This is a genomic window from Colwellia sp. 75C3 (assembly GCF_002836255.1).
In the GTDB taxonomy this organism is placed as follows: domain Bacteria; phylum Pseudomonadota; class Gammaproteobacteria; order Enterobacterales; family Alteromonadaceae; genus Colwellia.
Window position 1 is genome coordinate 57,672 of record NZ_PJAU01000048.1, and the last position, 115,343, is coordinate 173,014.

At 38.1% G+C, this 115,343-nt stretch carries 84 protein-coding genes; 57 read left to right on the forward strand and 27 right to left on the reverse strand.

The genetic code is table 11. From position 1 onward, the window contains the following. The first annotated feature begins 5 nt into the window (after positions 1-5). The 8 genes from recJ to CXF85_RS10670 all read left to right on the forward strand — a co-directional run bounded on the left by recJ (position 6) and on the right by CXF85_RS10670 (position 15,237). Positions 6-1,769: a single-stranded-DNA-specific exonuclease RecJ gene (gene recJ / locus CXF85_RS10635; RefSeq protein ID WP_101228511.1), complete on the forward strand. Its 1,764-nt coding sequence runs from the start codon at positions 6-8 to the stop codon at positions 1,767-1,769. A gap of 30 nt (positions 1,770-1,799) precedes the next feature. Beyond that, entirely contained in the window at positions 1,800-2,522 is a 723-nt protein-coding gene (locus CXF85_RS10640) for an ABC transporter permease (RefSeq protein WP_101228512.1), read from the forward strand. Positions 2,523-2,685: 163 nt separating this feature from the next. Continuing rightward, a complete protein-coding gene (locus CXF85_RS10645) occupies positions 2,686-5,598 on the forward strand; it encodes a ligand-binding sensor domain-containing protein (protein ID WP_157829076.1) in 2,913 nt (970 codons plus the stop codon). A gap of 521 nt (positions 5,599-6,119) precedes the next feature. Continuing rightward, positions 6,120-7,218, forward strand: a protein-coding gene (gene prfB / locus CXF85_RS10650; RefSeq protein ID WP_101228514.1) for a peptide chain release factor 2 whose coding sequence is annotated in 2 segments (ribosomal slippage) — positions 6,120-6,194 and positions 6,196-7,218 — 1,098 coding nt in all. Because the reading frame shifts where the segments join, the coding sequence is not laid out codon by codon here. Between the two features lie 61 nt (positions 7,219-7,279). Further along, a complete protein-coding gene (gene lysS, locus CXF85_RS10655) occupies positions 7,280-8,863 on the forward strand; it encodes a lysine--tRNA ligase (RefSeq protein WP_101228515.1) in 1,584 nt (527 codons plus the stop codon). Between the two features lie 202 nt (positions 8,864-9,065). After that, the gene (locus CXF85_RS10660) at positions 9,066-9,995 is read left to right on the forward strand and encodes an ABC transporter ATP-binding protein (RefSeq protein ID WP_101228516.1); all 930 of its coding nucleotides are present in this window, start codon (positions 9,066-9,068) and stop codon (positions 9,993-9,995) included. Between the two features lie 29 nt (positions 9,996-10,024). After that, the gene (locus tag CXF85_RS10665) at positions 10,025-13,636 is read left to right on the forward strand and encodes an ABC transporter permease/M1 family aminopeptidase (protein WP_101228517.1); all 3,612 of its coding nucleotides are present in this window, start codon (positions 10,025-10,027) and stop codon (positions 13,634-13,636) included. Positions 13,637-13,890: 254 nt separating this feature from the next. Then, the gene (locus CXF85_RS10670; protein ID WP_101228518.1) at positions 13,891-15,237 is read left to right on the forward strand and encodes a sodium-dependent transporter; all 1,347 of its coding nucleotides are present in this window, start codon (positions 13,891-13,893) and stop codon (positions 15,235-15,237) included. Between the two features lie 187 nt (positions 15,238-15,424). Here CXF85_RS10670 and CXF85_RS10675 read toward each other — a convergent pair whose 3' ends face one another. Continuing rightward, a complete protein-coding gene (locus tag CXF85_RS10675; protein ID WP_101228519.1) occupies positions 15,425-16,129 on the reverse strand; it encodes a TIGR01621 family pseudouridine synthase in 705 nt (234 codons plus the stop codon). Positions 16,130-16,207: 78 nt separating this feature from the next. Between CXF85_RS10675 and CXF85_RS10680 the strand changes: the two genes are divergently transcribed. The 3 genes from CXF85_RS10680 (at position 16,208) to CXF85_RS10690 (ending at position 22,707) form a co-directional block, all read left to right on the forward strand. Further along, on the forward strand, positions 16,208-19,087 hold the full coding sequence (locus tag CXF85_RS10680) for a M16 family metallopeptidase (protein WP_101228520.1): 2,880 nt from the start codon (positions 16,208-16,210) through the stop codon (positions 19,085-19,087). 155 nt (positions 19,088-19,242) lie between these two features. Next, positions 19,243-20,832, forward strand: coding sequence for a glutamate--cysteine ligase (gene gshA / locus CXF85_RS10685; protein ID WP_101228521.1), 1,590 nt, complete (start codon positions 19,243-19,245; stop codon positions 20,830-20,832). 1,254 nt (positions 20,833-22,086) lie between these two features. Continuing rightward, complete coding sequence (locus tag CXF85_RS10690; RefSeq protein ID WP_101228522.1) at positions 22,087-22,707, forward strand: transglycosylase SLT domain-containing protein; 621 nt, start codon at positions 22,087-22,089, stop codon at positions 22,705-22,707. Between the two features lie 326 nt (positions 22,708-23,033). Here the strand turns inward: CXF85_RS10690 and CXF85_RS10695 are convergent, their stop codons facing one another. From CXF85_RS10695 to CXF85_RS10705, 3 genes are all read right to left on the reverse strand, one after another. After that, on the reverse strand, positions 23,034-24,320 hold the full coding sequence (locus CXF85_RS10695) for an HlyC/CorC family transporter (RefSeq protein WP_101228523.1): 1,287 nt from the start codon (positions 24,318-24,320) through the stop codon (positions 23,034-23,036). Positions 24,321-24,417: 97 nt separating this feature from the next. Further along, positions 24,418-25,215, reverse strand: coding sequence for a cytochrome C assembly family protein (locus tag CXF85_RS10700; protein WP_101228524.1), 798 nt, complete (start codon positions 25,213-25,215; stop codon positions 24,418-24,420). 116 nt (positions 25,216-25,331) lie between these two features. After that, positions 25,332-26,432 (reverse strand): SO_0444 family Cu/Zn efflux transporter, encoded by a 1,101-nt coding sequence (locus CXF85_RS10705; protein ID WP_101228525.1) that lies wholly within the window; start codon positions 26,430-26,432, stop codon positions 25,332-25,334. A 207-nt stretch (positions 26,433-26,639) separates the two neighbouring features. Here CXF85_RS10705 and ffh point away from each other — a divergent pair, with 207 nt between their 5' ends. The 7 genes from ffh (at position 26,640) to CXF85_RS10740 (ending at position 34,932) form a co-directional block, all read left to right on the forward strand. Beyond that, a complete protein-coding gene (gene ffh / locus CXF85_RS10710; RefSeq protein WP_101228526.1) occupies positions 26,640-28,031 on the forward strand; it encodes a signal recognition particle protein in 1,392 nt (463 codons plus the stop codon). Positions 28,032-28,486: 455 nt separating this feature from the next. Further along, positions 28,487-30,106 (forward strand): putative bifunctional diguanylate cyclase/phosphodiesterase, encoded by a 1,620-nt coding sequence (locus CXF85_RS10715; RefSeq protein ID WP_101228527.1) that lies wholly within the window; start codon positions 28,487-28,489, stop codon positions 30,104-30,106. Positions 30,107-30,300: 194 nt separating this feature from the next. Beyond that, the gene (gene rpsP / locus CXF85_RS10720; RefSeq protein ID WP_101228528.1) at positions 30,301-30,546 is read left to right on the forward strand and encodes a 30S ribosomal protein S16; all 246 of its coding nucleotides are present in this window, start codon (positions 30,301-30,303) and stop codon (positions 30,544-30,546) included. Positions 30,547-30,573: 27 nt separating this feature from the next. Further along, positions 30,574-31,104 carry a ribosome maturation factor RimM gene (rimM, locus tag CXF85_RS10725; protein ID WP_101228529.1) on the forward strand — a complete coding sequence of 177 codons (531 nt, stop codon included), beginning with the start codon at positions 30,574-30,576 and terminating at the stop codon, positions 31,102-31,104. Positions 31,105-31,143: 39 nt separating this feature from the next. Next, positions 31,144-31,935: a tRNA (guanosine(37)-N1)-methyltransferase TrmD gene (gene trmD, locus CXF85_RS10730; RefSeq protein WP_101228530.1), complete on the forward strand. Its 792-nt coding sequence runs from the start codon at positions 31,144-31,146 to the stop codon at positions 31,933-31,935. 26 nt (positions 31,936-31,961) lie between these two features. After that, positions 31,962-32,315 (forward strand): 50S ribosomal protein L19, encoded by a 354-nt coding sequence (gene rplS, locus CXF85_RS10735; protein WP_101228531.1) that lies wholly within the window; start codon positions 31,962-31,964, stop codon positions 32,313-32,315. A 328-nt stretch (positions 32,316-32,643) separates the two neighbouring features. After that, on the forward strand, positions 32,644-34,932 hold the full coding sequence (locus tag CXF85_RS10740) for a sensor domain-containing protein (protein WP_101228532.1): 2,289 nt from the start codon (positions 32,644-32,646) through the stop codon (positions 34,930-34,932). Between the two features lie 127 nt (positions 34,933-35,059). Here CXF85_RS10740 and CXF85_RS10745 read toward each other — a convergent pair whose 3' ends face one another. After that, on the reverse strand, positions 35,060-35,797 hold the full coding sequence (locus CXF85_RS10745) for a dienelactone hydrolase family protein (protein WP_101228533.1): 738 nt from the start codon (positions 35,795-35,797) through the stop codon (positions 35,060-35,062). 206 nt (positions 35,798-36,003) lie between these two features. Between CXF85_RS10745 and arfA the strand changes: the two genes are divergently transcribed. Further along, positions 36,004-36,222 (forward strand): alternative ribosome rescue factor ArfA, encoded by a 219-nt coding sequence (arfA, locus tag CXF85_RS10750; RefSeq protein WP_101228534.1) that lies wholly within the window; start codon positions 36,004-36,006, stop codon positions 36,220-36,222. Positions 36,223-36,279: 57 nt separating this feature from the next. Here the strand turns inward: arfA and hemF are convergent, their stop codons facing one another. Then, positions 36,280-37,218, reverse strand: coding sequence for an oxygen-dependent coproporphyrinogen oxidase (gene hemF, locus CXF85_RS10755; protein WP_232771153.1), 939 nt, complete (start codon positions 37,216-37,218; stop codon positions 36,280-36,282). Between the two features lie 329 nt (positions 37,219-37,547). Here hemF and CXF85_RS10760 point away from each other — a divergent pair, with 329 nt between their 5' ends. The 4 genes from CXF85_RS10760 (at position 37,548) to CXF85_RS10775 (ending at position 45,598) form a co-directional block, all read left to right on the forward strand. Beyond that, on the forward strand, positions 37,548-38,795 hold the full coding sequence (locus CXF85_RS10760; RefSeq protein WP_232771159.1) for an ammonium transporter: 1,248 nt from the start codon (positions 37,548-37,550) through the stop codon (positions 38,793-38,795). 338 nt (positions 38,796-39,133) lie between these two features. Continuing rightward, positions 39,134-40,801 carry a hypothetical protein gene (locus CXF85_RS10765; protein WP_101228595.1) on the forward strand — a complete coding sequence of 556 codons (1,668 nt, stop codon included), beginning with the start codon at positions 39,134-39,136 and terminating at the stop codon, positions 40,799-40,801. A 128-nt stretch (positions 40,802-40,929) separates the two neighbouring features. Further along, complete coding sequence (locus tag CXF85_RS10770; protein WP_101228536.1) at positions 40,930-43,620, forward strand: TonB-dependent receptor plug domain-containing protein; 2,691 nt, start codon at positions 40,930-40,932, stop codon at positions 43,618-43,620. Positions 43,621-44,137: 517 nt separating this feature from the next. Continuing rightward, positions 44,138-45,598, forward strand: a complete 1,461-nt coding sequence (locus tag CXF85_RS10775; protein ID WP_101228537.1) for a hypothetical protein — start codon at positions 44,138-44,140, stop codon at positions 45,596-45,598. A 547-nt stretch (positions 45,599-46,145) separates the two neighbouring features. Here the strand turns inward: CXF85_RS10775 and pdsS are convergent. The 3 genes from pdsS to CXF85_RS22780 all read right to left on the reverse strand — a co-directional run bounded on the left by pdsS (position 46,146) and on the right by CXF85_RS22780 (position 49,536). Beyond that, positions 46,146-48,362, reverse strand: coding sequence for a proteobacterial dedicated sortase system histidine kinase (pdsS, locus tag CXF85_RS10780; RefSeq protein WP_101228538.1), 2,217 nt, complete (start codon positions 48,360-48,362; stop codon positions 46,146-46,148). Between the two features lie 2 nt (positions 48,363-48,364). Further along, the gene (gene pdsR, locus CXF85_RS10785; RefSeq protein WP_101228539.1) at positions 48,365-49,081 is read right to left on the reverse strand and encodes a proteobacterial dedicated sortase system response regulator; all 717 of its coding nucleotides are present in this window, start codon (positions 49,079-49,081) and stop codon (positions 48,365-48,367) included. 290 nt (positions 49,082-49,371) lie between these two features. Beyond that, positions 49,372-49,536, reverse strand: a complete 165-nt coding sequence (locus tag CXF85_RS22780; protein ID WP_157829077.1) for a hypothetical protein — start codon at positions 49,534-49,536, stop codon at positions 49,372-49,374. A gap of 56 nt (positions 49,537-49,592) precedes the next feature. Here CXF85_RS22780 and pdsO point away from each other — a divergent pair, with 56 nt between their 5' ends. The 19 genes from pdsO (at position 49,593) to chrA (ending at position 71,146) form a co-directional block, all read left to right on the forward strand. Then, a complete protein-coding gene (gene pdsO, locus CXF85_RS10790; RefSeq protein WP_101228540.1) occupies positions 49,593-50,492 on the forward strand; it encodes a sortase-associated OmpA-like protein PdsO in 900 nt (299 codons plus the stop codon). A gap of 103 nt (positions 50,493-50,595) precedes the next feature. Then, on the forward strand, positions 50,596-52,806 hold the full coding sequence (locus tag CXF85_RS10795) for a marine proteobacterial sortase target protein (RefSeq protein WP_101228541.1): 2,211 nt from the start codon (positions 50,596-50,598) through the stop codon (positions 52,804-52,806). Further along, positions 52,793-53,479 carry a class GN sortase gene (locus CXF85_RS10800; protein WP_101228542.1) on the forward strand — a complete coding sequence of 229 codons (687 nt, stop codon included), beginning with the start codon at positions 52,793-52,795 and terminating at the stop codon, positions 53,477-53,479. The genes CXF85_RS10795 and CXF85_RS10800 overlap by 14 nt, the downstream gene beginning before the upstream one ends. Before the next feature lie 39 nt (positions 53,480-53,518). Then, positions 53,519-54,205, forward strand: a complete 687-nt coding sequence (locus CXF85_RS10805; protein ID WP_232771154.1) for an SOS response-associated peptidase — start codon at positions 53,519-53,521, stop codon at positions 54,203-54,205. Positions 54,206-54,511: 306 nt separating this feature from the next. Beyond that, positions 54,512-55,336: a DUF3450 domain-containing protein gene (locus CXF85_RS10810; RefSeq protein WP_101228596.1), complete on the forward strand. Its 825-nt coding sequence runs from the start codon at positions 54,512-54,514 to the stop codon at positions 55,334-55,336. Positions 55,337-55,338: 2 nt separating this feature from the next. Next, positions 55,339-56,784, forward strand: coding sequence for a MotA/TolQ/ExbB proton channel family protein (locus tag CXF85_RS10815; RefSeq protein ID WP_442871869.1), 1,446 nt, complete (start codon positions 55,339-55,341; stop codon positions 56,782-56,784). A gap of 3 nt (positions 56,785-56,787) precedes the next feature. Then, positions 56,788-57,315, forward strand: coding sequence for a MotA/TolQ/ExbB proton channel family protein (locus tag CXF85_RS10820; protein ID WP_101228544.1), 528 nt, complete (start codon positions 56,788-56,790; stop codon positions 57,313-57,315). Between the two features lie 82 nt (positions 57,316-57,397). Continuing rightward, positions 57,398-57,808 carry an ExbD/TolR family protein gene (locus CXF85_RS10825; RefSeq protein ID WP_198555587.1) on the forward strand — a complete coding sequence of 137 codons (411 nt, stop codon included), beginning with the start codon at positions 57,398-57,400 and terminating at the stop codon, positions 57,806-57,808. A 68-nt stretch (positions 57,809-57,876) separates the two neighbouring features. Then, complete coding sequence (locus tag CXF85_RS10830) at positions 57,877-58,524, forward strand: energy transducer TonB (protein WP_232771161.1); 648 nt, start codon at positions 57,877-57,879, stop codon at positions 58,522-58,524. 159 nt (positions 58,525-58,683) lie between these two features. Next, a complete protein-coding gene (locus CXF85_RS10835; protein ID WP_101228546.1) occupies positions 58,684-60,051 on the forward strand; it encodes a tetratricopeptide repeat protein in 1,368 nt (455 codons plus the stop codon). A 190-nt stretch (positions 60,052-60,241) separates the two neighbouring features. Further along, complete coding sequence (locus CXF85_RS10840) at positions 60,242-61,375, forward strand: DNA alkylation repair protein (protein WP_101228547.1); 1,134 nt, start codon at positions 60,242-60,244, stop codon at positions 61,373-61,375. 135 nt (positions 61,376-61,510) lie between these two features. After that, positions 61,511-62,170 (forward strand): sensor histidine kinase, encoded by a 660-nt coding sequence (locus tag CXF85_RS10845; protein WP_157829078.1) that lies wholly within the window; start codon positions 61,511-61,513, stop codon positions 62,168-62,170. Positions 62,171-62,348: 178 nt separating this feature from the next. Next, entirely contained in the window at positions 62,349-62,726 is a 378-nt protein-coding gene (locus tag CXF85_RS10850; RefSeq protein WP_101228549.1) for a DUF2237 family protein, read from the forward strand. 117 nt (positions 62,727-62,843) lie between these two features. Beyond that, positions 62,844-63,800 carry a prolyl aminopeptidase gene (pip, locus tag CXF85_RS10855; protein WP_101228550.1) on the forward strand — a complete coding sequence of 319 codons (957 nt, stop codon included), beginning with the start codon at positions 62,844-62,846 and terminating at the stop codon, positions 63,798-63,800. A gap of 171 nt (positions 63,801-63,971) precedes the next feature. After that, positions 63,972-64,283, forward strand: a complete 312-nt coding sequence (locus CXF85_RS10860) for a DUF6172 family protein (RefSeq protein ID WP_101228551.1) — start codon at positions 63,972-63,974, stop codon at positions 64,281-64,283. 264 nt (positions 64,284-64,547) lie between these two features. Beyond that, positions 64,548-65,237, forward strand: a complete 690-nt coding sequence (locus tag CXF85_RS10865) for a porin family protein (RefSeq protein ID WP_157829079.1) — start codon at positions 64,548-64,550, stop codon at positions 65,235-65,237. A gap of 366 nt (positions 65,238-65,603) precedes the next feature. Continuing rightward, entirely contained in the window at positions 65,604-67,556 is a 1,953-nt protein-coding gene (acs, locus tag CXF85_RS10870; protein WP_101228553.1) for an acetate--CoA ligase, read from the forward strand. A gap of 666 nt (positions 67,557-68,222) precedes the next feature. After that, complete coding sequence (locus CXF85_RS10875; RefSeq protein ID WP_101228554.1) at positions 68,223-69,665, forward strand: TIR domain-containing protein; 1,443 nt, start codon at positions 68,223-68,225, stop codon at positions 69,663-69,665. Positions 69,666-69,973: 308 nt separating this feature from the next. Then, complete coding sequence (gene chrA / locus CXF85_RS10880; RefSeq protein WP_101228555.1) at positions 69,974-71,146, forward strand: chromate efflux transporter; 1,173 nt, start codon at positions 69,974-69,976, stop codon at positions 71,144-71,146. A 39-nt stretch (positions 71,147-71,185) separates the two neighbouring features. On the opposite strand, the gene CXF85_RS10885 is transcribed toward chrA, so the two are convergent. After that, the gene (locus CXF85_RS10885) at positions 71,186-72,586 is read right to left on the reverse strand and encodes an alanine/glycine:cation symporter family protein (RefSeq protein WP_101228556.1); all 1,401 of its coding nucleotides are present in this window, start codon (positions 72,584-72,586) and stop codon (positions 71,186-71,188) included. A gap of 724 nt (positions 72,587-73,310) precedes the next feature. Here CXF85_RS10885 and CXF85_RS10890 point away from each other — a divergent pair. The 3 genes from CXF85_RS10890 to CXF85_RS10900 all read left to right on the forward strand — a co-directional run bounded on the left by CXF85_RS10890 (position 73,311) and on the right by CXF85_RS10900 (position 76,748). Beyond that, positions 73,311-74,405, forward strand: coding sequence for a 3-deoxy-7-phosphoheptulonate synthase (locus CXF85_RS10890; RefSeq protein WP_101228557.1), 1,095 nt, complete (start codon positions 73,311-73,313; stop codon positions 74,403-74,405). A gap of 158 nt (positions 74,406-74,563) precedes the next feature. Then, on the forward strand, positions 74,564-75,709 hold the full coding sequence (gene tyrA, locus CXF85_RS10895; RefSeq protein ID WP_101228558.1) for a bifunctional chorismate mutase/prephenate dehydrogenase: 1,146 nt from the start codon (positions 74,564-74,566) through the stop codon (positions 75,707-75,709). A gap of 487 nt (positions 75,710-76,196) precedes the next feature. Then, positions 76,197-76,748: an outer membrane beta-barrel protein gene (locus tag CXF85_RS10900; protein ID WP_101228559.1), complete on the forward strand. Its 552-nt coding sequence runs from the start codon at positions 76,197-76,199 to the stop codon at positions 76,746-76,748. Between the two features lie 195 nt (positions 76,749-76,943). Here CXF85_RS10900 and CXF85_RS10905 read toward each other — a convergent pair whose 3' ends face one another. Continuing rightward, on the reverse strand, positions 76,944-77,843 hold the full coding sequence (locus tag CXF85_RS10905; protein ID WP_198555589.1) for a LysR family transcriptional regulator: 900 nt from the start codon (positions 77,841-77,843) through the stop codon (positions 76,944-76,946). 357 nt (positions 77,844-78,200) lie between these two features. Here CXF85_RS10905 and CXF85_RS10910 point away from each other — a divergent pair, with 357 nt between their 5' ends. From CXF85_RS10910 to CXF85_RS10920, 3 genes are all read left to right on the forward strand, one after another. Next, positions 78,201-78,746, forward strand: a complete 546-nt coding sequence (locus tag CXF85_RS10910; RefSeq protein ID WP_101228560.1) for a carboxymuconolactone decarboxylase family protein — start codon at positions 78,201-78,203, stop codon at positions 78,744-78,746. A 110-nt stretch (positions 78,747-78,856) separates the two neighbouring features. Then, positions 78,857-80,530 carry a 2Fe-2S iron-sulfur cluster-binding protein gene (locus tag CXF85_RS10915; protein WP_101228561.1) on the forward strand — a complete coding sequence of 558 codons (1,674 nt, stop codon included), beginning with the start codon at positions 78,857-78,859 and terminating at the stop codon, positions 80,528-80,530. A 37-nt stretch (positions 80,531-80,567) separates the two neighbouring features. Then, the gene (locus CXF85_RS10920) at positions 80,568-81,074 is read left to right on the forward strand and encodes a nuclear transport factor 2 family protein (protein WP_101228600.1); all 507 of its coding nucleotides are present in this window, start codon (positions 80,568-80,570) and stop codon (positions 81,072-81,074) included. 108 nt (positions 81,075-81,182) lie between these two features. Here the strand turns inward: CXF85_RS10920 and CXF85_RS10925 are convergent, their stop codons facing one another. The 3 genes from CXF85_RS10925 to CXF85_RS10935 form a co-directional block, all read right to left on the reverse strand. Further along, on the reverse strand, positions 81,183-83,234 hold the full coding sequence (locus CXF85_RS10925) for a M13 family metallopeptidase (protein WP_101228562.1): 2,052 nt from the start codon (positions 83,232-83,234) through the stop codon (positions 81,183-81,185). A gap of 138 nt (positions 83,235-83,372) precedes the next feature. Then, positions 83,373-84,041 (reverse strand): FMN-binding negative transcriptional regulator, encoded by a 669-nt coding sequence (locus tag CXF85_RS10930; protein ID WP_101228563.1) that lies wholly within the window; start codon positions 84,039-84,041, stop codon positions 83,373-83,375. Further along, positions 84,028-84,663, reverse strand: coding sequence for a GNAT family N-acetyltransferase (locus CXF85_RS10935; protein WP_232771156.1), 636 nt, complete (start codon positions 84,661-84,663; stop codon positions 84,028-84,030). The genes CXF85_RS10930 and CXF85_RS10935 overlap by 14 nt, the downstream gene beginning before the upstream one ends. Positions 84,664-84,758: 95 nt before the next feature. Here CXF85_RS10935 and pdxR point away from each other — a divergent pair, with 95 nt between their 5' ends. Next, complete coding sequence (gene pdxR, locus CXF85_RS10940; protein WP_101228564.1) at positions 84,759-86,303, forward strand: MocR-like pyridoxine biosynthesis transcription factor PdxR; 1,545 nt, start codon at positions 84,759-84,761, stop codon at positions 86,301-86,303. Positions 86,304-86,443: 140 nt separating this feature from the next. Beyond that, entirely contained in the window at positions 86,444-88,537 is a 2,094-nt protein-coding gene (locus CXF85_RS10945; protein ID WP_101228565.1) for a hypothetical protein, read from the forward strand. 36 nt (positions 88,538-88,573) lie between these two features. On the opposite strand, the gene CXF85_RS10950 is transcribed toward CXF85_RS10945, so the two are convergent. From CXF85_RS10950 to CXF85_RS10960, 3 genes are all read right to left on the reverse strand, one after another. After that, complete coding sequence (locus tag CXF85_RS10950) at positions 88,574-89,128, reverse strand: cytochrome b (RefSeq protein WP_101228566.1); 555 nt, start codon at positions 89,126-89,128, stop codon at positions 88,574-88,576. 29 nt (positions 89,129-89,157) lie between these two features. After that, entirely contained in the window at positions 89,158-90,666 is a 1,509-nt protein-coding gene (locus tag CXF85_RS10955; protein ID WP_232771157.1) for a methyl-accepting chemotaxis protein, read from the reverse strand. Positions 90,667-90,812: 146 nt separating this feature from the next. Then, entirely contained in the window at positions 90,813-91,673 is an 861-nt protein-coding gene (locus CXF85_RS10960; protein WP_101228568.1) for a hypothetical protein, read from the reverse strand. Positions 91,674-91,840: 167 nt separating this feature from the next. On the opposite strand from CXF85_RS10960, the gene CXF85_RS10965 reads away from it, so the two are divergent. From CXF85_RS10965 to CXF85_RS10975, 3 genes are all read left to right on the forward strand, one after another. Beyond that, complete coding sequence (locus CXF85_RS10965) at positions 91,841-92,977, forward strand: efflux RND transporter periplasmic adaptor subunit (RefSeq protein WP_101228569.1); 1,137 nt, start codon at positions 91,841-91,843, stop codon at positions 92,975-92,977. Beyond that, complete coding sequence (locus tag CXF85_RS10970) at positions 92,977-96,105, forward strand: efflux RND transporter permease subunit (RefSeq protein ID WP_101228570.1); 3,129 nt, start codon at positions 92,977-92,979, stop codon at positions 96,103-96,105. Before CXF85_RS10965 ends, CXF85_RS10970 begins: the two co-directional genes overlap by 1 nt. A gap of 246 nt (positions 96,106-96,351) precedes the next feature. Next, positions 96,352-97,938, forward strand: coding sequence for a putative bifunctional diguanylate cyclase/phosphodiesterase (locus CXF85_RS10975; protein WP_101228571.1), 1,587 nt, complete (start codon positions 96,352-96,354; stop codon positions 97,936-97,938). Between the two features lie 83 nt (positions 97,939-98,021). Here CXF85_RS10975 and CXF85_RS10980 read toward each other — a convergent pair whose 3' ends face one another. Further along, positions 98,022-99,404: a MipA/OmpV family protein gene (locus tag CXF85_RS10980; protein ID WP_101228572.1), complete on the reverse strand. Its 1,383-nt coding sequence runs from the start codon at positions 99,402-99,404 to the stop codon at positions 98,022-98,024. Positions 99,405-99,954: 550 nt separating this feature from the next. Here CXF85_RS10980 and pepN point away from each other — a divergent pair. Continuing rightward, on the forward strand, positions 99,955-102,669 hold the full coding sequence (gene pepN / locus CXF85_RS10990) for an aminopeptidase N (protein WP_101228573.1): 2,715 nt from the start codon (positions 99,955-99,957) through the stop codon (positions 102,667-102,669). Positions 102,670-102,774: 105 nt separating this feature from the next. On the opposite strand, the gene CXF85_RS10995 is transcribed toward pepN, so the two are convergent. After that, complete coding sequence (locus CXF85_RS10995; RefSeq protein WP_101228574.1) at positions 102,775-103,194, reverse strand: hypothetical protein; 420 nt, start codon at positions 103,192-103,194, stop codon at positions 102,775-102,777. 98 nt (positions 103,195-103,292) lie between these two features. Next, complete coding sequence (locus CXF85_RS11000) at positions 103,293-103,637, reverse strand: 5-carboxymethyl-2-hydroxymuconate Delta-isomerase (protein WP_101228575.1); 345 nt, start codon at positions 103,635-103,637, stop codon at positions 103,293-103,295. Between the two features lie 140 nt (positions 103,638-103,777). Here CXF85_RS11000 and CXF85_RS11005 point away from each other — a divergent pair, with 140 nt between their 5' ends. After that, the gene (locus tag CXF85_RS11005) at positions 103,778-104,014 is read left to right on the forward strand and encodes an RNA recognition motif domain-containing protein (protein ID WP_101228576.1); all 237 of its coding nucleotides are present in this window, start codon (positions 103,778-103,780) and stop codon (positions 104,012-104,014) included. Between the two features lie 139 nt (positions 104,015-104,153). Here the strand turns inward: CXF85_RS11005 and CXF85_RS11010 are convergent, their stop codons facing one another. The 5 genes from CXF85_RS11010 to CXF85_RS11030 all read right to left on the reverse strand — a co-directional run bounded on the left by CXF85_RS11010 (position 104,154) and on the right by CXF85_RS11030 (position 111,535). Beyond that, a complete protein-coding gene (locus CXF85_RS11010; RefSeq protein ID WP_232771158.1) occupies positions 104,154-105,509 on the reverse strand; it encodes a sensor histidine kinase in 1,356 nt (451 codons plus the stop codon). Next, complete coding sequence (locus CXF85_RS11015; RefSeq protein WP_101228577.1) at positions 105,510-106,874, reverse strand: sigma-54-dependent transcriptional regulator; 1,365 nt, start codon at positions 106,872-106,874, stop codon at positions 105,510-105,512. Positions 106,875-107,029: 155 nt separating this feature from the next. Continuing rightward, positions 107,030-109,468 (reverse strand): ABC transporter permease, encoded by a 2,439-nt coding sequence (locus CXF85_RS11020; protein ID WP_101228578.1) that lies wholly within the window; start codon positions 109,466-109,468, stop codon positions 107,030-107,032. 2 nt (positions 109,469-109,470) lie between these two features. Continuing rightward, positions 109,471-110,265 (reverse strand): ABC transporter ATP-binding protein, encoded by a 795-nt coding sequence (locus CXF85_RS11025; protein ID WP_101228579.1) that lies wholly within the window; start codon positions 110,263-110,265, stop codon positions 109,471-109,473. Between the two features lie 10 nt (positions 110,266-110,275). Beyond that, entirely contained in the window at positions 110,276-111,535 is a 1,260-nt protein-coding gene (locus tag CXF85_RS11030; RefSeq protein WP_101228580.1) for an efflux RND transporter periplasmic adaptor subunit, read from the reverse strand. A gap of 238 nt (positions 111,536-111,773) precedes the next feature. Between CXF85_RS11030 and CXF85_RS11035 the strand changes: the two genes are divergently transcribed. Further along, positions 111,774-112,886, forward strand: coding sequence for an ABC transporter substrate-binding protein (locus CXF85_RS11035; RefSeq protein WP_101228581.1), 1,113 nt, complete (start codon positions 111,774-111,776; stop codon positions 112,884-112,886). Between the two features lie 33 nt (positions 112,887-112,919). Here the strand turns inward: CXF85_RS11035 and CXF85_RS11040 are convergent, their stop codons facing one another. Both CXF85_RS11040 and nadE read right to left on the reverse strand, forming a co-directional pair. Next, positions 112,920-113,561 (reverse strand): GspH/FimT family pseudopilin, encoded by a 642-nt coding sequence (locus CXF85_RS11040; protein WP_101228582.1) that lies wholly within the window; start codon positions 113,559-113,561, stop codon positions 112,920-112,922. Between the two features lie 90 nt (positions 113,562-113,651). Then, on the reverse strand, positions 113,652-114,497 hold the full coding sequence (gene nadE, locus CXF85_RS11045; RefSeq protein ID WP_101228583.1) for an ammonia-dependent NAD(+) synthetase: 846 nt from the start codon (positions 114,495-114,497) through the stop codon (positions 113,652-113,654). Between the two features lie 151 nt (positions 114,498-114,648). Here nadE and glnB point away from each other — a divergent pair, with 151 nt between their 5' ends. Then, positions 114,649-114,987 (forward strand): nitrogen regulatory protein P-II, encoded by a 339-nt coding sequence (gene glnB / locus CXF85_RS11050; protein WP_011044661.1) that lies wholly within the window; start codon positions 114,649-114,651, stop codon positions 114,985-114,987. Positions 114,988-115,343 lie beyond the last annotated feature (356 nt).

Consider the following 115,343-nt stretch of genomic DNA (forward strand, 5'->3'; position numbering starts at 1 on the left):
ATAGCATGAATAAAAAAATTATTCGCCGAGCGCAAGTATCCACAAATCATTTGCCAGAGAGCTTACCTGAAATCATAAAACAAATTTATGCCAGCCGAGGTATGCAATCAGCAGAAGAACTTGAGCTTAGCGTTGCTCGTTTACAAGGTATGGTTGATGAAACAGCGCTGATGGGCATGGACAAAGCATGTCAGTTACTTCATGACGCACTCGTAAATAAAATGCGTATCATCATTGTGGGTGATTTTGATGCTGATGGCGCTACCAGTACCGCATTGATGATGATTTCATTAAGCCTATTTGGTAGTAATAATCATGACTTTATTGTACCAAACCGTTTTGAATATGGTTACGGCCTAACACCTGAAATAGTCGATCTTGCAGCACAACAAAATGCGCAAATGCTAATAACGGTAGATAACGGTATTAGTTGTATTGCGGGTGTTAAACGTGCAAAAGACTTAGGTATGCAGGTTATTGTGACTGACCATCATTTACCTGGTCATTCTTTACCTATTGCTGACGCTATTGTTAACCCTAATCAGCATGGTTGTAACTTCCCGAGTAAAGCCCTTGCAGGTGTGGGTGTCGCTTTTTACTTAATGCTGGCTTTAAGAAAATATTGCCGTGAGCATAACTACTTTGCTGAGCAGGGTATTAGTGAACCTAATATCGCACAGCTACTCGATTTAGTTGCTTTAGGTACTGTTGCCGACGTGGTTTCACTTGATGCCAATAACCGAATTTTAGTTGACCAAGGTCTAAAACGTATTCGTGCAGGTAAAACTCGACCTGGCATTCAAGCGCTTATTGAAATAGCTAATAAAAACCAGCAAAGACTTGTTGCCAGTGACTTTGGTTTTGCACTAGGTCCGCGCATTAATGCTGCAGGACGTTTAGATGATATGTCTTATGGCATTAATTGCTTATTGGCTAATGATTTATCGAGTGCTCGTGTCATGGCAGCAGAGCTTGATGATCTAAATAAAGCTCGCCGAGAAATAGAGCAGGGCATGCAACAAGAAGCAGAACGAGTACTGACATCACTCAATTTTGATGATGATAATTTACCTAATGCTATTTCACTTTTTCAAGCTGATTGGCATCAAGGTGTTATTGGTATCGTTGCTGGACGATTAAAAGAGAAATTTCATCGCCCTTGTATTGTTTTTGCTAAAGCGAAGGAAGAGGATAATGATGCCGATAATGCCGAGATTAAAGGCTCAGCGCGATCAATTCCAGGTTTGCATATTCGCGATTTACTCGAACATATTGATAGCCAAAATCCAGGGTTAATTATTAAGTTTGGTGGTCATGCGATGGCGGCAGGTTTATCGATTAAACAAAAAGATTTTGCTCTGTTTCAACAACACTTTAATACAGTGGCCGGTAAATGGTTAAAGCCTGAAGATTTAGACAGCATCATTTTGTCTGATGGTGAATTAAGTGCAGACTTACTTACCCTTGAATTTGCAGAAAAATTACGTGACGCTGGTCCATGGGGACAAAACTTTCCCGAGCCTTTATTTGACGATACCTTCACCTTAGTGCAGCAGCGAATTGTTGGTGAAAAGCATTTAAAACTTGTTGTGCAAAAAGACACTATTCATGGTCAACAAGTTTTCGATGGTATTGCCTTTAATGTTGACGTTAACGCGTGGCCTAATACACAAGCGAAACAAGTTCACCTTGCTTATCGTCTTGATGTTAATGAATTTCGTGGTAAGCGCACGGTACAGTTGATGATTGAAGATCTCCGTACAGCGTAGCTTTAAAAATAGAGAACGAAGGACATAACGATGGATCAAGCACTGGCCACTATTCCATTAAGTAAGCTCGCCATAGCTTTTATACCGGTAGTCTTTGTACTGGTATTATTAGCTTGCTGGTCGTTGCCACAAAAGCGCACCTGGCACGCATTGGTTCGCATGTTAGTGCAGTTATTACTGGTGGGTTATGTTTTAAGTTACATTTTTGAAAGTGATAATGCTTGGATTATCGGCGCCTTGTTACTTGTTATGGTGCTTTTTTCAAGTTGGATCGCTTTAAATAATATTGAATCGCCAGGGAAGTCTCTTTTTAATAGTGCCTTCTGGGCCATCTTTATCAGTAGCGTTATTGTCTTGTTGGTCATTACCCAAGGGGTGTTAAATCTTGAACCTTGGCATGAGGCAAAAACACTGGTGCCACTGGCAGGCATGGTTTTCGCTAATGGCATGAATAGCGTAAGTTTATGTGGCGAACGTTTTTTTGCTGAAATTAATCGCGGTGAAAGCTATCTAGATGCACGTAATATTGCCTTCAAAGCGTCTATGATCCCCAATGTGAATGCCTTATTTGCTGTTGGTATTGTTTCGTTACCGGGAATGATGACAGGACAAATTCTGGCTGGCGTCTCGCCCTTTATTGCAGCGCGTTATCAAATTATGGTCATGTGTATGGTCTTTGCTTCAGCAGGCTTAGCATCGGCAATATTCTTAATGCTAAATAAAAAATATAATAGGCTCATAATAAAAAATTAACACTAAGTTGTTAGCAAAAGTAAATTAATAAAGAGCAGAATGTTGTATATTTAACTTTCTAAAGTAGCCCAAAGGCCTCCAATATCCGCACTCCAATTAGTATGGTATTAATATTTTGAATTTATCGACGATTATAATTAAGTTGTTACTGGTTTTATTGCTCATGCCTACATTTGTTAGTGCATCTCAGAAAACACCCTTAGCACTAGATAAATACTTTGCTCAAACATGGGATACCCGTGACGGTTTACCCCATAATGCAATTAATGCTTTAGCTCAATCAGAAGATGGTTACCTCTGGATAGCTACTTGGGAAGGATTGGCTCGCTTTAATGGTCTAGAATTCAAAGTCTTTGTGCGAGGCTCGGCAACTGGCCTGCCAGATTCAGCAGTTAAAAGCCTGACTGCACGTGCTAATGGTGACTTATTAATAGCCGGTGCTCGTGGTGGCTTATCTGAACGAAAAAATAGGACTTGGCAACCGAGAAAGGATGCTTCTACTTTAATCAACCATGCGATTTATGATAATGAGCAAGGAATTTGGTTGGGCTTAGAAGAGAAAGGTCTTGTTTTTAGAGATAACAAAACTGAACAAGAAAATACCATCATTGCGGATGTTCGGGTCTTTAAGATTGCTCAAACCCAAGATAACACCATCTGGCTAGCGACAAGCAAAGGCTTGTATAGTGTAAAAAACAAAAACGAAGTTACCCATTATGATTCAGGTATGGGCTTACCCGATACCCCTGTTTACACTGTCATGATTACTAGGCAACAACAATTAATCGTTGGTACAGAGCGTGGCGTTTTCACCTTGGATAATAATCATTTTATTAGCCTTGAACAGAGATTAAATACCGAAGCAGTAATGAGTTTATTACAAGATAGTAATGATGATATTTGGATTGGTACCACAAACAATGGCTTATATAGACTCAGTGATAACGGTATTGAAAAACTAGATGATAATAAAGGCTTACCTAATAACCGTATAGTGTCTCTGTATGAAGATAAAGAAAACAGTATCTGGGTAGGGACTAGTGCTGGCTTATTTAGGTTGCGCGAAGCTCCCTTTATTACACTGACTTCTAAACAAGGTTTAAAGGGAGATTATGTCCGCTCGGTTTTATCTCATTCTGACAGCAGCTTGTGGGTGGGGAGTAGTAAAGGTTTAAGTCAAATTTCAGGTAATAAAATTAAGACTATTAAGCTTGGAGAACATGGAAAAAACATTTCAGTATTAAGCCTCGCGGAAGGAATAAATGGAGATGTTCTGGTAGGTTCATATACTCAAGGCGTGTTCAATGTAGTGAATAATAAGTTAGTGCCAGTTAAAGCCATCAATAATCGTTTAGATAGTAACGAGGTGAGGTCGATATTGGTTGATTCTGAGGGAAGTACTTGGGTTGGTACTACGGCAGGTATAGTTAAATTCTTTAAAACGGGTGAAGTGCAATACATCAATCAACAATCCGGGTTACCAGCAAACTTTATCATGGCACTGGCTGAAGATGATTTAGGGCAAGTTTGGATTGGTACTGGTGTTGGTGTCGCATCTTATCGTGGTGGGGTTTTGAAAACGTATCCACTAACGGATACATTTGATGCGGAATATGCTTTTGGCTTTCATATTGAGCCTGATGCAGTTTGGATGGCAACAGATAGAGGCTTATTACGTATTGATCTCGCTACTTCTAAAATCGATGGTATTACTAGAGAAAATGGCCTGCCCATAGATAAATTCTTTCAAGTTGTCGTTGATAAACTAGGTGCTTTTTGGTTAACAAGCAATCGAGGTGTTATAAAAATTGCAGGTCGGCAAATAGATAATATTTTATCGGGTAAAACTAACATCGTTGATTATCAAATTTTCAATGAAGGGTCGGGCTTACTCAGCTCCCAAGCTAACGGAGGTTCAACGCCAGCGGCGACTTTGCATAGCGATGGCACCATTTGGTTAGCTACAGCGAAAGGCGTGAGCCAAGTGAGTCAACATAGATTAAACCGAATGGCAGAGCAACAGTTACCGGTAACCATTGAACAGTTCATTGTTGATGGTAATAAGCTCTCCATATCAGAAGATAAAGATATCATCTTGCCTGCGGGGACCACTCATTTGGCTGTTTATTATGCAGGTTTAGGTTTTTTAAATTCAGAACGCATTCAATATCAAACACAATTGATAGGCTTTGATAGTGACTGGCTTGATAAACAACATCAAACCTATACTGAGTTTACCAACCTTGCTCCTGGACAATATACCTTTCAAATGCGCGCTAAATACCCTGATGGTAAGTGGCGTGAGCAAGTAGCATTGCTAACATTTAATATTGAGTATTATTATTGGCAAACCAGAGTATTTAAACTAGCAATGATTATTTTTTTTGCTCTTGTGCTTTATACCGCCTATCGATATCGGATTATCAAAATTCAACGTAACGAGGAAAGACTTGAGCAACTAATTGCCAAGCAAACGGTTGAATTAAAACAGCAAGCAAAATTATTTGCTCATCAAGCCACACATGATCAGCTAACGGGATTGCCTAACCGGCGTGCTTTTGATAACTGGTGCGAGAATGACTTTGATCAAGCCAAAGCGAGTGTAAAAGGGCTTTCACTCGCTATTATTGATATTGACTACTTTAAGCGAGTTAATGATGGTTACTCCCATATGGTTGGCGATAAGGTAATACAAGCCATCGCTGAAATTTTATCGCAGCACTTTGAACGACACAAATTAGACATAAAGTGTGCTCGTTGGGGAGGGGAAGAGTTCACCTTACTAATACCTACGAGCAAAAAACAAGCTGTTGATATTTGTGAAGAAGTACGCATAGTTGTTCAAAACTATGATTTTCATTCAATCGCTCATGGCCTGAGTATCACCATAAGTATAGGATTAATGGATAACAAAGAAGCCAGTGGATATGACAAGGTGATCACTCTAGCCGATAAAGCCTTATATTTTGCAAAACATAATGGCCGTAATCAAGTTATTGTCTACAGTCCTCAAATTAGCTCAAAAAATAGTGGGGATGAAGCATTTAGTCACAAGGAACGTAGAAATACTGAGTAGGGTGATTAGTTTGTGCTATTAATATAAAGTCACTTACTAAAGGATCTGCCACAAAGTAAAACGAAAGTATGATACTTAACGCTCTCATTCTAGTTAGTATCATCTTCGTTTTAGTCAGTAATTTTTTTGGTGTTTACCAACCACCTTTTGGGCTTAATCTTATATTCCTTCTAATTCTACGGAGGTTATATGCAAGTTTAATTATTAGCAATCTCCACACATATCTCCGATTTAGTAACGCACTATCCAACAACGACTAACAAAAGAACTAGGTTTTTTTCTTAAATATATCTTTCAATATATTGAGTCTTACTTAAGTAAATATCACCTTAAGTTAATGCTATTTTAAGCAGCAACATCTTCATGAAAAATTTATGTCTTAACCAAATAGTAAACTTAAGAAATACCTACAATTTATAGTCATTTATTTACCCCTGTAATTACGTTACAATGCGCGACTATTCGCCTTTTGCTGTTGGATGTTGGCAAAGGTTACTTATTAAATTTATTTTTGAAGATTTATGTTCGAAACAAACCCGATATTAAGTAAATTAAAAGAAATCCGTGAGCGCGCTAATATGCTTAGGGGGTACCTTTGACTACGATGTTAAAGCTGAACGTTTAGTTGAAGTTTCTCGCGAGCTAGAGCTCCCTGAAATTTGGAATGAGCCAGAACGTGCTCAAGCCCTTGGTAAAGAGCGAAGTGCTTTAGAAGAAGTCGTTAATACCATTGTTGAACTCGAAACGGGTTGTACTGACATTGAAGATTTGGTTGAACTCGCGGTAGAAGAGTCTGATCAAGAAACATTTGATGACGCCGAAGTAGAAGCTGATGCTTTAGATAAAGTATTAGAAAAATTAGAGTTTCGCCGCATGTTTTGTGGCGAACAAGATGCGAATAATGCCTATTTAGATATTCAGTCTGGCTCTGGCGGTACAGAAGCGCAAGATTGGGCCGAAATGCTAATGCGTATGTATTTGCGTTGGGGTGAAGCACACGGTTATAAAACTGAAGCGATTGAAGTCACTGATGGTGATGTTGCTGGTATTAAAGGCTGTACTATTAAATATACTGGTGAATACGCTTATGGTTGGTTACGCACTGAAACAGGTGTACATCGTTTAGTACGTAAGTCACCATTTGACTCTTCAGGTCGTCGTCATACCTCATTCGCTTCAGCCTTCATTTACCCTGAAATTGATGACAATATTGAAATTGATATCAATCCAGCAGATTTACGTATCGATACTTTTCGAGCATCTGGTGCTGGAGGTCAGCATGTAAATAAAACCGATTCAGCTATTCGTATTACTCATGAGCCCACAGGAGCTGTGGTTGCTTGTCAGGCAGATCGTTCTCAGCATAAAAATAGAGCGACAGCAATGAAGCTGCTTAAAGCTAAATTGTATGAAATGGAAATGCAAAAGCAAAATTCTGATAAACAAGTTTTAGAAGATGGTAAATCCGATATAGGGTGGGGCAGTCAAATTCGCTCTTATGTATTAGATGATAGCCGTATTAAAGATTTACGCACGGGTGTTGAAAATAGAAATACCCAAGCTGTATTAGATGGCGATTTAGATAAGTTTCTAGAAGCCAGTTTAAAGTCTGGTTTGTAATATTACACTTACAAAAACCAATTAAATTATTGAACAAATTAAAGATAACTTTGGAAATAAAATGACAGATAAAGCCACTAAAGCCAGTGATGCACCCGTAGCACAAGATGAAAATAAATTGATTGCTGAGCGCCGTGTAAAACTTGAAAAAATTCGCTCTAATTGTTCCGCTAATGGTTTTCCTAACGATTTTAATCGTGAACATTTAGCCGCTGACATCCAAGCTGAACATGGTGAAAAAACTAAAGAAGAACTTGAGGCGCTACAAGTGACTTATGCTATTGCCGGTAGAGTAATGGCTAAGCGTGGACCGTTTTTAGTAATACAAGACTCGTCTGGTCGTATTCAAGGTTATGCTGAAAAAACTGTTCAAAAAGAAATAAGAGCTAAATGGGGTTCATTAGATATTGGTGATATTGTTGGTATTAAAGGTATTTTACATAAATCAGGTAAAGGCGATCTTTACGTGAACATGGACGAGTACTCACTATTAACTAAGTCTTTACGTCCATTACCAGAAAAATTCCACGGTTTATCTGATCAAGAAACTAAATATCGTCAGCGTTACGTTGATTTAATTATCAATGAAGATACGCGTAATACCTTTAAAATCCGTTCAAAAATTGTTGCTGGCATTCGTAACTTCTTAACGCAGCGTGACTTTATGGAAGTTGAAACGCCAATGTTGCAAATCATACCGGGCGGCGCAACGGCTAAGCCTTTTATGACGCATCATAATACTTTTGATCTTGATATGTACTTACGTATTGCACCAGAGCTTAACTTAAAACGTTTAGTCGTTGGTGGTTTTGATCGTGTGTTTGAAATTAACCGTAGTTTCCGTAACGAAGGTATTTCAACGCGTCATAATCCAGAATTCACCATGATTGAATTCTATCAAGCTTACGCTGATTACCATGACTTGATGAACACTACCGAAGAAATGTTACGTACTATTGCACAAGATGTATTAGGTACTACCACTATTCGTAATACCGTTAAAAATGCTGAAGGTGAAGTAGTAGAAGAGAAATTCTACGACCTAGGTAAGCCGTTTGTACGCTTATCTATGGTTGATGCTATTTTACAATACGGTAAAGACCATCGCGCAGCAGCAAGCCTTGATGAAGCTGTATTACGTGACCCTGAAAATAATTTTGATGCAATCAAAGCCATGGCTAAAGCTGTTGGTGTTAAAGAAAACAGTGCTTCTAAAGTTTGGGGACCTGGTAAATACATTTGTGAAATCTTTGAAGAAGTGGCTGAACACTTATTAGATCAACCAACATTCATCACTGAATATCCATGGGAAGTTTCACCACTGGCACGTCGTAACGATGACAACTCATTCATAACAGATAGATTTGAATTCTTTGTTGGTGGTCGTGAACTAGCTAACGGTTTCTCTGAGCTGAACGATGCAGAAGACCAAGCTGAACGTTTCCAAAAACAAGTAGCAGAAAAAGATGCTGGCGATGATGAAGCGATGCATTATGATGCTGATTATATCAATGCGCTAGAGTACGGTTTACCACCAACGGCTGGTGAAGGCATTGGTATTGATCGTTTAGTCATGTTGTTTACTGATTCACCAACAATCAAAGACGTTATTTTATTCCCACATATGCGTCCTGAAGCTGAATAATTTTGTTGTAGTAAAATCAATGCAAAATTAATCGTACAGATACGATTAAAAAGCCCGTAGTCAGTTATATGACTACGGGTTTTTTTATTTGTGTAAGAAGGTGAAGTATTCTTTTGTGTTTTTCTCAATATTTACATGGCATTAACAATGCAGTAGTCTATTGTCGTGAAAAATAATAAAGAACTTAACGCAAGGAATAATAATGTTAACAATAAAAAATTTATCTAAAACTTATGACAATGGGGTTAAGGCGCTTGATAACGTAAACCTAGCAGTACCAAAAGGTATGTTTGGGTTACTTGGTCCTAATGGAGCAGGAAAGTCTTCATTAATGCGTACTATTGCCACGCTACAAGATGCAGACAGCGGCAGTATTGATTTTGATGGTATTGACGTACTCAATGATCCTCAAGCTTTAAGACAACGTTTAGGTTACTTACCGCAAGATTTTGGTGTTTACCCACGTATCAGCGCCTACGAACTACTTGATCATTTAGCCATATTAAAAGGCTTAAAAAATTCAGGAGAACGTAAAGAAGCCGTTGAAGGCTTGTTAGCACAAACTAACCTTTATCAGCATAGAAAAAACTCCGTCAGTGGTTTTTCTGGGGGGATGCGTCAACGCTTTGGTATTGCTCAGGCGTTATTAGGTGATCCTGACTTATTAATTGTTGATGAACCCACTGCTGGTTTAGACCCAGAAGAACGTAACCGTTTTCATAACTTACTTGTAAGTCTAGGTGAAGAAAAAGCCATTATATTATCAACGCATATTGTTGAAGATGTCACTGAGCTTTGCCCTAATATGGCGGTATTAGCCTCAGGTAAAATTGTACTTGAAGGTAATCCTATTGAGGTAACTAACCAGTTAAATGGTCAAATATGGCGTAAAGCTATTGCTCAAGCTGAGTTAAGTAGTATTGAAGAACAATACAATGTTATTTCTAAGCGTTTATTTGCTGGGCAAACCATAGTTCATGTTATGGCCGACAATGCACCATTAGGTTTTGAAGCAGCGCCAGCTAACTTAGAAGATGTTTACTTCTCAACATTGAATCAACATCGCTCAAGTACCTCTGAAATGCCAGCAGAAACATCAGCTGAAGCTTCAGAAAAAAGCAACGTTGCCTAATCGCGCTAACAAAGAATAAGGAATTACTTATGTTAATGAAAATGTTCGCTTTTGAGTGGCGTTATTTCACTAAACAACCCTCTTTTTATGTCACTAGTTTAATTTTCTTTTTACTGACTTTCTTTGCAACAGTCAGTGAAAATGTACAAATTGGTGGTGGCGGAAATGTTTTATACAACGGACCATTCTCTATTGCCCAAACACTACTGATCATGGGCTTGTTTGCCATGTTTTTAGTGGTCAATTTTGTTGCGAGTACAGCGACAAGAAACGACACCAGTAAAATGTCAGAGTTACTTTATAGTAAGCCGATCAATCCGCTAAGTTATCAATTAGGGCGATTTTTAGGCTCGTTTGCTGTTGTGGCTACGGTTTTTGCCTTTGTACCATTAGGTATACTTGTTGGCAGTGTACTGGGTGGTGTAGTCGGTTGGATTGATCCTGAACGTTTAGGGGCAACTAACTTAAGTCATTATGTTACCGCTTACTTTTACTTATCACTGCCTAGCTTATTTGTGCTGTCTTGTTTTTTTTATGCGGTCGCAATTAAGTTCCGTTCGATGATGGCGGTATACCTTTCTGCTGTGGGGTTGTTTATTCTCTACTCGATTTCAGGTCAGTTATTAAATGAGCCAGAATACCGCACAATGGCGGCATTGCTTGACCCGTTTGCATTAAATACCTTTGGCGAAGTAACACGTTATTGGACCATGTTTGATAAGAATAATAGCCCGATTGAGTTGAGTGGTATTTTACTTGAAAACCGCTTACTTTGGCTTGGTGTTTCGGTTGCCATCATGGCACTTTTTGGCGGTTTTCGATCTAAAGTGCGTTTAAACCAAGGACAAGTAAAAAAACAAAGCAAAAAAGTACTTAAAAAAGCTGAAGAGCAATTAGCGTTACAAACAGAAAACATACCTCTGTTATTAAATAATAATATTTCAACCAAAAGTGCTGGCGTACAAACATCAGCGCATATCCGTTTGAGAATTTTGTTTGAAATAAAACAAGTCGTCTTTAGTGCACCATTTTTAGTGTTAGCCGTGTTGACTATTTTTATGCTTGTTGCACCACTTGTGGATCCTCAAGGTATGTTTGGTACCCCTAATTGGCCACTAACGCAGAATATGGTTGAGCTTATAGCAGGTTCAACAGGCTTATTAATGATGATAGTACTCGCATATTACAGTGCTGAAATTGTCTGGCGCGAGCGTAATTCAGGCATGGGCGACATTGTTGACTCTATGCCAGTAAATAATATTACTTTTTGGCTATCAAAAGTTATCGCAATAAGTTTGGTATTAGTGCTTCTATATGTTTGTGGTGTAGCGGTTACTGTTATTAATCAATGGTTACTCGGTTATAACAACATTGACCTATCACAATACGTTGTTCGTTTAGGGTACTTAGGTTTAGTGCCATTAATTTTTACAGCCGTTTTCGCCTTTTTCTTACAAGTTATTAGCCCAAATAAATATATCGGCATGATGTTATTTGTACTCTTTCTCATTAGTTCATTGACGTTAAGTAATTTTGGTTTTAGCCATAATATGTTTCAGTTTGCTAATGCACCACAAGTGCCTTATTCAGATATTAATGGCTATGGCAGCTTTTTAGAAAGTAACCATTGGTATATGCTTTATTGGGGCGGATTAACCTTGGTGCTGGCTAGTTTAACCTATGCTCTTTGGCACAGAGGTCCAGCACAAAAACTTAAAACACGTTTAAGTAGAGTGAGCTATTACCTTGCTACACCAGGTAAAGTAACCATAGCGTTAGGTTTAGTGTTGTTTATCGGCGCGGGTAGCGTTATTCATTATAATACCCGCGTTGTGAATGAATATGTGATTAGTGACGATCGTGAAGATTTGCAAGCGGCTTATGAGAAAAAGTATGTTGCACAGCTTAATGCGACTATTCCAACAATCACTAAAACTCACGCTAAAGTAGATATTTACCCTAAAGAAAGGCGTATTGAGGCGATAGCTGAATTAACGTTAACCAATACTTCAAGCCAAGCAATTGAAAAGTTTCTAGTTTCGAAACCTGAGCATACACAGCAATGGAGTGTTGAAATCGATGGCGGTAAAGTAGGTGAAGTAGATACTAAATTCAATACCGCATGGTTTGTCTTTGATAAACCTTTACAGCCAGGCGAAATACGTCAAGGTAGGCTAACGGCAACACGTGATAACAACGGCTTTACCGACGGTAATAATGATTTCAGCCTAGTAAAAAATGGTACTTTTATTAATAACTTTGCGTTGTTTCCTGCATTTGGCTATCAATCAGGTTATCAACTCAGTGATCGGCATGACCGCAGGAACCACGATTTAGAACCGTTACAACGTGCAAATAAACTTGAAGATAAACGTTTTTATAATGAAAGTTTTTTTGGCAACGGTGTAGGTTTTATTGATTTTGAAGCGACAATCTCTACCTCCAAAGAGCAGTTTGCTATTGCGCCAGGTTATTTGCAATCAGAAAAAACAGAAGGTGATCGTAAAATATATCACTATAAAATGAACGCTCCGATGGTTAATTTTTATTCTGTGATGTCTGCCAAACTAGCGAATAAAAAAGAACAATATAAAGGCATTGATATTGAGGTCTATTATCACGAAACTCACGGGATGAATGTTGACCGTATGATAGAGTCAGTGAAAGATTCTATCGATTATTTTACGGAAAACTTTGGTCCGTACCAACACAAACAAATGCGTATTATTGAGTTTCCTGGTTACCGTAGTTTTGCACAAAGTTTTGCTAATACCGTGCCATATTCGGAAAAAATAGGCTTTATTAGTGACGTGCGTGATCCTGAGAATATTGATCCTGCATATTATGTAACCGCTCATGAAGTTGCTCATCAATGGTGGGGTCATCAAGTAGGTGCTGCTAACGTACAAGGTAGCGCTATTATTTCTGAAAGTCTTTCGCAATATAGCGCGTTGATGGTTATGGAGAAAAAATACGGAAAAGAAAAGATCCGTAAATTTTTGAAATACGAATTAGATCGATATTTGCGCGGACGTAGCGTTGAGTCTATTGAAGAAATGCCGCTTTTCCGTAGTGAAAATCAGCAATATATTCATTACCGAAAAGGCTCTGTTGTGATGATGGCGCTTAAGGATCGTTTTGGCGAGGCAAGAGTTAATGCCTCTTTGCAGCGTTTCTTAGAAGACTTTAAATATCAAAGTACGCCTTACCCAACCACGTTAGATTTAATGGCTTATATTACCCATGATGCAACAGAAGAAGAAAAGTCTTTTGTTAGTAATATGTTTGAGCACATTAGTTTATATGACCTCAAGACAACCGATGTAAAAATTGCTGCTGTTGAAGGTATGGATGACTTTTATGATGTAACACTGACCATAGATGCCGCATTGAAAAGAGCTGATGGTCAAGGTAAAGAAACTGAAGTTGAATTTGTTGACTCAATCGATATTGGTTTATTTAGTGCCGATCCTGAAGATCTTTCAGCGAAGGACTTTGTTTTATACTTAGCCAAACATAAAATAAAAACGGGTACTAATGAGGTGACTATTCGAGTTCAAGGCAAACCTACTTTTGCTGGCGTAGATCCTTTTGTTAAATATATTGACCGAGACAGTGCCGATAATATTTATCGTTTATAACAAATAATGGTCAGCTAAACATAAAGTTAACTGATTATAGTGTTAAAACATGTAAAGCCTTGTGTAAAACTCTGTACAGAGAGCGATACACAAGGCTTTTTTCTTTATTTAACCCCTAACTCTATTTTTCTTAGCCGTAATTGCGTAGATTAGTGCTCTCGTAGCAATATGAGTCATTATAAAAATAATATTATCCTTGAGAAATAATCTGAACGGATAATTTTCAGACAGAATGCAAGAAAGTGAGGAAGTAAATGGGTGTTTCAAGAGGCGGCTTTAGTTCGCGTTTCGGTTTTATCATGGCAGCGGCAGGTTCGGCTGTTGGTCTGGGAAATATTTGGGGCTTTCCAACCCAAACAGCAAGTAATGGTGGTGCTGCTTTCGTTCTAGTCTATCTAGTATTAGCATTTTCTTTAGCTTACCCAGCTTTTATGGCAGAGCTGTTAATTGGTCGATATGGTCAGGCAAATGCGGTTAGTAGTATGCAAAAAATTGCCCGCAATACTTGGCAAAAGCGCTTTGGTTTTGTGGTCGGCTTTGGCGGTATTATTTGTGCTGCACTCATTCTAAGTTTTTATGGCATTATTGCAGGTTGGATGATGTCTTATGCTCTTGAACCTTTAGCAAGGCTTGGTGGATTAACTGGCGTAGCTGACTGGTTGATAAACCACTCGTTGATTCGCAATATTCTCTTTACAGCACTCTTTATGGGGCTAACCATCTTTATCATTCGTCGTGGTGTTGAACAAGGCATTGAAAAGTGGTCAAAACGTCTTATGCCTATGTTAATAGGTTTGCTTATTCTCTTAATCATTTACGTCTTTACACTTGAGGGAGCCAGAGAAGGTTTTAATGCCTATTTAAATCCTGATATTTCTCGCATCCTGGAGCCAGACCTTTTAATTAGTGCCTTAGGACAAGCGTTTTTCTCTTTGTCATTGGGTACCAGTGTCATGATTATTTACGGCTCTTATATTGCCAAGAAAGAAAATTTGGTCACACTTGGCGCACAAGTAACCTTAATTGATGTCTCTATTGCCTTTTTAGCTGGCTTATTAATTATTCCATCTATGTATGTTGCACAAGCGCAAGGTGTTGCAATATTTGCAGAAGATGGCAGCCTTATTTCAGGCTCCAATTTAGTATTTACCGTATTGCCGGCGTTATTCTCGGGTATGGGCTTTGTTGGTTTGTTTGTCGCTTTTGGCTTCTTTGTTTTGATGTCGATAGCAGCATTAACTTCTTCTATCTCTATGCTAGAAGGTCCAGTATCTTTTGCGGTAGAACGTCACGATATACCACGAGAAAAAGCAACAACCCTAATCGGTTTAGGCATTTTAGTGTTGAGTATTATTATTGTTGTTAATTTGGAGTGGATGTTAGATTTTGTCGCCATTTTATCTACACAATATGGTCAGCCAATTATAGCTATGCTGTGTTGTGTATTCGCTGGGTGGATATGGCATAGAAGTGATATTTTAGCTGAGATTAAACAAGGCAACGAAGAGGTTGAACATAGCCTCTTTTGGAAGATTTGGCCTTGGTATACTAAGTTTGTTTGTCCAACAGCTATCGCCTTAGTATTCTGGCACTCTCTCTAACGACACCTGTTTGAAGTTTATTCGGCCTGCTAAGCAGGTGCAGCCGTATGTTCGTGTAGCAGACCACACGTCACATACTCTGTCTTGTATAAACACCAAACAGATAGTCGTTAACCTATTTGTTAAGGTTAAACTCTATAGCTGTAATGTTTGAAGGTATACAGCTTTAAAACCTTAAAGTATTTATTTAAAGCCTTGGCCAATTTAACTGCCAAGGCTTTTTTATTGCCAAAAATTGTTCATTCACTTGTGGGTCTAGGTAAAATTCACCATCTGTCGGCAGCGAAGTAAACTCGAAAAGTTCGCCTAAATAAGTAAACTTGAGTGCATAGGCGTGCAGGTAACCTCGGTCTGCTTGTGATGTACTGTAATACAATGAGTCACCAACAATAGGCGCGCCTATACTCGCCAGTGCTACACGTAATTGATGAGTTTTACCTGAATGAGGTTTAAGCAGATATAAACGCTGCTTATTCGGAATACTATATGAGAAAAACTGCGTAATAGCGGGGTTTTCCATCGTCCTTAATAGCTTGAACATGCCACGACGGCTTTTACCCATATCACCTTTAATAAGTCCCTGTTTTTTAATTGGCTTTTTATCGCTGATGGCAAGGTAATATTTATCAATGTCGTGATCATTAAATAGCTGACCAAAGATTTGTGCGCAAGCTAAGGTTTTGGCAAAGATGACTAATCCCGATGTCATTTTATCTAATCGATGCACAGGGTATAACTCTACATTATCATCATGGTTTTGATTCTGTTTCTTGACTTGGTTCTTTACCTGCGAAAAAAGCCCTGAGCCAATGTCACCTTCGTCATGAAAGTTCACGCCTGCTACTTTATCAACAACAATAAAATCAGGATGTTCTGCAATAATTTTATACATTTAAATTAACCGAGTAGTCTTTATGTTTGCTATGATAATTCAAACTTTTACCTTTTACTCTTTTTACCGGATGTTATTTTGCGACAATCTCCTCAGAGCCGCTTTTCGGCACAAATAATAAATAAATTTAGAATCACTGCGATAGCCGCTAGTACGGCATTATTATTTGCTTGTAGTAGTCAAGAAACAGCACAATTACCTCTCGGGGTAAGTTTGGTTGAAACGGTTACTGCCCAGCAAGATACACTTAACATTCCTTTTAAAAAGTATAAGTTAGCCAATGGTTTAACGGTGATTTTGCATCAAGATAACTCAGACCCTTTAGTGCATGTTGATGTTACTTACCATGTAGGCTCAGCCCGAGAGCAGTTAGGTAAATCAGGTTTTGCGCATTTCTTTGAGCATATGATGTTTCAAGGTTCTCAAAATGTTGCTGATGAACAGCACTTTAAAGTTGTTACCCAAAGTGGCGGCGACTTAAACGGTACCACTAATTCAGATCGCACTAACTACTTTGAAACGGTACCTAAAAACCAGTTAGAGAAGATGTTGTGGCTTGAGTCTGACCGTATGGGCTTTTTATTAGAAGCTATTACGCCAGAAAAATTTGAGATACAACGTGCCACGGTTAAAAACGAACGAGGTCAAAATGTTGATAATCGACCTTATGGGCGATTAAATGAAACCGTTAGCCAAATGATTTTTCCACGTGAGCATCCTTATTCATGGCCTGTTATTGGTTATTTATCAGATCTTGACCGAGGTACAGTCACTGATTTAAAAGAGTTCTTCTCTCGTTGGTATGGTCCAAATAATGCGGTAGTCACTATTGGTGGTGATATTGATGAAGCACAAACGTTAGCTTGGGTTAATAAATACTTTGGTAAATTAAATGCTGGGCCAGCTGTAGAAAGTATGGCTAAAACATCCGTGAGCCTTGAAGATAATCGTTACTACTCTTTTAGCGATAATGTATCACTACCCCTGTTATATATTAGTTTTCCAACGGTTTATGGTATGCATGAAGATGAACCGGCTTTAGACGTTCTTGCGAATATTTTGGGTAGTGGACCAACCTCATTACTTTATAAGAATCTTGTTAAATCAGGTGTCGCTGTTCAAGCCGGTGCTAGTCACCCTTGTCGAGAATTAGCGTGCCAAATGAGCTTTTATGCGCTGCCAAACCCACAGCAAGGTTTATCTTTAGCAAAAATAGAAAAAGTGATTAATGATACGTTAACTGAATTTGAGCAGCGTGGTGTTAACGACGAAGACTTATTAAAAACTAAAGTGGGCATTGAAACAGGTACAATTTATGGCCTGCAAAGTGTTTCAGGTAAAGTGTCTAACTTAGCGCATTATCAAACAATGTTAGGCGATGCTAATTACACTGAGCAGCAAGTCGCTCGTTATAATAACGTGACCAAAGCCGATGTTATGCGTGTATTCAAACAATATATTCAAGGTAAAGGTGCCGCGGTATTATCGATAGTGCCACAGGGTCAAGAAGCTTTGATTGCGAAAGCAAATAACTTTGCTTTACCTGATGTGAGTAAGCCAGCAGAACTAGCCCAACTTAATACACCTATTATGAAGAATAGCAGTGATTTTGATCGCAGTATTATGCCTAGCTCTACGGCTAATCCACAAATTACTGTACCTAGTTTATGGCGTGAAAAGTTTGATAACGGCATTAATATCATTGCCACTAAAAATAGTGAGACACCAACCGTAAGCTTGCTATTAAGCATTGATGGTGGTGTATTGCTTGATTCAGTTGATAAAGCCGGCTTAGCGAGTTTAACCGCAAGTTTGATGAATGAAGGAACCACGATACACAGTAAAGAAGAGTTATCTAATGAGTTGGCCATACTTGGCAGTAATATATCTATTGGCGCAGGTGGACGTAATACTTACATTAAAGTGAGTAGCTTAGTAAAAAATCTTGATGCAACGTTAGCATTGATGAATGAGATGATGTTTAAACCTAAATTTGCCCAAGATGATTTTGATCGTGTTAAAAATCAGTTGATTCAAGGTTTAGAGCAAGGTAATAAAGATGCTAGCACCTTAGCAAGTAACGCCTTAAAGCAAGTGACTTACGGTAAAGATAATCGTTTTGGTTTGCCAGATAGCGGCACCATTGCTACGGTATCTGCGATAACGCTAGATGACGTTAAAGCTTTTTATCAAGCATACTTCTCGCCAGCTAAAGCAAGCCTAGTTGTGGTTGGTGATATTGAAAAGGAGGATTTTCTGACAAAACTATGGCCATTAAAAGCATGGAAAGGTAATGACTACGCAATCAATGGCGATTATGAGTTCCCTGAGGTTACACCGAACAAGCTGTACTTTGTTGATTTACCTAACGCTAGCCAATCGGTGATTAAACTATCTCGTAGAGCGATGACTTATGATGCTACCGGTAAACACTTTAAAGCGACTTTAATGAATTACCCGTTAGGCAGTGCTTTTAATAGTCGAATCAATTTAAATCTACGTGAAGATAAAGGTTATACCTATGGCGCATCAAGCTACTTTTCTGCAGGTAAAACGTTAGGTCGCTTTAGTGCTGGCGCTAGTGTTAAAAAAGATCATACATATGATGCAATGATTGAAATCGAAGCAGAGCTTAAAAACTACCAGCAACATGGTTTAACCGCAGATGAAGTCACATTTATGCGCCAAGCTATTTCACAAAATGAAGCGTTAAGCTTTGAAACGCCAAGTCAAAAAAGTGGCTTCTTAAGACAGTTATTACAGTTTAATCTGCCGGTTAATTATGGTGAAGAACAGAGTAATATAATTCATAACATAACTCTTAAGCAGTTAAATGCTATTGCGGCAAAAGAATTATCAAAACCTATGCAATGGATTGTTGTTGGCGACGGTCAAGTAGTTAGACCACAATTACAAAAGCTTGATATCGAAGTAGTAGACCTCGAACTAGCTAAATAAACTATTTAGTAAATAAAAATAGTTAAGTATTGAAAAGTACCACCAGACCCCTTATTTATATGATTATCAATAAGGGGTTTTTTGCTCGTATCCCTTACTAGCTAAATACTAAATTAAGCTAATAGTTAGCCTGATTAGTATATATAGGAATTATTTTGACACTCTCATTAACAGATTATATTGGCGCTTTTAGCCAAAGTGAAAATTTGGCTGCTGTTGCAGGTATTGGACGCGGTATAGAGCGAGAAGCATTGCGAATACTGCCAGAAGGAAAACTATCTGAGCATGGTCATTATCAACAGCTTGGTTCAGCCCTTACTCACGGACAGATAACAACAGATTATTCTGAAACCTTGCTTGAATTCATCACTCCGGTTAGCCATTCACCAGAGCAAGCTATTGCCCAACTTCAAGATATTCAAAAATATACCTTTGCAAATATTGAAGGGGAACTATTGTGGCCAATGAGTATGCCTTGCTTTGTTAATGATGCTGAGAAGATACCGTTAGCACAATATGGTAGCTCTAATATAGGTAAAATGAAGACCGTATATCGCCAAGGTCTGAAAAACCGATATGGCTCGATGATGCAAGTTATCTCAGGCATACATTTTAACTTTTCATTCTCGCAAGATTTTTGGCAGGTTCAGCAAAACTTACATCAGTCATCAGGTGAAAAATCATTACCTCTAGATGAATTCATCTCTGAACGTTATTTTTCCATTTTAAGAAATTACAAACGCTTTTGTTGGTTAATACCTTATTTATACGGTAGCTCCCCAGCAATATGTGGATCTTTTTTGCAAGGTCAAGAGCATAAGTTACCTTTTAAAAAATCACCTTCTGGTGCACTTTTCCTTGAGCATGCCACCTCGTTACGCATGAGTGATTTAGGTTATACCAGCTCTGAGCAATCAGCATTGAAAATTTGTTACAACAATTTGGCTGATTATGTTGATGGCGTACAACAAGCTATAAAATTAAAATCTAAGGATTTTTCTGGTATTGGTGTCAAGGTCAACGGTCAATACCAACAGCTTAACGACAACGTACTACAAATTGAAAATGAGCTGTATGCACCTATTCGTCCTAAACGAGTAGCAAAACCAGGTGAAAAGCCTTCAGTTGCTCTAGGAGAGCGCGGTGTTGAATACATTGAAGTAAGAGCCCTCGATGTAAATCCGTTTTCAGATACCGGTATTAGCCTTGAGCAAGTTCACTTTTTAGATATATTTATAACTTTTTGTGCTTTTGTCGATAATAAAGAGTTTGATTGTACACGCCAAACATTGCATGAACAGAATATGGATGCAGTGGTTTTACGTGGTCGTGATCCTGAGTTATTACTTAGTGATGCGAATTGTTGTGGTGAAGTTAAGCTTAAATCGGTTCCTGAGTGGGGCAATGAATTATTCGAGCAGATGCAACAAGTTGCAGAGCTTTTAGATAAGGCATACCAAACGAGTAAATATAGCGATGCTATTGTTCGTGAACAAGCCAAGATAAATGACGCTAGTTTAACGCCTTCAGCGCAACTATTATCAATTATTCAAGAGCAATCTTTATCGCAGTTTGCTTTAGATAAAGCGAGTGAATATCAACGAGAAGCGAAAGCACGTGATTATCAGTTTTACAGTCAAGAATTTTTTGATGAAAGCGTACCAGCCTCTCATAAAGCGCAAACGGATATTGAAGCAAGTGACAAACTAAACTTTGATGATTTTCTGTCCGATTATTTTGCCTAAACAAAAGGGCATTTTAATCATAAAAATAGAAAAACAACTATAAAAAAAGCGCGTCAAGATGACGCGCCGTTATTTAAGTAAACAAGTCTTAAATTAAATGAAAGCAATCCAGGGAGGAATGTCTCAATTATTAAGACGTGGTAATAGCAGATAAGTTCATTTTATTTACAATATCTTCATTCATCACATCTTCCCCTACTAAACTTATCCATCATACATTTCGTTCTCTAAGCTATCTTTCTTTTCAAAACATACGCTTCTAAGTTTTAATTGAACACATAGCTGTTCTATATCTTTGCCGAATTTTAGACAAAAAAAGCGCCCAACTAAATTTAGAGAGCGCATAAAACATGAGACGTCACTAATAAGAGTGGAATAACATAGCTGTTCTAGATCTTTGTCGAATTTTAGACAAAAAAAAGCGCCCAACTAAATTTAGATAGGTCATAAAGCATGAGACGTCACTAATAAGAGTGGGATAACATAGCTGTTCTATATCTTTGTCTAATTTCAGACAAAAAAAAGCGCCCAACTAAATTTAGAGAGCGCATAAAACATGAAACACTAAGGGAATAACATAACTATTAAGTAAGAGTGTTGTTTTGAGGTTTAGTTCAAATTATTTAAAACTTTTGTCTTAATGTTGTTTACCAAGCCTTAGTGACGTTATTGTAAAAATATAAGTTAACGAATTTCAGACAAAAAAAAGCGCTCAACTAAATTTAGAGGGCGCATAAAACATGAAACACTGAGGGAATAACATAACTATTAAGTAAGAGTGTTGTTTTGAGGTTTAGTTCAAATTATTTAATGTTTATTTCTCCGACGTCATATCAGAAAATTAAAATATCCGGTATCGAATTTTAGGCAAAAAAAAGCGCCAACTAAATTTAGAGGGCGCATATAATATGAAACACAAGGGGAATAACATAACTATTAAGTAAGAGTGTTGTTTTGATGTTTAGTTCAACTTGTTTTAATTTTTATTTCTCAGGCGCATAACCGGAAATATAAAATATCCTTTATGGAATTTCAGGCAAAAAAAAGCGCCCAACTAAATTTAGAGAGCGCATAAAACATGAAACACTAAGGGAATAACATAACTATTAAATAAGAGTACTATTGTGTAGTTTAGTTCAAATTAATTTAAATATTTCTAAATAAAATTAAAACTAATAATTTATTAGCAAAAACTGTATTAATTAACGCTTTCTGTCATTATAAATAACAAATTATAATAACCGTTATTTGTTTATGCCTTCATGTAAAACTGCATTGTTAACAGCAGCGAGTGTAATATTACTTGCTAGTTGTGCAACCCCCCCACCGAAAAATCCTGAGAATATATGTGAAATATTTCGCGAACATCGTGATTGGTATTTTGCGGCTAAAGAAGTTCGTGAACGTTGGGGCGTACCTATTCATGTTCCAATGAGTATGATGTATCAAGAAAGTTCTTTTCGTCATGATGCAACACCTCCAATGGACTATCTATTCGGTTTTATTCCTTGGGGAAGAGTAAGTACAGCCTATGGTTATTCACAAGCGAAAACGATGACTTGGAAGGACTATATTAAGGAAACAGGGAATTCAGGTGCAGATCGCGATGATTTTGATGACGCAATAGACTTCATGGGTTGGTTTATTTTTAAAACCCAAAAAGTTAATGGTGTCTCAAAATGGGACACCTATAGCCAATACCTAAATTATCATGAGGGTTGGGGCGGCTTTAAGCGCAAAAGCTACAAGAAAAAACCATGGTTAGTTAAAGTTTCCAGGAAAGTTGATAATCGTGCACGACGTTATAGTAGTCAGTTAAAGAGCTGTGAAAAAGATCTCGATCATGGTTGGTTGTGGCGTCTATTTTTTGGCTAACCAGTGAAAATCGAAATGGCAGTATTTAACCAGTTAACTTCTGTGTTTAATAATGCTACAAAAGCATAACGCTTGCCAATATGTTCTTTTTACAATAAAAAATCACCGAGCCTAGCTGCGATAACCACTACAAGAATAGATAGAGCTTTCAGAAAATAAGAAGAAAATAAAGTATGGTTTTTTGCTAAATAAATGTTGAAATAGCAAAATGCTGCTGCTGATAGGGTTGGCTATTGTTATCCACAGAAATTGTGGAAAGCTGAATGAGGATATTCGAAAACCTGATTCTGTGGATAACTTTGTGGTTAACTTTTATATTAGCTTAATTATTCTTCGTCGGCGTTTTCACCGATAAAGTGTTCAGGCATAACTCGCACTGTTGTTATTTTATTCCCTGCAACGTCAATGATTTCGACAGGGTAGCCAGAAATACGTAAGCTTATGTTACTTTGTGGTATCTCTTCCAAATACTCAATAATCAAGCCATTAAGGGTTTTGGGGCCATCTGTGGGCAACTGCCATGACATCTCTTTATTAATATCACGAATACTCGCGCTACCGTCGACTAAATAGCTGCCATCGGGCTGCAAAGTTACTTCATCACTGGTTGTTGGTGTCATCGTTGTAGTAAAGTCACCAACAATCTCTTCTAGAATGTCTTCTAACGTGACTAAGCCTTGGATATCGCCATATTCATCGACAACTAAACCTAAGCGCTCTTTAGCGTGTTGAAACTTCAATAATTGAATATTTAATGGCGTACCTTCGGGTATAAAATATAATTCACGTACCGCTCTAAGTAATGTTGCTTTGGTGAATTGATTTTTTGATAACAGTTTCAAAGCATCACGAGCATGAATATAACCAACAACATCATCGATACTATCGCGGTAAAGTAATACGCGAGTATGGTTAGATTGAGTCAGTTGTTTCTGTATTTTTTTCCAATCATCGTTAACGTCTATACCAACCAAGTCATTCCTGGGAATCATGATGTCTTCAACTGAGACCTTCTCTAAGTCTAAAATACTTACCAGCATGTCTTGATCGCGTTGATGCAATAAAGCGCCCGATTCATTCACCACGGTCCTTAATTCTTCACTACTCAGGCTGTGTTGCTCTCTTTGCTCTGAATTAATCCCTAAAATCATTAAGAAACCATTAGTGATCCAGTTAACGACCACCACAAGCGGGAAAAGTAATTTTAATAGAATAGATAAAAGAATAGAGCTAGGAAAAGCTATTTTCTCAGGATACATAGCAGCCAATGTTTTTGGCGTTACTTCAGCAAAAATAAGAATGACTAGCGTTAATGCAATTGTCGCAATTAAAATACCCATGTCACCGAATAGGCGTAAACCTATGACAGTTGCAATCGCAGACGCTGCGATATTAACGAGGTTATTACCAATAAGTATTAAACCGATAAGACGGTCTGGACGGGCAAGTAATTTACTAACCCGTTTAGCACCTTTGTGTTTTTGTTTTTCGAGATGACGTAATCGATATCTATTTAATGACATCATGCCTGTTTCAGAACCTGAGAAATAGGCAGAGATAAGTATTAAGATGCCAAGAATAGTAAAAAGCATCTGTGTGGTTATACTGTCCAAAAAGGGTTTTCCTGTTATGTAGTTAAAATAATTAAGTAACACTGCTCGCTAATAGTAGCAGTGTTATTACGATAAAATCAGCGTGAATAGTAGATGTTTATAAAATGAATTCTTTAACGAATCGGCTACCAAAGTAGGCAAGGGTAAGCAAACCGCTGGCACTCACCATAAGCACTAACACTTTTTGACCACGCCAACCTTTTTCAAAATGTCCCCAAAGAATTAGGCTGTAAATAGCAAAAGAGAGTAATGATAGTATGGTTTTATGGGCATTTTCTTTCGCTAAAAAACCGTCTAGAAAAGCAAAACCAATAATTTCGCTAACAAACAAAATCGCCGTGCCAACCGTTAATATACTAAAAAGTTGCTTCTCAACCTGCATTAGAGGAGGCAAGTGAGCCACAGCCGTTAAGTTTTTACTCTTAAGTTTTATGTTGATATAAGTCACTTGAAAAGCAAATAAAGTAGCTATAATCAAAACACAATACGCTATTAAAGCGAAACTGATATGACTGAGCAAAATCACCTTCTCAACCACCAAAGGAATTGAATCAATGGGTGGAAGGAAAATAATAACTAACTGCCACAAGCCGGTAAAGCCATAAACTACAGGTAGTAATAAACTGACTTTAAATTTTAAGGCAACTAGCGTAACGACTACCGTGATGGTTAAGCTGACCAATGAAATTACGTTGGGTAAGTTGAAATTAATAACGTCTTGAGAAAAGAATAATAACCCGTCATTGAAAGCGTGCACGACAATAGCAGCGGTAGCTAAACTCAAAACTAAGGTGATATTAGGGCCTTTAGGGTGAAATAATCGTGTAACTATTGCCAACGTAGCAAGTATATAAAGCAAAAACGCTAAACTTGAACCTATAACCAAAAAATTCACAAAAAACCCCTAAAGCAACTGAAAATACGCATTAAAAAATTGATTCTATCAGATAAAATCTTCAACGCCATGTGATTAGCGCAAACTATTGACTTAAAATTAAAGAAAGCTAAAGGTTATTTTATCAACACCCGTCTTAAAGGTTTAATTGATAGAAAAGCAATCAAGCCAGCACAGCTTAATCCAAACCATTTAGGTAAAAGTTCATGACTATGCTGCATTTGTTCACTAATATTAATGTCATAAAAATTCAAGCCAAAATCAAGTAGTAATGCAAAGCCAAGGGCGCAAAGTGCAACGCCAAGCAAGTATCGAATTAATACCGGACTACCCATCTCATTTCGAATAACACCTAAAGTCGAAATGTTTGTTGCTGGCCCAGCCATCATAAACACCAACGCGGTACCTGGTGATAACCCTGCCAGAATAAACCCAGCTGCAATCGGGGTCGATGCGGTTGCACAAATATACATAGGAATCGAGATTACTATCATCAACAACATAGCAGGAAGGCCGCTACCATAACTTAATAGAAACTCTTCAGGTAAAAAAGTGCGAACAAGTGAAGCAAAGATCAAACCGATAAAAAGCCAAATAATTATGTCATCGATCAGTTTGGTAGATGCATAATAAACCCCTTGCTTGGTTTTGCTTACAAAGGTGTTTTCTGTTTTAGTGGGTAATGCTTTTTTACTTGCGCAGCAGGATTTTTCCTTCTCAGGAACTTCTTCTACTTTAATTATCGGTTTACTGCCACAGCAACCTTTTTTTTCGTTGCTTTTATGATGATGAGGAGATTTTATATCTTCCTCTTTAATGGTGGCTACCAATAATCCGGTAACGATGGCAGACATGACCGCTGCAATAGGGCGATAAATGGCAAAAACAGGGCCTAATAAAGCATAAGATACAGAAACCGAATCAATGCCTGTTTCGGGGGTTGCAACTAAAAATGAAGACGTTGCTGAAGCTGAAGCGCCACTTCGTCTAAGCTCTGTCGCTACAGGGATAACCCCGCAAGAACATAAGGGTAGTGGAGCACCAATAAGAGCTGCCTTGATAATGGCCGACTTTCCTTGGCCTAGATGTTTACTTAATACTTTACTTGGCACCCAGGCTTTCATTAAGCCTGCGATTAACAAGCCTAATAATAACCAAGGGCTAGCTTCGGCGCTTAAATCGAGAAAATTTATCGCTAGGACGGTTAACTGTTCCATAAATACCTATGTTTATTATACGAGATTAAAATGAAAATCATCACTACTATATCACGCCAATCTTTCTCTCAGCACGATAACTTATGCCTTATTGAGTCACTTTAATACCGACAAAATCATATCTGGAATTATCTGCTGTCGCATCTTAAGGATATTTGGGTATAATAGCAGCATTAACCTAATCAATTTTCGCTGTTAGAGTATTTCATGTTTGACAATCTTTCCGATCGCTTAAGTAAAACACTTAAAAATATTAGTGGCCGTGGCCGTTTAACCGAAGACAATATCAAAGAAACCTTACGCGAAGTGCGTATGGCATTACTTGAAGCCGATGTCGCTTTACCCGTTATTCGTGAATTTGTAGCCAAAGTAAAAGAAAAAGCTGTTGGTACTGATGTTTCTAAAAGCCTCACGCCTGGGCAGATTTTTGTCAAAATAGTTCAAAAAGAACTTGAAGCAGCCATGGGTGAAGTCAATGAAGGTCTTGACTTAAGAGCTGCGCCACCAGCCGTTGTATTAATGGCTGGCTTGCAAGGTGCTGGTAAAACTACCTCTGTAGCCAAATTAGCAAAATTCTTAACAGAACGTGAAAAGAAAAAAGTCTTAGTCGTAAGTGCTGATGTATATCGTCCAGCGGCGATTAAGCAGCTTGAAACGTTAGCTGAAGAAATAAGTGTTGGTTTCTTTCCAAGTGATATCAAGCAAAAACCAATTGATATTGCCAATGCTGCCATTGATCATGCTAAGAAAAACTTTTTTGATGTGGTAATTGTCGATACTGCGGGTCGTTTGCATATTGATGAAAACATGATGGGTGAAATTCAGCAACTTCATGCTGCTATCAATCCAATAGAAACACTTTTTACTGTTGATGCTATGACAGGTCAAGATGCTGCTAATACAGCTAAAGCCTTCAATGACGCTCTGCCGCTAACAGGTATTATCTTAACAAAAACCGATGGTGATGCGCGAGGCGGTGCTGCGTTATCAATCCGTCATATCACTGGCAAGCCTATTAAATTTATGGGTGTTGGTGAAAAAATTGAAGCCCTTGAGCCTTTCCATCCAGATCGAATTGCCTCACGTATTCTTGGCATGGGTGACGTATTATCACTTGTTGAAGAAATTGAGCAAAAGGTTGATAGAAAGCAAGCTGAGAAATTAGCTAAAAAAGTTAAAAGTGGTAAAGGTTTTAGTTTAGAAGACTTTCGTGACCAGCTTGTCCAGATGAAAAGTATGGGCGGCATGATGGGCATGATGGATAAACTGCCTGGCATGGGCAATATGTCTGATAAAATTAAAGATCAGATGGATGATAAAATTACCGTGCAAATGGAAGCCATTATTAATTCTATGACTCCTGGTGAACGTGAACGTCCTGATATTATTAAAGGATCTCGCAAGCGTCGTATTGCAGCTGGCTCAGGTACTCAAATACAAGATGTAAATAAGCTACTTAAGCAATTTACTCAAATGCAAAAAATGATGAAAAAAATGTCAGGTAAAGGCGGCATGAAAAAAATGATGCGTGGCATGCAAGGTATGATGCCACCAGGTGGCGGTGGCATGGGCGGCGGTGGCGGTATGTTCGGCCGTTAAACCCACTTACAATTTTTTATACCCCCTCTATTAAAGGTCGCATTCGCGGCCTTTTTTATTTTCAAGATATAATGCTTTTTTCCTGATTTATTTGTTTAGCTTTAGCGTTATGGTATAGCTTTTTTTAGTTATGTTAAAGCATCCCAACTTGATAAAATTATTGATGACATCTGTGTGAATCATTAAATTTACAGCTGCTTAATGTTTATATGTTTTGACCCCTTCAAGAAAACTGTCCTTGCTCTTTTACCAAAACAAAAACGTAATAAATAAACGTTTGTTGCGCATTATTGACGTTTTTCTTATTGGCTAGCTATACTTATCTACTAACCGCTTAATGAGCAATTATTTATAAGTACTTTGCTTAGTTTTTTTAACTTATGTGCTTAACAGATGAAATGCATAATGTTTGTCTATTTTATTCAACTATCAACTTAATTGAGGTGCTCGACTAAATGACTAAAAACAAAGTTAACAAGACTGTTGCTCGTGTCCAATTGGATAGACGAGAAAAACCGGGATTTTTTAAACGGTTTGTTATGGTGTTTGAAAGCTTATTTATCGTGCTTATTACCGCCGTACTTATGTGGTCAACACGCTTTGTCGATGTGTCTGAATTTATTCTTAAATTATCGAGTAACCAACAACAGTGGCACTTAGATGAAATTATCACTCATGTTAGTATTGCAGTTTTGGGACTATTGGTCTTACTGACGCGATATAGCTTCTATTTACGCAAAAAAATGAATCGACAATTTGTTGCCGAAGACGAAATTAAAAGACTCGCTTTTTTTGATAGTTTAACTAATTTACCTAACAAAGAACTTTGCCAAAATCGCTTAGATCACGCGGTAGCAAGGGCAGCAAGAAATAACACTTCAATTGCTGTGTTATTTATTGGTATTGATGACTTTAAAGGCGTTAATGAACAACAAGGTCATGATGGCGGCGATAAACTACTACAGCAAGTCGCTAAACGGTTATCGAGTGAGTTACGCTCAGGTGATACATTAGCAAGAATTACCGGGGTGGAGTTTCTCATTATACTTGAGGCAGCCTCAGCTAAAGATAATGTAAATACTTTTGCTGAAAAGATACTGTTAAAGCTTGCCAAAAGTTACCGCATTGCCATGCAAGAAGTTTATATCACGGGTAATGTAGGTATTGCTTTATATCCAAGTGATGGTGAACACGGCAAAGAGTTAATTAAAAATGCAGATACGGCAATGTGCTTTGCCAAAGAAAAAAGCCCCAACAGCTTAGCTTTTTTCTCTAAAGATCTCCAAGAGCAGGTTAATATCAAGAAGAAAATAGCCGAACAATTATTAGGTGCAATAGATAGAGATGAACTCGTTCTGCACTACCAACCTATCATTGCAACCCAATCCAATGAGATTATTGCCGTAGAAGCGTTGTTACGTTGGCATAATGAATTACTCGGTGATTTGGCTCCAGATGTATTTATTCCTATCGCAGAAGAAATAGGCATTATTACGAAAATTGGTGATTGGGTACTTGATCAGGCCTGTGTTCAAAATAAAATCTGGCAGCGGCAGGGCTATCCCAAAATGGTCATGTCAATTAACATGTCAGTCATGCAATTGGGTGTTATAAATTATGCGGGCACGGTTTCTACGTCTCTTGAAGAAACACACTTAGAGCCTCAATATTTGGAGTTAGAGTTTACAGAGAACACGCTGATGAAGGATGCAAAGAAATCGATAGTGCAACTTAGGCAGTTAAGTGCTTTAGGTGTTTCTATCGCGCTTGATGATTTTGGTACCGGTTATTCATCAATAAAATATCTGTCTAAGTTCAAGTTAAATAAATTAAAAATTGATGGTTGTTTTATAAAAAATTTTCCTCCAAGTGCTGGGGATGTTATGGCGACAAGATCTATTATTGCTTTAGCTAAGCAATTAAAATTACACATCACCGCCGAGGGCGTTGAAACAGCCGATCAGCGAGAGTTTATGGCCGTAAATGATGTTGATTCCATGCAGGGGTATCACTTTAGTCGCCCTGTTGATGCCAAAGCATTCGAGCAACTTTTACAATCCCCTTCATGGCAATAAAATTTATTCGTTCACTTTCACTAGACAGTTTTGCATCGATAACCTCAAAATCTGCACCACTATCCCTTACTTGATAGATAAATAAAGCTTGTAAAAATATACTAGAAGCGTAAAATACGCGAGCTTTTCTGTCGCTTGTCGAAGAGAAGTGACTGAAAAATCCGTTTTTACACTTAACATATATAGAGGACGATATGGTTACCATTCGTTTAGCTCGTGGCGGCGCTAAAAAGCGTCCATTCTATCAGGTTGTTGTTGCAGATAGCCGTAACTCTCGCGATGGTCGTTTCATCGAAAGAGTTGGTTTCTTCAACCCAACAGCACAAGGTCAAGCAGAAAAATTACGCTTAGATCTAGACCGTATTACCCATTGGGTAGGTCAAGGTGCGACGTTATCTGATCGTGTGGCTAAGTTAGTTAAAGACGCATCTGCGGCTTAATTGCTTAGTAGGCATTAGGAGAATTTCGTGAGTACAGAAGAAAAACAAATCATCTTGGGTAAAGTAGGCGCTGTTTACGGCATCAAAGGCTGGTTGAAAATTCATTCATTCACTGATGAAACTGAAGCCATACTTGACTATTTCCCTTGGTCATTAAAATTAGGGAATAATACACAAACAGTTGAAATAACTGATTGGCGCAAGCATAACAAAGTACTTATTGTGAAAGTGGCGGGTATTGATGACAGAGATGAAGCGCAAGCATTAGTCGGCTCTGAAATATTAACCAATGAAGCCGCGTTACCAGAATTGTCGCAAGATGATTTTTACTGGCGCGATCTAATAGGTATGTCTGTTGTGACTAACAAGGGTTACGACCTGGGTGTAGTTACTGACATGATGGAAACTGGCGCTAATGATGTACTGGTTGTGAAAGCTAACTTGAAAGATGGCTTTAGTAAAAAAGAGCGGTTAATCCCTTATCTTTTTGAACAAGTAATCGAATCTGTTAGCATCGAAAATAAACAAATTTGTGTTGACTGGGATCCGGGTTTTTAACTTGTGACTAGCACTACCTCTGATAAAGAGAATAACAAAATGTGGATTGGGGTGATAAGCCTTTTTCCCGAAATGTTTAATGCTATTACTGAGTATGGAGTAACAGGCCGAGCGATTCGTAATGGGTTAATTGATTTTCATTTATGGAATCCAAGAGACTTTACCCATGATAAACATCGTACCGTTGATGATCGTCCTTATGGCGGTGGTCCGGGCATGTTAATGATGGTGCAACCATTACGAGATGCAATACATGCTGCAAGAACTGCAGCAGGTAAAGCGGCGCTTGAGTCAGGTAATGATGACAGAAATGTCAAAGTTATCTATTTGTCTCCGCAAGGACGAAAGCTTGATCAACAAGGCGTAAGTGAATTAGCACAACATAATCAACTAGTATTTATTGCTGGACGATATGAAGGCATAGACGAGCGATTAATCGCGTCAGATATTGACGAAGAATGGTCGGTTGGCGATTACATTTTAAGTGGTGGTGAACTCCCTGCGATGAATGTGATTGATGCTGTAGCACGCTTAGTGCCAGGCGTTTTAGGACATAAAGAATCAGCAGAGCAGGACTCCTTCTCTAACGGTTTATTAGACTGTCCTCATTACACTCGGCCAGAAGTAATGACCACTCCTAACGGAGATGAAGTGTCAGTACCAAAAGTATTGCTTAGTGGTAATCACGAACATATACGCTTATGGCGACAAGAACAATCTTTGCTAAGAACGTGGACTAGAAGACCAGAATTATTAACTAACCTAGCTCTGACAGATGAGCAGGTGAAAGCACTCGCTTTAATTAAAAAACAAGCGAAGCACACCACTTAGACTGTGCACACTAGGAAGAAGGTACTATGAGTAAAATTCTTGAAATGCTCGAACAAGAGCAAATGAAAAAAGATCTACCAGCATTCGCCCCAGGTGATACTGTTGTAGTTCAAGTTAAAGTTACTGAAGCTGATAAGTCACGTCTTCAAGCGTTTGAAGGCGTAGTTATCGCTGTTAAAAACCGTGGTTTACATTCTGCTTTCACTGTTCGTAAAATCTCGAACGGTGTTGGTGTTGAACGTGTATTCCAGACACATAGCCCAATTGTTGACTCAATTGAAGTTAAACGTCGTGGCGATGTTCGTCAAGCTAAACTTTACTACTTGCGCGAGCTATCTGGCCGTAAAGCACGTATCAAAGAAAAATTGGCTAAGAAATAGAAATATTTCTAAACCCATTTTCTGTAAAGAAAGTTTGAAAAAAGGCCTGAATAATTCATTATTCAGGCCTTTTTGTTTTTATTCCTTATCTATAATCCCGCAACTTATTACCTCTTATAGTTTCCGTTACTCTACATCTTAAAAATTCTATTTTCAGGTAGAATAACAATACAATAGAAATCTTGCATTTCATCACCACGACGCCTTTACTGACAGAGTAATACTTAGAAAATAATTTATAATTGTTGTAATTTTTTTATCAAAAACCGTGTCATCTCATTAACTAGTATAATAATCATAGAAGTTTCTCAAGAAACAAGGATTCAGCATGTCATCGATTAGCAGGCCTTATTTAGTACGTGCATCACTATTAGCGGGCTTTGCCATTTTTATGGGCTTGGCTCTATCCGTTGTTGTCTATCAATCTACGGTGAATGTCAAAACGAATGCCATTGACTTAGTCAGTAACCGTATCCCTATATTAACCAGTATTAATGAATTAATAGCTGATTTGAGCGAGCAAGAGAGAATCATATATGAATACTATCGCTCACAAGATAACGACACTTTTACTGTGTCCTCAACTCAAGTTAAAAATACTTTTAACATGCACTTAGCTGTTATTTTGTCGCAAGATCGTTTTAACGATGAAACAGATATCATAGTTAAGGGTCAGCAAGATATAGCCAATTTGTTTGATCTTTTTTATCAAGAAATGCAAGTAGAGGAAGATAATTGGGATGAAATGCGGGCTATATTGACAAAAGTATCAACGGTGAGAAGACAATTATTGCCAACGATTAAGTCTATTGAACTACAAACAAAACAGACAGTTGATGAAGGCCACAAAGCAACGTTAGAGCAAATGGCTATATCGCATTGGTTAGTCATTATTTATGGTATTTCTATTGTGCTTATTGCGGGTGTCATTTCCTGGTATATCCGTCAGTATATGCTCACACAAGAAAAAAATACCCGTTTAGCTTTATTTTCACATCGAAACCCTAACCCAATATTAAGTGTTAATAATTTAGGTGAAGTTGTTTTCGCTAACCCAGCCAGTGAAAAATTATTACTTTGTGTAGGGCACCAAGCTCATGACTTCAATAACTTGTTACCCAGTAACTTTCTGTCTTTAAGGCAACAGTTGACCTCGCAACAAGATCATAGCGTTATCGTTGAGCAAATGCTTAATGATCATATATTACAAATTAGCGTTTATTGGCATGAAGAAATTGATGCTTATGATATTCATATTAAGGATGTTACCGAGCGCAAGTTAGCCGAAGAAAAAGTGAAACATCTAGCGTTTTATAATCAAGAGACAAACTTGCCCAATCAATATAAATTTAATAAGGATATTGATACCGCTATAACTACCGGTAAAAAATTCTCGATAGGTATTTTTTCAATTCGTGCTTTTGATGAAAAAGTTAGTACATTGGGCTTAGAGGCGACCGAAGCGCTTGTTAAAGCATTAGCGAGTAACATTTCTCAAGCATTGCCTGTAGGTGTCTATTTTTATCAAATCAATGACAGTCAGTTTGGTTTGTTGTGTACTAAAAGTAATAACACACTCGCTTTACAAAAATTGACTAAAGCCGTCAGTGATGTTGCAGACCAATCATTGATAACTCATTGTGGCGAATTTTTTGTCGAATTAGATTTTGGCTATGGTTGTTATCCCACACATGGAAAAGACCGTAATTTTTTAATCAAGTGTGCTCACAATGCTTTAGCGGTTGCCAGTGAAGATCAACATAATAATTTTTGTTTGTATGAGCCCATTTTTTCAGAAAAGAGACAGCAGAGTATCGAGTTAATTAATAAACTTCGCCACGCTGTTGCTAAGCAAGAATTATTCTTAGTCTTTCAACCACAATTAGATCTTAACACCAATCGTGTAACCGGTATCGAAACGTTAGTACGCTGGAGACACGAGGATAATATCATTTCACCGGTAGATTTTATTCCACTAGCTGAGCAGTCAGGGTTGATCATTCCAATAGGCCAATGGATATTAGAGCAAGCATGTCGATTTGCTAAGCAGTTAGTTGACTTAGGTTATATCGACATTATTGTTGCGGTGAATGTATCGCCTCGTCAATTCAGTCACCCGCAGTTTTGCCATACGGTACAAAGTGTTTTGGACGAGGTGAAGTTACCACCGCGAAATCTTGAGTTAGAAATAACTGAAGGAGTCTTTATCAACAACGAAGAAAACACCCTCGCCGTGTTACAGCATCTTAAATCAGCAGGTTTACATTTATCTATTGATGATTTTGGTACCGGCTACTCGTCACTTTCTTATTTGAAACGTTTTCCTATTGATAAGTTGAAGATTGATCAGTCATTTATTCGGGATTGCCATCAAAATGATGAAGATAAAGCCATCATAAAAACCATTATCTCTTTAGGAAAAAGTTTAAACTTATCGTTAATTGCTGAAGGAGTAGAAGAAGAAAGTCATGTTGAGTTTTTACGGAGTTTAGATTGTGATGAAATTCAAGGTTATTGGTTTAGTAAGCCTGTGTTACCTGAGCAGTTAATTACTTTATTAGTGGAGAAGGGCGGTGATATTCAAGTTGAGCCTTTAAGTTACTTGCCATCAACTTAACTATCTTTGAGGTAACTATTTGAGCTGTAGCTTTGCTGTATATACCCGTGACCATTCAAAAAGCACTCTGAATCGAGCATTTTGAATGATTACGAGTATAAGCAAAGCTACAGCAGTAAACCGTGGATTAAGCTAATGTTCTATTAAAAAGTTCAACAGACATACCGTACACTCTTAGGGCAAGCTGAGGATCATAACGCTCACCTTCATCACGCATAAACGCATGTGAGGCATTAAACTCATGCCATGAAAATACATTACCTGAAGCCAGCAAATTCTGATGAATCATCATACGACCTGCATCAGGAATATGTGGATCTTGCTTACCCCAAATCATCAGCAATTCGGCCTTAATATCTTTCGTACGTGTTAGTGAATCATTGCCCTCATCGCTTGGTAAGTCACCTGAATGAATATCAGTGGCGTATAAGCAAGCGGCGGCTAGAACGTTGTTATTTAAAGCCGCGCGATAAGCTAGGTGACCACCAATGCAAACCCCCATAGAACCTATGTTACCCGTGCAATAATCTTGCTGTTGCACAAAATTCACTAAAGCTTGTGTATCGCTATCGTGATGCTCTAAAGGCTTAGCCCACTTATCTTGATTACCTTTATCTTTACCCGCATCATCGTAGCCTAAAACGGTTCCTATCGGGTTTAGTTCATGGAAAACTTCGGGTACCAGTACAACAAAACCATGTCCTGCCATTAATGCCGCTGTTCTTGCTATAGGAGCCGTTTGCTGGAATATTTCAGAGTAAAAAATAATTGTGGGAAACTTGCCTTGTGCTTGCGGACGATAAACATAAGTACGCATAGTACCTGTAGGGGTTTCAATATCATGGCTGTGCTGTTGAATGATCATTATTATTAACGTGTCCTTGTACTTGATAGGTGAATAAAAGGGCAATTTTTATTAGTGGAATTAGTTTACGCGTAGATTCACAAGAAAAATAGTATCGACTTACTATTTAATATTTTAAGCGTATAATAAAAGTGCACTACGTTATTGTAATGATCTTAAGGTGGTAACTTTAGCGTAATAAATAAGATACTTTTAAAGGATAAATCATGAGTAAGCAGAAGAAAACATTAGCGAAAGCTAGTACAGTTAAAGTAAATAAAAGTGAAACAGAATTGGGTAGAGGTAAAATTACCGGTAATTTTTTAGCGGCGTTAGTCACCTCGAAAGTTTATAAAATGCAGGTAGTCAAAGCAAAGAAAGGTAAAGGTTCATACCAGCGTAAAGCTAAGAACGTAGGACGAGAGTCTTATTTAATAGCGGCTTAAGTAATCACTTAAAGCCCTTATTAAATAAGACTCTCCTCTTAAATCGCTAGTCGAATGTTACTTCAATACGTTTAGCCAATCCTTTGGACTTAAATAATCCGCTAACTTAGCCTCGCTACTACCTTCATCGGCTTGGAAGTTATATTCCCAGCGAGCTAGAGGTGGCATAGACATTAAAATTGATTCTGTTCTACCGCCAGACTGTAAACCAAATAAAGTTCCTCTATCGAAGACTAAATTAAATTCTACATAGCGACCGCGACGATAAAGCTGAAATTGACGTTCTGGATCACCATAAACTTCATCTTTACGATTATGCATAATAGGTACGTAAGCATCGATAAACCCTTGGCCGACCGCTTTAACATAATCAAAACAAGTGTCGAAATCCCACTGGTTTAAATCATCAAAAAATAAGCCTCCGACACCACGGGTTTCATCGCGATGTTTTAAATAAAAGTATTCATCACACCATTTTTTATGATCGTTATAAACATTGTCACCAAAAGGCTGACATAAATTGAAAGCTGTTTGATGCCAGTGTTGAACATCTTCATCATTAGGATAAAAAGGCGTTAAATCAAAGCCACCACCAAACCACCAAACTGGTGTTTCACCTTCTTTTTCAGCAATGAAAAAACGCACATTAGCGTGTGCGGTCGGGATATGTGGATTTTTTGGGTGGATAACAAGTGAAACACCACAAGCTTGCCAAGTTCTGCCAGCAAGTTCTGGGCGATGAGCAGTAGCTGATGGCGGTAATTTATCCCCTGATACCACAGAGAAGTTCACTCCACCTTGCTCTACAACTGAGCCATTGGTCATGACGCGCGTTCTACCGCCACCACCTTCTTTACGTTTCCAGTTATCTTCAATAAATGTTCCTGTACCGTCAGCTTCTTCTAATGCCTGACAAATCTTATCTTGTAGGCTTTTGAAAAATGCGATGATTGGTGTGATTTCTATGTTCGCTGTCGAACTTAATTGTGAGTCCATCTTCTTACCGTCGGTTAGCCATTAACTGTGAGGAAGTCATTGTAGGTAAAGGGTCTTAGGGTGGCAAGTGAAGCTGAAAATAAAAGACTCACTTATTTTGTGCAATATTGCACTTTTTTGGGGCGAACAGTGCGGTTCTTTGAGTCTTTATGGTGCACAAAAGCACTATGATAATACTTATACTTCTTAACGTAATGAAAAATATACTGTTATTTTCTGGCTTGTTTTGTGCTTTATAGAGTTCAGTTATTGAATAATTCATTATGGAAACGACTATGAGCAAAACCTTAATCTTGTGTTTAACCTTATTAAGCCTCTTTTTTCCCACTATGGTGTGGGCGGAAGAAGCGCAACTTAACGGGGCGAACACTAGTTGGATATTAACGTCCACAGCATTAGTTTTATTGATGACCTTGCCAGGCTTGGCACTTTTTTACGGTGGTTTGGTTCGTAAAAAAAATGTGCTTTCAATTTTAATGCAATGTTTTGCTATTGGCTCTATCTCTTCAATTTTATGGTTATTGGTCGGCTACAGCTTAGCTTTTACTGAAGGTAATGGCTTTATTGGTGATTTCAGTAAAGTGATGATGCACGGTATCCCTAAAGATGCTTTATCAGGAGATATCCCTGAAAGCTTATTTATGCTCTTTCAAATGACGTTTGCCATTATTACGCCAGCCCTTATTATTGGTGGTTTTGCTGAGCGCATGAAGTTTTCAGCAGTATTACTTTTTAGTGGTATTTGGTTATTGGCTGTTTATGCCCCTGTTACGCATTGGGTGTGGGGTGGTGGTTGGTTAGCACAAATGGGCGTTTATGATTTTGCCGGTGGTATTGTGGTACATATTACCGCAGGTACCGCGGCCTTAGTTGCTGCTCTTGTTGTTGGTCCTCGTCGCGGCTTTCCTAAAACACCTATGTTGCCACATAACTTAACCATGACAGTTACCGGCGCGGGTATGCTTTGGGTTGGCTGGTTTGGTTTTAATGGTGGTAGTGCTTTAGCGGCTAATGGTGATGCGTCTATGGCTATGCTCGTTACGCATATTTCAGCCGCCGCAGGTACATTAACTTGGGCTGCCATTGAATGGAAAAAATTTGGTAAAGCCAGTGTATTAGGTGCAGTTACCGGTATGGTCGCTGGTTTAGGTACCATTACGCCAGCGTCTGGTTTTGTCGGTCCTGGTGGCGCATTAGTTATTGGTATTAGCGCTGGTTTTGTTTGTTTTTACTCAACAGTTTATATTAAGCAAAAATTAAAAATTGATGATTCGTTAGATGTATTTCCTGTTCATGGTGTTGGTGGTATTTTAGGTACGTTATTAGTGGGCGTTTTCTCAGCAACGAGCCTCGGTGTGTTTAGTGGTTTTGGTTTTGCAGAGGGTATTGCTACCATGGCAGAGCAAGTTGGTGTTCAGCTTGTCGGAATATTTTCTACACTGATTTATACTGCGGTAGTGACTTATATCATCCTTAAATTGGTCGGTTTGATGACAGGTGGTTTACGTGTTGATGAAGAACAAGAGGTCAACGGTTTAGATCAGTCTGCACATGAAGAATCAGGTTATCATTTGTAAGTGATATGACTATCTACTTAATTCAGGGGCTTGCTGTAAACGTGACTTTCGAAGTCTTCGATAGAAGAACCATCACTTTTTTATTAAACCGGAACCCCGATTAATAAACCACGGGATGACGACATTGAGTCATCTACTATCCCCTTTAAATAAAGCGCTTCGGCGCTTTTTTTATGTCCGCTATTTATTCGCACTGTCATTTTTCTGAAATATTAACGACATCAAATAGTCACACTTCTAAAGCATTTCTGTCATTTTTCTCTTGTAGCATGTCGGGCAATTACTCAGGTTTACATATTTTAACAATTATAACTCCGCGGAGCAGAGATAAAATGCAAATTAAATTAAAACAAATATTTCAAGTAAGTATCGTTGCAGGTGCATTAGCGTTGGCAGGTTGTGGTGGAGACATTAATGTTACACCTACAGTAAATGACAATAGTATTGACAATAGTACCAACAATTCAGGTAACACTACACCTCCTGTTGGCGATACCAACCCATGTGCTACACGTGGTGATTTACAAGGTGCTTTTGATGGCCAAGATTGTTCTTATAGCGCTGCTTTTGCGAGTAAAAATGTTGAAGTAACTGAAGATTTAACTTTTGCTGAGCTTGAAAGTGATGGAGTACATGTTTTTAGCGGTGCATTATTAATTGGTAAAGACTGTAATACTACAACTTCCTGTACGGTAGCGGCTAATGGACCAACATTAACTATTGCTGCCGGTGCTAATTTAGCCTTTGATTCTGGTGAAGCGATTATTCGTGTTGCTCGAGGTGCTAAAATTAATGCGGTTGGTACCATTGATAAACCTATTAACTTTACTTCTACTAATGCTTATGACCGTTTAGATGTCGTTGGTGATGGACCTCAATTTGCTGATTGGGGTGGTATTATCATCAACGGTTTTGGTATTACTAATCAATGTACTGATGTATCACGTGATGCAGGTACTTGTAATGCACCGACAGAAGGTGTGTTAAGTCACTTTGGCGGCAATGACAATACAGATAATAGTGGCACCATTCAGTACGCTAAAATTTGGTATGCAGGCTCTGGACCTAAAACAGGCGGTGCAGGCGACGACCTTAACTCACTTACCTTAAACGGTGTTGGCTCAGGCACTTCTTTTGATTATATTCACATTCATCAAGGTTTTGATGACGGCATTGAATTTTTTGGTGGTGCATCCACACTTAAGCATATTGTTGTAACTGATACTCAAGATGATGGCATTGACATCGATGGTGGTTGGCAAGGTAAAGCACAATTCATCGTAGTTAAGCATGGCACGGTTAAAAGTAAGAAAGAAGTTATTAGCCCTGCAATTATTGATGGTGGCGTTGAAGAGAAACCAGAAGAAATATTCCCTGCAGGCACGCCATTATTTATGGGAAATAACGGTTTTGAAACTGATGGAGAGAAAAACTCCGGTGCAGAATATAGTCAAGCACCAGCATCTAACCCAATTATTGCCAACGTAACCGTTATTACTACTGACGGTAAGTCTTTACGTGACGGTGACCCTTCACAAGCATTTAAATTTGATGATGCTATTAAAGGTATGTACTACAACGTATTGATGGTAAAAACTGACGGAACCAATGGTACTGATTGTGTGCAGTTTAAGAGTGACGGCGAAAAAAATGCAGACACCCTTTCTTTCACTAGTTCAGCGATGGCTTGTATTAATGAATTTAAGGGCGATAGTGTTTTTGGTAGTAAAGCGCCAGTAGCATTGCAAGGTACAGCCAAAACAGATTGGTTTGATAATAGCGGCGTCAACGAACGTATAGGTGGCAATGCTTCTGTACTTGTTGCTAATGGTTTTGCAACAAACACTTCGTCTACAGACATCACAGTAACAGCAAATGACTTATCTTCGTTAAATGACAGTTTCTTTGAAACAGTAAGTCATGTTGGAGCTGTTTCAGACCAAGACACCGGTTCAGATTGGTATAAGTGGGTAGAAACAGCAATTACTGCCGCAGATCTAGATTAATCTCAGTTTCTCTACACTAATTTACAAAGTGCTTTTGTAAATTCTTATAAAGAATAGCTTATAAAAATAGGTCCCTACTGGTTATATGCGTGGTGTGCCTATTTTTTATTTGAGGATAAAATTTTCATATGAAAACTCAAAATAAACTCAAAAAAGTGACGCTTGCAGTCAGTTTGGGATTGTTATCGTACACCAATAACCTTCATGCTCAAGAGCAAGATATACAAGCTCAACAAGACGGAATGGAAGAAGTTGTTGTAGTCGCTAGTCGTTTAAAAGGTAGTGCTGCCGCAGTCATTGAAGAAAGAAAAAATCAAGCTTTTGTTGCTGATATATTAGGCGCAGATGAAATGTCAAGAACAGGCGATAGTGATGCTGCTTCGGCATTACGTCGTGTTACAGGGTTAACCTTGGTTGATGGCAAGTTTATTTATGTGCGTGGTTTGGGTGAACGTTACTCAAGTGCACGTTTAAACGGAGCCAGTATTCCAAGCCCAGATTTGACGAGGAATGTTGTACCGTTAGACATTTTTCCTGCAAGTATTATAGAAAGTTTATCAGTGCAAAAAGTGTACTCTCCTTCTATGCTAGCAGCATTTGGCGGTGGTAATGTTGATATTCGTACTAAGACAGTACCAAAAGATTTTACTGCAGGTATTGAATTAGGTGCAGGATACAATTCCAATTCAGGCTCTGGCAATACCTACAATCGTAATGATGATGGAATTCCAGAGCTACTAAATAACGCTATTGTTCAATATAAAGGGGATTTTAGCCTACGTAGTATTATCAATAATGATCATTTAGTCGGTGATGATAAAGCTGACCAAGCAAGAGTTATTAATAGCGACTTATTAAAATCTTTACCGCGTAATATGGAAATGACTGAAGAGTCGTTAGACCCGAATTACGGTATTAAAGCACATATTGGTAATAGCTTTGCTGAAAACTGGTTTGGTGGTCAAATAGGCTTTTTATTGGCCGGTTCATATAAAAATGAATGGGACAGCTCAAATAAATTTCAAGCGGTACTAAGTGAAAATTTTTCTGACGATTGTAGCCAGCAATTATTAACAACAGCAGATATCGCCAACTCTTGTTTTAATACCGCGACAGAGTCTTTAGTTACCACAGAAAATGAACGGCTAAGCGGAGTATTAAGTCTTGGTTATGAAATTGATACCCATAGCGTGTCTTTATCCGAAATTTATTTAGCTGATTCTGATGATACAACTGAAGTAGGTATTTCACAAAGCCCTAATGGCAGTACAGTGAATACTATTTTTGGTAATGGTCAAGCAGATAGAGTTCATGAGTTTAGTTATGAAGATCGTGAATTACGTATAACACAAGCTATTGGCCAACATACTTTTTTAGATTATGGCGGTTTAGGTTTTGATTGGCAATACACTGAGTCGACGGCAAAAACTGAAATCCCAATTGATGTAACGTATAAATTTGATGACAGTTATATTGACGGTGCATACAGTAAATCAGAAGTGTCGGGTGATGATAATCGCGCGGTATATTCTTTTATCGATCTCGAGGACAATGTAAAGTCTTATGGTGGTAATTTAGTGCTACCTGTCTATGTCGGTAATTATCAAATGGAGTTTAAGGCTGGTTATGACTTTACCGATAAAGCTCGGCTTTATAATACTTCTTCTTTTGCGGTAAATAATGATTCAGGGGTTTTTATACCTGTTAATAATAATGAAGATAGGGTTTTAGGTCTTACGAGTTATCTTACTGATGAATTAGTCGATACTCACTCATTCTTAGTTGATTTTAATGAACCAACGGCTCCTGATGCCGATGATTATTTAGCCGCACAGAAAATCGATGCCTATTATGGCGAATTTGATGTGTTTTATGATAATAAATGGCGCATCAGTGGCGGCATACGATATGAAGAGTTTAAGCAAGTTTCTGTTGGTACATCAAGTTTGATTTTTTCAAAAGCTGAGTTAGATATCTTTTTCTCTCCAGAAAAAATAGAAGATGGCACTATTTTATCTCATGACTTTTTCCCTGCATTGTCACTGACATACATAGCAGATAGTAACTATCAAATGCGTATTGGATATGGTGAAACGGTAGTTCGCCCAGATATACGTGAGGTTGTGCCAGTGGCTTACTATGACCCGCTAACCGATATTCGCACTATCGGTAGAAGCGGCCTAGAAAGTAGTCCATTGAAAAACTATGACGCCCGTTTCGAATATTATGGCGATAATGGTGATAATTATAGTATTGCTGCTTTCTATAAAGATATTGAATCACCTATTGAAAATGTATTGTCGGTTGGCGATGAAGATTACACCATGACATTTGTTAATGGTGAGACAGCCGAAGTGTATGGTATTGAAATGGAATGGCTACATAGTCTAACTTGGCTTACTAGTGGATTATTTACCTCTGGTAATATTACGTTGAGTGATTCAGAAGTCTCTATTGATCCTGCTTATGCAGGGAATTTAACAAATTCAACTAAAAGGATGACTGGTCATTCAGAGTATGTCGTGAATTTTCAGTTAGGTTATGATTCTGATAACGGTAATCACACGGGTTCACTTTTATATAATGTTTTTGGTGAGCGTATACTCGCTTCTGGTGTTGGTGGGCGTGAAGATGCCTTTGAACAACCATTTAATTCGTTAGATGTTGTGTATACCTATTATCCAAGTTTTGATTCAACCATTAAATTAAAAGTTAAAAATATACTAGGTGAAGATCAGGATGTTACTCAATCCGATATAACAGTCCGCTCTAAAGAAGTCGGTACAATAATGGAATTGAGTTATAAATATGAATTTTAATGGTTAATTATTTAGATACGGTTGAGCGCAAAATTAGCTGTGTTTTGAGCTTTTTAAGCAGTATTTAATGTATATTAGTTTTTAGCGCAATATAGCCACTTAACGACTATGTTGCGCGTTTCTTTTTAATGACTACGGGTCATGACAGGGCAATACTGCGTTTTTCACTTTATTAATCTAATTTAAACAAGCACAAATTTTCCACTCAATTATCAACATTTTTCCCTTAATTACTGTGGGATAGTAATTAAGTATCATACTGAAAGCTCAGTTAATCCGTTTCAGCTTTTACCACAGAGCCGACTAAAGCAGAAATCTAGATAAGGTCAGGTATATGATCTGAAAGCAGACGTTCAATTGTGCTAACTCTTAACAAGAATAACCAAAAAACACGGATGCTGGCAAAGTTTTCTTGATGATTAAAAATTATCCCTAATACCTGTTATAATTACCAGTAATCGTTATTTTTTGATACAACGAATATTTGGGTTTTTGCTTGTATTTTGGAGGTAACCCTATGGCACAAGCACTTAAATCACTCACTTATGAGGATGTGGAATTATTCTGTGAGCAAACCCTCCAAACAGGTACTTCTGTAACCTTAGAGAGTGTGCTAGAAAAGTTTCCCAACAACTCTATTGATGTCGTTGCCTGTTTTGACCAGTGGCGTCAACTTAAATTGAATCAATCGTTAGCTACTTCTTCACAAAATTCAGACAACAAACCCGCAATTCCGCCTAGCATTACCCAAATAATGCAAGAAGAAATAGCTAAACAGCAAGCCAGCCAAGCTGAAGAGCAGCAAACCTTGCTCGCTCAACAACAAGACATCGAACAATTTCTTATCGCTAAAAGCCAAGAGTTACAGGCAAACCTTGAGAGTCAATCTAAGTTTGTAGACGAAACTCATCAACAACTTAAACAACAATCACAAGAGTTTCAGGAGCAATTCCAACAGCTAACTAGCGGCTACAACAATGAAATCATCACGTTAAAGCAAAACCATCAGCAGTCGTTAATCGCTCAACAACAAGCACACCAAATAGCCATTGAAAGTGTTATCAATGAGAATGCGGCGCAACTAGCTAACTTAAGTGATCAAGTTACGCAATTAACCGAAACTAATACATTACTAAAGGCGAAAGTTGAGGAATATCTAGTAAGTCAGCAACAATTAAGCGTGCTGCAAAGAACCATGAGTCAACTTGAACAGCAATTATCTGAAGAAAAGGCCGAACAAGAACAATATACTGCAGCAGAAAAAATACAATACCAAGAAAACCTCAACGCATTACGCGATGCTCACCAACAAGAAATAAATGAATTAAATACCACCCATCAAAACGAAATAACAAAAGCCTTCTCTCAGAATTTGCAACAAGGTGATGAGAGCAACGAACAACTGAGCAAAATACAACAGGAAAATAAAATTCTGGAACAACAACTTGCAGAAGAACAGTCAAACTCTGCCAACTTACAAACACGCTTAGTTAATGTTAGTAATGATATCGCCAAAGATAAGGCATCTAAGACTAAATTACTGGCGTCGCTTGAAGAAGAAAATGCAAAAATCATCACGCTTGAGCAGCAATTATCTCAGCACGAAACTGGCTTAACGGTAGAAAGTGATTTAAATGCGCTTGAAAAAGCAGAGCGAATGATCGCTGATTTACGTAGTGAAAACTACAAATTAGCAACTCGACTTGAACACATCAAAACTAATTCAGTTGCAACGATCGAACGCTTAACCGATAAATCCGTTCAAGCAATTTCTCGTACTAAAGAACTTGAATCACAGCTTGATTTAGAAATACAAACTAATAGTCCTGCCAAAGAAGAAAGAATAAAACTCAAAGAACAGCTAGAGTTGATGAAGCATAATCAAGCATCAACATTTGAACGGTTAACTAACAACGCAGAGCAAGCCAAAGAAAAAATAAAAGTGTTAGAACAACAGCTTGCTGAGATAAAGCGTTAATCGCATGTAAGGGCTAACCGCAATGAAACTTTACACTTTTTTCACTAGTACCTAACCCGCAACGTGTTGGTTATCTATTGAAATACAAAAGTATTTCAATAGATACAGAATAAATTGTCCTGAAGAAAAAGCGCAATTTAACCAAAACTTTCTCGCCATTATCCACAATATACGGTACCTAACTTATATATAACTAACGATTGCACCTTAACTGATGTCATTGCTATTTTCAGCTACTTATAAACTGCTTTAATGAATCAAAAAAATACCCCCTTCAAACTCATGATTGTCCATTAATGAATTAGATTGAATGTCCATTTTCTTATTTGTCGTGAAGTGTGGAACAACCTTAGCTAACGGCTCAAAGTGGCACTCAACGGCCTGACAGCGTTTGCAATGACGCATTAATTAACGTTTAGCTGAAAACTAAACCCGTAATCACCGAGCGTCCGCTTTATGATCATAGACCAGTCGTTACCTAGATTTCTGTTTTAGTCAGGAAAGCGCACAAAGTGATCATTATAATATTCAGTAATTGCACCCATCTTTATTTCTTTGCTGAAGGAATCGTCACTATGGCATCAACACCAGTAGCACTTTCATTATTCACTAGTTCAACGCTGCCGAGATGAAATTGAGCAATTAACTGTGCAATGTAGAGCCCTAATCCTAAATGCGGTTGTGGATCTTGCTTACCTTTACGGACAGAGACCATAGAATCAAACAAACGATCTTGCATGGCTATAGGAAGTAATGCACCTATATTGCCAATAGTTAAAATAAAGAGATCATTTTTAGCGGTTAGTTTTATATCAATGCAGGTATTTATCGTAGAAAACTCTACTGCATTAGCCAGTAACTTATCTAAAAGTTGGGCAAGTAGTTCAGGTCCACCATTAACTTGATTCTCTTTATTTTCGTTAAGGTTATCGTCAAATAGATCGATTGATAAGGTAAAAGCTTGTTGAGGTTGAGTTAACTGATAACCTTGTACGCAACCCGAAACAACCTCGTCAATGGCATAACTAACTCGCTCGGTATTTTGTAAACTCTGCTCTAAACGAGTCGCTTCGCTCATTAAGGTTAAAATTGTCGATAAGCGGTTAACGCCTTCTTTTGCTCTGTGCATATAGACGTTATCTTGGCTGGCGGGTAAATCAAGCTCTAACGATTCTAGTGACGATTTTACCACGGCTACTGGCGTTCTTAACTCATGTGATAAACTTGCCGACATCCCCTGAAGATATTGAGTATATTGACTTAATCGTTGCACCATTAAAGCGAAAGTACGCTGTAAATCTCCAACCTCATCAGAGGCATTGCTAATTGGAATAGGGTGAATTATTTTACCCTGCTCATCAATCGCTTGTTCTGTTTGGTTGCGTAAGGTACGAATTCGGTTTGACGTGCGTGAGGCAAAAACAAATAAGGCAAATGTGCCTAACCCCATCACTGCCAAAATAACGTTAAACCAACTTTGTAATGCTTGATTTCTTAACGTTCTAATACCATTGGTGGTTTCTTCTGCAATGACCGCGCCTTTTACTTCGCCGTCACTGTAAATAGGATAAGCGGCAGATAAAATAACGGCTTTATTATCTGTGGTTAAACGCCAAGTTGCCCCGCGTTTACCATTCAGCGCTTTGGTGAGATGACTACCTTGCAAGTGAGCCACATCATAAAGTTGATCATTAAAATCTTTGGGTGGCGTTGTTAAAATTTTGTCATATATTGCTAATAACTGCTGCTGAAGTGGGCGATACCAAGTTTCTTCAAGATCAGGCTTAGTCATTTTTCCCCAAACACCATCTGAGTTTTTAATATCACCCGCTTTGGCTAATACGCGACCATGTTTATCGACCACCCATATACGTGATTCACTATGGTCTAAGCCTTTTAAAATACGTTCAATTTCAGGTGAGGGTAATAAAACGGTACCTAATTGATCCGCTTGTTTAAATGGTGAAGTGCCTAGGGTAATTTTTTGTTCTTTACTGCCTTGGTCAATGTCACTAATCGCAAAACTTAATTGGCTTCCTAATAAGCTTAATGGCAGTCGTAATTCGATAGTGTAACCTTGTTCTGTTTCAATCCACATCCCCTGGATACGTGGCTCTGGCGCTAAAGGCTTATTATCGTATGAACTGTCGGATGAGCCAACGGATGAATTAGTATCAATTTGATAAGCGGTTACCCAGCCAGGCGCTTTAGTTGAGATAACATAGCGACGAAAGTCACCCTCAGGGGTAATAAAGGCAATTTGTAATAAATCATTTTTGTCTATTCTTAAGCTGTTTTCAGGTCTATAAACAACGCTGTCGTCGGTTACCGAAAAATAGGCATACAGATGCTCACGGTATTTACCCACCATATGTTTAAAAGAGAGACTTTGCTCTTGATAAATATCATGTCCTTCAATTAAATAATCTTGTTGATAATTTAATGCTCGATGTTGATTGTGCCAATCATCTAATTTTCCGTCGAGCTGAATAGGATCAACAATAGGGTAGGCGTATAGATCACGGCCTTTTTGTACCGTAGGTAAGAAACTGGCTTGTCGGTTAAATAATTTTGGACGTTCATGAAGAGCCGTTGCGACTGCACGCACGGTACCCATTAAGGTTTTTTCTTGGCCAATACGTAAATACTTTTCCATTTCCCATACGTATTGATAACCTAATAATGGGATCGCGAATAAAAACAAAGAAAGTAAAAATAACTTTATTCTTAAACCAAAGCGAAAGGTCGGGCGATTAAATTTCATGGTTAATCAAGGTTACTTTCAGTTGTTTTCTCTGCTTTCCATCGATAACCCATACCGTAAACCGCGTCGATACAGTCAAAATCATTATCCAACACAATGAATTTTTTACGAATACGTTTGATATGAGAAGTAATAGTGCTGTCGTCAACATACACTTTGGCATCTTCCATGAGTTGCTGGCGGCTTTTAACATGTCCAGGAACTTTAATTAAAGAATGTACTAACCAAAATTCGGTCACGGTAAGTTCAATTAACTGTTGTTGCCAATGAACCAACATGCGTTCAAGACATAAAGTGAGTGAACCAGTAATAATATTATCATCATTACTTGTTGGTTTATGACTTGCTTCAATGCGTCTAAACAGTGCAGCAATGCGGGCGAGCATGTGCGGTAAACTAATATCTTTAGTTAAATAATCATCTGCGCCCATTCTTAAACCACTGACCGTATCAAAGTCATTGTCACGAGCTGTTAGAAAAATAATAGGTAATGAACTCGACAATTGACGTAACGCTTGGCACAAAGTAAATCCGCCATCGATCTCATCTTCTAAACCAATATCAATGATGGCCAAGTCAGGCAGTTTCTCCGTTAAGGCAAGCTGAGCTTCTTTACGATTACTATAGGCTTGTACTTTATAACCTTGCTTCTCTAAAAGCTCAGTGTAGTTTTTTCTAATGGAAATATCGTCTTCAACGATTGCAATACTTCGGCTCATTGAGCGTCCTTGTAACTACATAGTTAGTTTGTCATTAAACTGCTTAGTAATACCAATTACACTAATAAATTGATCAACTTAGAGTTGTATTAGCGAGCTTAGAACAAGCAAAATTACTTAAATATAGTTATTCTATATTTCTTTAATTTTGAGCCGTTATCGGTTCGCTAATAAACTCCCAAAGGGCGAGTTTAAAAGGCTTACATGCGTTGTTATTGATTTCGACAAGGGAGTAACCATTATCTTCAATCAATGCCTTGCCTCTAAGCCTTTTAATTCTCGCTAAGTGGTCAATTAATTAATGTACTTGGTATGACATTATCTACCATAAAATCCAACATAAATAGAGCCAAACGGTGATTGCCTTTTTTTCGCCACAATTGCTCATCACATTGCCATTTTTCAGCCCCTGTTTTGCCATTTGGTTGTTGTTTAATAGATCTCGTAAGCAACATTAACCAATCTTAAAAACATTTTAAGAAATACTAAATAAATTACTGAGGGTACAAACATGAAAAAACAACTAATCGCGACAAGCATTATCTTATCTCTGGCAATGACTCCAGCTATGGCTTCTTCAACAAAGGAAGATAATGATAATACCAATGAAATAATTGGACTAAGTACCGGTGCTGTTATCGGCGGATTGATTGCCGGTCCCGTTGGTTTAGTGGTCGCCGGTACTATCGGCTTATTTATTGGCCACTCGCAAGAACAAAAAGATCAAATAGAACAAGTAGAAACACACTTAGTAAAAAATAAAATGGCGATGAAATCACTAAGTAATGACAAGCAGGTTTTGCAACAACGTCTAGCGAAAAGTGAACAAACACAACAGCTTTTAACTGAAGAGTTAGCGTTGACAGAAAAGACACTGAGCCAAGCTGATAAATTAGAGCAGCTTAAATTAAACCTTCAGTTTGATGTGGACTCAACGCAAGTTGAATCTTTCTACACCCCGCAAATTAAGCACTTAGCTATGATGATGCAAGAAAACCCTGAGTTGTCGGTGAGCCTGTCGGGTTATTCAGATCCAAGTGGCAGCGAAGAAAGTAACTTAAAGCTTTCTCAGGCAAGAATTGAGTCAGTTAAGTTAATGTTGGTTAATTTAGGTGTTGATGAAAACTATATTAGCACTGAAGCATTTGGTGAGAGTAATTCAATGCAAGCTAACCGTACGGCGAATAGCAACTTTAATGAGCGTCGTGTAGATGTGCAATTATTTGCTCAAGAGCAGGTCATTATATCTGAGCAGGATGTTGCTCAAATTCATGTGACCTTACCAGGGCATAAAGTAACTGAGAAAAAAGTAGCAAAGCAGAAAACATCTGGATTTGAAGTTGCAAAGCAGCAGGTAACCTTACCAAAGCAAGTTATTGCACACACACAAGTATTAGCAGACATAAACTAATTCTCTTCAACTGCCAACCTTGGTCGAGCTCTCATTAACAGCCCCTATTTTTATTTATGATTGCTCGGCATTTTTAAGTACCATATTCTCACGGAGAAGAGGCATGAGATTTAGCCCCATTACGCTCAATTTATTTATCATTTCAGGCATAACACTGGGCATGACTCTCGGTCTTAGTAGTCATGTCTATGCAGTCGAAAACAACAATAACTTAGTTTCCAATAACATGGATTACCATCAAGTTAACCTGAATGACGTTAGCTCAGGCACCTTGCTTTTTAAGCAGAACAACAGCAAGCAATTTTTGCAAGCGCCTCAACTTAAAACCCAAGTCGAGATAGAAATTAACGGTTTGGTAGCGAATGTGAAAGTGAAACAAAAATTTACGAATACTAGCAATAATTGGCAACACGGTGTTTATGCTTTTCCGTTACCTGATAATGCGGCGATTAATCAACTTAAAATGCGTATTGGCGAACGCGTTATTGTTGGAGAAGTTCAAGAAAAAAAACAAGCGAGAAAAACCTTTAATAATGCTAAAAAAAGTGGCAAAAAGGCGGCGCTAATTGAGCAACATAGGCCTAACTTATTTACCACCCAATTGGCTAATATCCCGCCGAATGAAGAAGTTGAAGTAGAGCTAAATTACTTTCAACAGGTTGATTATCAAGCAGGGGAGTTCAGTTTACATTTCCCTATGGCAATAACACCGAGGTATCAACCTAAGGGCTCTAAAATATCTGAAACGCATAATTCGTTACCCGCATTAATTTTTCAAGCGCGAGCGGCAACGCTAGTAGGCACTAGAACAGAAAAGAACTCAAACACCTCATTATTTGACCAAGATTCAAGTGTTGGTCAAGCCCAAGGCCCGTTTATTGATTTAACTGTTGATCTTTTTTCTGGCGCAGAGTTAGCGAAAGTTAATAGCATAAATCATTCTTTAATCTCTCAACAACAAGAGCAAGGGCATTATACGCTTAAGATAGTCCACCAGCCGGTTGAAAAAGATTTCAAATTAACATGGCAATATCCCCCACAAACATTGCCTCAAATATTAAACTTTCAACAAGCTTATCAAAATAAAAAGTATGGTTTGTTAATGGTGTTACCTGGACTGTCGGCGTTGAATGAGAACTCAGCTGCAAATAAGATAACGCCACTGCGCGAGCTTACTTTTGTATTAGATACCTCTGGCTCTATGGCCGGTGATTCTTTAGCACAAGCCAAGCAAGCATTTAAATATGCACTAACGAGTTTAAACGAGCGTGACAGTTTTCAACTCATCGCTTTTAATTCGTACCCGACCAAACTTTTCCAAGCTCCCGTACTTGCCAATGAAACGAATAAAAAACATGCTTGGCGTTTTGTCTCAGCGTTAGAGTCTACTGGCGGCACTGAAATTAAATCAGCGTTAGATTTAGTACTCAACGAAAAAGCTAATGGCAATGAAAAGCTCCAGCAAATTGTTTTTTTAACAGATGGTGCTGTAGGTAATGAAGCGGAAATTTTTTCAGATATAGAAAAAAGGATTGGTAATAAACGATTATTCACTGTTGGTTTAGGTACTGCACCTAACCGATACTTTATGAAAAAAGCGGCGGAGATAGGTCGTGGAAGTTATCAATTCATCAGTAATCATAATGAATTGGTAAAACAAATGGACCGACTTTTTACCAAGTTGAGCCAACCAGTGCTGACCGATTTAAACATGAGTCTGAATGATCCAAACGGTGCGTTATTGACCACACCGAATCCTATTCCAGATGTTTATGCGAATGAGCCGTTATTTCTAAGTTATCAAGTAACAGGCGAACAAAGTGATAGTTTACTTACGGGTATATATCAGGGAAAAATCTGGTCAGTTAATATTGAAAATTATCAACAAGGCAATGTTGAAAATAATGTTTTAGGGGATATTGAGAGGAATAAAGCTAAGTCTACTAAGTCGGCACAGGAGCTAAATATACCGCCATTGGCAACCCTATGGGCAAGACGTAAAATTGCCGACCATTATCGTCAATTGATGTTATATAAAGATACTAAAGCAAAAGATAATATTATTGAACTTGCCTTGAAATATCATTTGGTTACGCCGTTCACCAGTCTAGTCGCGGTTGAAAAAGAAGTCTCTAGGCCACACCATCAAACAGCGATTGCTAAACAGTTAAAAAATATGTTGCCTGTGGGACAAAAGCTACCGTCCACAGCATTAAATTGGCAATGGCAATTTAATGGCGCGATATGTTTATTGATCATGTCAGTGATATCACTTTTGTTAATGCCGAGCCGAGAAGATAATGAACAAGGCTAATTCCAGTAATCGTTGTAAGAGCGATAGTATCGTTCTTACAACAAACACAAAGGATAAGTTTAGTAAAAATCCTTATAAAATCATTTTATTAAGCTTAATTGTTATTGCCTGTTTATTACTGATAAAACCAAGTTACCTGTACGCTAAATCAGTGCTTGCACAAGTATTGCTAAAACATGCGTGGCAAGAGACTCAGCAGACATATTTACAAGCTCCTGAACAAGATAAGCAGCAACATAGTCAGGAAAAATATCTGCCTTGGCAATGGGCAGATAGCTATCCGGTAGCAAAATTAACGTATAAAAAAAACAATGTGTCTTGGATTATAATGGCAGGAATGACAGGACGCGCTATGGCGTTTGCACCCACTTGGCTTGAAGATTCAGCAAAGCCAAATCAATACGGCAATACAGTGATATCTGCACATAACGACAGTCATTTTAATGTGCTAGAAGATAGCGATGTAGGGGAGGAGTTTTTATTGGAAGACCAACAAGGGAAAATATTAACTTACCGGATCACAACTATTAATATTGTCTCGGAATATGATGTTTCATCGTATCTATTTCAAGATGAAACAATGATAACACTGATCACTTGTTACCCCTTTGAAGTGACAAATAAAATAAAAACACAACGACTAGTAATTCAAGCTGTGAAGTATAATCATTGAAAGGCTATGTTAATAATTGAGGTAACTATGTGCGGCAGAATGAATTTTGATAATAAGCACAGTAAAATAATAAGCGAATTTTTTGGCTGTAATTTTAGTGCACCATCAAACAGTAACCTCAGCCCAGGGCAAACAGTCGCAACGCTCGTTAGTAAAGGTTTAAGCGCTGCTTCAGCCGAAGATGATAAAAATCAGCAGTCACCTTTTAAGCAACTTGATAGCAATTGGGGTATTCAACCTAGCTGGTCAAAGCGACTACTTATTAATGCACAAAGTGAAACGGTACTCACCAAAAGTACCTTTAAAGAGGCGATTAAAACACACCGATGTTTAATTCCCTGTTCGGGCTGGTATGAGTGGCGAACTGAGGGAAATAATAAGAAAAAGTACCTTTTTAGCCACGTCAATGAAGAGCCATTATTGATGGCTGGTATTTGGTATTCCAATCAAGATGAAAGGCAAATTGAAAAGGTAAAGCAAAGCGAAAATCAAATTTCATACCCAGACTCATCAGGAAGTAATAAGCAAAATTCGAGTCCAAAAGCAAAGCAACAATTGGTAACGCTAACAACTGAGCCTAATGCAAAGTGTGCTGAATACCATCTACGTATGCCTGTAATTATACTACCTCAGTATCGTGATTTTTGGTTTCAATCCCCCGCAGAACAATTGTCGCCATTGTTTCAAGCTATCGATCAACGTTTTATCAAAATTTCTGCGGCTTAATTTCTTGGTATTAACGAGGTAACCGAAAAGCATCTTTAATTATGCCAATTGGTTGTGCTTAACTTAGCTAACGCCTTCTAAAACGTATTTACTAAACACCCTTCAGATACACCTTGTCACTAAATAGAAACATTAATGCAACTTAAGTGTCATGTTTTTACAGTTTAAGTGTCACATTTGCTCGGTAGACTTCGCCTCATACATTTAATGCTTCGATTCAGTCGTGCTAATGCATTCGCGCAATTACGCCGAACCATTAAGGCATTATCCATAAAAATATTAATTTTTAGCGAAGAAGGTAAATCTATGAAGTTATCTAAACTAGCGCAAGCAAGTTTGTTGTTGAGCGTAAGTACCACCAGCTTAGTTTTTTCATCTCTGTCGTTCGCAGAGCAACTCCCTGAAACTAATAGCGATCAATTGACGCATGTTGTTAGCGCTGGTCAGCAAATCAATCATTCAGCCGCTAAATCACAACAAAAAGTAAATCGTTTTACTGACCAAGTACAAACTAAATTACAGCAATTTCATGTGGTCACAAAAGAAGTTGATGGTCTCAGTGTTTATAACCAACAAATGCAAGCGCAGCTAGACAGCCAATTAACTGAACTAGCCCAGCTAGCTAAGTCGATGGAAGAAGTGAGTGTTATTGAACGTCAAATATCGCCATTAATGGCGCGTATGATTAGCACGTTAGATACTTTTGTAGACCTTGATATACCTTTCTTGCCAAGCGAAAGAACAAAACGTGTTGAAGATTTAAAAACCATGATGAATCGTGCGGATATCGCTGTTTCTGAGAAGTTTCGTCGGGTCCTCGAAGCCTATCAAATTGAAGTAGATTACGGCCGTACTATTGAAGCGTACAGCGGTATTTTACCGATTGATGGTAAACAAATGGATGTTGATTTTTTACGTATTGGCCGCGTCAGTTTGGTCTATCAAACCCGTGACGGTAGCCATTTAGGCGAATGGAAGCAATCTTCAACAGGAAGCGGTCAGTGGCAAACTCTGTCACAAGATTATCGTTTAGGTATTAATAAAGCCTTACGTATCGCCCGTAAACAGCTAGCACCAGATTTGATTATGGTACCAGTGTCTTTCAATGAAACATCGACACAAGCAGAGTAATAATGATGACTATTTATCCTAATGTAATAAAGAGCGTAATAAAAAACACAATCAAGAAAGCGTTGACCGTTTCTGCACTTTCAATTTCGCTAGCTTCTTTGAGTTCGGCTAGTTATGCACAAGATGCAGTGAATCTGGATGATTTATTAAATCAGCTAGCGCAAGGAAAAATCACGCAAACCAAGCAAAATCAAGCACGAGAAAGTGAATTTAAAGGCAAACTTAATCAACAGCAAAATATGCTGAATGACATGGGCTTACAGCGTGATAATGCCTTAGTACTGAGTGTGCAGCTTGAACAAAACTTTGCTGATAATGAAATTAACTTAGCAAATAAGGCTGAAGCTTTAGATAAACGTTTAGGTGAACTAAAAGAATTGTTTGGTGTGTTACAGCAAGTATCAGGTGATACACGCAGTAAGTTTCAAACGTCAGTTATTTCTGCGCAAATACCCGGACGTGGGCAGTTTTTAGATGAATTTGCGCAAAGTATGGGCTCAAGTTCAAAGCTTGCATCCATCAGCGAGATTGAGCGCCTATGGTTTGAACTACAACGTGAAATGACGCAAAGCGGAAAAGTAACCACGTTTAACCGTGAAATTGTTTTAGCCAATGGCGACCGTAAAAATGCTGAAGTTACCCGTGTAGGTGGCTTTAATTTAATCTCTAATGGCAAATATTTGGAATACATTGATGAAACTGGCTCGGTTGCAGAGCTTATGAGGCAGCCCTCAAGTCGCTACTTAGCATCAACGAGTGATTTGATTGAGAGCGGCGGCAATACCACTGCGTTTGCTTTAGACCCAACCGGTGGTTCAATATTAAGTTTATTAGTGCAAGCCCCTGATTTAAAAGAACGAGTAGACCAAGGTGGACCAGTGGGTTACATCATTTTAGCGATTGGTTTTGTCGGTCTACTTATCGCGCTAGAACGTTTAATTAGCTTAGTGCTTATTGGCTCTAAAGTTGAACGTCAGCTTAAGTCACCGATAGCATCGAGCGATAACCCGTTGGGTCGTGTTATGCAAGTTAAAGATAACAATCCAAACCTAGACACTGAAACCTTGGAGCTTAAATTATCTGAGTCTATTTTAAGAGAAGTACCCAAGTTATCCAAACGTCTCACCTTAATTAAAATCATCTCAGTGGTGGCTCCGTTAATCGGTTTACTCGGTACGGTAACGGGCATGATTAATACCTTCCAAGCGATTACCTTATTTGGTACTGGCGACCCTAAGCTGATGGCTGGCGGTATTTCTCAAGCGCTTGTTACTACCGTTTTAGGCCTAGTTGTTGCTATCCCAATGGTGTTTATCTTTGCCTACTTAAATGGTCGCAGTCGCAACATTGTTAATATTTTACAACAAGAAAGTACTGGGCTTATTGCTGAAAGAGCTGAGCGCGCAGAACTTGAAAATAGCCCTGAACTTGCAGGTCAAGGAGCATAAATAGTGATTGCCTTAATGGAAATGTACGACGCCATTAATGAGTTTATGGATACCGGTGGTCAAGTATTAATCGTGATCGCCGCTGTTATCTTCATTATGTGGTTATTGATTTTTGAACGCTTTGTTTTTGTTTTTTACAGCTACCGTAGCGTAAAGAAACACATGATTAGTGTATGGCAAGGTCGTAAGGATCAAACATCTTGGTACAGCGAGCAAATACGCAATGCGTTAATTTCTCGTGGTACCACTAAATTGAATCGTAATTTAGCGCTTATCCAGTCTTTGGTTGTCTTGTGTCCGTTGTTAGGTTTACTGGGCACGGTGACCGGCATGATTGAAGTATTTGATGTGATGGCAATATCAGGCAGCGGCAATGCAAGGTCTATGGCGTCGGGTGTATCACGCGCCACTATCCCAACAATGGCGGGTATGGTCGGTTCGTTATCAGGTGTGTTTACTGCAACCTGGTTACGCCGAAATGCTAAAAAAGAATCTGAATTGTTAGCCGACAGCTTGACGGTTAGTCATTAGTCATTAGCTATTAAATCATAGCGGATAACTGTTTCGTGTGAAGCGAAACAGTTATTTAAAAATAGAATTGTAGGAGTTAGTTATGCGTCACTTAAACCAAATGTTACAAGACCAAGATGAAAAAGAAGAAATTGATATGACCCCGATGTTAGATGTGGTTTTCATCTTATTGATTTTTTTCATCGTAACCGCCTCATTTGTTAAAGAAGCAGGTATTGACGTTAATCGTCCAGAAGCGGCGACAGCGGTGAAAAAAGAACGTGCCAATATCTTAGTTGCTATAAGCGATAAAGGTGATATTTGGATCAATAAACGTAAAGTAGATATTCGCAGTGTACAAGCAAATATTGAGCGTTTAAAAGCAGAAAACCCACAAGGTACTGTTGTGATTCAAGCCGATAAAAAATCTACCACTGATACCTTAATTAAGGTGATGGATTCTGCACGTGCCGCCGGTGTTTATGACGTGTCTATTGCAGCACAAGATGCCTAGAAATAGGCTTGGGAGTTAATATGTTAACAAGCATACCAAAAAATATGGCACAGGATGTGTCACAACAAATGTCGCAGGACATATCTAAAGATATAATTGTACGTAGTGGTACTCGTTATGTAATCGCTGGAGTATTAGCGTTAAGCATGACTTTCCTTTTACTTTGGGGTATGCAGAAGCTAATCGCCGGGGGAAATGAAGTAATGACAGACCCAGCTAAAGGCAGTGTGCTTGATTTTATCCGCTTAAAACAAGATGAAACCATTGTAAAAAAAGAGCGAAAACCACAAAAACCAGCAAAACCAAAAGAGCCACCACCACCAATGAACGCACCGAAAATGCAACAATCTAACCCTAATGCTAATGCGGTTAAAAGTAGTTTTGCAGCGGATATTCAAACGGATATGGGCTTGGCAGGCGGTTTAAGTTTAGATACAGGTGATGGTGATTATTTACCGATTGTTAAAGTTGCCGCTATTTACCCACGTCGAGCACAATCTCGTGGCATTGAAGGATTTGTTATTGTTGAGTTTGTTGTGACAAAAACAGGTGCAGTGAGTAATGCCGTGGTTGTTCAAGCAAAACCCGAAGGGGTATTTGATCGGGCAGCGCTTGATGCGGTTGCCAAATTCAAATACAAACCACGTGTTGTTGATGGTATTGCGATGGAAGTTGCGGGCGTACAAAACAAGATTAGCTTTGAAATTGATGGCTAAAAATTTCAAAGAATTCAAAGGTATGAATCTGTCATTACTGAAGTGTTTAATCGAACGTAGCATGGATGCTACTTAGTAGAATATGCAGGACGTACATTCTGTTGAATCCATTATTAAGTTTTATAAATTATCTATTAATAGATAATTAAGGGGCAAGTTATGAAAAGCAAAAATTCCTTACTACTGACAACCGTATTTACATTACTTGTCACGATAACAAGCAGCAAAACTTTTGCTGCACAAACAAGCACAGCAACTAATGCAGATGAAAACAGTGCAGATAAAAAAAACGTCACTAAACAAAGTTACCGTGCCAGTAAAAAAGTACCCGCAATGCGAAATCGCGTCTATGCACAATTAGCCCGTGCCCAACAGTTGGCGGATGAAGGTGATAAAATAGAAGGCTTTGAAGTATTAGGCGAAGTAGAAGAGCGCCTTGATAGCTTAAATAGTTATGAACGCGCGATGTTATTTAATTTTTACGGTTTTATGTATTACGGTAATGATGATTTAGCATTGGCTATTGATAGTTTCAATAAGGTTATTGCTGAGACAGCCATTCCTGATAGTTTGATCATCTCAACGCTTTATTCTTTAGCGCAATTAAGCATGCAGCAACAAGACTTTAAATCAGCGCTTGATTACTTAAACCAGTGGCGAACTCTTAATCAGAAGGAGCTAACGGGTAATCAAGAAATGTTATTTGCACAAGTGTATTTTCAAGATAAAGATTTTATTAATAGTTTAAAGCATATTGAAGTAGCAGTGGGTTTAGTTGAAGCTAACAATAAACAGCCTAAAGAAAATTGGCTAACTTTACAGCGTGCTACTTATTATGAGTTACAACAACCGAAGCAAGTAACCAAGGTAATGGAAAAGCTAGTGCGTTTATATGATAAACCACAATACTGGTTACAGCTTTCAAGTATGTACGGTGAAATCGGTGAAGAAGATAAACAAATGGCAGTAATGGAGGCGGCCTACCAAGCGGGTTATATTAGCAAAACTAGTGATATTATTACCTTGTCGCAACTTTATTTATTTCATGGCGCACCGTATAAAAGTGCCGCAGTTTTGGATGATGCTATCGAGCAAGGCAGTATTTTTGCCGATGAAGATAATTTAAGTATGTTAGCTCGTGCCTATTTAGCTGCTAAAGAAGACGATAAAGCGATTAAGGTATTGATTCGCGTTAGTGATATTGCCCAATCAGGCAAGCATGATGCCTTATTAGCGCAAACGTATTTAAATACTGAGCAGTGGCAAGCTGCGATGAACGCTGCAAAACTTGCTTTAGCTCGTTATGCTGAGCATAAAAAAAGTAAAGTTAAAAATGTTAAAGACATCGCTAATATGCATTTGATTGTAGGTATGGCGAGTTTTAACGTGAAAAGCTTTGAACGCTCTTTAGCTGCATTTGCAAAAGCATCACAATTTGTCAGTACTAAAAAAACGGCGTTGCAATGGGGCAAGTATGTTGAACGAGAGCAAGAACAACATAAAGTGCAGTTAGCGATGCTTAATTAGTTATTGGGCGTAGTGAATAAGCATACTGAAAGCGCCTTAGGGTGCTTTTTTGTTTTAATAAATTAAATAATTTTGTAAAACGTTGGCTGTAGAGAATAGTTATAGATAAATCAGTGACTGTGTTTACATACAGTTGTGGTGCGATGTATAGTTATTGCCATTATAAAAATAGTAGATTGAAATAATAAACATGGCTGAACTTTTAAAAGACTTATATAACAAAGATTTCTATCTAACTTTATCTCAACATCTAAAGGGGTGCTTAGCCAATCATGATGATCAAAAGTTTAATCAGCAAGAATTTATGGCACTTATGTTATGCGATAACTTTGATGCATTAGAGTTGAAAGAGCGCATGAGTCATACCAATGCAGTAATGCATCAGTTTATGCCTCCTGATTTTTCACAAGCCGCAGACGTTTTAGTTAAGTTAATAGAAAGTTTAACCAAATCAGGTATTACAGAAGGTAGTGTTGAATACATGTTCTTGCCGGAATACCTTGAAACTTACGGTATAGATCACTATCAAAAATCTGTTGAAGTGATGGAAGAAATAACGAAATTTACCAGTGGTGAATTTGCCATACGGCCCTTCATCATTAAATACGGCAATAAAATGTTGGCGCAGATGGTTTTATGGAGCCAACATGAACATCATATGGTTAGACGTTTAGCTAGTGAGGGTAGTCGACCGCGTTTACCTTGGGCCATAGCTTTACAGGAATATAAGAAAACCCCCGTTGATATTCTCCCTATTTTACATCAGTTAATTGATGACCCTACCGAAATTGTTCGCCGCAGTGTTGCCAATAACTTAAATGATATCGCTAAAGATAACCCGCAAGTGGTTATTGATTTTGTAAAAGAATATTTAGGGAAAAGTGAGCAGTTTGATCGAACGTTAAAACATGGCGCTAGAACCTTATTAAAACAAGCTTGTCCTGAGATGCTGGCGCTCTTTGGTTATGACAGCACCGGTATTGAGCTCATTGAGTTTGAAGTAATAACTGACAAGGTTAATTTTGGCGAGTATGCCCAGTTCAGTTTCACCTTAAAAAACACCTCAGCAAGAAGTAAAAAAATACGTTTGGAATACGGCTTATATTTTTTGAAAAAAAACGGTCAGTTGTCTAAAAAAGTTTTTAAAATAAGCGAGCGTATTATTGCCGCCAATGAAACGCATCAAGTGCATCGTAAACAGAGCTTTAAAGCCATTAGTACGCGCGTGTACTATGCAGGTAGGCACCAAGTATCAATCATACTCAATGGTAAAGAGTTTTCGGCTAGAGACTTTGAGTTGATTGCAACCAGTGTGACGCAGTAATAAAGCACAGCCTGAAATTTCCCATGAAATATCACAAAATTATTTCTATTTTTTGTACTGATGACGTTAACTCACTACTTTTTTACTAAAATAGTCTACGTTATATAAAAGGAAGTAAATAAAAGGATGTTACCGATGAGTGAAAATAAGAATGTATTGTTTTTAAACCATGATGTTAACAATCACTTGGGCATTGCCATGGGGTCTTTTGAATTATTGTTACTAAAGAATCCTGAATTACAGCAGAATTCTTATGTAGAACGTGTGACTAACGGCTTATTAAGGGCGAGAGATTTATCACATGAGTTGGCTCGAACCTATCAGGAAACAGAACAGACCAAGAACGACTTTGTACTGATGGCCGTGCAGGAACATTTCCTTAAAAATTCAAAACCTGCATATGATAAGTTGATGGAAATTTATGATATAAAAATTAACTTAAAAGTCACTATGATTGATGAGCCTAAAAATGCTTATTTAAACCCCGTTGAATTGGTACGCTTACGTGAAAATATTGTTAGCAATGCTATTGCCGCAGGAGCCACAGAGCTTGATGTACATATCGAGATGAAAGAAACATATTTAGTGGGGACTTTTACAGATAATGGCAAAGGCATGAGCCAAGAAGAATTAGATAAAACAATATTATTTCAACATGGCGACGGTAAAGTACATGGCATAGGAACAAGAAGTATTGTGGAAGGAGCCAGTAAGCATGGTTATTCAATTAGTTATTCCTCCGTTGAAGGTAAATACACCACCATTCGCACTTTAGTGCCTTATTACCAGGAGTAATTAATACTTATTATGTTGAATCATTTAGATAATCCCCAGCAAGATAATAAGAAAAAAAGTAAGCCCTATATTTGTATTATCCTCAAGCCTAAAGACACTTAAATTCCTATTGAATTCCTGCACTTTGAATAGTAACTGGTATAAGATGAGTTCAACTATCGTAGCAATGAGAAAAATTATGGAAATGGATGAGTCAATTAATGTATTCGGTGAAGCGCTAGTCGGCTGTGGTGGCGATCCGGTAACTGGTTTTTTTCGTGATAATAAATGTAATACCTCTGAGCAAGATGTTGGTTCGCACACCATCTGTATTGAAGCAAGTCAGCAATTTTTAGAATTTTCGCGCTTTAAAGGCAATGATTTATCAACGCCAATTCCAGAGTTTAATTTTGCAGGCATAAAACCGGGTGATACTTGGTGTTTATGTGCAGAGCGCTGGTTAGAAGCCTACGAAGGTGACAGAGCACCAAGAGTTCACCTAAGAAAAACCCATATTAAAGCTCTGGAAATAGTACCTATCGAGATATTAAAAAAGTTTGCTTTAGACTTAAGTTAAACAAAATAATCTGATAGAAATAATCCAAGTGAATAAAGTGAAGTCCTGCTGATTGAGTTAAGTGCTGTATTAACGTAATAGCAGGCAATACCTAATTAGAATAAAGAGAATAATATAATGAGCACCCTGAATGCGTTTTACCCTGAAATAGCCCCTTTTAATGACTTTTTACTTGATGTCGACGGTCAACATCAAATTTATGTAGAACAATGTGGTAATCCAAAAGGGCAGCCAGTGCTCTTTATTCATGGTGGCCCAGGTGGCGGTTGTTCAAAGAATGACAGACGTTTTTTCGATCCTGAGCAATATCATATAATTTTATTTGATCAACGTGGTTGTGGTCGTTCATTACCGCACGGTTGTTTAGATAATAATGAAACTGACTTCTTAGTTGCCGATATAGAAAAAATCCGTCAACATTTAGCTATTGATAAATGGCATGTTTTTGGTGGTTCGTGGGGGTCTACGTTATCGTTAGTTTATGCTCAAACACATCCAACAAGTGTAAGTAGTTTAGTATTACGTGGTATTTTCTTAGGCAGAGATGTTGACACTAACTGGACTTTCTCTGGTGGTGGCGCGACACGTATCTTCCCTGATTATTGGCAAGATTATTTAGATGTTCTACCAGAAGGTAGCGCACAAGCGACGACTAAAGCCGCTTACGCCATGTTAATTGGTGAAGATAAAGAGCTCGCGCAAAAAATTGCTACAGCGTGGAGTATTTGGGAAATTCGTTGTTGTACCTTAAAACCTGACCAAGCATTTGTTGATGCGGCAACGGGTGATGACCATGCTTGGACACTGGCTCGTCACGAGGCGCATTTCATGGTTAATGATTGTTTTTTAACTGACAATCAAATTTTAGCTAATTGCGATAAAATCAAAGATATTCCAACGGCTATAGTTCATGGTCGTTACGATATTGTTTGTCCTGCCGATAATGCATGGTTATTACACCAACAATTACCAAAATCAACCTTAGTACTAAGTGAAGCATCGGGTCATGCCTCAGTTGAACCGAATACTAAACATCATTTAATTGCGGCAACTCAAGCAATGTTATCACTGTAATATTAAGCTTATAAATCTGATTAGGGCAACACAGTGATTTTTTTATGCTGTGTTGCCATCACTATCTCGCTACTTGCGTGAAAGTAACGTAAAATACTGCCATTATCTAATTTATACCTATTATTCGTGCTTTAAATGCGAGTAATTGTAGCCATTGACTTAAGGCCATCCATGAAAAAAGTATTTGAATTAACCCACGAGAAAATTAAACTTGAAAGACGTGTTGATGCCGTTAAACACGAAGTTAAAAAATATCTTAAAAGAGAACGTAATAAAAAATTACCTTCAGGAGCTGATTTTTGGGATTTTGATTGCCAATTTGGTAATACCAAAGAAGAAGCAGAGCCAGTACAATTGTCAGACATTAATAAGCGCATTGATCAAACTCAAGTTGACGGCTTAACGTCATTCTACATTGAGATTGTAGCTAAAGAAGGTATTAGAACCTTCACTCCAAGAGACGAAGAAGAGTCTGAAGATTAGTTAGCAGCACAACTACTTCTTTAAGCTACTAAAAACCGAGCCAATCGCTCGGTTTTTTTATGCCTGTAAAATAAGGATTAATATTTTTATTAGAATATAGAGCAAGGATTGTACCTCTGTTTATTTGATAAATGAGAGGCATTAGCAATTGAACTTGCTAATGCCTCTTGTTAGTATGCGCGCCAAGTTACTTATGTAATAAAAATGTTAAAAATAAACGTAGACCTTTATGTTTATTCCATAATTTAAAACAGGATGTTTTCAATGAAAAAAATTGCCCTCGTATGTTCAACCGTTATATCAAGCCTGTTATTAACTGCGCCTGCAACTGCTGGTTTCTATGCTGAATTGTCAGCAGGATCAGCTAAAAACAAAGCAGAGGCAAACTACACCGCAACGTATACCACTACTTACCTTGGAGAAACTCAGAGCGAAACTGAGACTGAAACTGACTCCTCTCCATCAGAGAAAAGTACGTCTTTTGGTGTTAGATTTGGTTATCAATTTAATAACTATATTGCCGTTGAACTTGGTCATCACCAATATGGTGAATGGAACGAGAACGACGTTGATGAAGATGGTGCTAACAGTAGTGCTAAAATTGAAAGCTCTTCAATTAGTGCTGGCATAAAAGGCATTTTACCACTTTCAGATGATTTATCTTTGTTTGCCCGAGCAGGTCTTGCCAAGTGGGACTTTAAAGCTACATCAACGGCTGGCGAATTTGAGCCTATGAAAAAAGACGATAATGATATTTATTATGGTATTGGTGCAGAATACAATGTTAATGAATCGGTAAGCTTAGGAGTAGAGTATTCTGTTCTTGATATGGGCTGGGGCGAATCTCTATCTGATGCAGGAACTTATGAAGACTTTAGTTACTCAACTACTGGTCATTATAAAACGAGCTACAAAGTTGAAAACATATCTTTATTACTTAAAGTCAGTTTTTAATAGGTACTCGTTGCATACGTCCTAATTAATACTTGAAAATAGAGTGAATAGATAAATAAAAGCACCCAACTTAACGGCGGGTGCTTTTTTATGGGCAACATCTAAGTAAGTAATGACAGCGTTGTCAATTTACTTATTCAATGTTAAGTTATGAGTTAGTTGTTTTAATTACTTGAGCTTTCTATCAATATAAGTAAAAGTAAATAGAGCAAAATAATAGAGTAAAAACGTAAATTAAGACTAAAGGCGTATATCAAAAGCCTTGTAAACATTTTAGCATGTTTAATAACAGTTAAATGTGCCCAAAAGTTGACCATAGAGTTGGCTCACATAAATAAACATCAAGTTAAGTCCGAAGGAAGAGAAATGAAAGAATTAAAAACTTGTTACCCAGTTTCAGAGAAAGCCAAGGCGAATACTCATATTGATGCAGCGACATACGATGCTATGTACAAAAAATCAATTGAACAACCTGATGAATTTTGGGGCGAGCAAGCAAAAGAATTTATTGATTGGTATCAACCTTGGGACAGCGTAAGTAAAGTTGATCTTAAAAACTCTGAAATCAGCTGGTTCTCTGGCGCTAAACTTAACGTAAGTTATAACTGTATTGACCGTCATTTAGCGACTAAAGCAAATGATACCGCTATCATCTTTGAAGGTGATGATCCAAATGATGATTCAAAAGTTACTTACCAAGAATTACACGATCACGTTTGTCGCTTAGCTAACCTATTAAAAGAACGTGGCGTTAAAAAGGGCGACCGTGTTTGTATCTACATGCCGATGATCCCTGAAGTGGGTTACGCAATGTTAGCGTGTGCACGTATTGGTGCAATCCATTCAGTGGTATTTGGTGGCTTCTCTACTGAATCGATTAAAGCACGTGTTTTAGATGCTGATTGTAAAGTCATTATCACGGCTGATGAAAGTCTTCGTGGCGGTAAACGTATTCCACTTAAATCGAATGTTGATGCAGCCGTTGCCGATTGTCCTAATGTTCATTCAGTAATCGTTGTTGCCCGTACTGGCGGTGATGTTGCTTGGAATGAAAAAACTGACATCAACTACGAAGAAGCTGTAGCGAAACAAGCAGCAATTTGTGAACCAGAAATAATGGATGCTGAAGATCCATTATTTGTTCTTTATACTTCGGGTTCAACAGGTACACCTAAAGGTGTAGTACATACGTGTGGTGGTTATATTTTATATGCAGCCATGACACATAAGTATGTTTTCGATTATAAAGAAGGTGAAGTTTACTGGTGTACAGCCGATGCAGGTTGGATCACTGGTCACTCTTATATTTTCTATGGCCCGTTAGCAAACGGCGCAACCACCTTAGTATTTGAAGGTGTGCCAACATACCCAGACGCTGGTCGTTTTTGGCAAGTATGTGAAAAGCATAAAGTTAACGTATTTTATACCGCACCTACAGCTATTCGTGCATTAATGAGTATTGGTGATGACTTAGTTAACGCCTCTGATTTATCGTCTTTACGCTTGTTAGGTACGGTAGGTGAGCCAATTAATCCTGAAGCATGGCACTGGTATTACGAAGTTGTTGGTAAGAGTAATTGTCCAATTGTTGATACGTGGTGGCAAACAGAGACGGGTGGTATTTTAATTACTTCACTACCGGGCGCTGTTGACATGAAACCAGGTTGTGCTGGTAAGCCTTTCTTTGGTGTTCAACCGGCGTTATTTGATAAAGACGGTAATACATTAGAAGGTGAGAACGCAGGTCTGTTAGTGATGACTGCAAGTTGGCCTGGACAATTACGTACGGTTTATGGCGATCATAATCGCTTCTACCAAACGTACTTAGGTCAATACCCAGGTAACTACTTTACCGGTGATGGCGCGAAACGTGATGAAGATGGTTTTTACTGGATAACAGGTCGTGTTGATGACGTGCTTAACGTATCAGGCCACAGATTAGGCACTGCTGAAATCGAAAGTGCGTTAGTGCTTCATCCAGCTGTTGCTGAAGCTGCGGTTGTTGGTTATCCACATGAAATCAAAGGCCAAGGCGTTTATTGTTACGTAACCTTAATGGGTAACGCAACTGAGTCTGACGAGTTAAACGTAGAACTACGTGAGTTTGTAGCGAAAGAGCTCGGTCGTTTTGCTAAGCCTGATTACATTCAATGGGCACCAGGTTTACCTAAAACACGTTCAGGTAAAATCATGCGTCGTATTTTACGTAAGATTGCAGAGAATGATGTAGATACTTTAGGTGATACGTCAACATTGGCAGACCCAAGTGTTGTTGAGAACTTGATTGCTCAACGTATTATTCATGCTGCAAAAAGTTAACCAGCACGCTCAATACATTGATTAATAAGAAGCGCCGAAAGGCGCTTTTTTTTGTCTTCAATTTAGTCGACAAAAGGCAGTAAACATTGATATGTGATTAGGGTATCTTGCTTGTTGATCTTCAAAAATGGATTGTCTGGCTGGATAATACCTGGAAGCCGACAGGTGAAATCATTTATTATTGTTCGGGGGACGACTAATAAAAACAGTAATAACATCACCAATCACCAGAAAGTTATTATGTTTATTTTGATGGGATAAAACAAATGAGAGCTTATTAGTTTCTCTGTTTTCAATGATAAGGTCTGATATTCAGTCAACAATCTTAATGATCACTTTGTGCGCATTGCTGACATTAGCATCAAAAATTTCGCCCTATATTTTCTAATGAATTTACTTTGCTATATAAATTTTTTTATAAACAGTTCCTCTAGAAGTTACACTTTTGCGTGAAAGAAGGCACTATGCTTTCTTTTAACTTAGGGATATGCACCATATACCTTGTTAATCCCTTGAAAATCACTGAGTTAACCGTTATGGTTGAATTCAATAAATTATGAAAGTAGGCATGGTGCGTTGTTTAAATAAGGCACCATGCCTTCCAATAAGCCGTTAGGCATTTAGTTAGAATCATGCATTTCTCTGCAAATTAATGAAGGAACATAAATGAAGCCCAAAATTTTTATTGGCTCTTCTGTTGAAGGCCTAAATATAGCTTACGCAATTCAACAAAACTTAACACATGACGCAGAATCTACTGTTTGGGATCAAGGCGTATTTGATTTATCAAAAACAACCATAGAATCTCTAGATAAAACACTTGAATCAATGGATTTCGGTGTTTTTGTTTTTAGTGCTGATGATGTTACAACAATGAGAGATAAAGAATCTCCAACCGTAAGAGATAATGTACTATTTGAACTTGGCTTATTTATTGGAAAAATGGGGAGGAATAGGGTTTTCTTTGTAATTCCTGATGGTACGACTATACATATCCCTACTGATTTATTAGGAGTCACACCAGGTAAATATGAATCTGGTCGAGCTGACGGCAGCTTTCAAGCTGCTACGGGTGCTGTATGTAATCAAATGCGAACTCAAATAAAGTCGTTAGGATTGCTAAGGGAAAGAACAAAGCATGAGGACTCTGGTGATTCTACAGCGGGAACTTCGAAAACAGAAGATGATTGGTTTTCAGATTTCATAAAAAATGATTATAAAGCAGCCACAGATAAATTAAAAAAAGGGCTATCTAAAATAAACGGTGATGAAAAATTAAAAAATGAGATGTGGATATCGTTTATTAAATTAAAGCAAAATGATAAAGATGGCCTTCTAGAACTATGCAATTTTGCAAAGAGTAATGTAGGAAATTTTGAAGTCGAATCATTGGTTCCGCAAATGTTATATTGGGAAGATTATCATGATAAATCGATAGAAATCGCAACAGCCTCTTATGAAGCCTCAAATAGTTGCCCTAAATTAGCCACAGTATTGGCTGAAGCTTATGATCAAAATGACGATACTGACATGGCTCGTGAGATATTACAAAAACATAACCCCGATGAAAACCCCACTGTTGCCATGGCATTAGCATCTACATTCGAAAAAAAATCAGAAGATAAATTAAAAATCTTAATTGGTTCGTATGAGAATAATGCTAATGATGAAAAGTTAATTTATGCACTCGCAAGGGAACTACAAGATCAAAACAGGAATAAGGAATCATTATATTTGCTAGACTTTCTTGTATTCAATTACCCAAAAAGCGAAACCTATTGGGGGTATTTAAGCAATACGTGCGTAGATCTAAACTTATATGAAAAAGCGATGTTTTCCTGTCGAAAAGCAGAAGAACTTACAGAATCTAAAAGTCCTTGGATTTTACACAATATTGGAAATATGCTGAATAACAAAGGTTTCCATTCTGAAGCAATTGACTGGTTGAAAAAAGCTATAAAAATGGAGCCTGAATCTGAGTATGCACATGATCGACTAGCTAAGGCGCTAAAAAGTAAAGATGAACAGCGAGAAAAGTATATTCAATACAGGAAAGAAGGTAAAAAATCATTAAGAAACCTTAATTTTTCAGCTGATGCCGATGCCTAACAAGAGACTATGGTTAGTTTTCTATACAAAAACTAATCCGAAATATTGTTTAGTCCTTACGAACTAATGTCCGCAATGTGGTAAAAGTGATCATAAGAAGCCAATCTCATTTAGTGATTGGTAGTCTCAAATAGTAGGCGTAGTTACTGATTCTCATTTATTGACTCGACTCTTATTTTTATGACACATCAACATTACAAAACTTATTCTTCGGGTACATAATCACACTGTTTTTGTCATTTAACTGTAATAAAACTGAAATATAATGATGGCGATAAATCGATATTTCATAACAGTTAGGTAAGGTAATGATGAAACTTTGGCAAGTTTTTTGGCAGTTTTTTACACTAGGATGGATCAGTTTTGGTGGTCCGGCAGCACATATAGGTTACTTCGAAAGAACATTCGTTCAAAAATTGAAATGGATAGATAGCGAAAGCTATGCTCGATTAATTTCATTAAGTCAGTTTTTACCCGGCCCAGGTTCAAGTCAAATCGGTTTTGCTATCGGTTTACGTCGTGCAGGTATTCTTGGTGGTTTTACTGCATTTATAGCCTTCACATTTCCCTCTTTTTTATTACTCTATTTCCTTGCGACCACCAATCAGACACAAGATGCACAATGGTTAGTCAATGTTACCCATGGTTTGAAATTATTAGCTGTGGTAGTAGTCGCTGATGCAGCATTGAATATGTATAAAGCCTTTTGCAAAGAGCGTAATACCATCATTATTTGTATGATAACAGCGGTAGTATTATTAGTTGCGCCAAGCCTATTAATGCAAATGCTGGTACTTATCTCAGCAGCGTTGATTGGTATGAACATCAAAAAAAGTAATGAGGTAACATCCGTTACAGCAGCTGGGATCACAACGAAGGGTAAAATAAACTATTTACCCTTAATTATCTTTGCTGCGTTATTTGCGGGACTACCCTTATTAAGTCAATCACCATTATGGTTGACTATTTTTGCTGATTTTTATCAGTCAGGCAGTTTAGTGTTTGGTGGCGGTCACGTGGTATTACCTATGTTACAGCAAGCATTAGGTGAGGCCATTGAGACTGATCGCTTCTTATTGGGTTATGCCGCAGCGCAAGCTGTACCTGGACCTATGTTTTCATTGTCTGCATTTTTAGGCGCAGACTTACTCGCTCATTCGCCCTTAACTGGGGCATTAATTGCCACTGTGGCTATCTTTTTACCCGGGTTTTTACTTGTGTTAAGTTTTCACAATGCATGGGAGACGTTAGCGGCTAAACCTAAAGTTGCTGGTGCCGTTTGGGGCATTAATGCTTCGGTAGTGGGTTTACTTATAGCAGCATTATATCAACCGGTATTTACCTCTGCGATTGTGACTCCTGTTGATATGGCCGTAGTCATTGTTGGATTTTTTGCGCTTAGAACGATGAAAGTACCTATTATAATGCTAGTCGCTAGCTTTATTGCATTCGGTTATTTAATGCCAATGATCACTAGCTAAGTGATCATTTTTAAATGCACTAAATCTTCAATAATCGAGTTATTTCCAGATGTTTTTAGTGACATATCCCTGAATTTTATCGCTTTTAGTTAGGGTAAAACGAGGGGACTTATTGCCTTGTAACTGCTGGTTATAGTCTTTTGTTACGGCGACAATAGTGGGTGTTAGCACTAAAATAACAGCGACATTGATAACCGTTAGTATGCCTAAAGATAAATCTGCTAACGCCCATACGTCAGGTAAGGCGGCAATAGAACCCCAAAATGTCATTGATAAAAATACTAAAATAAAGCCCCAACGACCGTAGGCGTTATCAAGTTTGAATAAATGTAAGTTACTTTCAGCGTAAACATAATTAGCAATAATTGAAGTGAAACAGAACAAGCAAATGGCTAACGAAATAAAGTGGTTGCCCCAATGCCCTACATGCTCAGTTATCGCGTACTGGGTTAATCTTATGCCCGTTAAGTCAGATGTTTCTGTGCCTAATACTAATAAAATCATCAGCGCAGTTGCAGTACATACCACAATGGTATCAATAAATACGCCGAGCATTTGCACGTAACCTTGGGCAGCAGGGTGATGAGGATTAGGCGTAGCACACGCTGCAGCATGTGGTACTGTGCCTGAACCCGCTTCATTAGAATACAATCCGCGCTTAACACCATTAATAATAGCGGCACCTAAGGCGCCACTGCCAGCTTCTTGTAAACCAAAAGCTGAGCTGAAAATAGTCATTAATACTGCCGGTATTTGCTCAATATTAATGAGACAAATATATAACGCTAACACTAAATACGCTAAGCCCATGATAGGTACTATAACGCTAGCGGTGCGTGCTACGGCTCTTACACCACCCATAAAAATAAAGGCAGCGAGAACAACAATAACAAGTCCTGAATATTCGGCGTCTACTTGGTAAGCATTTTGTAAAGCATCAGCGATGGTATTGGCTTGCACTGAGCTAAAGACTAAACCGTAGCCGATGAAAATACACAGAGAAAAGCCAAAGGCTAACCAGGGTTTATTTAAGCCCATGGTTATATAATATGCGGGACCACCACGAAACTCACCATCACTATTACGTACTTTGTAGAGTTGCCCTAGTAAACTTTCAGCAAAACCTGTGGCCATGCCAATGAAAGCGATTACCCACATCCAAAAGATAGCGCCAGGGCCTCCCAATGTTATTGCAATAGCAACACCGGCTAAATTACCTGTGCCTACACGTGCTGCAAGGCTAGTCATTAATGCCTGAAATGATGATATTGCTTTTTTATCACTGTCACTTTTGTTGAATAGTATTTGAAACATGTGAGGAAAGTGACGCACTTGTAACAAGGCTAATTTATAACTAAACCAAATGCCTGCGCCAACTAACAAGTAAATGAGTACGTTATTCCAGAGTAGGTTATTAGCAAAGCCGATAAAATCGCTCAAAGTATGTCCTTAATTTTTATAACTAGCATGCAACGGCATGCACTAGAGTGGTTATTTTTAATCATTATGGCATTGACTGATATATAAGAATAAATATCAATATTTATGAGTCGAAACTTTTTAATCTATGAAATTAAGCTTCAACCGTAAAGACTGGATTCTGGCCTAAGGGACAAGCTGAATGAGGGAATAGGCCAGAATGTCATTCCCGAGGTCTGTTAGTCGGGAATCCATTGTTTTTAGTGTTGATGTATTTTCCTTTTTAACGCCATCTAAAACAGGATTCCGACCTAAGGGATAACCACAATGACAATATAGGGAATGGCACGTCATTCCCGAGGTGTATTGTCGGGAATCCATTGTTTTTAGCGTTGATGTATTTTACTTTTTCATGACATCTAAAACTGGATTCCGGCCTAAGGGATAACCACAATGACGAGGCAGATTTCTCAGCAATAAAGTTTTTACTCGGTTTTCTCTCTATTTTTCCAATAAAGACTATACATAGTTAAAAAAGAGTGTAAAAATAACAATACAAATCGCGTAATTAAATCTTTACGATTTCTTGTTTTTGTTTTTGGTTGAGCTGTAGCCTTTATAAAGTGACTGTTATCCTTCCTGAATTTCAAGTTTTTATCTGTTTAGTTAACTAGCGTAAACCCTATTTTTAAAGTTAATATTGAACTTCCACTTAGTGGAAAATGTTCAAAGTAAGGAAAAAACAATGACAACAGCCAACGAATTATCAGCAGTGCCAACCAGCTCAAATAACATTCATGTTAATGCCGAGCATGTATTAATTACTCCTGAAGCGCTACGTGCTGAATTACCACTTTCAGAAGAAGGTCGTGAGTTTGTTCAGCAATCGCGTAAAACAATTAGTGACATAATCCATAAACGTGATCCTCGCTTGTTAGTTATTTCAGGTCCGTGTTCTGTACATGATGTTGAAGCGGCTAAAGATTATGCTCGTCAGTTAAAGGTACTACACAACAAATACCAAGGTTCGTTGTATGTAGTTATGCGTGTTTACTTTGAAAAACCGCGTACGACTGTTGGTTGGAAAGGTTTGATTAATGACCCACACATGGATGGTTCGTTTGATGTTGAAACCGGTTTAAGAAAAGCACGTGAATTGATTCTTTATTTAACAGAGCTTGGCTTACCGTTGGCAACTGAAGCGCTTGACCCTATTAGTCCACAATACTTAGCAGAGGCATTTAGCTGGTCAGCTATTGGTGCGCGTACTACTGAATCACAAACTCATCGTGAGATGGCCAGTGGTTTATCTATGCCAATCGGTTTCAAAAATGGTACCAATGGTAGCTTAGGCGTCGCAGTAAACGCATTACAATCTGCCGCTTCACCACATCACTTCATGGGAATAAATCGTCAAGGGCAGGTTGCTTTGATTCAAACTCGCGGTAATCCTGATGGCCATGTTATTTTACGTGGCGGCGCTGCGCCTAATTATGATGCAACAAGTATTGCAGAGTGCGAACAAGCTTTAGCTAAACAAGGTATTGAACCAGGTATTATTGTTGACTGTAGTCACGGTAATTCAAGTAAAGATTACACGCGTCAGCCATTAGTTGCGCAAGATGTTGTTGCACAAATTTGTGCGGGTAATAAATCAATTATTGGTATAATGTTAGAGAGTAATATTAATGCTGGTAATCAAAGTAGCGACTTAGCGAAAGAAGATTTAGCTTACGGCGTATCGGTTACTGATGCATGCATTGATTTTGCTGAAACAGAGCAATTATTAGCGGATACTGATGCACAACTATCAGGTTGTTTAACCTCACGTATTGCCTAATTTAAGTAGGTAAGATAATTTAGCTTTATTGGTATTAGACGCGACTTATGTCGCGTTTTCTATTTTAAGGCTTCGAGCTACGACATTAAGAAAAATACTTTAAGCAATATACTTAAACCAATATTTTCCCCATAAGATGTTTTTTATAAGAGATAGCGATGACGAATTCAGATCCCGACTTTGATACAAAGTTAACAAAATTACGTGATGAAATTGATGAGATTGATAGTGATTTAGTTAAGTTATTGCACCGACGTCTTGCTGTTACCAGTAAGGTAGGACAGTTAAAAAGTAATGTTGGTAAGCCTATTTACGATCCCGTACGTGAAGCAAGTTTATTTGCTAAACGTCGCTTGCAAGCAAGTGATGCCGGTTTATCGCCTGACTTAATTGAAGATGTATTGCGCCGTTTAATGCGTGATTCGTATGTCAGCCAAGATGCCAGTGGTTATCGTTGTGTTAATCCTGAGTGTAAAAAGGTTGTTGTGGTTGGCGGGAAAGGGCAACTAGGCTCAGTTTTTGTCGACTTATTTAAGCGCTCAGATTATCAAGTTGCCATTCTTGATCAAGAGGATTGGCCAAACAGTGAGGCTATTTTAGCTGACGCCGGTTTAGTTATTGTCGCCGTACCTATCCGCTTAACCTCAATGGTTATTCATCATCTTAATAATTTACCCGAAGGCTGTATTCTTGCTGATTTAACCAGTATTAAAGAATCGCCTTTATTTGAAATGAAAAAAGTACATGCAGGTCCTGTTGTTGGTTTACACCCAATGTTTGGCCCTGATGTTACTGGTTTGATTAAACAAACGATTATTAGTTGTGAAGGACGTTACCCTGAGCAATATCAGTGGTTGTTACAACAATTTGAAGTTTGGGGCGCTAAGATTTATCCCGTACAAGCCCATGAACATGATGAAGCTATGTCGATGGTGCAAGTTATGCGACATTTTTCTACCATTGCCTACGGTTATCACTTGATGAGTGAAGGTGCTGATATAGAAAGATTAGTGGCGATGAGCTCACCTATTTATCGATTAGAGCTGATCATGGTTGGCCGATTATTTGCTCAAGATCCTACCCTTTATGCAGACATTATTTTTGCTAATAAAGAGAATGTTGGCATGATGAAACGTTTTGCTTACCGATTTTTAGAGCTGCTTGAAGATGTTAGCCTTGATGATAAAGATGCCTTTGTTGATATGTTTAATCATGTCTCCGATTGGTTTGGCGATTATGCTGGAGACTTCCTCGAAGAAAGTAAATCGATGTTACTTAAAGCGAATGAGTTAAAAAAACATTAGACACAAATATTGCTGATTATTAATGTAAAAGTAATCAGCAATACATCCTCACTTCTACTATTCGTATATCCCGCAGGTCAACTAAGCTGGTTCAACAAAATTTTCTGACTCAATAATTACGAGTTAATGATAAATTTAAAATACTAAAATCTGCATAATTTTATAACCTGAGCCAGCAACCCGCTGCCTATTGCGTGATTACGCCTGCTCTTTGATATTACCCGCAATTTCAAAAGGTTTCGTAAAACTAGTTTTATGAAAAACAATTAATCACCGTTGGACACACAACAACTACATACGTTATCATCCTGCCGAATTTTAAGTGTAATAGTAAAAATATCAATGTTTTATAGTTTAATTTGGTTCATACAATTCGCTCAGTGATTTGTTTGTTAATCTTAAATTATATTGCAGCCTCAATAATAGAAAATTATTTTAAGATGATTATCTATAAAGCTAAATTTAAAAATATTAAATAGGAAAAATAATGAAAAAAATATTCCAAGGAACTCTGTTTTTATCTACTTTGTTACTAGCAGCTCAAATCAATGCGAGTGAAGTAGAATCTGTTCCTGAAACTCATTGGAGTGTAGGCGTAGGCTCTTACGTTTTCTCTGTAGCAAATGAGAGTAACTCAAGTGCTGATCTAGATTTTAGTGGCTTTAATTTGGCCGCGGGTTATGCCTTCAATAATCACTTTCAAGTCAGAGCTACGTATTTTTCACTAGAAAATGACGATTATAGTGCTTTAGAAAGTAAGGGATTCGACATGATGGCCTACGGCGGTGTAGGTTTCTCTGAGAAGGGATTCAGAGGATACGGTGGAGCAGGCTTCTTTTCAGATAAATGGGATTCTAGAAGTAATAGCGAGTCTTTTTCAGGTATTCAACTTGGTGGCGGTTTGGGTTATAACTGGGGACCAGCAGCTTTAGATTTTGTTTTAACATTACGCCAAGCTGATAAGTATGAAGATTTCATGTATGAATCTGGAACTTATTTTGCAATGTCTGGAAATTTAACTATTTCCTATTTATTTTAAATCATAACTACTTAAAACAAAGTCGCATACTACTTTGTTATTAAGAGAGAATGATTTTGTAGCAAGCCGTCTTTATCGACGGCTTTTTAATATCAAAAAAATGTTCTTAATGTGCATTATTTCTAATGATGAACAGGTAACTTTAATCATAGATTACTCATCTCAAACGCTATTGGTGTCAACTTCCAGTAAAACTTAATTCAATGCAGGGTTAGCTTGCAGCTGTTTAGCGAGTAGGTCGATAAAGCTCCTCACTTTAGCGGAAGAAAATTTGTCTTCTCTATGCACTATGTTAATGGGCTTCGCTGGGTGTTCAAAATCTTCTAATACAATTTTAAGTTTGTTATCCCTTAGTTCATCAGCCACTTGATATGAAATAATCCGTGTTATACCTAAGCTATTTTTTGCAGCATTAATAGCCGCCTGATTAGTGGTAACAGTTAATCGAGGTTTGATCTTTATTGTTTGGTTTTGCTTATTGACCAGAAACTGCCAATCAGGATTAAGGCTACCGGTATTGGCAGCAATAAGGGTATGTTGAGTTAACTCTTGGCATTTTTTTGGGATACCATTTTTTGCTAAGTACTCAGGGGAAGCAACGAGTATTAGCCTAACGTGACCTACCTTTTTCGCACGCATACTTGAGTCAAGTAATTCACCAATGCGAATACCTACGTCGTGACCTTCTTCAAGTAAATTTACCACTCTATCTAAAAAAACGGCATTAACTTGTGTCTGCGGAAAACGAAGTAAATAGTCGGTGATAGTTGGCAGCACGAACTGCTGGCCAAACAAAACAGGCGCCGTGACACTAATGTTGCCTTGTGGCGTTGAATTAATGCCCAGTGCATCTTCATTAGCAATATTAACATCCTGTAAAATTCTTTTGGCGTCTTCTAAATAACGAGCGCCAGCCTCGGTCATTCGCACGTATCGTGTGGTTCTATTGAGCAGTTTCACTTCCAACTTATCTTCTAAATGCGCAACAGCTCTGGTAACGGTAGGTGCTGACATATTTAGCCGTCTACTCGCAGCAGAGAAACCTTGCTCTTCAGCGACAGCAATATAAACCTTCATTAAATGAAATAGATCCATTGGGTGTTCACCTGTTCATTGTTTCACTAATTGGAATAATCAATTGTAAATCATGCCTATTCTTAATTAAACCGTTTTGTTTCACAATAGCTTCATCGCTTGATTAGCAGCATTAATCGTTAGATGAAATGACAATGAGTAAGCGTGAAATTAGAAAGCAACATAAACAGAACATAAAACTTCATGCCTATGTAGTTAACTCAGGAGCTTGTTGTAACCGTCATCTTCGAAGTCTCTGATCGAAGATCCATCACTTTTTAGTGATTGGATCCTCGATTAAGACACCACGAGGATGACATCCCTGAACCATATGCATAGGCACATAAAACTTTCACTTTAAGAAACTAAGGAATAAACATGAGCCGTATCAATTTAGTAACCCCAGAGCAAGCAAATCCAGAACAAGCAGAGCTTTATGCAGCTATCACCAGTCAACTAGGTATGGTGCCAAACTTTTTAAAAGTATTCGCTAATTCACCCGCGGCCTTAAAAGCATTTTTAGGTTTACACACTATTGCAAGCGAAGGAGACTTAACGGCGAAAACGAAAGAACGTATAGCCCTAGGTTTAGCTGAGCAAAATGCTTGTGAATATTGTGTTTCGGCACATACTGCAATAGGTAAAGGTGTTGGTTTAACGACAGATGAAATGGCCGCAAACAGAGCGGGTGGTAGTCAAGATGCACAAGCCGCTATCGCGGTTAAATTTGCTCGTTCTTTAGCTGAGCACAATGGCGAAGTAACCACAGCTGAATTACTAGAAATTCGCAACGCAGGTTATTCAGACGCAGAAGTCGTTGAAATAATTACCCATGTAGGTATGAATATCATGACAAACATTTTAGGTAAAGCAAGTCGTGTCGCTATCGATTTCCCTAAAGTAGCCTTGCAAAAAGCATCTTAGTATCATTATTAGCGTTAGTGGCTCAAACAATCAAAGGATTCGTTTGGGCTAGTTTTACTAAACCAAATCTAGCTGTAAATGAAAATTAGTGACCTCGTAGGAGTAGAACAATGGCACATAAATATGCACAACTGGCATTTACTGATGAAGTAAGAGCAATGCAGCAAGAGCAAAATAGTCGAGCAGGCTATGCCAGTATGGATCAAGGAGAAGATTACAACTTTCTCTTATCAAGGGTTGAAGCAGATTTTATTGGCCAGCGTGATAGCTTTTATATGGCGAGTGTAAGTGAAACCGATTGGCCTTATGTTCAACACCGTGGTGGGCCGAAAGGTTTTCTAAAAGTGCTTGATGCATCAACGCTAGGGTTTGCTGATTATAAAGGTAATCGCCAATACGTGAGTGCTGGAAACTTTCGAAATAATGATCGTGTGTCTATTATATTTGTCGATTATCCAAATAAACGTCGTTTAAAGTTAATGGGACGGATCAGTCAAGTGCCAGAAAATGATTGGCAAACCCTGGCTAGTCTTGAAGATGATTATTATCGCGCTAAAGTTGAGCGTGGTTTTATCATTAAAGTTGAAGCGTTTGATTGGAACTGCCCACAACATATTACCCCTCGGTACACTGAAAGTGATATTGAGTCATTAATTACCCCGATAACTAATGAACTAGCCGAAGTAAAATCTCAGTTAAAGTTACAGCAGCAAGCCTCTTCATCGATGGAAGCTTCATTAGCCGTATCACCGAGTTATCCGCAAAGATCAGGAGAGGGTGAATTACCGCTAGTCATTAGTGGTATTAGACAATTGACGCCTCGTATTAGAGCGATTGAACTCAAACATGCCAACGGTGAGGCACTACCTGACTTTGAAGCCGGAGCACACTTGGTCATACCCATCATATTAAATAACGGGACGTTAACACACAGACATTATTCAATTTCTTCAAATCCAAGTCGAACGGATTGTTATGAAATTGCGGTACTGAGTGAGCAAAGTAATTTAAATGAGCAGAGTGAATCAGATAAGTTAACTGAAATAAATAATAGCGACGTTACAGAAAGTGGCTCTGCCATTATCCATCAACACTTCACGCTTGGGCTCAGGATAGATTGTGCACAGCCACAAAATTACTTTCCACTTGAGCAATCAACTGATCCTGTTGTTTTGATTGCCGGTGGTATTGGCATCACGCCAATTAAAGCGATGGCTTTAACGTTAACAAGCCAGCAGCGTGAATTTTCGTTGCATTACTGCGGTCGTTCAATCAATGAAATGGCTTTTAGCGACCGATTAACAAGGCAATTAGGCCATAAATTACATTTACATGTGACAGATGAAGGTACCAAGTTAAATATAGAAAAGCTATTAAGCACATCACCAAAGCATGCTCACTTTTACTTTTGTGGCCCGAAAAAAATGATAGACCAGTTACTAAATATTACTCAACAGCAAGGCATTGTTACTGACCGACTCCATTTTGAACGTTTTATCACTACGGTAGATAGCGAGGCAAAACCCTTTACGGTGAAGCTTAAACGTTCACAAAAGCTAATCACAGTCTCAGCCCAAGAATCACTTTTAGATGCGGTATTAGCACAAGGTATTGATGTGCCTTACAGCTGTAAAACAGGCGCCTGTAAAACTTGCGTGGTATCAGTAACTAAAGGCAATGTCATTCATAAAGATGAATGCCTAACCAAAACTGATAAATCAAATAAACTAATGTGCCTGTGCGTCTCAATAGCAGCTCAAGACACGTTAGAGATAGATATTTAAATAAGGAATAATTATGAATACGAATATGAAACCTAATATGAAACAGAGGCCTAACTTGAACTTTAATATTGAACATGAAGAAATCCGCCAACCTTTACCTGCATTCACCTTGGCATCAGCACAAGAAAAAGTACGAAAAGCGGAAGATGGTTGGAATAGCCAAGATCCCGTTAAGGTCGCAACCGCCTACAGCTTAACAAGCGCTTGGCGTAATCGTGATACCTTTTTACAAGGAAGACCCGCAATTGTTAAATTTTTAGCAGAAAAATGGCAACGAGAGCAAGAGTATCGTTTGATAAAAGAATTGTGGGCTTTTGATGGTGAGCGCATAGCCGTACGTTTTGCTTATGAATGGTTAGATGCACAAGGGCAATGGTATCGTTCGTATGGTAATGAAAATTGGCAGTTTAATGAGAAAGGACTGATGGTTGAACGTCATGCCAGTATCAATGATGCAAAAATCACTGAAAAAGAGCGTAAGTTCCGTTGGCCTCAAGGCAGCAGACCTGCAGATCATCCGAGCTTAACAGAGCTAGGGTTATAACGAGGGGTCATCAATTATTAATAAAAATGATAGAAGATAAAAGCACTGAGTTGATAACAACAACTCAGTGCTTTTTTAATGGTAACGGTACTTACTTTAAAATTATAACTACCAAATTTTAACGCGTTCACTCGGTGCTAAGTAAAGGTGGTCACCTTCTTTTACGCCAAATAGTTCGTAAAATTCAGGAACGTTACGCACCACACCATTCACTCGATACATAGAAGGTGAATGTGGGTCGGTATTTATTTGATGCTTTAGTGCTTTTTCACGGTATTTCTTACTCCAGCTTTGCGCATAACCTAAGAACACACGCTGTTCACCAGTAAAGTCATCAATAACCGGCGCTGCTTTATCAGCTAATGACATTTTATATGCCATCAATGAAATGCTTAATCCGCCTAAATCACCGATGTTTTCACCTAAGGTAAAGGATCCATTAACATTAACGCCTTCAAGCGGTTCAAATTCGTCATATTGTGCGACTAGCTTGGCTGTTCTATTTTTAAATTCAGCTTTATCAGCCTCTGTCCACCAGTTACGTAATACACCATCACCGTCAAAAGTACTGCCAGCATCATCAAAGCCATGGCCAATCTCATGTCCAATCACAGCACCAATAGCACCATAATTTACGGCATCTTCGGCACTTAAATTAAAATATGGTGGTTGTAGTATTGCTGCAGGAAATACGATTTCGTTGAGTGGTGGGTTGTAATAAGCATTAACGGTTTGTGGCGTCATAGCCCATTCATGTTTTTGTACTGGACCATTCTGTTTAGCTAAGTTTTGCTGGTAAACCACTAAAGCAGAACGTTTTAAGTTACCAAATAAATCATCTTTTTTGATGGTTAACGCAGAGTAATCTTTCCATATATCCGGGTAACCAATCTTAGGGGTAAACTTAGACAGTTTATCAAGTGCTTGTTTTTTGGTTTCAGGTGTCATCCAATCAATATTTTTAATACTCACTTCATAGGCTTTAATGAGGTTATTCACCAACTCTTCCATGCGTATTTTTGCTTGTGGTGGAAAATGCTTTTTAACATAAACCTTGCCAACAACTTCCCCGATATTTTGATTAACTATACTCACGCCACGGCGCCACATAGGCAATTGGGCTTTGACGCCGCGTAATTCTTTGCCGTAAAACTCAAAGTGTTGTTGATCTAATTGCTGAGTCAACCTTGTTGCGGTGTTATTAATAACTCCCCACTTTAAGTAAACATGCCAAGTATATATCGGCGTATCTTTGATGATGTTATTCAATGCTTTCATGTAATCAATTTGCGTGACTACCACGCCATCGATATCACTAACGCCAGACTCAGCTAAGAAACCGTCCCAATTAAAATCAGGCATAAGTTTGGTTAACTCAGGGGTAGGTATTTTATTATAAAGAGCAACCATGTCGCGGGTTTGCTCTTTTTTCATGTGAAAACTAGCCAGCTTTGTTTCTAAAGCAAAGATGTCTTTAGCTGCTGCTTTTGGATTTGCTAAACCGGCAAGGGTCAGCATTTTTTCGATGTGGATAAGATAACTTGCTCTGATCTCTTTTGAGGCATCGTCACCTAAGAAATAATACTCTCTATCAGGTAAGCCTAAACCTGCTTGCCAGGTATATTGCATATAGGTATTGGGGTTTTTAAAGTCGACATATTGACCGAGATTAAAAGGAATGGCATAACCCAGTTTATTCGCCACAGCAAAATGCACAGCCAATTCGTTATGATTTGAAATGGTATCTATTTGACTAAATTCATGGTGAATAGGTGCTAAACCAATTTTATTACGGGTATCCCAATCAATATAGGACTGGTATAAATCACCCACTTTTTGCTCATTAGAGCCTTGAGCAAAATCACCTGCAGAAGCGGCTTCGATAATTGCTTTCACATCACTTTGAGATTGCTCATGAACGACAGTACCGACACCATAAGATGATTTGTCAGCGGGTATTTCGGTTTTTTTAATCCAATTACCATTGGCATAAAGATTAAAGTCATCGCCAGGTTTTACTGTGTTATCTATCGAGGTAATATTTAAGCCAGAGACAAGAACAGGGCCGCTGTTATCCTCATTTGATGTATTTACGTTATTACTATTATTACACCCCATTAATCCTATGAGCACAGTTAAAGATACTAATGTCTTCTTCATCGTAACGTCCTTTTATATTATTATTTTTGGATAAACCAAGGCTAACACTGTTGTAAGTTAACTCTTGGTAGTTAACATATCAGCAAAAGTAATTGGTCGCAATTTCAACAGTTAAAGGACAGGGAAATAAGTGTTTTATCAACAATCGCGTATTTGTTGTGCTAAAAAAGGTTTGTTGAGACTCGTTACTTGCTCAGCAATTTGTACCCTTACTGCTGCTGGTTTATTTTGACTGAGTTTAAAACGCCCCTCAAATGTCTCAATACGGACATTAAAAAAAGTAATAGCGGTTAGCATTTGTCGTATCTTTTTATCGCTAACTTCTGTTAATTCCCAAGGTTTTTGTTGCTCTCGTTCGAAATGTTGACTGCTTATTTTCATTTGTTGGTATTTTAGCTCTGGATCTATAATGGCTGTGGCGATGCCTGTGACATGAACTTTGGCATAATTCCATGTTGGCACAACTTGGCCATTGGTATTGTCATTAGCATTATTAGTATTAACATTGGTGCCACAGTGAGGTGAAATATAACTATGCTCGCCATGAAACACTAAGCTTAGAGGTACCTCTCCTTGCGTTAATAATCTTGCCGCTAAGGGATGTCGATTACTGACATGTGCAATCAACATTTTTTTTTCTGCTTCAGTAGAAGTATCATCTTCTGCAAAGTGAAAAGGTATATGACTAATATGTGGTAAGGATTCATCAATATTAACTAACAAGGTTGCCAGTGGGTTGTCATTAATTAACGCGTTTAATTTATGGTTTTCTTCTTCATTTGTTTGAAAGTGTTTAGGTGGATACATGATCAAACTCCTCTTGGTTTATTCCACTGGCGAGCAGCTGTTGTTTTACTTGAGGCCATTCTTCATCAAGGATGCTAAACAAGGCGGTATTTCGATAATCACCATTAGGTGCGCGTCTGTTTTTTCTTAAAATGCCTTCGAAATGTCCACCAATTCGGGTAATAGCATTTCGAGATTGCTGATTATTTTCATGAGTACAAATTTCGACACGAACCATTTTTAAGTGTTCAAAAGCGTGCGTTAACATTAAGTACTTTGCATGGGAATTAACGTAGCTTCGTTGAAATTCAGGGGTGATAAAAGTATGGCCAAGTTCAATAGCTTTATCCTTTTCGTTGTAACGAAATAAGCGTGTTGAGCCAATAACTTTATTGGTTTTTTTATCAATGGTAATAAAAGCTAGTTGCAGTCCTTGTGCCATTTCATCAACTGCTTCTTGCATCCATGGTCTGGCAATATCGTGACTAGCACTTCGATTGAGTGGCATGTGTTGCCAAACTTGTGGATAGTTTCCTGCCAAGCAATAGTCGTTAAGGTGTTGCATAGTCATAGGGACTAATTTGAGTAAACTTGTTTCTAGCGTGATAGGTTTTAGCGTTGGCTGTAACATTGGTTGTTCCATTGATTATTCCATGAAAAGGGCTCGTTGATAGTTGTTATTATGGGTGCTTTTGGTATAACTACTACAACCAGATTTGTATAAGTTGATAGACCAGATTGAAAGCCTTAACTTTAAACCTAAACGTAACGTTATCTGCGGAAAAATCAGCCCCCAATAAATTGGCTGCTAAACAAGCAAAATACTTAGTCATTGCCGATGCCTTACGACAAGCCATTAAAGAAGGGCAGGTTGCACCGACTGAAGCATTACCTTCAGCGCGAAAACTTGCTCAGCAGTTAGCGGTAAATCGCCATACTATTATGGCGGCACTGGCTGAATTAGTGGCGCAAGGTTGGGTGGAAGCGAAAGAGCGGTCTGGTTATCGGGTGGTAAAAAATCTACCTATTCAAAGTAGCCTTGCTACACATAAAGTGAATCAAGCGCCGCAAAATTTTGACTGGCAATTTAGGCTAAAACAAAACTTACCTATTACGCCCAAAGTTAAAGCCAGTCAATATCCTTATAACTTTTCCGGTGGTCAGCCCGATATCAGAAAGTTTCCCTTTGATGAATTTAAAAGTCATTTTGCACAAACCTGTCAACGGCCTAAAATTGATAACTTAAGTTACGGCGATAGTCGCGGAGAAGCTGAACTTATTGACGAAATATCGACCTACTTACGACGGGTTCGCTCAATTACCGGCAAAGAACTGATGATTTGTAATGGCTCGCAAGAAGCCTTGTATATGGTCTCACAATTACTGTTACAACCCGGTGATAAGGTCGCGGTTGAACAGCTGGGTTATCCCCCTGCTTGGGCCGCCTTTGAGCGAACTGGCGCCGAGTTAATCTCTATTAAACAAGATGAACGCGGCATAGTGCCAGAGCATTTGGCGCAAGTACTTGAACAGGGTAAGGTAAAGCTGCTTTATCTTACGCCATTACATCAATACCCAACAACAGTCTCTTTAGATATCTCTCGGCGTATGCAAATTTATCAATTAGCGGTGCAATATGGTGTTGCCATAGTGGAAGATGATTATGATCATGAATTTCATTATGACAGCCAACCTATTGCGCCAATGGCTGCAGATGACCCTGCCGGTTTAGTTATCTATATTTCTACCTTTTCAAAACTGATGTTTGGTGGCGCGCGTATTGGTTATGTGGTCGCAAACAAGGTCTTAATTGAGCAGTTGGCAGCTTATAAAATGCTGATGAACCACAAAAGTAATGTCTTAGTGCAACAAGCTGTGGCTAAGTGGATGCAACAAGGCGGTTTTGAAGGACATTTACGACGTATGACCCGCTTATACCAAAAGCGTCGTGACTTCATGGTTGAGCAATTAAAGTCCTATCAAGAAAAAGGTCTGCCAATACATTTTGTTGTGCCTGCTGGCGGTATGGCAATATGGCTTGATACCGGAAAATCTATTGTTGGTTTGAAAGAAAGACTATTACCCAAAGGAGTCTACTTACAAACGGAAGTTGAATTTAGCATGGTTAAAAATTTACCCTGTGACTTACCTGCTGACTTAGCTAAAGATGAGTATCGATTTATCCGATTAGGCTTTGCAGCAATGAATGAAACAGAAGTTGCACAAGGGTTGAACATTGTAATGAATCTATTATACAGCGGCAGTAGTGCTCCTACTCATTGATCTTCATTACATAAGGTAACAACTTCGTCTTGCTATAAAGAGTATTTTACGAGATAAACACTTTTTATATTTTTATATTTTTATTTTAGCCATTCGTTTTAACGATTACTTTTCACATATTATAAATAGTAGAGACCTAGGTGTTAGCAGATATTTTAGTAGGACCCATTTTACGACGTTTAACAGCACAACAATTAGTGCTGTGGTGGCTTAGTCCGTTTGAGTGTAGCGGTGAATTTCAATGTTACTTAAGTGATGGGAACTCAGATGATGATAGCTTAAATGATGTTGGCTCAATTAAAGGTCAGCCAATTTTTGTAGCACCGCTTAATGAGACTAATTTAACAACATTTCGTGTTGGTGAACATGCCGTTGTTCATTTGTTGGATGTAAGTATTAACTTACCTGCTGATACCTATATTGAATATGATTTATGCTTAACTGATTCTTCTCAAACTCGACATAGCCCTCAAAATAAATCTCAGTCTACTTCTCAACAAAAAACTAAATCTCTAGCTGACATTATCCCTGATTTAACCTTTGCAGGTAAAAGTAGACCTTCCTTTATTATCCAAGAAAATATTAATAATTTACTGCATGGCTCGTGTCGAAACCCTCATCATGCGAGTCAAGATAGCTTGTTAGCGGGTGATCAATTAGTTGGACAAACCTTAACTAATGTTGAGAAAAGGCCAGCGTTATTGATGATGTCTGGCGATCAAATTTATGCGGATCATGTTGCCGGCGTTACGCTTTATGCTATTCATCAAGTTATCGCTTTATTGGGCTTAAATGATGAACGTTTTACCGATAGCAACTTAGCTGAGCAGGGCATTACCTGTGGAAGTGAGCTTTATCAGTTTGCTGATCAGTATTTTCAGCGGGAATTACTGCTACCTAAAAGTACTTCACCTGAGTCTTGGTTTAGTTCTTCTATTTTTTCATCAAAAAAGCAACACGCTATTTTTACCTCTACTTATGCTCATAATCACGTAATGACCTTTGCTGAAAATATCGCGATGTATTGTTTAGTATGGTCAGCAACTTTATGGCAGCAGGTTGAACTGGAAGGTTTTAACGTCCCGGTAAAATATAAAGCGATTCATCAGAAAGAATTAGCCGCCATTAAAGACTTTGTGAGTGGCTTGGATAAAGTGCAACGTTTGTTAGCACACACGCCTACTTATATGATTTTTGATGATCATGATGTGACAGATGATTGGAACTTAACCGCAGCCTGGGAACAAGCTGCTTATCAAGATCCGTTGGCAAGGCGCATTATTGGTAATAGCTTGTTTGCTTATTGGTTATGCCAAGGGTGGGGCAATGATCCCAAACAATTTAAAGGTGATTTTTATCAAGTTGCTAATGCTTATCAAGTGGCTAATGTTAAGCATAAAGAAGCAGATTTCAAACAAGAAGACTCTGACCTACAAGCTACGGACTCACACGACTTATGTTCACAAGACAGCTTTATTGACTATTTATTAAAGTTCTCCCATTGGCAATACACTCTTGATAGCCACCCTAAGTTAGTGGTGCTTGATAGTAGAACACGTCGCTGGCGCTCAGAACATGCTTTAGATGATCCTTCAGGGCTAATGGACTGGGAGGCTTTGTGTGAATTACAGCAAGAATTGATAGGACATGATTCGATATTATTGGTATCTCCAGCACCTATTTTTGGTGTTAAGGTTATTGAAACGATACAGCGAATGGCCACGATAGCAGGTCAGCCATTAGCCGTAGATGCCGAAAATTGGATGGCACATCCTGGCGCGGCGAGTACCTTGTTGAATATTTTTAAACATCCGAAAACACCGCAACACTTTGTTATTCTTTCAGGGGATGTACATTACTCTTTTGTTTATGATATTGAGCTAAGATTTCGTGACAATTCTCCACATATTTGGCAAATCACCTCTAGTGGTATTAAAAACCAATTTCCTCAACCGCTGATTGGTTTTTTTGATCGGATGAATCGTTGGCTTTATGGTCCTTACTCACCGCTTAACTTATTTACTAAGCGTCGTTCTATGCGTATTAAAGGACGGAAGTTAATGGTTGATGGAGAAGAGAAAAGGCTAACATTAGGCCATCAAAGACTGCAACCTAAAAGTGGCTTGGGCTATTTAGAGATCAATGATGATGGCTCACCATATTTAATTGCAGACTTACATTGTGATGGCAGTAAAACGGTATTTATTGAGAGTAACGAAGAGCTAGTTCCTTAGCTCTTTCAGCTATTATCTCGTTCAGAACTTAGTCATTTAGTTCTTTTTCTTTACTGGTAACATTCGTGTCAGAGTGTCATCTTTTTGAATGTAATGATGTACTAATCCAGCCACGGCATGCAAAGCGATAAGATAGTAACCCCATGAGCCAATATCTTTATGCCAACCTTCTAATATTTTTCCGAAAGGTTTGTCATAAGGGATAAGCGCAGGTAGCTCTAGTCCGAAAAAGGGAATGACTTTACCTTTAGCACTGAGAACAAACCAGCCAAATATAGGCATGGCAATCATGAAAACATAAAGCGTTAGGTGAGCCATTTTTGCCCCCCAAGCCTGTATAACAGAAAGCGGCGGGGTTATTTGTGGCGTAACTTGCACACTACGTAAATACAGACGAGCACAGACTAGAATAAAAACCAATAAACCTAGCATAAAGTGCGTCATCTTAAATAGGTCTCGCAGTTCAGTGCCTTTTTCAAAAAATACTCTGCCTTCAATACTGGCAAAAACAAAAATCATTAACAGCACCATCAACCAATGTATCTTAATTGAAAGTGAACCATAGTGATTTTCAGTGTTCTTCCAAGACATGCTTAATCCTTACTTATTTTATCTTATCTTTACTTACTTTTAGGGACGAAAGTACTGGCTAAGTCCGCAATATCATCAACACTTTTTGCCAGCTCTTCCATTTGCTCGGCTACACGGTCGGTTTGTTGCCAAGTAGATTCAGTATTTTGCGCAATATCGGTTAAGTGGCTATTAATTTCATGAGACACACAAGATTGCTCTTCTGCTGCGGTCGCTATCTGGGTGGCGGCTTGATTAATGTTTTGCATTTTTTCGACCACTAAATCAATTTGTTGATGAGATGCCTGAGCACTCTCTACACAGAACTGTGCTTCATCTTTATTTTTATTCATTAAGACAACCCATTGCTCTATGGTATTGAGCATAATGGTTAAACGTTGATGAATTTTTTCTGCAGACTCTTGGGTACGTGATGATAAATTTCTTACTTCATCAGCTACTACGGCAAAACCTCGACCGTGTTCTCCAGCACGAGCTGCTTCAATGGCTGCATTTAAGGCTAATAAGTTAGTTTGATCAGCAATGGATTGAATATCGTCCATCAACTCACCCACGTTATTTGCCGACTGCGTTAAGCTATCTGCAGAGCTTGAAGCATTCTCTACCGCTTTCGCCAAATGACTTATTTTATCACTGGTATCATAAATGCTTTGCTGAGATTGTTCACAGTGTTCAAAAGTCACTTCTAATTCACTGGCGACATGCACGGTGTTTTGGGCAATGTCTTGGGTAGAATCCTGCATTTGACTCATAGCAGTACTAAGTTGCTCTAAATCATCTTTTTGCTGTGCTAATGTTGTTCGAGTATCTGTAAGACCTTGCCTTACTTTTGCCATCACTGCTTTTATCGGTTTAGCCGCGTCAAGGGTACGTTCAATAATGGCTTTGATTTTGGTTTTTAACAGTGAAAAATTGAAATCAAAAACACTGGCGCTTCCTTTACCAAAATAGACCTTACGAGACACTGAATCAAACATACTCTGCATACGCTGTGCTCGCATAGCGGTAGGAATAATATCAGACCAAAAAATGATAATAGGGGTCACGGCACTAATGCCGGCAATAACAGAGGCAAGTAAACCCAATTGCGTAAAAATGAAACCTTGCGCAATAACCGATAGGAGCACTAAAAAGGTAAACTTATGATTTTTAGTAAACTCAAAAGTAACCCAGTTATTTTTATTATTAAGTGCTTGGTATATTCTGTCAGCATTGCCTGCAAGAGCCGTGTTTGCAACGGTACTAATGCATTGGAAACCCGTTATTTTACTTTGGCTATACTGTGGCGTGATAAAAACATCAAGCCAAATACTTTTACCACTTTTACTTTTAAGTTGTAATAAACCTTGCCAAGAAAAGCCTTTTGCAAGCGTCGCCGATAATTCATCAAGCACTACTTTAGGCATTTGTTGATGCGTTAAGCTACGTGTATCAATATTAAGTAGCTCACTTTCTTGATAGCCAGTGGTTTGGCAATAAGCTTCATTGGCATAGGTGTAGTTACCTTTTAAGTCGGTAACAGAAATTAATTGTTTCATAATAGATGACATAGATTACACAACATAAAGTGGTTAAGTTAATGGTAACAATAAGATAAATTTATCGCTTTGATCTATATCGGCAAAAACTCATTAACTTTAGTGAATTTTAACTAAATAAAACAATTTATTTACTATGGCTACTCTTACTCAATAGTTTCGTTTTGTACCTGGGTAGATTTTTCTACAGTTATTAATTGAGCAAGTATTCTTTTAAGTAGCTCACCACCTAATTGATTACTCGCTAAACCATTTTCATCACCAAAACGACCTAGTTCTACATTTTTTAAATGCTTAGTTATCGTTTCATTGTCTTTAATGATAGTCAGGGCCAACTGTTCAATTATCACTGATGTGATGATAATGCGAGTTTGTGCTTTACCTAATAGGCGTTTTTTCTGTTTAGCTTCATTGGAGGCTAGTACCGCTGTGTTGGTTTCAATCTTTTGTACTCTTTGTTTGGTATCTAGATCTTCTAAGGCCAATGTTTCACTTCGCTCAGGGTACATCTTTGCGTATAACTCAGCACTTATTTTGGGGTATAACGCTGGGTAATCAGTGGCCAGTTGCGTACGTGTTTTTTTAAACAAAATTTCTATATTCGTTTTACCTGTCGCACTTGTTTTAAGTACCTCAGACCAAGCCTGTAAATTGCCAAAGCGAACTTCTTCAACGTGAACAATAGTCGTTGTTTTTTTCTGTATGCTCGGTGAATCTAATTGGTGAGTAGGTACTACTGCCAGCTGCGCGTTAATGTTATCAACGATAAATAGCTGAGGCTGAGTTAAGCCTTCAATATTACTCAGGGAAAAGTTAGTAAAACTGGTGATGCCGGTATTATTAGAGAAATTAGCGCTGAGTAGCTGTGCTTGTTGAGCGCTATAGTATTCACTTTGTAATAAAATTTGGCTTTTGAGGTAATCATTTAACGATCCATTAGCGAGATACCACATCATAGAGCTAAGAAATAATAAGGTGGCAAAGGCTAGTACAGCTAATTTATTCAAGGGCTTTTCTCTTTTACGTCAATTTGCGTTAAGTGGTTAATATTTTAAGCTAAGTTACCGGCTAGGTAAATGCTATTAAGTAGGCTATAGGTTATAGTATTTGTGTGCAAATAGTCGCCAAATGCGCAGTTTTAACCTCATTATCAATATTCTATTAGAGAATCTTTATGTCAAATAAGTCTGTATCTACAGCGCCAACGAGTACTTCGACCTTTACCAGCCGTTTACCCTTATTCATGTTAGTTGCCATTTTAGTGGTATTAATTACTTATTTACAGTGGCCTGAAGCTCAGCAGGAAAAAAGTAAATTCAAGCGTGTTGTTGCGGTAAAAATGGTACCTGTGGTACTTGCCGAATTTATTGAAAGTGTTGAAGCCGTAGGTACCGCTCGAGCAAATGAGCAAGTGGTTATCACCAGTAAATATTCTGATCTCGTTGATGAAATTTATTTTAACGATGGCCAACAAGTTAAAAAAGGCGCTTTATTAGTTAAGTTAAATAATCAAGAAGAGCTAGCAAAAGTTGATGAGTTAAAAGCTAATTTGTCCGAGTCACAAGCACATTTAAAGCGCTTAACTGAGTTACTGTCGAGTAGGGCAACATCGAAGTCTTTAGTGGAGCAACAAGAAGCCAAAACTAAAGCGATTGAAGCACAACTTGTTAGTGCTAGCGCTAAATTAAATGACTTAACTATTCGTGCGCCATTTGCTGGTGTGCTAGGTTTTCGTGAAGTCAGTAAAGGGGCTTATATTGATGCGGGCGATGTTATTACTAGCTTAGATGATCTCAGTAGTATCAAGGTAGACTTTCATTTACCAGAGCGTTTATTAACCCATATTCATGTTGGTCAACAAGTTACTGCTATGAACAGTGCTTACCGAGGTAAAGAATTTATTGGAAAAATCACTGCTATTGATAGTCGTATTGACTCAAGTACCCGTAGTCTTAAAGTTCGCGCTACCATCAGTAATAAAGCGTTGAAACTACACCCAGGCATGTTGCTCAATATTAGCGTGTTATTACAAGTTGAAAATATTCTGCAATTGCCTGAAAGCACTATTATCCCAATAGAAAACAACCATTACGTTTTTGCTGTTAGCGATGATAAAGCAGTACGTAAGGCAATAAAAATTGGTCGACGTCATCCTGGTGTCGTGGAAGTTATATCAGGCCTAGTTGAAGGCGAACAAGTGGTTGTAGAAGGAGCGCTTAAACTTCGAGATGGCTCTGCTGTGAGTATTATTGGAAAAGAAACTGAAGCAGAAGATAAAACTGCTACTCCTGATAATGGGAGCAAAACCTAGTGATTTTATCTGATTTATCGGTTAAAAGACCGGTTTTTGCTACCGTTATAAACTTACTTATTATTACTTTTGGTATTGTCGCTTTTTTAATGTTGCCATTAAGAGAATACCCAGATATTGATCCACCGATTGTTAATATCAGCACCAATTACCCCGGCGCATCAGCGGCAATAGTTGAGACTAAAATAACGCAATTACTTGAAGACAGAATTAGCGGCGTAGAAGGGGTTAAAACCATTAATTCCAATAGTCGTGTTGGTCGTTCAAGTATTACTATTGAGTTTAATTTAGACCGTGATATTGACGCCGCGACCAATGACGTACGCGATAGAATTTCACGGGCATTGAACAATTTACCTGAGCAAGCTGATCCCCCTGAAGTATCTAAAGCCAATGATGATGAAAACGTCATTGTTTGGTTCGTTTTACAAAGCGAAACCATGAGTACATTAGAGCTTACCGATTACGCGAACCGTTATATCGTTGATCGATTTGCTGTGGTTGACGGTGTTGCTCGTGTGCAAGTGGGCGGTGGTCGAACATATGCGATGAAAATTCGTCTTAATCGAGCCTCTATGGCGGCGCGTAATATCACAGTGCAAGATGTTGAAGATACTTTACGTGATGAGAATGTTGAGTTACCTGCAGGTCGAATCGAATCAGTAGATAGAGATTTTTCTATTCGTGTAGAGCGTAGTTATTTATCTGAGCAAGATTTTGCCAACATGGTAATTAGTCACTCAGAAGGTAGCTCAGAAAATAGTTCAGAGAGTGATAACCAAAACAACTCTGTAGTGCGTTTAGGCGATGTTGCGGAAGTATTCATTGGTGCACAAGATGATGAAAACATGTTCCGTGGTAATGGTAAAAACATGGTGGGCTTGGGCGTAATTAAGCAATCTAAAGCCAATACCTTAGATGTAGTTAAATCTGCTAGAAAAGAGATGGTTACTATTCGTAGTTCTCTGCCTGTGGGAACAACCATTACCAATAGTTATGATAGTTCGGTATTTATTCAGGGCTCTATTGATGAAGTATATAACACCCTAATTATCGCTATGTTAATGGTGGTATTGGTTATCTTTTTATTCTTAGGTAATGTTCGCGCTACCTTGATTCCTGCTATTACGGTACCTGTTGCCTTAATTGGTTCAATGATGGCGTTATCTTGGTTTGGATTCTCCATTAACCTTTTAACATTACTCGCTTTAGTTTTGGCTATCGGTCTGGTGGTTGATGATGCCATTGTGGTTTTAGAAAACATCTACCGTCGTATCGAAAATGGTCAAACACCCTTGATGGCGGCGTATGAAGGGGGCAGGGAAGTTGCTTTTGCTGTTGTTGCCACCACCTTAGTATTGGTTGCTGTATTTGTACCGCTGGTCTTTTTATCCGGCAATATGGGGCGATTATTTACCGAGTTTGCTATCGCAATAGCAGCCGCGGTAATATTTTCAAGTTTAACTGCTTTGTCACTTACCCCAATGATGTGTTCAAAAATGTTAAAACACAAAGAGCGCAGTTCTTCTTTTGGTCAAAAGCTAGATCGCGCATTTGCTAGTTTTGAAGCGTCTTATGGTCGCGCCCTGAAAAGTAGTATTCAACAACCCATGCTTATCGTACTGGTGTTGGGCTTGTCACTAGCCGCAGTCTTTTTGCTATTTAATAAATTACCTTCTGAATACACACCTAAAGAAGATCGCGGTAATTTCTTTTTAATGATGCAAAGCGCTGAAGGTGCGAGTTATGAAAATAACGTTAAAAACATGCATAAAATTGAAGAGAAACTTTTAGGCTACCAAGCACAGGGTGAGTTAGACCGAGTGATAGTGCGTGTTCCCGGTTTCGGTGGCACTGGTGGTATTGCCATTGTTGGTTTACCTGATTGGGATGAACGTAGCATTGATACTTTTAGTTTTATTAATAAAATAAATCGTGACGTGCAAAGTGTTACCGATGTTCGTGCCTTTGCCATTATGCGCCGAGGTATTGGTGGCGGCGGTGGCGGCAGTAATGCACCTGTTTCTTTTGTTCTACAAGGTAATACCTTTGAAGAACTAGCACTGTGGCGTGATATTTTGATTACTGAAGCGCAAAAAAATCCAAATTTATCGAATATAAATAGTGATTACAAAGAAACCTATCCTCAGTTATTAGTTAAAATTGACCGTGAACGCGCCTATGATTTAGGTGTGCCTGTTGGTGATATCGCTGAGACTTTGGAGACGATGCTAGGTCAACGTCGTGTAACCACTTTTGTTGATCGTGGTGAAGAATATGACGTGATTGTTGAGGGTGATGAGAAGCAATTTCAAAGCCCTACCGACATTGACAATCTCTATGTTCGCTCTCGTACGACGAACAAGTTAATTCCATTAGCTAACTTGCTGAATATTGGTGAGAATGCCACATCATCTAGACTGAATCGTTATAATCGCTTACGTAGTATTACCGTTACGGCTAACCTAGCTGATGGTTATGCTCTAGGTGATGCACTAGATTTTCTTGTAGATGTGACTAAGAACAAACTACCGGAACATGTGCAAGTGGATTATAAAGGTGAGTCGTTATTGCTAAAAGAATCGGGCAACTCTATCTTGTTTGTTTTCTTACTGGCACTGTTAATTACTTATTTAGTGTTAGCTGCGCAGTTTGAAAGCTTTATTCATCCCTTTGTTATTTTACTTACCGTACCACTGGCGCTGGTAGGTGCCCTTGCCGGACTTGAGTTAATGGGTATGAGTTTAAATATTTACAGTCAAATTGGTATTGTCATGCTGATAGGTTTAGCGGCTAAAAATGGTATTTTAATTGTCGAATTTGCCAACCAGTTACGTGACAAAGGTATTGCTTTTGAAGAAGCATTAATTAGTGCTTCTCAGCAGCGTTTACGCCCAATTGTGATGACGACATTTACCACAGTTACCAGTGCTATTCCTTTAGTGTTAGCTGTTGGCCCTGGCGCAGAAAGTCGAATGGTTATTGGTGTCGTTATTTTTGCGGGTGTATCACTGGCGAGTATATTTACCTTGTTTATTGTACCGGGCGCATATTATTGGTTATGTCGTAATACGGGCTCTCCGCAAGCGATTGCCAATGAAATAGAAAAGGCAGAACAACAAGGTTAATGGCTGTTGTCATATTAAATAAGCTATCTTACTAACGAAGCAACGAATGCTTTTATAGTGACTTAGATTTAAGTAAAAAGCCCTAGCAGACGAGAGTCGCTAGGGTTTTTTTTATGAGTATGGTTCTAGAAAGACAATCGATACTTTTTAATAACTTAAAAAATCGTTGCTATACTTATTATTATAATTTTGGTTACCTATTAACTTTTTTATAAAACAAACACATTCACTTAATGAGTTTTAACAATGCCTCAAATAAAAAAAATAAATATATTGTTACCAGACCTTTTGCGTTCGCGTCTTATAAGAGAAGTTATCCTCATTGTTTTAGTTGCCTTGCTAATTTTTTGGTTTGCGCAAGAATATGATGCTTTTGAGTATTTAGTAGAAAAATCCCGTAAACATGAAGATTGGGAGTTAGATGAATTATTTACTTTGTTAATGATTTCTTCTTTTGCCTTCTTATTTATTACTGTTCGCAATGGAAAATATTTAAAGCTCGAAATAAAACGCCGTTTTCATGCGGAAAAAGAGATTAGAAAATTAGCATTTTTTGATAGTTTAACAGGCTTACCCAATAGAGATTTATGTAACAACCGTTTAGAACATATTCTTGTGCATGCAAAAAGATCACAGAGTTTAGCCGCTATTTTATTTATTGATTTAGATAGTTTTAAAGCAGTGAATGATACTTATGGTCATGATGCTGGTGATTATGTGCTCAAAGAAACGGCGACAAGAATGTCAGAACGTTTACGTAGCGATGATACACTTGCCCGAATTGCGGGTGATGAATTTATAATTATTTTAGAAACACTGCCCACGGCAAATAGTGTTAGCAATTTAGCTGAAAATTTGATTGAAGCAATAGAACCCGCTTTTGTTTTTGATGGCAATGAGGCTTATATAGGACTAAGCATAGGTATTGCCATTTATCCAACCGATGGTGAAACTGCCGAAGAGTTGATCAAAAATTCAGATACTGCAATGTACCATGCTAAAGATTCTGGAAAAAACACTTTTCGTTTCTTCTCTAGTGAACTTGATCAACAGGCAAAAACCAAGTTAAAAATCAGTAATCAACTTCGCCAAGCAATGGAACTCAATGAGTTTACCCTTCACTACCAACCAATCATCGATACCGGAACAAATAAAATTAAAGGGTGCGAAGCACTTCTACGTTGGAATAATGCTTTGTTAGGCAGTGTACCTCCTGATGTTTTTATCCCCATTGCAGAAGATATAGGTCTTATTTCAGTTATTGGAGACTGGGTATTATTGCAAGCATGTCATCAAAATAAAGCTTGGCATGATGCTGGTTATAAAGGGTTGGTCATGTCAGTTAATATGTCTGTACGCCAACTAGAGTTTGAAAATTTTGTAACCACGGTTCAAGACTGTTTAACTAAAAGTAAATTAGACGCAAACTATCTTGATCTAGAGTTAACCGAAACTACTATTATGAAAAATGTTGATATTGCTATGCTCAGATTAGAGCAACTAAAAGCTTTAGGGCTTTCTATTTCCCTCGATGATTTTGGTACTGGATATTCTTCAATGAGTTATTTATGTAAACTCAACATAGATCGTATTAAGATCGATCGTAGCTTCATCCGGTATATTCCTGAAAATAAAGAGGATATCATCACCACCAAAGCTATTATCTCTCTCGCAAATAACCTTAATTTAAAAATAACCGCCGAAGGTATTGAAACCTCAGAACAAAAATTATTCATTGAAGGTACTGTTGTCGATTCGGCACAAGGCTTCTATTACAGTAAAGCGGTTGGTGCGGCTGAGTTTGAGTTACTTTTAAAACAGCCAAACTGGTAAGTAAAAGATTGATTAATGCTTATTATAAATAGGCAAAAAAATGCCTAAAGCTTCTTTAATCCAATACAAAGTGATCACAGTAATTAAAAATCGAATTGAACATAAACGGTATTATAATTACTACCGCCTTTAATGCGACCAAACTGTGAGGCAGATTCAAAAATGGCAGAGCGATGATGAATACTATAACCTAGCCAAGTTTCATTGAGTGCATTCATATTAAATATATCACCTAAATTAATATCTACAGTAAAGTCTATATAGTTCATTAACTCACTGGGGCGATAGCCTTTTCGTTCCATTTCAGATGCTTCAATGTAAGACACATCAGAGGCATAAGATAATCCTTCTGCTAAACCAATACGCCAGCGTACGGGCCAGTTAATAGTGTAATAGGCTTTAATTGCCAGTACATATTCTTGCTCTGAATCTTGAACGTCTGAATTCCAATGCCAAACAAAACCAGGGGTTAAATAGATATCTATCGGTAATGAAAATAACTCATCAGTTAATGGGAGTCCGTAAAATATTGAACTGAGTTGATTATTGTATTCATCTTTGACGGTATCACCGGCGAGAATATCGCCAATATTAGAAGGTGTCGCCCAACCATGGGCTAAGCGTAAATAGCCATGATTTGTTAGGTCTGATTTTTTGGCTTTACTAATATCGTTAAAAAAGGCGAAACCTAAATATGCCTCACTTTGCCACCGTTGATTGACGGTATCGCTCTCGTAAGCATTTTTATCAAGTAAGGTGGCGTTGACTGAAGCTAATAAATAGAAGTTTTTTGCTACGTGATAGCGAGTTTCAATGCCGGCATTCACTTCAATACCAGCACCAATATTTTGTTCAGGTATATCAGCGATACTGGTTAATGCATAATAATGGCTATTAAAGCTGGCACTTTTATAACGAGCACTCACTTTGGGCATAAACTCCCAACTGTTGTGTTGAAAGTACCAACTTTGGCTCAAGTTAGCGTAAGGGTTACCTTCAAGATCGCTAAATAGTTCAACATCAAAAAAGCTGCCTTTACTGAATGATTTTCTTGCTTGGAAACCAAGATCAACTGTGTCACCTTGTACTTCATTTTGATATTCAGCAGGAATATCGAAAAAACGCATACGCGCCATGGCATTCAACTGCCAATCATTTTTTTGATACAAATGCGCTCCACCTTCAATACCCCGAATAAAAAAGGTTTCTCCCTGATAAAACATCATAGGAACAAAGCTAGTAACATTGTCGGCTTCAGTGTCGAAGGGGATTTCTGCATTCCTCATTAATACACCTAACCCCCAAGTCTGCTCTTGGTAAATCTTACTGTGTTCTGTAGATTCTGGCGTGTTATTACTCTTGATTGGAGTACCTTTTGTAATACTTTCTTCAGTAGATTTTTCAGCTAAAAGGTTTGATGAAAATAGTAAGGAGAGGGTAAATGATATTGCAGCACAGTAACGCATTGTGATCCTTAGTAACTTTTAAGGCAAAGTGGTGGTGATTTTGTTTAGTGTATCATTAGTCAATTGTAGTGAAAAAATTATTTTAATTTCCAATGTAGACCACTATTTATTTAAAATCATATTGGAAAGCCCCTTTCTAATAATCTTAACAAAGCGACTAATGTACTGATTTTTAAGACGGTCATGCTTTATTCATAAAAGTTATATGTTATAAATGCGTGGTGATATACCCAGGCTACTTCAATATGCTCGTTTCAGGACGGCTGAGTGATTCATAATCAAGGCGCGTATTTTATTAATGGTTATTCCCTTAATTACATATGCAACGATGAATATGATTTTCTCAGACGTCCCCGTAGGGCTGGTTTAGAAACGTTTTATCCATCGTTATTAACTTAGATAAGGAGATAGCCATTCTCTTCAATTAATATCTTGCTTAAAGACGTTTCTAATTCCAGCTGAATCCTGCATCTTGAGGTTGCTTGGGTATAAGTATTAACAACATAAATTCCTAAGAAGAAAGTCGTTATCATTATTAAGGTCAACATCAATGTTTATTAATAAATCTAAACTGACTAAGGCATTAACCCTAGCACTAGTCACTTCAGGTCTTGCATTATCAGGTTGTGAGCAAGCAAGCACCCCTCCTCAGGTTAAAAGTTCATCGTCAGCCAGTAGCAGTATTGTTCGTATGAAAAGCGAATCTCTCAATGCTACTTACGCAGAAATGCGAGCGAAACAAATAAGCGATGTGAGCTATGACTTACACGTGAAAATAGATAACAAAAGTGAAGTTTTTTCTGGTTCAACAACGCTGAATTTTGAATTAATTGAAGATAATCAAAATGATTTAACGATAGATTTTGATGAAGGCACAGTTAAATCATTAACCGTTAATGGTAAAGAAGTTAAGTTTAGCTATGAAAAGTGGTTTATTACCATTCCAGCTGCGGAGTTAACTGCTGGCAAGCAGGCTATTACGATTGATTACGAACGTCCTTATTCGACTGACGGCTCTGGTTTTCATCGCTTTGTAGATCCTAAAAACGGTGAAGTTTACTTATACACCGATTTTGAACCTTATGATGCAAACCGTTTATTTCCTCATTTTGATCAACCTGATTTAAAAGCCAGTTACAAAATTGAAGTGACTGCGCCAGCTCATTGGCAAATCATTAGTGCAACACGCGAAACCAGTATTAGTGATAAGGGTGATACTAAAGTTTGGTCATTCCCTGCATCTGCAAAATTTTCTTCTTATGTCTTTTCTCTTCATGCGGGTAACTACGCCGTTTGGGAAGACGATTTTGAAGGTATGAAATTACGTTTGTTTGCTCGTCAAAGCTTAGCTGAGTACGTAAAAACGGATGAATGGTTTATTCCAACTAAACAAAGTTTTGCATTCTTCAACAAATACTTTGAAGTGGAGTATCCTTTTGGAAAATACGATCAGATTGTAGCACCAGACTTTAACGCCGGCGCAATGGAAAACGTTGCCGCAGTTACGTTCAGTGAAGGCTATATTGCACGCGGTGAAAAATCGACTAGTGCGCGAATGAGCTTAGCGAATGTTATTGCTCATGAAATGGCACATATGTGGTTTGGTGATTTAGTCACGATGCGCTGGTGGAATGGCTTATGGTTAAATGAAAGTTTTGCCACTTATATGGCTAACTTAGCTATTGCACAAGCAAGTGACTTTGAAAATAACTGGGATGTATTTTACTCAGGCACTAAACAGTGGGCTTACCGTACAGATGATTCGGTAAACACTCATGCCATTGAGTTACCAGTTGCTTCTACCGGCGTTGCCTTGTCAAACTTTGACGGCATTACTTATGGTAAAGGTGCTTCAGTGTTAAAACAGTTACCTTACTATTTAGGTGAAGAAAACTTCCGTGTTGGTGTGAGTAATTATTTGAAAAAATTCTCTTACAAAAACACAGATCTTGACGACTTTATTGGTGAGTTAGGCAAAGCTGCTGGCAAAGATATGACCCAATGGACACAAGACTGGTTATTTAATGCTGGCTTGAACACCATTAAAGTAAATTATCAATGTAGCGACGGTAAAATTAGTGAGTTTACTATAAACCAAACAGCACCTGAAGGTCATCCTACGTTACGCGAACAACGTGTTCAAATTGGTTTATACAATATTAATGCTGATGGTAATGCCATGAGTTTAACCTCAGCAACACCAATCATGTATAAAGGTGCTACCACTGAAATTAAAGAAGTTATTGGTCAAGCTTGTCCTGATTTAGTTTATCCAAACGAAGCCGACTGGGGTTATGTGAAAGTTGACCTTGATGAAAAGTCATTAGCTTCAGCGCAGAAACATATCAATGCTATTGATAATGCAACAATGCGTTTAATGTTATGGCAGAGTTTGTCTGACAGTGTTCGTGATGCAAATTTATCGGCTGATCAGCTAGTGAATTTTGCTATGGCTAACCTTGAAGGTGAAACTGATTATAACGTAACACGTAAAATTGCTAGTACATTAACTTCAGCCTTGAACTATTTAACGGTAGCGACACGCTTAGAGCAAAATGATTATTCAGCGCTTTACATGGAAGTTGAAGATTTATACTTACGTTTATTAGAAAAAGCGAAAGCAGGATCTGATTTTCAAAAACTTTGGTATGGTCGCTATGTTCGAGTAAGTAAAACACCAAAGCATCTGGATAATTTAAAAAATATTTTAAACGGTGAATTAAGCTTTGATGGTGTAACTATCGATCAAGACAAACGTTGGTCATTAGTCGCTAAAATGAATCGTTACCAGCATGGCAATTACCAAGCATTATTAACAACAGAAATCACAAAAGATAATACTGATTCAGGTGTTAAAAGCGCTATTTACGCAGAAGTTTTACGCCCTGAAGCTGAAGTTAAAGAAAAATGGTTTAACGTGGTTATTAATAACCCTGACAAATTAAAACTTTCTACACTTCGTTATATCATGTGGGGTTTATTTCCTTCAGAGCAACACGCTTTAGAAGCACCTTATAAAGCTAAAATCTTAGCGCACATTCCTAAATTAAACGAAGGAAGTGACTTAGGTTTATTAGAATCTTTTGCCGGTAGCATGTTGCCATCTCAATGTACGCCAGCCAGTGAGCTAGAATTAGCACAACTGATTAAAGACTACAGTGATATGAAGCCACAAGTGTTAAAAGCAGTAAAAGCGAGTCATCAAAATATGGGGCGTTGTATTAAAGCGCTAACGTTATTAAAAGTGAGCGCTAATAAAACCTAGAATAAAAGAATAATATATTGAATAGATAAATACTTATCTAAACGATAAAGGGCATTGTGACGTTCACAATGCCCTTTTTTTATCAGTATTATTAATTATGTATCGTTACAAAGTAGACCATTGCTTTTTTAGGCCAATCGCATGGATAACACCAAAGGTTACACAGATAATTGAACTCCAAAGCCAAAACTCCGGACTACGGCCCATGGGGGTATTCATCAAGGTGAAACCAGCCAGGCCTCGCACTAAATACACTAACGTGATGAGCGAAAGGACCAAACGAAGCAGAGGTAGACGGACAATAAGTCCAGCGGCAGAAAAAGCATATGCAGCCCAAATGGCTAACACTGAAAAAATTCCTAAGGTAATTACTGTTGGTTGATAGCTACCTTGCTCAGCCATTAATGCCATTTGTTCACCTGCGCCGAAGAAACGATACCATGAGGCGCCAAAATAAATACAGCCTAAATGTAAAAGTGCAGCAACCGCACTTAATCCCCCTGCGATAATTAAAAAAATGTTCATGAAATGACAGCGTCCTTGATGTTATATTTTGATGAATGAAAATAGCTGTTCGATAATTATTTATTAAGTATAGCTCTGGTTATATAAGCTAAAGATCGTTACAACATAGCTTTATTACAATAAGTGGCTTGTTCAAAGTCACTAATGTTCATGGCGATATTAGTGACGTCAGGAAACATAGCAGCTAATTTTGCTACGATCATTTTTGATAATATTGCTTTTTGTGCTGTTGTTCGCCCTTGCATTATATGAGCAAAAACGTGAATGAAATCGTCACGTTTATTACCGACAATAAATTTTTTAAAAGGGTTAATTCTTACTTTGATATCGCCTTCATCAAACAACTCAGTTGCGTAGGCAGTAAGATGTATTTGTTCGATAATAAACTCTTCTTCATGAGATTCTAAGACGTTTTGTGAGCAGTCCATTACAAAGTGTGGCATTACTATTCCTTGTTAAAGGGGGATATTATGAAGGTATGGGCCTCAACAATAAGTTATTTTGTTTTAAATGCATAATATATGCTTGGTCTATTACCAAATTATGAGACAATTAGGATATAGATAACAACCCATGGTTCATTATGAAACTTTTAGTTCGTAACCTTTCTCGCTCAACAACAGAGCAAGAACTTCGTATTTTATTTTCCGCTCACGGCGCAGTCACAGAATGTAGCTTAGTTTTAGATCAAGCAACAGCTAAATCAAAAGGTTTTGCTTTTGTTATAATGCCTAATGATGCTGAAGCAAAAGTAGCAATGTCTAACTTGCATGAAACAAGAGTTGCTAAGAATAAGATCCGAGTGAAAATAGCTCAGTAACCTTATTGATTAAAGTAATATTATTCGAAGTTTAGTCTTCGAAGAAAAGCCAGCTTATTAGCTGGTTTTTTTATGTCTTAACATAACTTAGTTCCTGAGAGTTACTCCTAATTTTAGGCTAACGTAGTCGGGTAAATTATTATTGCTGCAACACACTAGCCAAACTAATACTTGCTACAGCTCCTTGGCCGTCTTGGCGGTTCTTTAAAGTCAGTTCACCTTCTTGATTACGAATAAATTCTCTACTGATAATCAAGCCGATACCAGAGCCTTGTGCTTTGGTTGAATAAAAGGGTACAAACAAATTATCGTTATTGGCAATGCCTTGACCTGAATCTAGAATATTGATGATTGTTTGCTGACGGCTTTGTTGCCATTGCATTTGTACTTCAGGGCTCGTTTCATTGCCTTCACAGGCTTCAAAAGCATTTTTAATTAAGTTAATTAACGCTTGCTCTAATTGACCCGCGTCGGCAGAAAAGGCTAACTCACTATCATTAATATGTATTGATAACTTAGGGAAGATGGCTTGCATACGTTGAGCGATGTCTTTTGGATAAACCATCGCCATTTTTGCTGGCGCTAATTTACTAAAGGCTGAATAGTTTTCAACAAACTCTAATAGTTGTAACGAGCGTTTTTCAATGACGTGTAAAATATTTTTTTCGAGGACTTCTTGCTCTGGAGTTAATGGTCCTGTTACTTTCATTTCTTGCAAAGATTGCGTCATCGAGTAAATAGGGGTTAATGAGTTTCTTACTTCGTGATTGAGTACTCTTATTAATCGTTGCCATACCTGCTTTTCATTGGCTCTTAGTTGCTGCTCAATCGAGAACAATACCAATAGTTGATAATTACGACCACTGCGCTTTAATACATGGTGAGTTACTTCAAAGCGTTGTACCAATTGACTATCACTGCTTTGTTGCCATTTATTATCCTCAAAAACTAAACCTAATGTCTGTGCATGTTTGCCAAGTAAGTTATTTGTCGGTATTTTTAGCAATAATTCAATGGCATTATTCGCAGAATATATTTGTTGATGATGGTCCAGTACCAGAATAGGTAAGTTTAATTCTTTAATAAATTCAGATAAGAAAGACTCGTTGTGCATGTATTCAAAGCGTTTAGCCTGTAACTTGCCACTGAGTTTTTCAAAATCACGTTTGAGGTTAGTTATTCTTCCACTATTAAATTCGGCTAAATGCCAGCTATTAAACTCTTCATTACCTAAAGAATCTAACTGTAAACTAATGCGATCTAGGGTATCGGTAACATAATAAAAGCAGCGATTAGCTGCCCATATACTTGGGATAATCATAGCAAGAAGTAAAGTACTAGCACTAAGTAACTCTAATTCTAATGAGTTGATAATATAAATGCAGGGAATAAGTGGTAATAAGGCCAAAAAGCAAAATAAGTAAAGTAGCTTATGCTCTAACGTTGATTTCGCCGGTGAGGGATTTCTCATTTTATCACTTACTACTTTATTCAATTAAGTATCCAAATTCTTAGGGTCTATCGCAAACTTTTCTAATCGACGGTAAATAGCTGACTTACTCATGCCTAAGTAGTCACCCGCTTCAATAACATTGCCTTGAAAATGTTTTATCGCGGCAATTAAGGTTCTTTTTTCACTTTCATCTAACGTCATTAGCGGCCAACTTTGTGGTGTATTCTCGCTATGGTTATTTAAGCTAAGTGCGTTAACATCAAGTACGTCGTGTTCTGACATGATTACTGCGCGCTCTATGCTATGACTTAGTTCGCGTACATTACCTACCCAAGGATGTTGTAAAATAGCAGCATGTGCTGCGCTAGATAATGTCATCTCGCCACGGTGATACTTAGTCGCATGTTTTGCTAAAAGGTGCTCTGCAAGTAAAGTGATATCTTCAGGACGTTCTCGTAGTGGCGGAATATGTAGCTCAATAGTATTTAGTCTAAAGAGTAAGTCACGACGAAAGCCCTCAGAGGCAATCATTTGTTCAAGATTGGCATTGGTGGCTGAAATAATTCTAGCGTTGGTCTTTTCGGTTTGGCTTGAACCAACGACTTCATATTCACCACTTTCTAATACCCGTAAAATCTTACTCTGTAAGTTCGCGCCTAGCGTGCCTATTTCATCTAAAAAAAGTGTGCCGTCTGAGGCAATATCAAAGCGTCCTAAACGATTTTCTTTAGCATCGGTAAAAGCGCCTTTTTTATGGCCAAACAATTCACTTTCAAAAAGAGATTCAGGTATTGCGCCCATATTGACACTAACAAAGCGATTATCTGCTCGGTTTGAATGTTGATGAATATAATTGGCAAGTAAACTTTTACCCGTGCCATTTTCGCCAGTAAGTAATATATTGGCATCTGTTGGCGCAGCACGTTTTGCTTTAGCCAATAACTCAAGCATAACGGGTGATTGTACTAAGTAATCTGGACTAATAGATGGTTTACTTAATGCGGTGTAGCGAGCATTTTCACGATGTAATTGTGCGCTGTTAATTTGTTGCTTAACAATGGCTACCAGACGAGTGTTTTTCCAAGGCTTTTCTATGAAATCAACCGCATTAAGTTGCATCGCTTGTACAGCTATATCAATACTTGCCCAAGCGGTCATCACAACAACGGGTACACTAATATTTTTACTTTGTAGCTGTTGTAAAAAGGTCAAGCCTTCTTGCCCTGAAGTAGTATCACTGGAGTAATTCATATCAAGCAAGATAAGATCAATCTTATCGGAGGTGACTATTTGCATCGCTTGCAACGGACTATCGGCTTCAACACAAGAGAACCCGTGGTTACTTAAGGCGATTGATGCTGACATGCGTACATCAAGTTGATCGTCAACAATCAGAACTTTATTCATAGTATGACTAGACTTCCATTTGGCTTATTCAATAAGGTGATTTTAATTATTTATATAAGATATATAAGATATATAAGGTAAAAAAGATAGATAAAACAGCAAACGGCATTAGCTAGTAAATTGATTCGCTCAAGCTAACTAATGCCGATAATCTTCTACTCGTTTCTTAAGGCTTTCATTGGCCTAGCTTTAATAATCTTTTGCATAGGTCTGATACTGGCATATATTGCAATGCTAGTGCTTATGAATATAGCAGGTAGTGCGAAGCTAATATCAAAGGTTAACCAAGGGCTTAAGCTTTCCTTAAATTGATTATAAATTACTAGCGTAATAATATTTGCCAGAACCACGCCAATTAATAAAGGTACTATGGCATCTTTAATAAGCAATTTATAGAGCCTCGCTTTTTTAGCGCCAAGGGCCATACGAATACCAAACTCAAAGCGACGTAAACCTAAGTTATAACTTAGCACCCCATAAATACCAACACTAGCGAGTAGTAGAGTAAAAGCGGCAAGTATATAGCTTAAATATAAGGTGATAATATCCATGTAAATGATCTGTTCAAACACTGTCTCAAGTGAGCGAAATTCCCATATGTTAAAGCGAGCATCTTCTTTGCGGAGAATTAATAATACCTTTTCTTGATCGAGGGTATAACCGGGTTTAGTTTCAACAATTAAGTTGTAGCTAAAGGCTTGGTTAGGCCACCAAATATGTCTGCCTTTATCCTGATCAAAAAAGTTAGGGTGATTAAAGTTTTCGGTAATACCCACAATTTCATTTTTTGGATTATGACCATCATAGACTTTGCCTAGTACATCGCCAGTTGGATCTAAAAGAAAAGCCAAGCTTTGGGTAACCATTACTTCATTTTTTTCACCACGTAGCGCTTCATCACTAAAGGTACGCCCTTTAAGTATTTTTAGACCCGTATGTTCGAAGTAATCACTGCCTACCCAGACTTGTGGTACAAAGTCGGTCGCCTTACCATCCATATCAGTTAAGTTGGATTTGGTAATTCGAAGTGCGACAGGGCTTCTGCCACTTGATACTTTTTCAACTTGAGGCAGTTGTTCAAATGCTCTTTTAATCCTTTGGTTTTTATCAAAGCGCTCAGGTACTGAAAGCACGTCATTTTCACCACGAATAAAAGCGATAAAAGAATACATGTTATCAACTTTACTGCCCATTGGACGGTCGAGTGTTTGATGGGTTTTTGTTAGTGCTAAACAAGCAAAGATGATTAACAAACTCGCAAAGGTCATTTGTGTGGTGATGAGTATTTTTACTGTACGAGCTGAAACTTGGTTAACGCTACCTTTACCACTTGATTGTAATTGGTTTTTTAACGCTTTGTAATCAACTAAACGTGAGGTGACTAGGGCAAATAGATAGGCTAAAAATAAGCTTAATGCGATAGCAACGGCTAATAAATTAACGTCAATAGTAAGTGATTGTACTAAAGGTAATTTACCCATGGCGAGGTGTTTAAATAACTTTATGCCCCAAGCAGATAAAAACAGCGCTATGGCAACCGAAGAACTCATCAATAGTAGCGTTTGAGTTAAAATAGCACTAAATAATAAACGACGTTTTGCGCCCAATACCGCTTGTAGTGCCAAGGTTTTATGTTGCGCTAAAGCACGTGAGAAAAATAAATTACAGACATTTACTACTGCGATAAGTAAAAGGCCTAAAGTGCCAGCCAATAAGAATAAGCTTAAATGCCCTTTATCACCTAACTCGACTGTTCTATAAGGGGTAACAAGCGGTCTAAAATCAATGGATGTTTCGTAACCTTCAAGCCACTCGGCACGAATATCTTCAATACGATCATCAAGATCTTGCAATATACTTGCTTTACTCGTGCCCACTTTTGCAGTGCCCACTAATTTTAATGACTTATAAGTATTGTCCCATGGGTTGTCAAACTCGCCATTATTAAAGAAGCGTTGATCAGATCCAAAGTGCAACCAAATATCTGTTTTGCCACTATAGAACATATATGGCGCTTCAAATGACTTGGCTACAACACCAATAACTGTAAATGAACGTTCACCGTCATTAATTGTTTTACCAATAATATCCGGGGTACGGTCAAAGTATTTTTGCCAAAAACTTTCTGATATAACAACATTATCTGATGCTTGTTCTAAAGGCAGGTCATCAGCAAAGCTTTGGCCTAATAACATCGGCACTTTAAATAAGTCAAAATAGTCAGGCATGGCAAACGTAGCCACAACCTTAGGCTCACCTGGTAGGCTAGTTAATATCATATTATTAGGGCTTACGGGGGTAAGCTTGTCAAAGCTACTTTGGGTTTTATACCAATGAATAATAGCTTTATAACTTTGATAACCGCTGTGAGTACCTGCTGGCGTATCGACTTCTTGCTCAACGACATAGAGTTTTTGTTCATCTAATACGTTGAGTGGTTTTAAAAAGTAAGTATTTACTAAGGAAAAAACCACAAACAAGGTTGCCAGTGTTAGTGACATGGTAACCATAACCGAGGCAACAAAGCCGGGGGCATTTTTTAGTGACCTAAATGCAAGGTTAAATTGTGTTTTAGTTTTGATAAAAGCATTCATAATTACACCACGGCTTGTTCAGGTAGGTGAGTGATAACATCTTCATTGCTTGGTGTGTTTTCTTGGGCGTGTGAAAAATGAATAACTTTGCCATCAAGTAATTGAATTTGTTTCGTGGCATGACCTGCATATCTAACATCATGGGTGACCATGCAAATAGTCGTTCCCTGTTTATTCAGATTGTTAAGTATATCCATCACCGCATCGCCATTTTTCGAATCTAGGTTACCTGTAGGCTCATCGACTAATAATATACTTGGCTGACCAGCAAGTGCTCTAGCGATTGCGACACGTTGCTGTTGACCGCCAGAAAGCTGATTTGGTCTGTGGCTTTTTCTATGTTCCATTTCTACTTGAGTCAATGCTTGCATTACTCTTTGCTCAATTTCCACTTTGGTTAACGTCTCTTCTCGGTAGGTTAGTGGTAAGGCAACATTGTCGAAGATACTTAGTTCATCAATTAGATTAAAGGATTGAAAAACAAAACCTATATGTAGGTTTCTTAATTCGGCTTGTTGATCCATTGATAAGTTATGTGTATCAACATTTTCGATCCGGTACTCACCACTACTTGGTGAATCTAATAAACCTAATAGTGATAGTAATGTTGATTTTCCACAGCCTGACGGCCCGCTGATAGATAAGTAATCACCGGCCATAATATCTAGGCTAATATCAGTCAGAGCTTTAATTTCGATATTAGATGAATGATAAACTTTCGAAATATTATTTAATGAAATTATTGGCTTTTGTTTAGTTTTTTCTACTGCTTTTATAGGGCTTGTTGTATTGTTCATTATCATTCCTTTATTGATTTATAAGTAATTTTTGTTGCGTTATCGGCCATTGAGACATATCTGAAACAATGAGTTTGTCACCACGCTGAACTCCACTAAGCACCTCAATTTGATTACCCGAAAGTGTACCAAATTTTATTAAGGTTAGTTGCGCGCTTTGAGTATCGCTGCTTAGTTGGTAGATGTTTTGTTCTTTAAAGTCGTAAACGTTGTTAGGTTGTTCCACATAAAGGGTATTACTGATTTCTTTAACGTGAATTTTTCCTTCTACCGTTAAGTCTGGACGGGCATTTGCAGGTAATTTACCTGTTAAATCTAACTCAATCATGACTCGACCGTCGGTAACTACAGGGTCAATTCTTAGCACTGTCGCCGTTATAGTCTTACCTGAGGTTTGAATAGAGGCTGACATACCTATCGCTATTTGGTCTGCTTGGTTCTGCTGTACGCGTAATTGTGCGACTAACTTTTTGTCAGAGCCAACCATCGCCAACTGAGTACCGGGTGATAAGCTTTGACCAATCTCAACAGGCATTGTTTGCAGTACGCCATCAAGACCAGCACGAACGGTTAGTCGATCAAAACGTTTTTTGATCATAGTAAAGTTGTGTTTGTATTGGGTAATAAGGTCTTCGCCTATTTTTGTACGCTCAATTTGCATTGCTTTTAAGTGTTCTTGTCTGACTCTTTGAATAGCAACTCTTTGCTTTAATTGACGCACAGCTAATTGGCTACGTTTAAAATCAAGTGCGCTAACAATACCTTTATCAATTAATTGTTGCTCAGCTTCTGCTCTTAACTGCGCATTTTCTAATTCACTGTTCAATAAGGCTATTTGTGCATCGTGCTCTAAAAGTTCACTCTTATGGGCTATAATTTGCTGGTTAAACTCTGCATTTTGTCGTGCTAACTCTAATCTTGCATTGATCACTGCTTGTTCAAGTTGCGGATCAGAGAGCGTCATTATGATGCTCTCTTTACTGACTTTAGCGCCAGGATAGAGTGAAATACTTTCGACAATAGCTTGAGTTTGACTGGTTAATAAACGTTGATATTTTGCTTTTAAACGACCATAACCGGCGACGTTGACTTTAAAGTCACCTTGTTTTACTTCTCCAATGCGCAGAGTCGTCAACTCCAACTGAGGTTCACTGTTAAGTGACGCAGCTCCCCAGAGTAGTAATATTGTTATTAATAAAATGAAGATTACCAATAGGCTTTTTTTATTAATGCCTTGCGGTTTTTTTTGTAGTGTAGTCGTTAGGTCCATGCTGTGGCCTTTTCAATAATATTAGAAATAAGTTGTTATGGCGTAGTAAATAGCTAGAAGCATGCCAAAGTGTTAATTGTTGATTTTTATGGGGTTTTACTTTTTGTTGATGTGTTGATTTCCCTCAGAAGGGAATCGAGAATTAAAAGTGGGAATGAAATTTCTGGGTATCAAGGTCTATATTTAAAATGAGCTAAACTTGATAGAATGGTTATCAGAGTAAAGGGGGGTGGTTTGGATGTATAAAAAATTAGTGAAATTAGCTTTGTTAGTGCTTTTATTTCAGCCGAATTACAGTCTCGCTAAAAGCTTTAAAGTTGTTTTTTTAAATCCAGGCTTTCCAGAAGAAAACACTACCGGTAATTTTTGGGTACATGTCACTCAATTTATGGATGCCGCTGCTGCAGATTTAGATATTGAGCTAGTCACTGTATATGCTTATCGCAATCATATTTTAATGAAGTCGCTGGTTGAAAAAATAGCAAAACACCAGCCTAAATATGTTGTTTTAGTTAATGAAAAGGGCATAGCGTTAAATATTATTAAGCAACTCGCGAGTCGCGATATAGCAAGCTTTATGCTGTTGAATAATTTAAATGATAAAGATTTAGCATTGTTGTCAGTTAAAGAAAAATATTTATTAAAAGGCAGTGTAATTCCCAATAATTATAACGCAGGAAAAAAGCTACTCAATGGTTTGATTGCACTCTATAGCTCGAAGAATAAATCACAGAAGCATAATGCCAATGCTGAGCAATTGATCAATGTACTCGCCATGCAAGGTGACTACACTACTCCTGCATCCCTTGATCGAGAGCGAGGGTTATTAGATGTTATAAAAGCTAATAAAAGCGTACAACTTGTTGATAGCACTGTTGCTAACTGGTCTAAGAAACAAAGCTATGAAAAAGTAAAAGGTATTTTGCAACAAGCTAAGATTGATATCATTTGGACGGCTAACGATTCGATGGCTTTTGGGGCTAAAAAAGCACTGTTAGCGGCTAATATTGATCATCCAATTATCATCGGTGGTATTAATTGGGATGTAGACGATATGCATTACCCGGTGAATTTATCGTTTGGTGGGCATGTAGCGTTAGGTGCAAAGTCTTTAGCTATGCTCAAAGATATTGATAGTAACAGTCTTACTATTGATAAAAGGCACCAAGTGATTGACATATTTGAGTCGAGTTTAAGTCCACATTATATTAATTTCACTGATAGATTAAGTCATAAAAAGCTAGATTCTTATGATTTTTCACGATTTAGTCTGTCATCTTCAATGCCATTAACTTTCACCGTAGAAAATCTGGCTAAAGCCTTCAATCCCCTAACGGTGAATAAAAATTAACGCTGTCTAAATATTGTTATAGCAATAAATTAGCTAATCACAGCTAATTATCTGATTACTCCGTGTTTCATCATAACCATCATTATTGATATCAGTGGTTGCGTAAAATCTTCCTGACCGTGCTACCACAATAGCCCTCGATTTCTCTTCATGTCCTTTCGGGCAATAGCGTAATGTGCCATTGCTTAAACCAAATAAATGGCCAGTTGCCTGATACGTTATTTTGGTTCTATTGGTCGCGTATTTTAGTATATCACCCGAGATTACAGGGCTTTTTGTTGCTATGAGTAGTTCACCTTCAGCGCTATCAAATTGCTGATTGCCATTGTTATCTATAAATACACTAAGCTGCTCATGCCAATTTACCGAGCATGCACCATTATCTGCTATTGGGCAGATAATGACGTTACTTTCGCTATTAATAGAGTGATTTCGTGCGGTGAGTAATAACCGGCCAAGACGCGAAATCTCATTGTCGACCCGTAATCGAACTATAAAGTCGTTAAAACTAGGCACTGCTATTGTACTGAGTATGGAGGTAATTCCTATACCGACCATTAGTTCAATTAGGGTCATGCCTCGGCATAGCTGTATCTTATATTGCTTTTGGGGGTTATCAGAAGTAGAGGTTATCGTCGTTTTTTGGGTGTAGTAATCCGGCTGAGTATGATGCATAAAAAATCCATTTTTATTAACTGCCCTGTTATTCAGTTATAGATAATAAAAATGGATTTTGCTAAGTATTAACAGCGCTTCAATAGGTGTTTAAGCGTAAATAGTTGGTATCGCTTGTCTTTTATGCTGAGTTTTTTTATAGATATTTATTATATGTTCGCTAACTGCTGTAGTAACTTGTTTACCTTCTAAGAAGTTATCTAGTTGATCGTAACTAATGCCTAAGGCATCTTCATCAGTCTTACCGGGTTCAAGCTCTTCTAAATCAGCAGTAGGTGCTTTGTCGACTAAAATACTGGGCGCACCAAGTGCATTAGCAAGTGATCGAACTTGTCTTTTTGATAAACCAAAAAGTGGTGCTAAATCGCAAGCGCCATCACCCCATTTAGTGAAGAATCCCGTGATATTTTCTGCGCTATGATCTGTACCCATCACTAAAGCGCCAATAATTCCAGCAATATGATACTGACTTACCATACGTGTTCGCGCTTTAACATTACCTTTAGAAAAATCAATTTGGCCATCACTCGCCGTTAAGATTTGGGCTTTGCTCATTGCTTGTAAAACTTCATGATGAATGCCATCAGCAGCAGCTAATACATTAGTGGTTAAACAGTGACTAGGTTGAATAAAGTCTAAAGCTTGTTGAGCGTCATCTTCATCTGCTTGAATACCATAAGGCAAACGTACTGCAATAAACTGATATTTAGTACTATGTTCATTATCATCCTGTTGCTCATTGAGCTCATTAATAGCAAGTTGAGCTAATCGACCACAAGTTGAAGAGTCAACGCCACCGCTTATGCCCAACACTAAATTGTTTAGTCCTGATTGCACTAATTGTTTTTTGATAAAGGCAACACGGCGGTTTATTTCAAATTGAACATCAATTTCAGGTAAAACTTTCATTTCGGCAATAATGGTTTGCTGATCCATGAGACTTCCTAGCAAGGCTTGAGTGAAAAGTAAGGTGTTTTCACTAGTTTAACAAAATTAAAAGCCAATTGGATATTGCTAAATCGCAATAAACGCGCTGTAATATATTTATTATGCAAATCCATACAACTTTAACTGATGAGCAACGCAGATGAAAAAAATTGAAGCGATTATTAAGCCATTTAAAATGGACGATGTAAGAGAAGCCCTTGGCGAAATTGGTGTAACAGGCATGACTGTTTCTGAGGTAAAAGGTTTTGGTCGTCAAAAAGGTCATACTGAACTGTATCGTGGCGCCGAGTATATGGTCGATTTCTTGCCTAAAGTGAAATTAGAAATTGTTATTGCTAAAGAAGATGTCGAGCGCTGTGTTAATGCTATTTTAGAAACGGCACAAACCGGTAAAATCGGCGACGGTAAAATTTTTATTACTGATGTAGAACGCGTTATCCGTATCAGAACAGGTGAAGAGAACCGAGAAGCTATTTAATAAACTCTCGCGTTTTTGTACACATACAGCAGCGGCCCAACATTGCTTGAAGTCGTTGTTCATTTATTATTTTAGTTACCTATCTTCATAAATTACTAATGCTCTATTATCGTCTACTCCCCCTTACTTATTCATCATCTACTTCGCTCTTTTTTTCGATATAAATAAGAGCATAAATGTAGCTAAAGCCACCTAAAAGTGTCGGTTTATTTTACACTTTTAAGTTTTTGGTTTTTACCTGTGCTGTTAAGTGGTTGATAAGTGGTCTTTATTGTACTTTGGTGCAGTTTATGCAGCTTTTTTAATAACGAATTTTTTATGTTGAATAAATCAAAGCAGTTTAATGGTTGTTCAAT

Bases quoted from the DNA above. Each gene is read 5' to 3' on its own strand.
- CXF85_RS10770 (WP_101228536.1), top strand. From the start codon at position 40,930: ATGAAAACTCAAAATAAACTCAAAAAAGTGACGCTTGCAGTCAGTTTG.
- CXF85_RS10675 (WP_101228519.1), bottom strand. From the start codon at position 16,129: ATGTATAAAATTATTGCAGAACATCCTGATTTTATTGTTGTTGATAAA.
- pepN (WP_101228573.1), top strand. From the start codon at position 99,955: ATGTTTATTAATAAATCTAAACTGACTAAGGCATTAACCCTAGCACTA.
- CXF85_RS10810 (WP_101228596.1), top strand. From the start codon at position 54,512: ATGAAGTTATCTAAACTAGCGCAAGCAAGTTTGTTGTTGAGCGTAAGT.
- CXF85_RS10965 (WP_101228569.1), top strand. From the start codon at position 91,841: ATGTCAAATAAGTCTGTATCTACAGCGCCAACGAGTACTTCGACCTTT.
- hemF (WP_232771153.1), bottom strand. From the start codon at position 37,218: ATGGACTCACAATTAAGTTCGACAGCGAACATAGAAATCACACCAATC.
- arfA (WP_101228534.1), top strand. From the start codon at position 36,004: ATGAGTAAGCAGAAGAAAACATTAGCGAAAGCTAGTACAGTTAAAGTA.
- lysS (WP_101228515.1), top strand. From the start codon at position 7,280: ATGACAGATAAAGCCACTAAAGCCAGTGATGCACCCGTAGCACAAGAT.
- CXF85_RS10835 (WP_101228546.1), top strand. From the start codon at position 58,684: ATGAAAAGCAAAAATTCCTTACTACTGACAACCGTATTTACATTACTT.
- CXF85_RS10930 (WP_101228563.1), bottom strand. From the start codon at position 84,041: ATGTATCCACCTAAACACTTTCAAACAAATGAAGAAGAAAACCATAAA.
- CXF85_RS10830 (WP_232771161.1), top strand. From the start codon at position 57,877: ATGTCGCAGGACATATCTAAAGATATAATTGTACGTAGTGGTACTCGT.
- CXF85_RS10910 (WP_101228560.1), top strand. From the start codon at position 78,201: ATGAGCCGTATCAATTTAGTAACCCCAGAGCAAGCAAATCCAGAACAA.
- CXF85_RS11005 (WP_101228576.1), top strand. From the start codon at position 103,778: ATGAAACTTTTAGTTCGTAACCTTTCTCGCTCAACAACAGAGCAAGAA.
- acs (WP_101228553.1), top strand. From the start codon at position 65,604: ATGAAAGAATTAAAAACTTGTTACCCAGTTTCAGAGAAAGCCAAGGCG.
- trmD (WP_101228530.1), top strand. From the start codon at position 31,144: ATGTGGATTGGGGTGATAAGCCTTTTTCCCGAAATGTTTAATGCTATT.
- CXF85_RS10865 (WP_157829079.1), top strand. From the start codon at position 64,548: ATGAAAAAAATTGCCCTCGTATGTTCAACCGTTATATCAAGCCTGTTA.
- CXF85_RS10665 (WP_101228517.1), top strand. From the start codon at position 10,025: ATGTTAATGAAAATGTTCGCTTTTGAGTGGCGTTATTTCACTAAACAA.
- CXF85_RS10890 (WP_101228557.1), top strand. From the start codon at position 73,311: ATGACAACAGCCAACGAATTATCAGCAGTGCCAACCAGCTCAAATAAC.
- CXF85_RS22780 (WP_157829077.1), bottom strand. From the start codon at position 49,536: ATGTTGCTTACGAGATCTATTAAACAACAACCAAATGGCAAAACAGGG.
- CXF85_RS11030 (WP_101228580.1), bottom strand. From the start codon at position 111,535: ATGGACCTAACGACTACACTACAAAAAAAACCGCAAGGCATTAATAAA.
- CXF85_RS10715 (WP_101228527.1), top strand. From the start codon at position 28,487: ATGACTAAAAACAAAGTTAACAAGACTGTTGCTCGTGTCCAATTGGAT.
- CXF85_RS10815 (WP_442871869.1), top strand. From the start codon at position 55,339: ATGATGACTATTTATCCTAATGTAATAAAGAGCGTAATAAAAAACACA.
- recJ (WP_101228511.1), top strand. From the start codon at position 6: ATGAATAAAAAAATTATTCGCCGAGCGCAAGTATCCACAAATCATTTG.
- CXF85_RS10955 (WP_232771157.1), bottom strand. From the start codon at position 90,666: ATGAAACAATTAATTTCTGTTACCGACTTAAAAGGTAACTACACCTAT.
- CXF85_RS10745 (WP_101228533.1), bottom strand. From the start codon at position 35,797: ATGATCATTCAACAGCACAGCCATGATATTGAAACCCCTACAGGTACT.
- CXF85_RS10935 (WP_232771156.1), bottom strand. From the start codon at position 84,663: ATGGAACAACCAATGTTACAGCCAACGCTAAAACCTATCACGCTAGAA.
- CXF85_RS10805 (WP_232771154.1), top strand. From the start codon at position 53,519: ATGAATTTTGATAATAAGCACAGTAAAATAATAAGCGAATTTTTTGGC.
- CXF85_RS10740 (WP_101228532.1), top strand. From the start codon at position 32,644: ATGTCATCGATTAGCAGGCCTTATTTAGTACGTGCATCACTATTAGCG.
- CXF85_RS11040 (WP_101228582.1), bottom strand. From the start codon at position 113,561: ATGCATCATACTCAGCCGGATTACTACACCCAAAAAACGACGATAACC.
- CXF85_RS10950 (WP_101228566.1), bottom strand. From the start codon at position 89,128: ATGTCTTGGAAGAACACTGAAAATCACTATGGTTCACTTTCAATTAAG.
- CXF85_RS10845 (WP_157829078.1), top strand. From the start codon at position 61,511: ATGAGTGAAAATAAGAATGTATTGTTTTTAAACCATGATGTTAACAAT.
- ffh (WP_101228526.1), top strand. From the start codon at position 26,640: ATGTTTGACAATCTTTCCGATCGCTTAAGTAAAACACTTAAAAATATT.
- rplS (WP_101228531.1), top strand. From the start codon at position 31,962: ATGAGTAAAATTCTTGAAATGCTCGAACAAGAGCAAATGAAAAAAGAT.
- glnB (WP_011044661.1), top strand. From the start codon at position 114,649: ATGAAAAAAATTGAAGCGATTATTAAGCCATTTAAAATGGACGATGTA.
- CXF85_RS10900 (WP_101228559.1), top strand. From the start codon at position 76,197: ATGAAAAAAATATTCCAAGGAACTCTGTTTTTATCTACTTTGTTACTA.
- pdsO (WP_101228540.1), top strand. From the start codon at position 49,593: ATGAAAAAACAACTAATCGCGACAAGCATTATCTTATCTCTGGCAATG.
- tyrA (WP_101228558.1), top strand. From the start codon at position 74,564: ATGACGAATTCAGATCCCGACTTTGATACAAAGTTAACAAAATTACGT.
- CXF85_RS10995 (WP_101228574.1), bottom strand. From the start codon at position 103,194: ATGAACATTTTTTTAATTATCGCAGGGGGATTAAGTGCGGTTGCTGCA.
- CXF85_RS10840 (WP_101228547.1), top strand. From the start codon at position 60,242: ATGGCTGAACTTTTAAAAGACTTATATAACAAAGATTTCTATCTAACT.
- CXF85_RS10980 (WP_101228572.1), bottom strand. From the start codon at position 99,404: ATGCGTTACTGTGCTGCAATATCATTTACCCTCTCCTTACTATTTTCA.
- CXF85_RS10860 (WP_101228551.1), top strand. From the start codon at position 63,972: ATGAAAAAAGTATTTGAATTAACCCACGAGAAAATTAAACTTGAAAGA.
- CXF85_RS10850 (WP_101228549.1), top strand. From the start codon at position 62,349: ATGGAAATGGATGAGTCAATTAATGTATTCGGTGAAGCGCTAGTCGGC.
- CXF85_RS10640 (WP_101228512.1), top strand. From the start codon at position 1,800: ATGGATCAAGCACTGGCCACTATTCCATTAAGTAAGCTCGCCATAGCT.
- CXF85_RS11025 (WP_101228579.1), bottom strand. From the start codon at position 110,265: ATGAACAATACAACAAGCCCTATAAAAGCAGTAGAAAAAACTAAACAA.
- CXF85_RS10795 (WP_101228541.1), top strand. From the start codon at position 50,596: ATGAGATTTAGCCCCATTACGCTCAATTTATTTATCATTTCAGGCATA.
- CXF85_RS10775 (WP_101228537.1), top strand. From the start codon at position 44,138: ATGGCACAAGCACTTAAATCACTCACTTATGAGGATGTGGAATTATTC.
- CXF85_RS10660 (WP_101228516.1), top strand. From the start codon at position 9,066: ATGTTAACAATAAAAAATTTATCTAAAACTTATGACAATGGGGTTAAG.
- CXF85_RS10760 (WP_232771159.1), top strand. From the start codon at position 37,548: ATGGTGTGGGCGGAAGAAGCGCAACTTAACGGGGCGAACACTAGTTGG.
- CXF85_RS10670 (WP_101228518.1), top strand. From the start codon at position 13,891: ATGGGTGTTTCAAGAGGCGGCTTTAGTTCGCGTTTCGGTTTTATCATG.
- CXF85_RS11020 (WP_101228578.1), bottom strand. From the start codon at position 109,468: ATGAATGCTTTTATCAAAACTAAAACACAATTTAACCTTGCATTTAGG.
- pip (WP_101228550.1), top strand. From the start codon at position 62,844: ATGAGCACCCTGAATGCGTTTTACCCTGAAATAGCCCCTTTTAATGAC.
- CXF85_RS10875 (WP_101228554.1), top strand. From the start codon at position 68,223: ATGAAGCCCAAAATTTTTATTGGCTCTTCTGTTGAAGGCCTAAATATA.
- CXF85_RS11000 (WP_101228575.1), bottom strand. From the start codon at position 103,637: ATGCCACACTTTGTAATGGACTGCTCACAAAACGTCTTAGAATCTCAT.
- CXF85_RS10800 (WP_101228542.1), top strand. From the start codon at position 52,793: ATGAACAAGGCTAATTCCAGTAATCGTTGTAAGAGCGATAGTATCGTT.
- CXF85_RS10975 (WP_101228571.1), top strand. From the start codon at position 96,352: ATGCCTCAAATAAAAAAAATAAATATATTGTTACCAGACCTTTTGCGT.
- nadE (WP_101228583.1), bottom strand. From the start codon at position 114,497: ATGGATCAGCAAACCATTATTGCCGAAATGAAAGTTTTACCTGAAATT.
- CXF85_RS10915 (WP_101228561.1), top strand. From the start codon at position 78,857: ATGGCACATAAATATGCACAACTGGCATTTACTGATGAAGTAAGAGCA.
- CXF85_RS10705 (WP_101228525.1), bottom strand. From the start codon at position 26,432: ATGGAACAGTTAACCGTCCTAGCGATAAATTTTCTCGATTTAAGCGCC.
- pdsS (WP_101228538.1), bottom strand. From the start codon at position 48,362: ATGAAATTTAATCGCCCGACCTTTCGCTTTGGTTTAAGAATAAAGTTA.
- CXF85_RS11035 (WP_101228581.1), top strand. From the start codon at position 111,774: ATGTATAAAAAATTAGTGAAATTAGCTTTGTTAGTGCTTTTATTTCAG.
- CXF85_RS10645 (WP_157829076.1), top strand. From the start codon at position 2,686: ATGCCTACATTTGTTAGTGCATCTCAGAAAACACCCTTAGCACTAGAT.
- CXF85_RS10825 (WP_198555587.1), top strand. From the start codon at position 57,398: ATGCGTCACTTAAACCAAATGTTACAAGACCAAGATGAAAAAGAAGAA.
- CXF85_RS10690 (WP_101228522.1), top strand. From the start codon at position 22,087: ATGCCTTCATGTAAAACTGCATTGTTAACAGCAGCGAGTGTAATATTA.
- chrA (WP_101228555.1), top strand. From the start codon at position 69,974: ATGATGAAACTTTGGCAAGTTTTTTGGCAGTTTTTTACACTAGGATGG.
- CXF85_RS10925 (WP_101228562.1), bottom strand. From the start codon at position 83,234: ATGAAGAAGACATTAGTATCTTTAACTGTGCTCATAGGATTAATGGGG.
- pdsR (WP_101228539.1), bottom strand. From the start codon at position 49,081: ATGAGCCGAAGTATTGCAATCGTTGAAGACGATATTTCCATTAGAAAA.
- CXF85_RS11015 (WP_101228577.1), bottom strand. From the start codon at position 106,874: ATGAATAAAGTTCTGATTGTTGACGATCAACTTGATGTACGCATGTCA.
- rpsP (WP_101228528.1), top strand. From the start codon at position 30,301: ATGGTTACCATTCGTTTAGCTCGTGGCGGCGCTAAAAAGCGTCCATTC.
- CXF85_RS10920 (WP_101228600.1), top strand. From the start codon at position 80,568: ATGAAACAGAGGCCTAACTTGAACTTTAATATTGAACATGAAGAAATC.
- CXF85_RS10905 (WP_198555589.1), bottom strand. From the start codon at position 77,843: ATGGATCTATTTCATTTAATGAAGGTTTATATTGCTGTCGCTGAAGAG.